The sequence below is a fragment of the Flavobacterium sp. ov086 genome, assembly GCF_900187965.1.
Lineage (GTDB): Bacteria > Bacteroidota > Bacteroidia > Flavobacteriales > Flavobacteriaceae > Flavobacterium.
Map to the genome: position 1 here is coordinate 1 of NZ_FZNL01000024.1, position 107,975 is coordinate 107,975.

82 protein-coding genes and 1 other RNA gene are annotated in these 107,975 nt (G+C 33.1%); 34 read left to right on the plus strand and 49 right to left on the minus strand.

All coding sequences use genetic code 11. The features are described from left to right. From CHB81_RS21495 to CHB81_RS21505, 3 genes are all read left to right on the plus strand, one after another. Positions 1-3,084 (plus strand): gliding motility-associated C-terminal domain-containing protein (locus CHB81_RS21495; RefSeq protein ID WP_141130439.1); only part of this gene is annotated, 3,084 nt, incomplete at its 5' end. Between the two features lie 163 nt (positions 3,085-3,247). After that, a complete protein-coding gene (locus tag CHB81_RS21500; protein ID WP_089353897.1) occupies positions 3,248-4,159 on the plus strand; it encodes a type IX secretion system membrane protein PorP/SprF in 912 nt (303 codons plus the stop codon). A gap of 11 nt (positions 4,160-4,170) precedes the next feature. Then, positions 4,171-6,117 carry an OmpA family protein gene (locus tag CHB81_RS21505; protein WP_089353967.1) on the plus strand — a complete coding sequence of 649 codons (1,947 nt, stop codon included), beginning with the start codon at positions 4,171-4,173 and terminating at the stop codon, positions 6,115-6,117. A 395-nt stretch (positions 6,118-6,512) separates the two neighbouring features. On the opposite strand, the gene CHB81_RS21510 is transcribed toward CHB81_RS21505, so the two are convergent. The 7 genes from CHB81_RS21510 to pyrR all read right to left on the minus strand — a co-directional run bounded on the left by CHB81_RS21510 (position 6,513) and on the right by pyrR (position 11,635). Continuing rightward, the gene (locus tag CHB81_RS21510) at positions 6,513-7,016 is read right to left on the minus strand and encodes a CAP domain-containing protein (RefSeq protein ID WP_165902303.1); all 504 of its coding nucleotides are present in this window, start codon (positions 7,014-7,016) and stop codon (positions 6,513-6,515) included. Positions 7,017-7,188: 172 nt separating this feature from the next. Further along, complete coding sequence (pdxH, locus tag CHB81_RS21515; RefSeq protein ID WP_089353898.1) at positions 7,189-7,833, minus strand: pyridoxamine 5'-phosphate oxidase; 645 nt, start codon at positions 7,831-7,833, stop codon at positions 7,189-7,191. Between the two features lie 72 nt (positions 7,834-7,905). Continuing rightward, positions 7,906-8,814, minus strand: a complete 909-nt coding sequence (locus CHB81_RS21520) for a ribonuclease Z (protein WP_089353899.1) — start codon at positions 8,812-8,814, stop codon at positions 7,906-7,908. Between the two features lie 106 nt (positions 8,815-8,920). Further along, on the minus strand, positions 8,921-9,253 hold the full coding sequence (locus tag CHB81_RS21525) for a ribonuclease Z (RefSeq protein WP_089353900.1): 333 nt from the start codon (positions 9,251-9,253) through the stop codon (positions 8,921-8,923). A 137-nt stretch (positions 9,254-9,390) separates the two neighbouring features. Further along, a complete protein-coding gene (locus tag CHB81_RS21530) occupies positions 9,391-10,317 on the minus strand; it encodes an aspartate carbamoyltransferase catalytic subunit (protein ID WP_007805228.1) in 927 nt (308 codons plus the stop codon). Between the two features lie 51 nt (positions 10,318-10,368). After that, entirely contained in the window at positions 10,369-11,010 is a 642-nt protein-coding gene (locus tag CHB81_RS21535; protein ID WP_089353901.1) for a hypothetical protein, read from the minus strand. Positions 11,011-11,095: 85 nt separating this feature from the next. Further along, positions 11,096-11,635 carry a bifunctional pyr operon transcriptional regulator/uracil phosphoribosyltransferase PyrR gene (gene pyrR / locus CHB81_RS21540; RefSeq protein ID WP_089353902.1) on the minus strand — a complete coding sequence of 180 codons (540 nt, stop codon included), beginning with the start codon at positions 11,633-11,635 and terminating at the stop codon, positions 11,096-11,098. A gap of 276 nt (positions 11,636-11,911) precedes the next feature. Between pyrR and CHB81_RS21545 the strand changes: the two genes are divergently transcribed. The 4 genes from CHB81_RS21545 (at position 11,912) to CHB81_RS21560 (ending at position 13,755) form a co-directional block, all read left to right on the plus strand. After that, positions 11,912-12,382 (plus strand): hypothetical protein, encoded by a 471-nt coding sequence (locus CHB81_RS21545; RefSeq protein WP_089353903.1) that lies wholly within the window; start codon positions 11,912-11,914, stop codon positions 12,380-12,382. Positions 12,383-12,386: 4 nt separating this feature from the next. Next, positions 12,387-12,704 carry a TIR domain-containing protein gene (locus tag CHB81_RS21550; protein ID WP_089353904.1) on the plus strand — a complete coding sequence of 106 codons (318 nt, stop codon included), beginning with the start codon at positions 12,387-12,389 and terminating at the stop codon, positions 12,702-12,704. Between the two features lie 219 nt (positions 12,705-12,923). After that, positions 12,924-13,340, plus strand: a complete 417-nt coding sequence (locus CHB81_RS21555) for a hypothetical protein (protein ID WP_089353905.1) — start codon at positions 12,924-12,926, stop codon at positions 13,338-13,340. A 19-nt stretch (positions 13,341-13,359) separates the two neighbouring features. After that, positions 13,360-13,755, plus strand: coding sequence for a VOC family protein (locus CHB81_RS21560; protein ID WP_089353906.1), 396 nt, complete (start codon positions 13,360-13,362; stop codon positions 13,753-13,755). A gap of 115 nt (positions 13,756-13,870) precedes the next feature. Here the strand turns inward: CHB81_RS21560 and CHB81_RS21565 are convergent, their stop codons facing one another. Next, entirely contained in the window at positions 13,871-14,458 is a 588-nt protein-coding gene (locus tag CHB81_RS21565) for a hypothetical protein (RefSeq protein ID WP_089353907.1), read from the minus strand. Between the two features lie 161 nt (positions 14,459-14,619). Here CHB81_RS21565 and CHB81_RS26960 point away from each other — a divergent pair, with 161 nt between their 5' ends. Further along, positions 14,620-14,793 carry a hypothetical protein gene (locus CHB81_RS26960; protein WP_165902304.1) on the plus strand — a complete coding sequence of 58 codons (174 nt, stop codon included), beginning with the start codon at positions 14,620-14,622 and terminating at the stop codon, positions 14,791-14,793. A 58-nt stretch (positions 14,794-14,851) separates the two neighbouring features. Here CHB81_RS26960 and CHB81_RS21570 read toward each other — a convergent pair whose 3' ends face one another. Beyond that, entirely contained in the window at positions 14,852-16,471 is a 1,620-nt protein-coding gene (locus tag CHB81_RS21570) for an ABC-F family ATP-binding cassette domain-containing protein (protein ID WP_089353908.1), read from the minus strand. 267 nt (positions 16,472-16,738) lie between these two features. Between CHB81_RS21570 and CHB81_RS21575 the strand changes: the two genes are divergently transcribed. Next, positions 16,739-17,731 carry a virulence RhuM family protein gene (locus tag CHB81_RS21575; protein ID WP_089353909.1) on the plus strand — a complete coding sequence of 331 codons (993 nt, stop codon included), beginning with the start codon at positions 16,739-16,741 and terminating at the stop codon, positions 17,729-17,731. Between the two features lie 94 nt (positions 17,732-17,825). Here the strand turns inward: CHB81_RS21575 and CHB81_RS21580 are convergent, their stop codons facing one another. Beyond that, positions 17,826-18,599 (minus strand): TlpA disulfide reductase family protein, encoded by a 774-nt coding sequence (locus CHB81_RS21580; RefSeq protein ID WP_089353910.1) that lies wholly within the window; start codon positions 18,597-18,599, stop codon positions 17,826-17,828. Positions 18,600-18,697: 98 nt separating this feature from the next. Between CHB81_RS21580 and CHB81_RS21585 the strand changes: the two genes are divergently transcribed. The 3 genes from CHB81_RS21585 (at position 18,698) to CHB81_RS21600 (ending at position 21,264) form a co-directional block, all read left to right on the plus strand. Continuing rightward, positions 18,698-19,459, plus strand: a complete 762-nt coding sequence (locus tag CHB81_RS21585) for a prolipoprotein diacylglyceryl transferase (RefSeq protein ID WP_089353911.1) — start codon at positions 18,698-18,700, stop codon at positions 19,457-19,459. Between the two features lie 10 nt (positions 19,460-19,469). Then, a complete protein-coding gene (locus CHB81_RS21590) occupies positions 19,470-20,858 on the plus strand; it encodes a radical SAM protein (protein WP_089353912.1) in 1,389 nt (462 codons plus the stop codon). 208 nt (positions 20,859-21,066) lie between these two features. Continuing rightward, on the plus strand, positions 21,067-21,264 hold the full coding sequence (locus CHB81_RS21600; RefSeq protein ID WP_089353914.1) for a hypothetical protein: 198 nt from the start codon (positions 21,067-21,069) through the stop codon (positions 21,262-21,264). Between the two features lie 185 nt (positions 21,265-21,449). Here CHB81_RS21600 and chiA read toward each other — a convergent pair whose 3' ends face one another. The 5 genes from chiA to CHB81_RS21625 form a co-directional block, all read right to left on the minus strand. Then, positions 21,450-26,189 carry a T9SS-translocated chitinase ChiA gene (chiA, locus tag CHB81_RS21605; protein ID WP_089353915.1) on the minus strand — a complete coding sequence of 1,580 codons (4,740 nt, stop codon included), beginning with the start codon at positions 26,187-26,189 and terminating at the stop codon, positions 21,450-21,452. Between the two features lie 508 nt (positions 26,190-26,697). Further along, positions 26,698-28,764, minus strand: coding sequence for a beta-N-acetylhexosaminidase (locus CHB81_RS21610; RefSeq protein WP_089353969.1), 2,067 nt, complete (start codon positions 28,762-28,764; stop codon positions 26,698-26,700). Positions 28,765-28,923: 159 nt separating this feature from the next. Beyond that, positions 28,924-30,861 carry a glucosamine-6-phosphate deaminase gene (gene nagB / locus CHB81_RS21615; protein ID WP_089353916.1) on the minus strand — a complete coding sequence of 646 codons (1,938 nt, stop codon included), beginning with the start codon at positions 30,859-30,861 and terminating at the stop codon, positions 28,924-28,926. A 110-nt stretch (positions 30,862-30,971) separates the two neighbouring features. Then, a complete protein-coding gene (locus tag CHB81_RS21620) occupies positions 30,972-32,552 on the minus strand; it encodes a RagB/SusD family nutrient uptake outer membrane protein (RefSeq protein ID WP_089353917.1) in 1,581 nt (526 codons plus the stop codon). A 10-nt stretch (positions 32,553-32,562) separates the two neighbouring features. Further along, entirely contained in the window at positions 32,563-35,598 is a 3,036-nt protein-coding gene (locus tag CHB81_RS21625; protein WP_089353918.1) for a SusC/RagA family TonB-linked outer membrane protein, read from the minus strand. A 643-nt stretch (positions 35,599-36,241) separates the two neighbouring features. Here CHB81_RS21625 and CHB81_RS21630 point away from each other — a divergent pair. From CHB81_RS21630 to CHB81_RS21640, 3 genes are all read left to right on the plus strand, one after another. Continuing rightward, positions 36,242-37,294, plus strand: coding sequence for a sensor histidine kinase (locus CHB81_RS21630; protein ID WP_089353919.1), 1,053 nt, complete (start codon positions 36,242-36,244; stop codon positions 37,292-37,294). Beyond that, on the plus strand, positions 37,284-37,985 hold the full coding sequence (locus CHB81_RS21635; RefSeq protein ID WP_089353920.1) for a LytTR family DNA-binding domain-containing protein: 702 nt from the start codon (positions 37,284-37,286) through the stop codon (positions 37,983-37,985). Before CHB81_RS21630 ends, CHB81_RS21635 begins: the two co-directional genes overlap by 11 nt. Positions 37,986-38,160: 175 nt before the next feature. Beyond that, positions 38,161-39,633: an MFS transporter gene (locus tag CHB81_RS21640; protein WP_089353921.1), complete on the plus strand. Its 1,473-nt coding sequence runs from the start codon at positions 38,161-38,163 to the stop codon at positions 39,631-39,633. An 86-nt stretch (positions 39,634-39,719) separates the two neighbouring features. Here the strand turns inward: CHB81_RS21640 and CHB81_RS21645 are convergent, their stop codons facing one another. The 5 genes from CHB81_RS21645 to ffs all read right to left on the minus strand — a co-directional run bounded on the left by CHB81_RS21645 (position 39,720) and on the right by ffs (position 42,646). After that, on the minus strand, positions 39,720-40,214 hold the full coding sequence (locus tag CHB81_RS21645) for a hypothetical protein (protein ID WP_089353970.1): 495 nt from the start codon (positions 40,212-40,214) through the stop codon (positions 39,720-39,722). 89 nt (positions 40,215-40,303) lie between these two features. Beyond that, a complete protein-coding gene (gene fsa, locus CHB81_RS21650) occupies positions 40,304-40,960 on the minus strand; it encodes a fructose-6-phosphate aldolase (protein WP_089353922.1) in 657 nt (218 codons plus the stop codon). Positions 40,961-41,112: 152 nt separating this feature from the next. Further along, on the minus strand, positions 41,113-41,313 hold the full coding sequence (locus CHB81_RS21655) for a hypothetical protein (protein WP_089353923.1): 201 nt from the start codon (positions 41,311-41,313) through the stop codon (positions 41,113-41,115). A gap of 4 nt (positions 41,314-41,317) precedes the next feature. After that, positions 41,318-42,121, minus strand: a complete 804-nt coding sequence (locus CHB81_RS21660; RefSeq protein ID WP_089353924.1) for an SDR family oxidoreductase — start codon at positions 42,119-42,121, stop codon at positions 41,318-41,320. A gap of 427 nt (positions 42,122-42,548) precedes the next feature. After that, an RNA gene (gene ffs, locus CHB81_RS21665) (signal recognition particle sRNA small type) lies at positions 42,549-42,646 on the minus strand. Positions 42,647-42,734: 88 nt separating this feature from the next. Between ffs and CHB81_RS21670 the strand changes: the two genes are divergently transcribed. Further along, positions 42,735-43,787: a glutaminyl-peptide cyclotransferase gene (locus tag CHB81_RS21670; protein WP_089353925.1), complete on the plus strand. Its 1,053-nt coding sequence runs from the start codon at positions 42,735-42,737 to the stop codon at positions 43,785-43,787. 110 nt (positions 43,788-43,897) lie between these two features. Continuing rightward, complete coding sequence (hutI, locus tag CHB81_RS21675) at positions 43,898-45,133, plus strand: imidazolonepropionase (RefSeq protein WP_089353926.1); 1,236 nt, start codon at positions 43,898-43,900, stop codon at positions 45,131-45,133. 609 nt (positions 45,134-45,742) lie between these two features. Here the strand turns inward: hutI and CHB81_RS21680 are convergent. Beyond that, entirely contained in the window at positions 45,743-46,621 is an 879-nt protein-coding gene (locus CHB81_RS21680; protein WP_089353927.1) for a hypothetical protein, read from the minus strand. A gap of 98 nt (positions 46,622-46,719) precedes the next feature. On the opposite strand from CHB81_RS21680, the gene CHB81_RS21685 reads away from it, so the two are divergent. Further along, entirely contained in the window at positions 46,720-47,757 is a 1,038-nt protein-coding gene (locus CHB81_RS21685; RefSeq protein WP_089353928.1) for a formimidoylglutamase, read from the plus strand. Positions 47,758-47,890: 133 nt separating this feature from the next. Continuing rightward, on the plus strand, positions 47,891-49,141 hold the full coding sequence (locus tag CHB81_RS21690) for a DEAD/DEAH box helicase (protein ID WP_089353929.1): 1,251 nt from the start codon (positions 47,891-47,893) through the stop codon (positions 49,139-49,141). 163 nt (positions 49,142-49,304) lie between these two features. On the opposite strand, the gene CHB81_RS21695 is transcribed toward CHB81_RS21690, so the two are convergent. After that, positions 49,305-51,452, minus strand: coding sequence for a response regulator (locus CHB81_RS21695; RefSeq protein ID WP_254921227.1), 2,148 nt, complete (start codon positions 51,450-51,452; stop codon positions 49,305-49,307). 378 nt (positions 51,453-51,830) lie between these two features. On the opposite strand from CHB81_RS21695, the gene CHB81_RS27200 reads away from it, so the two are divergent. Next, positions 51,831-51,956, plus strand: a complete 126-nt coding sequence (locus tag CHB81_RS27200) for a hypothetical protein (RefSeq protein ID WP_254921228.1) — start codon at positions 51,831-51,833, stop codon at positions 51,954-51,956. A gap of 117 nt (positions 51,957-52,073) precedes the next feature. Here the strand turns inward: CHB81_RS27200 and CHB81_RS21700 are convergent, their stop codons facing one another. Both CHB81_RS21700 and aroC read right to left on the minus strand, forming a co-directional pair. After that, positions 52,074-53,360 (minus strand): dicarboxylate/amino acid:cation symporter, encoded by a 1,287-nt coding sequence (locus CHB81_RS21700; protein ID WP_089353931.1) that lies wholly within the window; start codon positions 53,358-53,360, stop codon positions 52,074-52,076. Positions 53,361-53,412: 52 nt separating this feature from the next. Next, positions 53,413-54,471 (minus strand): chorismate synthase, encoded by a 1,059-nt coding sequence (gene aroC / locus CHB81_RS21705; RefSeq protein WP_089353971.1) that lies wholly within the window; start codon positions 54,469-54,471, stop codon positions 53,413-53,415. Positions 54,472-54,658: 187 nt separating this feature from the next. On the opposite strand from aroC, the gene CHB81_RS21710 reads away from it, so the two are divergent. Continuing rightward, positions 54,659-55,483: a UDP-2,3-diacylglucosamine diphosphatase gene (locus CHB81_RS21710; RefSeq protein WP_089353972.1), complete on the plus strand. Its 825-nt coding sequence runs from the start codon at positions 54,659-54,661 to the stop codon at positions 55,481-55,483. A gap of 159 nt (positions 55,484-55,642) precedes the next feature. Beyond that, positions 55,643-56,140, plus strand: a complete 498-nt coding sequence (locus CHB81_RS21715) for a hypothetical protein (RefSeq protein WP_089353932.1) — start codon at positions 55,643-55,645, stop codon at positions 56,138-56,140. Positions 56,141-56,286: 146 nt separating this feature from the next. On the opposite strand, the gene CHB81_RS21720 is transcribed toward CHB81_RS21715, so the two are convergent. The 8 genes from CHB81_RS21720 to CHB81_RS21755 all read right to left on the minus strand — a co-directional run bounded on the left by CHB81_RS21720 (position 56,287) and on the right by CHB81_RS21755 (position 64,008). Next, a complete protein-coding gene (locus tag CHB81_RS21720) occupies positions 56,287-56,709 on the minus strand; it encodes a protease complex subunit PrcB family protein (protein ID WP_089353933.1) in 423 nt (140 codons plus the stop codon). 11 nt (positions 56,710-56,720) lie between these two features. Continuing rightward, on the minus strand, positions 56,721-57,872 hold the full coding sequence (gene bshA / locus CHB81_RS21725) for an N-acetyl-alpha-D-glucosaminyl L-malate synthase BshA (protein ID WP_089353934.1): 1,152 nt from the start codon (positions 57,870-57,872) through the stop codon (positions 56,721-56,723). Positions 57,873-58,427: 555 nt separating this feature from the next. After that, the gene (locus CHB81_RS21730; RefSeq protein ID WP_089353973.1) at positions 58,428-58,910 is read right to left on the minus strand and encodes an ABC transporter ATPase; all 483 of its coding nucleotides are present in this window, start codon (positions 58,908-58,910) and stop codon (positions 58,428-58,430) included. 86 nt (positions 58,911-58,996) lie between these two features. After that, positions 58,997-59,599 (minus strand): hypothetical protein, encoded by a 603-nt coding sequence (locus CHB81_RS21735; protein WP_089353935.1) that lies wholly within the window; start codon positions 59,597-59,599, stop codon positions 58,997-58,999. A 1-nt stretch (position 59,600) separates the two neighbouring features. Continuing rightward, complete coding sequence (locus CHB81_RS21740) at positions 59,601-60,392, minus strand: (Fe-S)-binding protein (RefSeq protein WP_089353936.1); 792 nt, start codon at positions 60,390-60,392, stop codon at positions 59,601-59,603. 141 nt (positions 60,393-60,533) lie between these two features. Then, a complete protein-coding gene (locus tag CHB81_RS21745; protein ID WP_089353937.1) occupies positions 60,534-61,865 on the minus strand; it encodes a (Fe-S)-binding protein in 1,332 nt (443 codons plus the stop codon). A 5-nt stretch (positions 61,866-61,870) separates the two neighbouring features. Then, positions 61,871-62,836 carry an MlaD family protein gene (locus CHB81_RS21750; RefSeq protein ID WP_089353938.1) on the minus strand — a complete coding sequence of 322 codons (966 nt, stop codon included), beginning with the start codon at positions 62,834-62,836 and terminating at the stop codon, positions 61,871-61,873. Between the two features lie 50 nt (positions 62,837-62,886). Beyond that, positions 62,887-64,008, minus strand: a complete 1,122-nt coding sequence (locus tag CHB81_RS21755) for an N-acetylmuramoyl-L-alanine amidase (protein ID WP_089353974.1) — start codon at positions 64,006-64,008, stop codon at positions 62,887-62,889. Positions 64,009-64,090: 82 nt separating this feature from the next. Here CHB81_RS21755 and CHB81_RS21760 point away from each other — a divergent pair, with 82 nt between their 5' ends. Then, positions 64,091-66,820, plus strand: coding sequence for a putative LPS assembly protein LptD (locus CHB81_RS21760; protein ID WP_176427568.1), 2,730 nt, complete (start codon positions 64,091-64,093; stop codon positions 66,818-66,820). A gap of 24 nt (positions 66,821-66,844) precedes the next feature. Beyond that, positions 66,845-67,225 (plus strand): RidA family protein, encoded by a 381-nt coding sequence (locus tag CHB81_RS21765; protein WP_089353940.1) that lies wholly within the window; start codon positions 66,845-66,847, stop codon positions 67,223-67,225. Here the strand turns inward: CHB81_RS21765 and CHB81_RS21770 are convergent. From CHB81_RS21770 to CHB81_RS21795, 6 genes are all read right to left on the minus strand, one after another. Continuing rightward, on the minus strand, positions 67,206-67,592 hold the full coding sequence (locus CHB81_RS21770) for a methylglyoxal synthase (RefSeq protein WP_089353941.1): 387 nt from the start codon (positions 67,590-67,592) through the stop codon (positions 67,206-67,208). The genes CHB81_RS21765 and CHB81_RS21770 overlap by 20 nt on opposite strands. Positions 67,593-67,789: 197 nt before the next feature. Next, positions 67,790-68,164: a methylglyoxal synthase gene (locus CHB81_RS21775; RefSeq protein WP_089353975.1), complete on the minus strand. Its 375-nt coding sequence runs from the start codon at positions 68,162-68,164 to the stop codon at positions 67,790-67,792. 13 nt (positions 68,165-68,177) lie between these two features. Beyond that, a complete protein-coding gene (locus CHB81_RS21780) occupies positions 68,178-69,029 on the minus strand; it encodes an N-acetylglucosamine kinase (RefSeq protein ID WP_089353942.1) in 852 nt (283 codons plus the stop codon). Positions 69,030-69,159: 130 nt separating this feature from the next. Next, complete coding sequence (gap, locus tag CHB81_RS21785) at positions 69,160-70,164, minus strand: type I glyceraldehyde-3-phosphate dehydrogenase (protein ID WP_089353943.1); 1,005 nt, start codon at positions 70,162-70,164, stop codon at positions 69,160-69,162. An 89-nt stretch (positions 70,165-70,253) separates the two neighbouring features. Beyond that, positions 70,254-71,240: a 6-phosphofructokinase gene (gene pfkA / locus CHB81_RS21790; RefSeq protein WP_089353944.1), complete on the minus strand. Its 987-nt coding sequence runs from the start codon at positions 71,238-71,240 to the stop codon at positions 70,254-70,256. Between the two features lie 311 nt (positions 71,241-71,551). After that, positions 71,552-76,039 (minus strand): translocation/assembly module TamB domain-containing protein, encoded by a 4,488-nt coding sequence (locus tag CHB81_RS21795; protein WP_254921231.1) that lies wholly within the window; start codon positions 76,037-76,039, stop codon positions 71,552-71,554. Positions 76,040-76,246: 207 nt separating this feature from the next. Here CHB81_RS21795 and tsaD point away from each other — a divergent pair, with 207 nt between their 5' ends. The 8 genes from tsaD (at position 76,247) to CHB81_RS21835 (ending at position 83,414) form a co-directional block, all read left to right on the plus strand. After that, entirely contained in the window at positions 76,247-77,269 is a 1,023-nt protein-coding gene (gene tsaD, locus CHB81_RS21800; RefSeq protein WP_089353946.1) for a tRNA (adenosine(37)-N6)-threonylcarbamoyltransferase complex transferase subunit TsaD, read from the plus strand. Positions 77,270-77,272: 3 nt separating this feature from the next. Next, positions 77,273-77,986, plus strand: coding sequence for a 16S rRNA (uracil(1498)-N(3))-methyltransferase (locus CHB81_RS21805; protein WP_089353947.1), 714 nt, complete (start codon positions 77,273-77,275; stop codon positions 77,984-77,986). 65 nt (positions 77,987-78,051) lie between these two features. Beyond that, entirely contained in the window at positions 78,052-78,690 is a 639-nt protein-coding gene (locus CHB81_RS21810) for a DUF4159 domain-containing protein (RefSeq protein WP_089353948.1), read from the plus strand. A gap of 10 nt (positions 78,691-78,700) precedes the next feature. After that, a complete protein-coding gene (locus tag CHB81_RS21815; protein WP_089353949.1) occupies positions 78,701-79,198 on the plus strand; it encodes a TrmH family RNA methyltransferase in 498 nt (165 codons plus the stop codon). 306 nt (positions 79,199-79,504) lie between these two features. After that, positions 79,505-80,455: a zinc metalloprotease gene (locus tag CHB81_RS21820; RefSeq protein WP_089353950.1), complete on the plus strand. Its 951-nt coding sequence runs from the start codon at positions 79,505-79,507 to the stop codon at positions 80,453-80,455. A gap of 112 nt (positions 80,456-80,567) precedes the next feature. Further along, entirely contained in the window at positions 80,568-81,659 is a 1,092-nt protein-coding gene (locus CHB81_RS21825) for an AI-2E family transporter (RefSeq protein ID WP_089353951.1), read from the plus strand. A 4-nt stretch (positions 81,660-81,663) separates the two neighbouring features. Beyond that, entirely contained in the window at positions 81,664-82,845 is a 1,182-nt protein-coding gene (locus CHB81_RS21830) for an SAM-dependent methyltransferase (protein ID WP_089353952.1), read from the plus strand. Between the two features lie 2 nt (positions 82,846-82,847). After that, positions 82,848-83,414 carry a hypothetical protein gene (locus CHB81_RS21835; protein ID WP_089353953.1) on the plus strand — a complete coding sequence of 189 codons (567 nt, stop codon included), beginning with the start codon at positions 82,848-82,850 and terminating at the stop codon, positions 83,412-83,414. Here the strand turns inward: CHB81_RS21835 and CHB81_RS21840 are convergent, their stop codons facing one another. The 11 genes from CHB81_RS21840 to CHB81_RS21910 form a co-directional block, all read right to left on the minus strand. Beyond that, the gene (locus tag CHB81_RS21840; RefSeq protein ID WP_254921235.1) at positions 83,415-84,020 is read right to left on the minus strand and encodes a M15 family metallopeptidase; all 606 of its coding nucleotides are present in this window, start codon (positions 84,018-84,020) and stop codon (positions 83,415-83,417) included. It lies immediately after the preceding gene. Positions 84,021-84,227: 207 nt separating this feature from the next. Then, positions 84,228-84,872 (minus strand): hypothetical protein, encoded by a 645-nt coding sequence (locus CHB81_RS21845; protein WP_089353955.1) that lies wholly within the window; start codon positions 84,870-84,872, stop codon positions 84,228-84,230. Between the two features lie 548 nt (positions 84,873-85,420). Continuing rightward, a complete protein-coding gene (locus CHB81_RS21855; protein ID WP_089353957.1) occupies positions 85,421-85,894 on the minus strand; it encodes a hypothetical protein in 474 nt (157 codons plus the stop codon). A 578-nt stretch (positions 85,895-86,472) separates the two neighbouring features. Further along, positions 86,473-87,321 carry an RHS repeat domain-containing protein gene (locus CHB81_RS21870; protein ID WP_176427569.1) on the minus strand — a complete coding sequence of 283 codons (849 nt, stop codon included), beginning with the start codon at positions 87,319-87,321 and terminating at the stop codon, positions 86,473-86,475. 186 nt (positions 87,322-87,507) lie between these two features. Further along, positions 87,508-88,341, minus strand: a complete 834-nt coding sequence (locus tag CHB81_RS21875; protein WP_141130440.1) for an ankyrin repeat domain-containing protein — start codon at positions 88,339-88,341, stop codon at positions 87,508-87,510. A 4-nt stretch (positions 88,342-88,345) separates the two neighbouring features. Continuing rightward, the gene (locus CHB81_RS21880) at positions 88,346-98,164 is read right to left on the minus strand and encodes a SpvB/TcaC N-terminal domain-containing protein (protein WP_089353962.1); all 9,819 of its coding nucleotides are present in this window, start codon (positions 98,162-98,164) and stop codon (positions 88,346-88,348) included. A 179-nt stretch (positions 98,165-98,343) separates the two neighbouring features. Continuing rightward, on the minus strand, positions 98,344-100,311 hold the full coding sequence (locus tag CHB81_RS21885) for a T9SS type A sorting domain-containing protein (protein ID WP_089353963.1): 1,968 nt from the start codon (positions 100,309-100,311) through the stop codon (positions 98,344-98,346). A gap of 31 nt (positions 100,312-100,342) precedes the next feature. Then, positions 100,343-101,074 (minus strand): outer membrane beta-barrel protein, encoded by a 732-nt coding sequence (locus tag CHB81_RS21890; protein ID WP_089353976.1) that lies wholly within the window; start codon positions 101,072-101,074, stop codon positions 100,343-100,345. Positions 101,075-101,088: 14 nt separating this feature from the next. Beyond that, a complete protein-coding gene (locus CHB81_RS21895; RefSeq protein ID WP_089353964.1) occupies positions 101,089-101,790 on the minus strand; it encodes an outer membrane beta-barrel protein in 702 nt (233 codons plus the stop codon). 277 nt (positions 101,791-102,067) lie between these two features. Continuing rightward, on the minus strand, positions 102,068-102,940 hold the full coding sequence (locus CHB81_RS21900) for a fatty acid desaturase (RefSeq protein ID WP_254921234.1): 873 nt from the start codon (positions 102,938-102,940) through the stop codon (positions 102,068-102,070). Positions 102,941-103,301: 361 nt separating this feature from the next. Further along, positions 103,302-106,106 (minus strand): T9SS sorting signal type C domain-containing protein, encoded by a 2,805-nt coding sequence (locus tag CHB81_RS21910; protein ID WP_089353966.1) that lies wholly within the window; start codon positions 106,104-106,106, stop codon positions 103,302-103,304. An 879-nt stretch (positions 106,107-106,985) separates the two neighbouring features. On the opposite strand from CHB81_RS21910, the gene CHB81_RS26965 reads away from it, so the two are divergent. Then, positions 106,986-107,360, plus strand: coding sequence for a glycoside hydrolase family 9 protein (locus tag CHB81_RS26965; protein WP_176427570.1), 375 nt, complete (start codon positions 106,986-106,988; stop codon positions 107,358-107,360). Positions 107,361-107,444: 84 nt separating this feature from the next. Beyond that, positions 107,445-107,837 (plus strand): hypothetical protein, encoded by a 393-nt coding sequence (locus tag CHB81_RS26970; protein WP_176427567.1) that lies wholly within the window; start codon positions 107,445-107,447, stop codon positions 107,835-107,837. Positions 107,838-107,975: the final 138 nt, after the last annotated feature.

Sequence of the window (107,975 nt, forward strand, 5' to 3'; positions counted from 1 at the left end):
CAAGTAATTACAATCGAAGATACTACAGCGCCAACCTGGTCTACTGAAGTTAATTCGCTTAACGCAAAAATAGAATGCAGCAATCTGGAAGCTTTGGCAGCAGCACAAGCCTTATTCCCTGTTGCAACCGATGCTTGTGATACTGATGTTTCGAATATCGTAAAAGCATCCGGTCAGTTTGTAGCGGTAGAAGGCTGCTCAAATGCAGGAACTTATACCAATACCTGGACTGTAAAAGACGATTGCGGAAATACTTCTGAAACTTTCACGCAAGTAATTACAATCGAAGATACTACAGCGCCAACCTTTGCAGGAGAACTTCCGGGTAATATTACAGTTTCTTGTGATGCAGTTCCTGCACCGGCAAATCTTGAAGCTTCTGATAATTGTAATGGAAATTTACCAATCGTTTTCACTGAAACAAAAAGTGATATTCAAAACGAATGTGCTACAAATTATACTTTAACCCGTAAATGGACTACTAGTGATTGTGGTGGAAATATTACTTCACACATTCAAATCATAACAGTAAGAGATACAACTCCTCCAACGGGAACTGCTCCTGCTGATGTAGCTAATTTGCAAAGCATTGCGGATATTCCAGCCGGAACTCCAGCTGACATCCCTGATGCTGCTGATAATTGCAGTAGTACTGTAAATATTACAGTTAGCGATTCTAATAATGGCGCAAGTGGTTGCGACGGAAATGTTTACATATTAACAAGAACCTATACTTTGACAGATTGTGCTGGTAATAAAACCGAATTGGTTCAAACGTTTACTGTTGACAATAAAGTTTCAATAAGTGCAATTGGCTCAAATGTTACTTGTCTTGGAGGTCATGACGGTTCGATTGCAGTTACCAATAGTCCTGGTTCAACCGTAATTATCAGAAATGAAAATAACGAGATTGTTGATAATACAAATTTACCGGCTGGAACTTATACGCTTACTGCAACATCTGTGGTAAACAATGAGAATCAAACTTGTACAGCTACAACTACAGTAGTGCTTACTCAGCCAAATTATACTATTAAAATCTCCGGACAAATTATAAATGTAGATACAAATACTCCTCTTCCAAATGTACCTGTTACATTGATTCCGCAAGGTACTACAACTGGTCCTATATTACTACGTATTACGGGAGCTGATGGTCGTTATACTTTTACAGGTATGGCTGCAGGAAGTTATTTAGTTCAGGTTCAGGATGCGAATTTAAATAGTGTTTATCAATTGTTTCCTGTAACTACAAGTTTGTTCTTTACAACTCTTGAAGATTGTAAATTTCAAGAACATAATTTTGAATACGGAAAATCAAATCTTCCAATTTTAGGAGATTTTGTTTGGTACGATACTAATAGTAACGGAATTCAGGACGAATGGTACGATGCTAACAATGACGGTGTTATAACTAAAAATGTTCCGGATAGCGAAGGATCAATTGATTTTAGTCTATGGGAATGGATTGATCTAAATGGTGATGGCAGTTATACAGGTTCACAAAATGTTGGTGAATTAAATGCCGGCGGTTTTGGAAATGCAGCAAGTGCAAATGTTATCGTCGATGGTCCTAGCGGATATCATGCCGAAGTAATTGTAGGCATAATGGGATTCTGGAGAAGCAGACCTGAGTTTGAAAATCCTTATGGAGATTATACTATAAAATTGGTTAGAGATGCAAATTTTGACACTGCCGCAACAACTTTAGGGTTTAGTGGTTTAGTAAAAGTTATTCCGTCTTCTGGAGCAGATAAAAGAAAAACCGCTAAACCAGCCAAACCTGCAATGCATACTGTTTGTCAAACAACCAGCGCATCCTCATATGTGGTAACGGTAACTCCGGAAGATTTAATTCACTTAGATGCTGACTTTGGTGTAAACTGTAAAGAATACAAAGATATTGTTGCCAATGATGATAGTGCCGGTCCGTTTCCTGGTTTTAATACTACTACACCAAATGTTTTGAATGTTTTACCAAATGATACCATTGAAGGTGTGGTTGTAACGGCGTCTGATGTTATAATAACTACGATAACACCAAATGAATTTTTACAATTAAATGCTGATGGTTCTGTAGACATTTTACCAAATGCACCTGCGGGAACTCTAACAATGGTATATCAAATTTGTGAAGCCGATCAAACTTCAAACTGTGATACTGCTACCGTAACCGTTACAGTTATATCTCCGGTTGATGCTGTAAATGATATCTATACTATTGGCTGTAATACTTTTGGATTAGCAGGAAACGTTTTAGCCAATGACTTTATAGGTGCAACGAGAGCTTCATTAGAACTGATAAACTTTACGTTATTGAGCCAAACCGATAATGAACCAAAAACAGATCCAAACATTACTATTGATGCTTCCGGAAATGTAATGGTATCAAGTTTAACTCCGTCCGGAACTTATAATTATGCTTATCAAATTTGTGATAAACTAAATACTGACAATTGTGATACTGCTACTATCACTATCACAGTAGCTCCGGCTGGCGTAACGAACCTCGCAAACGAAGCTTGTACTGATGACAGATCTCCTGTTGATTTACTTGCCTTATTGCCAGAAAACACACCACGAACAGGAACTTGGACAGATATAGATGGCAGCAATGCATTGCAAGGAAATGTACTTAATGCATTTGGACTAGCGCTTGGCAATTATAAATTTGAATATAAAATAGTCGACGACAATTGTCCAAGAAGTATATTTCTTACTATGGAAATAAATGATGATTGCAGAGTATTAGCCTGTGAAAACATTGTAATACATAATGCCTTCTCTCCTAATGGAGACGGTAAAAATGACTTTTTCGTAATTGATAATATCGATCAGACGGAATGCTATCCTGAAAACACTGTAGAAATATATAATCGTTGGGGAATATTGGTTTTTGAAACTTCAAATTACAATAATACAACCAACGCATTTGACGGAACCTCAAGAGGAAGAACAACTGTAAAACAATCAGATGGATTACCAACAGGAACCTATTTTTATATTCTTAACTACAAATCTTTAGACGGAAATAATGCAATTCAAAATAATAAACTAGACGGATATTTATATCTGTCAAGATAGATTACAGTAGGATAAATGCGCTATAACTAATATTTTTTATAGCGCATTAAGTAATAATCAATAAAAAAAATCCTTATTTTTTGAATAAGCGAGTGCATTGACTTTTTTGATTTACCGTATTACAAAAAATCAATAGCAATAATTAAAATAATAAATATCTACTATGAGAACAAAATTATTTTTCTTCGTCATTATGTTTGTTACAATTGCGGGATATGCTCAACAAGATGCACAATTTACGCAGTATATGTACAACACAATAAATATAAATCCCGCTTATGCTGGTTCTCGTGGCGCTCTAAGTATTTTTGCTTTGCACCGCGATCAATGGGTAGGACTTGATGGAGCTCCGAAAACCAATACTGTTTCGGTTAATACTCCAATCAATAATAGCAATATAGGGATAGGACTTTCGTTAGTGAATGACAAAATTGGTCCCACAAACGAAAACCAAATTTCGGCAGATGTATCTTATACCATACCAACTTCTGAGACCTGGAAACTCTCTTTTGGTATTAAAGCCACTGCAGATATTTTTAATCTTGATGTGACTAAGCTAAACCCCGAAACCGCCGGAGATCCCCAGTTTCAAGACTTTAATAGTGATTTTTCACCTAATATTGGAGCTGGAGTTTATTGGCGTTCAGATAAAGCATACATAGGATTATCGGTTCCTAATTTTATAGAAACCAATCGCTATGATGATAATGATGTAGCAATCTATAAAGATAAAATGAACTATTATTTAATGGTAGGATATGTTTTTGATCTCTCTTATGATTTAAAATTTAAACCCGCATTACTAACAAAAATGGTTGAAGGCGCTCCTCTTCAAGTAGATGTTTCTGCAAACTTCATGTTTTTTGAAAAATTTACTGTTGGAGTGGCCTATAGATGGAGTGCTGCCATAAGTGCTATGGTAGGATTTCAAATCACAGATGGGTTATATGTTGGATATGGATATGACAACGAAACGACCAATTTAAAGAACTACAATTCAGGTTCGCATGAAATTTTCCTGCGCTATGAAATCTTCAAAAACAATGGTAAAATCACAACTCCTCGTTTCTTTTAAAAATGATTATTATGAAAAATTATATATTCCTTTGTCTAACAATCATAAGTGTCTTTTCATTTAAAAGTTATTCTCAGCAAACAAAAGTAAACTCTGGTGATAAAAAATATGATAACTATGCTTATGTTGACGCGATAAAAACCTACGAGAAAGTAGCCCAAAAGGGATACAAATCTGAGGACATGTTTAAAAAGCTTGGTAACTCTTATTATTTCAACTCTCAGTTTGACGGAGCTGCAAAATGGTACGGAGAACTATTTGCAATGAACACAAATCTTGAACCTGAATATTATTACAGATATGCTCAGTCTTTAAAATCTATAGGACAAATTGACCAAGCAAACAAAATTCTGAATGAGTTTAATACCAAATACAAAGACGATATTAGAGGTAAACTTTATAAAGAAGATGTAAACTATCTCGACAAGATTAAAGCAAATTCAGGCCGTTATAAAATTGAAGATGCAGGTGTAAACAGTAAATATTCAGACTATGGTTCATTTGTATACAACAACAAACTATACTTTACCTCTGCCAGAGACACCGGAAATTTTTCGCAACGCAAACACAAATGGACAGGAGAATACTTTACAAATCTTTATGATGCCGATATTGATACCACAAACAACAGTGCTTCTAAAGTGCATAAATTTAAAAGTGCTTTAAACACTAAATTCCACGAAGCTACACCAGTTTTTACAAAAGATGGTAAAACGGTTTACTTTACAAGAAACAACTATGTAAATGGTAAAAAAGGAAAAAATGAAAATAAAATTACTTTAGTAAAAATATATAAAGCAACACTCAATAATGATGGCAAATGGGGAAATATTACGGAACTTCCGTTTGACAGTGATAATTACACTACCGCACATCCAGCACTAAGCCCCGACGAAAAAACACTTTATTTTGCCTCTGATATGCCTGGAACGTTAGGACAATCCGACATCTATAAAGTTAGCATAAATGGCAACGGAGAATATGGTACGCCCGAAAGTTTAGGAAAGCCCGTTAATACTGAAGGAAAAGAAACTTTTCCGTTTATCACTAACGAGAAGGAAATCTATTTTGCCTCAGACGGACATCCCGGATTAGGTGGTTTGGATGTATTTGTGGGACAAATAGAAGATAACGGAACTATAACCGGAATTGAGAATCTTGGTGCCGATATTAACTCTCCAAAAGACGATTTTGCTTACATCATTGATCCTGTCTCCCGACTAGGTTATTTTAGCTCCAATAAAGAAGGCGGGTTAGGCTCTGATGATATCTATAAATTTTTAGAAACAAAAAGACTAAGATGTATCCAGGAACTAAACGGTATTATCACAAATTCTGAGACCGGAGCAATTTTACCGGGATCAAAAGTTACCTTATACGATATGGGATCTAATGACCCAAAAAGCTCTGTCATTGCAGATGAAGCGGGATATTACAGCTTCTCTGTTGAATGCGGCAAAAGTTATAATGTCCGAGCGGAGAAAGTAGATTTTTCTACTAAAGAAGTTAGCATAACAATTGGAAAAATAACCGGTAAAACCAGCCTTCCAATTGCATTAGATCCGTCAACTTGTAAAGTAACCGTTGGGGATGATTTAGGAAAATGCTTCAAAATAAAAATGATCTATTTTGACTTAGACAAATCAAATATCAGAACGGAAGCTGCTTTAGACTTAGAAAAAATATTAGTTGTATTGAATGACAATCCTACCATGAAACTGGATATTCGCTCACATACAGACAGTCGTGCCTCATTTAAATACAATGACGCCTTATCTGACCGAAGAGCCAAATCTACCATACAATGGCTCGTTAAAAACGGCATTGCACCAAACAGATTATCAGGTAAAGGTTATGGAGAAACCCAACTTGTAAATAGATGCGCCGACGATGTGCCTTGTACAGAAGCCGAGCATCAGGAAAATAGACGCAGCGAATTTATTATTACTGCATTATAAAAAATTTAAACTCCAATATTTTAAAATTCCAGATTCCAATGATATTCATTCTATTATTGGAATTTGGATTTTTTTTTAGGATCAACGCTAAATATTGTGGGAAAAATAAATATACTCACTAATTATTTTTTACCGCAAACAGCGCAAAGATTTTTATCTAAGAATATGCCTTAGAAAGCACAGAGTTCACAAAGCTAAATCAATACAAAGCTTTGCTCCCGATAGCTATCTGGATTGCCTTTTATAAAAACTAAGATTAAAAAAACTTAGCTCCCGATAACTATAAGGACTGTATAATTTTTTCTATTTGGAATTTATAAATTTTGCAAAAAAAAAAGTCGTTGCAATTCTTTGAATTACAACGACCAATAAAAACCAACCAGTCCAAAATTTTCCTATATTCTTGCAAATATATTTGTATAGTATTTTTTTCCCGTTCTTGGATCGGTTGTTATCGATATTCCAAAATGAGTATAATTTCCTTCAATATTTTCTTTATGTTCCGGGCTGTCTAACCAGGCTTTAAAAGCAGCATCAGAAGTTTTGTAGTTATAAGCTACATTCTCTCCAACGTTTTTAGCACCAAGCAATTTCATAATATTCTCTGAACGTAAAACAAAATCATTGTGATTAACAACATTGTTCTCGATCATGTATTTATTATGCTCTTCGCACTTATAAGAAATGTGATTGATTTTTTCTAATGCGTTTAAACCGATACTTACACGGTAATCGTTTATTAATTGCATCGTTTCAAGTTCAGAATCGTTGTATGTATAACTTGTTACAACTTGCTCTGTTGAAGTACTATCTTCAGTTCCCTCAGCAGTGTCAGCAGTGCATGAGTTCATTGTAATAAACATTACAATGAACAACATGTTGCAGATAATCTTCTTCATAATCAATAGCATTTAAAACTTTAAAGTAAATGTTGGGGCAAATTCTTTAAATTTATTTTTAGATAAATCTTTTCGTATTTCTTAAGCCAAACGTATTTAATTTATCGGTAAACTACAAAATTAATCGATGAACTACATCATTATTTTATTATACAAAGTAAAATTCCTACAACTAAGAAGATAACCTCTCGATCTTCCAAGAAAAATCAGATTGGCTCGTATAACGAATTCTGTCGTGCAATCTGTTTGGTCTTCCCTGCCAAAATTCTACCTCTAAAGGAGTTACCAAAAATCCACCCCAGTTTTCAGGTCTTGGAATTGGTTTTCCTTCAAATTCGGCTTCCAGTTTCTTTAAATTTTCTTCTAAAAATGCTCTTGACGGAATCACTTCGCTTTGATGAGAAACTATCGCACCAAGTTTACTTCCGTCAGGACGAGAATCAAAATAACCGTCCGAAATGTTTTCAGAAGTTCTCTCAGCAGTTCCTTTAATAATTACCTGACGCTCCATTTCCTGCCAAAAAAAAGACAAACAAACATGTGGATTTGCGGCAATTGCTTTTCCTTTTTCGGAATCGTAATTGGTATAAAAAATAAAACCTTCCTCAGAAAATTTCTTTAATAAAACAACTCTCGATTTCGGGAAACCGTCCAATCCAATTGTCGAAACCGTCATAGCGTTTACTTCTCCGCTTGCGCCAAAATCTTCGACCTCATGAAACCATCGGTTAAAAAGGTTAATTGGATCCTCAGGAATATTAGTTTCTAATAATTCACTTTTCTCGTAAGACTTTCTATAATTGCTTAAATCGTTCATTTTTTAGATCTTTAGATTGTTGGACTTCTTAGATTTTTAGATGTGATCAAATTTTGATTTTTAAACCTGGTATTATTCAAAATCAAAAGAAACGCCATCATTTCCTAATAAGACATTTGGGAAAATGGTTTCTGCTTCTTCTTTAAAACGCTCAATTCCGTCATATCTTGTAGAATAATGTCCTAAAACCAAATGTTTGGCATTTGCTTTTAAAGCTATTTTTGCAGCTTCTATTGCAGTAGAATGTAATGTTTTTAAAGCCAAAGCAGCTTCCGATTCCAGAAAAGTAGATTCGTGGTACAAAACATCAACATCTTTTATAATTGGGATAATATTCTCATGATAAACCGTATCTGAGCAAAAAGCATAACTCAATGCAGGAATTGGGTCAAAAGACAATTTCTCGTTCTCGATTACAGTTCCGTCGTCAAGCGTAACATTTCCTCCGCCTTTTATTTTTTGATAATATGCCGTATGAATTTCGTATTGCCTTACGGCGTCTACATTTAGTTTTCTGTCTCCGGGTTTTTCCTGAAACAAAAATCCATTCGTGTAAACGCGATGTTTCAGCGGAATCGTTTTTACGATAACCTTACTATCTTCAAAAATGACTTCGCTTTCTTTAGATTCCAATTCATGATAAAACAACTCATAAGTTGTCCAGGAACTCGATAATCTCAATTGTAACGTAATGATTTCCTTGATTCCTTTTGGACCATAAATATGCAGATCAGTAGTACGTCCCAGAAGCGCAAAAGTCGAAATAGTCCCAATCAGACCAAAAAAGTGATCTCCGTGTAAATGCGAAATAAAAATGTGATTAATTTTTGAGAATTTAATCTTGTTTTTACGCAATTGTACTTGAGTTCCTTCTCCGCAATCAATCAAAAACATTCTGTTTTTAATCTCTAAAACCTGCGCTGTTGGGTTAGTAATCGTTCTGGGAGTTGCGGCATAACAGCCAAGTATAGTTAATTTCAATTTTATGTTTATTCGTTTATTTGGTGAATCGTTTAATCGCCAAAGATTAAAAATCAGATAAAAATATCGATTAAACAGTTAAACAAATAAACAATTAACCAATTTCTTAAAATCCGAGATCTCTTTCGATTTCTTCCATTTCGATAATATCATGTGCTTCTAAAAGGGAAGGAACAACGATTAATTTATCAGAAATAGCATTAAAGTCAAGATCAGAAACTACAATTATAAATGATTTTTTAGCTTTTTTTTGTTGTTTGGAAAGCGGTAAAAAAAGTTTCAAATCACCTTCTGCCAATTGAGCATTTGATGTTAAATCGATTATAATATTTTGTTTTTCAAAGGTTTTAAACTGCTGCGTCACTTTCTCCAAAAAAGAATTAAAATCTCCCTGGGTATCTTTAATCGTAACGGTATGTCCTTTTTGATCTACTTTCATTTTATAATATATAGGCTCTATTTTCGAGAGCTAAGGTACGAAGTTTTTTGTTTTTAATTTTAGTTTCAAAGTTTCAGGTTTCAAGTTTGTCAAGCTGAACGTCCCACAACGTGAAACTTGAAACAAAAAAACTAAACTTACTGTATTTTCGAAGCTAAAAGATAAATTACAGCCATTCTGATCGCTACACCATTTTCGACCTGATTCAAAATCACTGAATGATCTGAGTCTGCCACTTCAGAGGTTATCTCTACTCCTCTGTTGATTGGTCCCGGGTGCATGATTACGATTTCTTTTCCAAGTGAATCTAATAATGGTTTATCAACTCCATATTGTTGTGCGTATTCACGTGTTGATGGAAAGAAATTTACATCCATACGTTCGTTCTGAACGCGAAGCATGTTTGCAACGTCACACCATTCTAATGCTTTTCGTAAATTTGGTTCAACCGTAACTCCTAGAGATTCAATATATCTTGGAATCAATGTTTTTGGTCCGCAAACCTTAACTTCAGCGCCTTGCATTTTCAAAGCATATATATTTGATAAGGCTACTCTTGAATGCAGAATATCACCTACAATAACAACTTTTTTTCCGGCTACATCGCCCAATTTTTCTCTGATCGAATAACTGTCTAATAAAGCCTGAGTTGGATGTTCGTGTGCTCCGTCTCCGGCGTTTACTATACTGGCTTTGACATTTTTAGATAAAAAATAAGCCGCTCCGGGATTGGAGTGGCGCATTACTACCATATCTACTTTCATAGATAGAATATTGTTTACAGTATCAATTAAAGTTTCTCCTTTTTTAACAGATGATTGTGCTGCGGAAAAACTAATAACATCTGCAGATAATCGTTTTTGTGCTAACTCGAAAGAAAGTTTTGTTCTGGTACTGTTTTCGAAAAATATGTTAGCAATCGTAATATCTCGTAATGAAGGAACTTTTTTAATAGGTCGGTTAATGACTTCTTTAAAATGATCGGCAGTTTCAAAAATTAGGTTAATATCATTCTCGTTGATGTATTTAATTCCTAATAAGTGATTTACGCTTAATTCTTTCATTTTTGTTTCTTTAATATTTATTTGTCAATGCTTCTTTAACGAGAAGCTGCTTTATTGAATCATTCTATCTACAACTTCACTGTAATCTTGCAAATCCCTTGCATCTTCATCAAAAATCTTCTGCCATCTGAAACCGGTAATTTCAATTTTAGTTCGTGCAGAACCATCCCACTTTATTTTAAAATCGTTGTTTATTAAAACTTCGGCAACTCGTTTTCCAACTTCTATAGTAACTGCATCATCAGAATTATCTACTTTCTGAAAAGCGATATACAAGCTTGGATTTTCAATAGCGATTGCTCTTGCTAAGTCTTGTTCGTGATAAAAGCAATAACCATCAGACTCTATTTCATTTTCCTGCAATTCTCTTTCAACCTCAACTACTTCATATTCACCATCGGTTGTGGTGTAACCTGCTTTGTGAAGCGCAACGATATTATCATCACATAATTCATCAAACGCATTTATTAGTCTTTCAGTATCTGTTGGACTTTTCCATTGTTTACTTTCCGAAAGTAACTTTTGGTATTCCTCTCTTATGGTATCAAAAGCCCATTCTTCAGAGATTTCGTCTGCAAATTCGTTATCCTCAATTTCTTCTATAATGTTTTCCTGAATCTCATCAATAGAATGAAATCCCATTCTGATCTGATTAAAAATTGATTCATAAATAAACGTTTTATTCTCTGTCATGTTTATTGTTTAATTGTTGATTTGTTAAAATTGTTTAATCGTTTTGTTTATTGCGATTAAACAATTAACCGATTTACCGATTAAACTAATTCGTTACCAGATGAACAACGTCTTCACCTTCATTTTCTATCCAGCTCACTTTTACTTTTTCGCCATTAATAGCATCTACCTGACGACCGCGATAATCGGGCTGAATTGGTAAATTACGGCTAAAACGTCTGTCGATTAACACCAACAATTCGATTTCTGAAGGTCGCCCAAAAGATTGAATTGCAGTTAAAGCAGAACGAATGCTACGTCCGGTAAACAAAACGTCATCTATAAAAATGACTTTCTTGTCTTCGACTATAAAATTTATTTGTGTTTTATTGGCTTCCAGCGGTTTATCAGTACGACGGAAATCATCTCTAAAAAAAGTGATGTCCAGATATCCCAAAGAAATTTCAGGAACCTTGTATTCGTTTTCTAATATTTGTTTTAAACGTTCAGCTAAAAAAACGCCTCTTGGCTGAATCCCGACCAAAATAGTATCGGAGAAATCAAGATGTTTTTCGATTAACTGACAAGCCAAACGATGGAGTATGATAGTAACTTCTTTTGAATTAAGTAATACTTTTTGGCTCATAATTAAGTGTAATGTTTGGTTGGGCAAATATACGAAATCAGAATTTATTTGTTGGGGTGTTGGGAAGGGAAATATTTTTTTATTGAATTGATTCTTTAAGTTGCTAAACTTAATTTAATTTTCAAAAGTTTTTACATTTGTAGTTTTACAAAATAAAATCTTTTTTTTGCTGCTGTAGATTTAAAACATTTCATTTGCTGTTTTTTTGTTTTATTTATCAACATGACACCGAATGATTTTTTAAAATGAACTATCAAATATTAAATACCAAAAAACATGATATACGAAAAAAGCTTAGAAGACGAAATAGATTGGAAAGTAATTGATCAACTGCATACAGCCACAAATTTCTTTGCATCTACCAGTACAGAGTTGAAAAAATTATATTTTACATTAGTAGGAATCTCTATTCCTATATTAATCAAGTTATCTGATGATAAATTAGACAGATCCTTATTTATTAGCATTTTTACCCTAACATTGCTTTTTTGGATATTAGATAGTTATACATACTTCTATCAAGATAAATTACGTGAAAAGATGAATGTATTATTTAACAATATAAAGCATAGAAATATTATTAAGAAAACTATAAGTGAAGATAATGACGAAATTATTATTGAAATTGATAGGACTAGTAAAAATAGAATTTGGAGATCGTTATTCAATTATTCAATGCTTTTGTACTTAACAATGTTTATTATTACATTAATTGCTTCTCTTTTATTTTGGACTAATATAATCTAATCTTATGAAATATTTTGTCTGCTATACAATAAGAGATAAAGAAATTACATTTTCTTTATTACAACATTATGCTAACTTTTTAAAAATTAGCGGTGATGTTTATATAGATCTTATAAATAATAATTCTCTTGATAAACAAAAAAGAGTTTTTCAAGAATTAGATCAATGTGATGTATTAATTATTATAGAAACAAAAAACGTTTACAATTCTAAATGGGTTGAATTAGAAATTAATCGTGCTCTTGAATTAAAAAAAGAGATAGTTAAAATTTCAGTTAAAAGTATTTTAGAAAAAATAAGTAATTCTAATACATTTTGTTAATATTTTTCAATTCTGCTCTTGTAATTATAAACCATAAAATTATAATTTGTGTAATTAGAAAATGAACAATCTTATAGTAATTTTCAAAATATTTTGACAATTAAAACCCAATCTCGAAAGAATATAAGGCGATACTGCGGAAATTCTTTCCTCGTCCTTAAAGTATAAGTCAAAGATTTCAAATCTAGATTTAGCAATTTTATCCAGTCAATAAAAAAAATGATTTACATAGACAAAAGCACATTTCCTCATTGTTATATTGAAGAAAAGAAATTTGACTGGGGAGAACCATACGATGACATAACGCCAATTTTTAATTTATCGATTGATCCGGATTTATCTGATATTGAATTTACAATTGAGGTATTAGGCAAAAATAATTTTAAAATTAATTTAGGGAAGTTGTATAATATTCTACTTAACTATGAAGAAAATGATCGAATAGAAAACTTTAATACTCCAATTTTTAATCGCGAACTTTTATTAAGTAATATCCAAAAATATTTGAACTCTAATGAAGATCATATTTCTCCGTGGGAACAATCATATGATACATATCCTACTGAAAATGATTATTTGGAATCAATTGAAAAAGATCTAAATAGAATATTATTATTTGAACGAAAGCAATACTAATCAAAGCTAATTAAAAATCATGAAAGTAAAAATCATAGGAATTCCTGTCCAAGATCAGGAAAAGGCATTACAATTTTATACTACAAAATTAGGTTTTATTAAAAAACATGATGTGCCTTTAGGCGAAGGCAATAGATGGTTAACGGTAGTTTCTAAAGACGAACCAGACGGAGTTGAAGTTTTATTAGAACCATCACCAAATCATTTTGAACCTTCAAAAACGTATCAAAAAGCGTTGTTTGAAGCCGGAATTCCCTACACGCAATTTAATGTTGATAATCTTAAGGAAGAATATGAAAGATTGATTAGTCTTGGTGTAGAATTTAGTATGCAACCAACTGAAATGGGGAATGTAAAAATTGCTATTTTGGATGATACTTGTGGGAATAAGATTCAGCTTATTGAAATAATCTAACTATTTATCTCCATACGTAGACTGGATTAAAATCCAGCCCTACAATATTTGCCGAGCCGATGGCTCTCTACTTATATTGAAATATTTTACTAGTAGATTTTTTTTGCTATTTAATTTATTCCCGTACGGATTGATTATTAAAAAAGGCATTGAACATTTTAAATTCACCTAAGTAAGAATCCTGAAATGAAATATCTTCAAGAACAACATTCAATAATTCTTTTGGAAATTTCTGATATGATAATTTATTTTCTACAATTTTTTCAACTTCTAAAACCAACTCGTCAATTTTTCTGGTTTCGGAACTATTTTTTTCTAACTCATCAATTTTTGACTGCGGAATAACCATTTGGTTTTTATGAGTAATCGTTTGAATTACATAATAGGGAACTAAAAAACTTATATACAAATTGATTGATTTTAATTCGCCATTCTCAATCACATTAAGAAAAAATGTCAAACATCTGTCTTCCCAATGGTCAAGCTTGGAAAAGTCCTGGAACTCCTTTAATGTATAATCTTGTTCAAATTCATCGGTAAGTACTTTACGTTCTCTTATTGATTCTTCTGTATCAAAAGAATCAATAAGAGAACGTAATTTTTTATATTCATCAGATGCAATGAGTTTATCCCTTTCTGTCCATGCACATATATTTTTAGGATAATAGAGATAAGCTATATTTTCCAGAACTTTTTTAATCATAAGATTTACTTGTTTAAACTTTATCTAAGTTAATAGAAATCTCTAAATATTAGAACTTTTCAATCAAATTATATAAAGCATTTTTTTATTGTTTGAAGTAATTTTAATCTACGATAATTAGAATACTGGATTCTTATTACAAAACTTAAAACAGCAAAATCATGCAAAAGATAATTACACGTTTGTTAATGGTATTTGTAATACTATTTTCATTTACTAGTTGCGAAGTTATAGGAGATATTTTTAAAGCCGGAATGGGATTCGGAATCTTTATCGTCATCTTTATAGTTGCGATTATTATTTTCATCTTCGCCAAGATATTCGGCAATAAATAAGCATAAAAAAATCCCGTTCGGTTGCGAACGGGATTTCTTTTTTATCTAAAACTATGTTTTATTTAGCGTACATTTTTGTTCTTAATTCCTGAACTTTTTCATCATCCAGATATTCATCAAATGTCATATAACGGTCTATTGCTCCATTTGGCGTTAACTCCACTACTCTATTACCAACAGTTTGTGCAAACTCGTGGTCATGCGTTGTGAAAATTACTGAACCTTTGAAGTTTTTTAATGAGTTGTTGAAAGCCGTAATAGACTCCAAATCTAAGTGATTTGTTGGCTCGTCAAGCATCAGGATATTTGCACGCTCCATCATCATTCTTGATAACATACAACGTACTTTTTCTCCTCCTGATAAAACGCGGCTTGTTTTTAAAGCTTCTTCTCCAGAGAAAATCATTTTCCCTAAGAATCCTCTAATAAATACCTCATCGCGCTCTTCTTCTGTTTTTGCGTATTGACGTAACCAATCTACCAAAGTCAAATCGTTTTCAAAGAATGAATGATTTTCTGCCGGTAAATAAGCCTGATTTGTTGTAATTCCCCAATCAAAAGTTCCTGCATCAGCATTTTGCTGACCGTTTAAAATTTCGTAGAAAGCTGTTGTAGCACGTGAATCTTTAGAGAAAAGAACGATTTTATCGCCTTTTGCCATATTCAGGTTTACTCCTTTAAACAAAAGATCTCCTTCTACTGAAGCTTCTAAATTTTCTACATTCAAAATCTGATCTCCGGCTTCACGATCCTGATCAAAAATAATCGCAGGATAACGACGGCTTGAAGGTTTGATATCTGAAATATTCAATTTAGAAATCATCTTTTTACGAGAAGTTGCTTGTTTCGATTTTGCAACGTTCGCACTAAAACGACGAATAAACTCTTCTAATTCCTGTTTCTTTTCTTCGGCTTTTTTGTTTTGCTGAGCACGTTGTTTTGCTGCCAATTGGCTAGACTCGTACCAGAAAGTATAGTTTCCTGAGTAGTGATTTATTTTTCCAAAATCGATATCAGAAATATGTGTACAAACCGAATCTAAAAAGTGACGGTCGTGAGATACTACAATTACTGTATTTTCATAATTTGCCAAGAAGTTTTCTAACCAAGAGATGGTTTCAAAATCCAAATCGTTGGTAGGCTCATCCATAATAAGCAAATCCGGGTTTCCAAAAAGTGCCTGCGCCAAAAGCACACGTACTTTAATTTTTCCCTCTAGATCTCCCATTAAAGTATAATGGTGTTCTTCGTTGATTCCTAAGTTCGACAGCATCGATGCGGCATCAGAATCTGCATTCCATCCGTTCATTTCTTCAAACTGAACCTGAAGTTCTCCAATTCGGTCTGCGTTTTTATCGTTGTAGTCTAAATAAAGCTCATCCATTTCTTTTTTAACAGCATAAAGAACTTTATTTCCCATCAAAACGGTTTCCAAAACGGTATGCTCATCGAACATGTTGTGATTTTGGTTCAAAACCGACATACGTTTTCCCGGCTCTAAATGAATGTGTCCGGAAGTTGGGTCGATATCGCCCGAAATGATTTTTAGAAAAGTAGATTTTCCAGCACCATTGGCTCCAATAACTCCATAAATATTTCCGTGTGTGAATGTGGTATTTACTTCGTCAAACAAAATTCGTTTGCCAAATTGAACTGATAAATTATTGACTGTTAACATGAATGTCTTTTTAATTAATTTGGTGCAAAAGTAGTGAAAAAGGTTCTAAGTTGCAAAGGTGCTAAGGTTCTAAGTTTTTTTATTGTGGGCGTTTATTTTTTACCATATAAGTCATATAAGTTCATTTAAGCCAAACTTAATAACTTATATGGCTAAAAAATAAATCATGTAAGTTTTATAAATATTTAAACTAAGCTTATAATCTCTTATATCACTTATATGGTTTAAAATTACAATTTTGCTTACCTTCACTTTTTATTCAAAATTATGCAGGCTCCCATTTTATTATATCAAACTTCTCAATCTAAAATAGAAGTCGAAGTAACTTATCTTGACGAAAGCTTTTGGCTTTCGCAAAAAGCAATGGCACAGTTATTTGGAATTGAATCCCATACGATAACCTATCATTTAAAAGAAATTTATAAAAGTTTAGAATTAGATTCAATTTCAACTACTCGAAAAATTCGAGCAGTTCAAATCGAAGGAAAAAGAGAAGTTAGCAGAGAAATTGATTTTTACAATCTTGATGTAATTATTGCTGTTGGTTATAGAGTAAATTCTAGTCAGGCTACTCAATTTAGAATTTGGGCAACCAAAACGCTTAAAGAATTCATCATTAAAGGATTTGTTATGAATGATGAAATGCTTAAAAACGGAAAGGCTTTTGGCAAAGATTATTTTGAGGAGTTATTAGAACGCATTAGAGAAATTCGTTCTTCGGAAAGACGTTTTTATCAAAAAATAACGGATATCTATGCTCTTTCTGCAAATTATGAAAAAGATAGTATTGAGACTAAAGCTTTTTTTGCAACGGTACAAAATAAACTTCATTGGGCAATAACCGGAAAAACTGCTGCGGAAATAATTTATACAGAAGCTGATGCTGCCAAAATTTATATGGGATTGTCGACATGGAAAGATGCGCCTGACGGAAAAATTCTAAAAAGTGATGTTAGTGTTGCTAAAAACTATTTGAATGACGCACATATTCAAGAACTTAATCGAATTGTTTCTGCCTACTTAGATCTGGCCGAAAATTATACCAAAAGACAGATTATTATGCAAATGGAAGATTGGAGTGTTTTCCTTAATAATTTTCTGCAACTTTCAAGTTATCCAATTCTGAATGATAAAGGAAAAATCACTCACTTAGAAGCAAAAATCAAAGCTGAGATGGAGTTTGAAAAATTCCGAATTATTCAAGACAGAGAATATTTGTCTGATTTTGATAAGGAAATAATGAGATTAAACAAGAAATAGTTAAGCTTTAGTATATAAGTTCATTAAAATAAACTTTTTACATAAAAGGCAAAATACAATAACACCTAACTTCTTACTTTTAACATCTAACTTTTTACAATTTACTTTCTTTCTCTAAAGCAACTTCAAGACTTTTATAGTTATTTAAAACTTTAGCAATCGAACCTCCTTTATTAAGTATAAAATGTGTTGGAAAGGCATTTAAATTCAAGGTTTCGTTCATATACGTTTTCATGTTTGGAATAACGGAATATGAAAGTGGTTTTCTTGCCAAGAATACTTTTAGTTGTTCCGGTGTATCTTCGGCTAGGCTTATGAAAAGTATGTCTTTTCGGTCTTTGTATTTTTCAACTAATTGATTTACTTCGGGAAATTCTTTAATGCAGGCGGCACAATGAATATACCAGCATTTTATGACTATTATTTTTCCTTTCATAGTTTCGTTTGAAACCAGATTTCCGTTTAGGTCTTTAAACGAGAATTTAGGAAAAGGTTTTCCTTCCATTTCAAAATTCTTTAAGGCATCAAAAGCTTCCTGATTGATGGTGGCTTTTATACTTGTATCTGAATTTGGCTGAATTTTAAACAGCTTATAATAGTAAATTGAATCCTCGGACTTTAGTCGTATTGGAATGTAATTTCCGTTTGTTAATTCATTTAGAAAAGCTTCTTTTGAAATTTCTTTTGAATCTGTATCAAGTGCAACATAATCTCTGGAAAGCATTATATTTTTACTTTGATACGTCCACCAATCGCTGAATTTATTTTGAATTTGGCTTGGATCAACTTCCGGATTTCCGAATTTGGTTTGGCTGAAAATTGTAGTTGAAACTAGAAATGTTATTAGAAAAATGATTGACTTCTTCATGAATTTTTAATACCTGAATTTGGATTTCAAAAATACTTAAATTTATTTTAAAAACATTCACCTGGATTTACCTATATTAGCTAAAATTCTGATTAAAAATGATATTCCCTTTTCAATTTGAAATCTTTGAAAAAACCTTTTACTGGCATTTTATATTTGAAACTTTAGCTTTTTTTATTGGCATAAGAATCTATTATTTTCTGAAGAAAAGAACACAAGACCCTATATCAGACATTAATCGTTTAATTATAATGATTGGTGCTATGATTGGTGCTTTAATAGGATCAAGATTTATTGCTTTATTAGAAACTCCGTCATCAATTACCCATCAGACTTTTTTAACATTATATCAAAACAAAACAGTTGCAGGAGGATTTTTGGGAGGATTATTTGGCGTTGAAATAATAAAAAAAATAATTGGAGTAAAAATCGCTTCGGGAGATTTATATGTTATTCCAATTATTGTGGCATTATTTATTGGCAGAATTGGGTGTTTTTCCATGGGAATTGCAGAGCCAACTTATGGCAACGAAACTACCTTTTTTACAGGAATGAATTTAGGTGACGGCCTGCAAAGACATCCTGTTGCTTTGTATGAAATGTTATTTATGATTTTTCTTTTTGTTTTATTTCAAAGTATAAAAAATAAAAATTTGATTAATGGAGATCGATTTAAACTCTTTATGGTTTTATATTTTTTATTTCGATTTTTAGTAGAATTTTTAAAACCATACCAACCTTTATTTCTTAATTTAAGCAGCATACAATGGAGTTCGATTTTAATTTTTATTTATTATTGGAAGTTTCTCTGCCGAATATTTGCTTATCAATACAAAGAAAATCTTATTTCTTCACTTTAAATATAATAGAATGAAAACTCGTGATTACATATTTTACGATTACACTAAAAGCCTTTGTCCTCATTGTTTAGCCCTTGTAGACACTAAAATTGTTTTTCAGGATGATAAAGTCTGGATGTTAAAACATTGCAAAACACATGGCGAGTTAAAGTCGATGATTGCAGATGATGTTAACTATTATAAGCAACTTCGTAATTACAATAAACAATCTGAAATGCCTTTAAAATTCAATACAAAAGTGCATTATGGTTGTCCGTATGACTGCGGACTATGTACAGATCACGAACAGCATTCCTGTTTGACAATTATTGAAGTTACAGATCGTTGTAATTTAGCCTGCCCTACTTGTTACGCCAGCTCAGCTCCAAACTACGGCAGACATCGCACATTAGAAGAAATTGAAAAAATGTTTGATACTGTTGTAGCAAACGAAGGTGAACCGGATGTAGTCCAGATTTCAGGAGGAGAACCAACTGTGCATCCTGAGTTTTTTAAAATTTTAGATATTGCCAAAAGTAAACCTATCAAACATTTGATGGTAAATACAAACGGTATTAGAATTGCAAAAGACATCAAATTTGTGGAGACTCTTGCTACCTATATGCCCGATTTTGAAATTTATTTGCAATTTGACAGTTTTAAACCCGAAGTATTGGAAAAATTGCGTGGTGAAGATTTAACCGAAGTACGCAAAAAAGCCATCGAACATCTAAATCATTTTAATATTTCGACAACCTTGGTCATCACACTTCAAAAAGGAGAAAATGACGATGAAATTGGTAAAATAATAGAGTATGCTTTACAACAAAAATGTGTTCGTGGTGTTACTTTTCAGCCTACACAAGTTGCCGGCAGAAATGATAATTACGATGATATTTCAGGAAGAATAACCCTCACAGAAGTCCGCAGAAAAATTTACGAGCAAGCTCCTCTTTTTACTCCACAGGATTTAATTCCTGTTCCTTGCAATCCAGACGCTTTATGTATGGCTTATGCGCTAAAAATTGATGGAGAAGTTTTTCCTATGACCCATTTGATTAATCCGGAAGATCTGTTGAATAATTCGAAAAACACAATCGTTTTTGAGCATGACGAAAAACTAAAAACACATATGCTTAATTTATTCAGCACAGGTATTTCTGTAGATTGTGCTGAAGGTGAATTTAATGAATTAATGTGTTGTTTGCCAAGAGTTCAGTCAGACACCTTAAATTATAATAACTTATTTCGAATTTTGATTATGAATTTTATGGATGCTCATGATTTTGATGTTAGGGCGGTTAAAAAATCATGTGTTCATATTGTAAGTGATAAAATGAAAATTATTCCGTTTGAAACTATGAATTTATTCTACAGAGATAACAAAATTGAAAAAATAAGAGAAAAATTAAATGTTTAATAAAACTATTAAAATATGGATATGGAGAGTTTAGTGTTTTGGGGATTTATTCTGTTGGCGATGTTTTTAATTGGCCTTGTTGGTTTAATTTTTAGCAAAGAAAACAAAAAGTTTTTTTTAACACTTTTGTTGATTCCTATAATCATTGTTGTAATAGGATTTGGAACATGCGTAGTCATTATGAGTAATCTATAATTTTATATTTTATATGGGAGAGTTTTTAGTTTTAGTGGGAGGTTTCACTGCTTTTATAAGTGTGATTGCTTTTTTAATTGGAATAGGTCGTTTGATATTTATATCAGACGATAAAAAAGTTTCATTAAAAATTATTCTATACTCCGTTATAGCTTTTATAATTGGTTTTGGTACCTGTGCTGCCAATTTTTCGTTGGGCGGAATGCATTAATAAAAAAAACCTGGCAATAAAATTGCCAGGCTTAGAATGCTCTCCTTCAGGTGAAAACCAAATAACAAATCACCTGAGTTCGATGCATTTATTCGAAATAAAAATTAGATTAAAAAATAAATAACCAAACTCAATTTTAACCGTTCCAATGTTTTATTTCTATTTTTTTATTCATTGTAATAAACCTAGTTTAAGAAGTTCATTACTTTGAAAGATTTTGTTTTTCCTTCTTTGTTTGTTACAACAACTAAGAACAATTGTTTCGTTGAGAAACTTTGATCCTGTAGCAGAATTTCTTTATTATTCTGAATATTTTTATGACTTACTAAAGTTTGTCCAAGGATGTTAAATACATCAACCTGAGCGATCTCTTCGGTATCATTTGTAACTGATAATGCATTGTTTTTAAAGTATGCTATCGTTGCACTGCTTTTTGAAGGAACAGCATCAAGCGCTAATGTTTTTGCTGTTGACTGTGAAGCAAAATAAGCAGCATAGGCTTTAGATAATTCAGATGAATTACCACAAGAAGATGCATCCCAGTTTACAGACCAAGTCATTAAACCTCTTAAAGAAGGATATGGTCCGCCTGGCTGCATAGTGTATGTTCTTCCTGTAAAAGTGGTTCCGGTTCTTAAATAATGCATAGCATTAATTCCTTCTGTAGGCGTTAAATAACCGCTACCTGCAGCACTTGGACAAGCTGGTAATGCAATAAGAACTTTTGAAGGCGGTAAACCATCAAAATGCATTCCTGTTGTACCAATGTTATACCCTTTTATCACCATATCAGTTAGGGCTGTTACCATGTTTGCTTTCTTAGCAGAACCATAATATTGACCATCTAATCCGTTTTCTCCTCCTGTATTATACAATTGTACAGCTAACAAATCCAATTCATTACGTAAGTTTTGAATGATTGGCAAGAAAGAACCAAAAGTATCTGTATAGGTAGAATATCCTCCTTGTACGTATTGTGTTTCCGGAGCTGCAGTTAATAAAAATCCAGGACCATAGTAAGCTTTTAATTCTTTGAAAGCATCTACTACGTTTTTTAATCTTGGATAAGCAGAAATACCTGCATAAGAAATATCTCTTAAACCTCCTGCATTAAAATTCATTGATCCGCCTTCAAAATCAATATCAACTCCATCAAATTGATACTCATCAATAATTGCTTTCAGACCATTAACAAAAATATTTTTTTGAGTTACATTGTCCAAAACAACATGACCATTTTGACCTCCAATAGAGACAATAACAGGAACGCCGCTATCTCTTAAGGATTTTATATCATTTTTCAATAATTGCTTATTGAAAACACCATTGGTCAAATATCTAGTATCATTTGTAGTTAATACTGGTGTATAACCATCACGATTAACTGTTTCTACGAAAGAATAATCAACTACGTTAAACTTACTTCCCACCATTTGAGAAAAATATAAAAATGGAGCACCAGTATTTTCCCAAGAATGTGCATATCCTAAAAGAACTTTAGATGGTAGTGGAATGAATCTATTCGTGCTCACCGGAGCAATTTTAATTGTATTGTTTAATGTAGTTACACCAGATTGATTATCGGTTGCTTTGATTACAACTGGATAATCCTGATAAGCAGATGGTGTAAAATTATACGTATAAGTATTATTTGTACCTGCTGTCATGTTAAATGTACCTCCATTTATTGTAATAGTAACACCTGAAACCGATCCGTTACTATCAACAGCTGTAACCGAAATTGGCACAACCTGGAAAGAACTTTGGTTTACAGTAGTATTAGATGGTGAGTTCCAAGTAATTACCGGCAATGAATTAGGGCAGTTTGCACCTGAACAACTTAATGTAAAACTATATGTTTTTGCATCTGTTGTTCCGTTTGATGCAGTAGCCGTAACGGTTAACGTATGACTAAGCGAAAACTGATTTGCTACTGGTGTCCAAACCGATGTATAAGTTCCAGAAGAATTGGTAGCACTCAAGGTTTGTCCATCTAAACTAAATACAACTGATGAGATTGTAGTGGCATCAGCAGCACTTAATCCAACACTTGCAACAAAATTAATTGCTGATCCTAAATTTATAGCAATCGCAGAAGCTGTTGGCGCTGTAATGGTAACCACTGGCTTAGTCGTAACCACCGCTTGTCTATTAAAATTATAAACTGTTGAAGTTGTTGGAACTGCAAAGTTGGCTAAGTTATTTGGGTAGTAAGTTACATCACCATTTTCCCACGCATTTAATTTCAAACTTAAAATTTGTGTATAACCTGCTACAACTGCATTATCGAAAGTATAATTTCCTGATGCATCTGTTGTTGCCAAAACACTTTTCCAGTTGTGTGTACTATCTGTCCAAGGTAAAACGATTTCTACTTTTGCTCCAGCTACTGCAACTGTTCCGTTTTTAACTGTTCCGCTAATTAAGTTTGCCTGAACTTGTGCTGCTTTTGCAGTTGAGCTTGTATTAAAATTATAAACCGTTGGATTTGCAGGAACAGGGAAATTTGCCAAATTTGATGGTAAATAAACCACTTCTCCATTCTCCCAAGAATTTAATTTTAAACTTGTAACTGTTGTATATCCAGCTACAACTGAATTATCAAAGCTGTATTTTCCTTGTGCATCTGTTGTCGCAATAACGCTTTTCCAGTTGTGTGTGCTATCTGTCCAAGGTAAAACGATTTCTACTTTTGCACCAGCTACGAGAACTGTTCCATTTTTAACTGTTCCGCTGATTTTGCTTGTAGGAACTACAATAGCATCCTGTGAGAAGTTTAATGTTTTGTTCGCAATTAAATTGGTATAAACTGTTGAAGCCGGAGTGTAGGTTTGTCCTGCTAAAGCAGCAGTCACCGTATAAGTTCCGCCTGACGGTAAATTCGCAATTGTATAAACTCCGCTTGAATTTGTAGTTGCTGTAAAAGTTCCTCCTGTTGAAGTTGCTGTAACCGTAACTCCTGAAACTGGAGTTGTTCCGTTAAGAACTGTTCCGCTTACTGTATAATATACAATTGGCGCACCTTGAGCAAAATTCAATGTTTTGTTTGCATCAATTGCGTTATAAACTGTTGAAGTTGGCGTATAAGAGAATCCTGTTTTTGCAGCTGTAACCGTAAATTTAAGTCCTGCTGTTAAACCTGCAACACTGTAAACTCCGCTTGCATTTGAAGTCGCAGTTAAAACTGTTGCTCCTGAAGTTGCTGTAACTGTTACACCAGAAACTCCTGTTGCTCCATTAAGAACTGTTCCGCTTACTGTATATGTAGGCTGAGATCCGTTAATGATTACTCCAGTTTGATTAGTAGTAACGTTTGTCAAAGTTACAGGCGTAAAAGTATAAGTAGCTTTTAACGCTGTAAGGATATAATTTTGTCCCGTAGTAAGGTTGCTGAATGTGAAATTACCTCCTGTAGAAACCACAGTTTGCAATACTACATTACTTGCATTACGTAATTCAACAGTTACATCCGGAACTAAAGCTGTTCCGGTTTTTACCGAACCTGCAATACTTACTGTTCCAGGAACGATGCTTCCAAATGATGTATCAACCTGAGTTAATAATGAATTTGCAATAGAACCTCTTGTATCCTGAGATAATTCCCAAACCATACCTCCGGCAAGATTTCTTGATTTAATATATTGTACTTTTAAATCCATTGATTGTTTATCTTCATAGGAGATAAACTGTTTTAAAGTAGCATTGTACAAATAAGGAACTTTTGTTGTATTATCAAAGTATCTTACCCATCCTGCAGCTGCTGCAGCTGCTGTAACCTGCATTGTATTTGGATCTAAATAAGCGTGTGAATTGGTAACCGGATTTCCGACAAGATCACAAATTTCAATACTTCCTGATTTTTCGCACGCTGCCGGACCATCCCAAGTTCCTGTTGGATTTTGTGGATTTGTACATCCGCTAACTATATCTCTTGGTGCTGAAACGAATAATCCATTTGTTGAATTTGTCGCTACATGATCAAATTTCTTTCCGTAGAAAGGTAATCCCATGATTAATTTATTCGCAGGAAAACCAACAACGTTCAAATATTGATTTGTCAATTCGTCTAATGATTCTGATTGTGTGGCGCCATAAAGCGGATCATTTGTGTTTCCGCTGGCATATAATGGTGCGTTGTAGCATGTTTTATCATACCAGTTTCCACCAAAATCATATCCAAAATACGTGATATAATCACAATAAGTAGAAATATCTTCTGTCATTCCGTATTGTGCTCTGTTTGATGGTCCTAAATATTGTTTGGCAACATTTCGAACATTGTTTCCAGCAGCAATCGAGATTAATTTATTTGGCATTGCCTGACGCATTGCTTTCAATAAATACACTAAATTTTTGTTGTCGTCCGGGCTGTACTTTTGCGGAGGAATTGGTGCTCCGTTAATTACTTCGGTACCGTCTGTTCCTCCAGAAAGAGGATATTCCCAGTCAATATCGAATCCATCAATAAATGGATATTTGGTAATAAAGTTTGCCATATCTGTAGCTAAAGCAGCTCTTGCAACAGGACTTGCTGCAATTGGAGAAAGATCCTGACCTTTTGTCCATCCTCCAACAGAAATTAAAATTTTAAGATGTGGATACTTTTCCTTAAGTTTCATTAAGTCATAAAAGTTTCCTTTTACAGGAGCATCCCATGGAATTCCACCTTCCATATGCTCAAAATCAGCATACGAATCCAAACATAACAACTTTGTATTCTCCGGATGTGCAGGATCGAAAGTTGTTCCATAAAAAGAATAATTCAAATGCGTCAATTTACTTCCGTCTATCTTCGGAATATTAAAATCCCGGGCATAAATGGCCCATTGCGCATAGTACCCTACTACTTTTTTACCGTGAGCTGGTTGGGCTAACGCGAGTAAGGGAAACAGTAACAAAAAAAGCAATCTGTAATAATGTTTCATAATTAAATTAATATTGGTTAATAAAAAGAAATATTCCAATCACAATAAATTACATACCGCAACTCTGTATATAAAATGCAATAATTGGGATTCAATCAATTGCAAAAAAAAGATTGCAATCAACTGGAGATTAATTCATATTACTTTTAAAAATAAATATTACTATTACTGATTTTATCCATAATCATTAGTGAATAGTAGTGATTGATATTTATTAAATTTTAAAAATTAGTTTAAATACAAAAGATAAATTCGGGGTCTATCTAGTTTTATGCTCTATTTGGTTTTGTCATGTTTTTAATTCTATTCTTCTTTATTTGGTTTTAAGGGTTACTATTTGATTTCTATAATTCTTATATTTATATTCGTTTTAACAGGTTTTTATAGCGATTTTATTCAGTTTTACCATAATTATCTCTACTAGAAAATTCTAGTAGAGATAAAAAAATTACTAAATAATCATGGTAACTTAAACTTACTAAACACTAATTCAAACCAAACTTTCTCTTTATATCAATTTCTTAAGACTTGCATAAACTGATAACTCAACATCTGCATGATCTTTTGTATTACATTGTTCGATTAGATTTTTTAAATCATCTGCTTTTAAAGTTGATTTATTATCCAATACAAGTAATAATTCTTGTGATGCATCATTCAATTTCTTCGACAAAGGCAAAATTGGCTGTACTAAAGGTGCATTTGCACTTAACTCAATTAATCCTTTATTTACTGCGATCCATTTGTTAAAAAATGCTGCAACTTTTTCCTTATTTTCCGGCGTTTTACTAGCCAAATACTGATTTACGGCATCATCAAAAGCTAAAGACTCTTTAGCGTCTGGTCCACAGGCATCTGCAAAAAGTGTAAACGGTGAGTACATTTGGTATTCTGTTCCGCCTTTATTACGTGTGTATCCTTTTAATGGCTCACAAACATTTGCAAATTCATTAAGCGATTTTATGTTTTGATTGTTTGAGATATTTCTCAAGATCACCGCTTTGTTACGAATGTGTGTTAATCCTAGTTCTTCCAATCTAAATGATACTACATCAAGACGTTTGCGCATACTTGCTAAATCTGTAATATCCTCGGCTGACCAAAGTCTCTCTGCAATTGCTGCTGTTCTTGGCCACAATCTTGAATCTATTGTTGTTGAAGTTGCAAGCTCTGTCCACATTGTAGCTTCTCCACCTAAAATTCTTGCTTTTTCTTCGGCAGTTAAATTGGCTCCTTTTGGCATTGGGTCATTTAAATAATGACTTGCAACAGGGTACATTAAATCGATATAATATCCGTTTGACAAAACTGTTTTATATCCTTTTTTTACTGCATCTACTAAAGATTGTCCGGCAACCATTCCTTCATTTGGACCTCTCCAAGAATGAATAATAGCGTCTTTTGACATGTTCTTAGTCATAATTTCTTCCCAACCCATTAACTGTTTTCCATGTTTTTTAAGCATCGGAACTAATTGCATGGTAAAATAAGTCTGTAACTCATGATTGTTAGCTAACTTATTTTTCTTCATGAATTCTTGAATTTTCGGGTTTGAGTCCCAATCTTTTCCTTCATTTTCATCTCCTCCGATATGAAAATAAGCTCCTGGAAATAATGGACAAACCTCATCAAAAATTTCACTTAATAATTGATATGTTTTAGGATTTGAAGGATCTAATGTTGGCGAAAAAATACCAGCATTTCTTTCAATTCCATAGGTAGCAATTGCTGTACCTTGAATATTTTTTTCAGAAGTTCCTCCTGTCAATGTAATCACCTTACTTCCAATTTCCGGGTAAGCCGTTAAAATTGCAGATCCATGACCAGGAACATCTATTTCCGGAACTACCAAAATACCGCGCTCATCAGCATATTTTACGATATTTTTAATTTCCTCTTGTGTATAATACATCCCATCTGAAGCTACATCTATAAGCTTCTTATGTTTTTTCATTTCGATTCTCCAACCTTGATCATCAACCAAATGCCAGTGAAAAACATTCATTTTCATTGCTGCCAATCCGTCAATGTTTCTTTTGACAACATCAATTGGCTGAAAATGCCTTGCAACATCAATCATCAAACCTCTCCATGTAAATCTTGGAAAATCAGATATTTGTGAGATCGGGAAATAAAATGAAGTATTATTATTCTGCAACATTTGCAATAACGTTTCAAGACCATGTAAAGCTCCTAAATCGCTTGTTGCATTTATTGTAATTTGATTTTGTTTGATGTCTAAATGATAACTTTCATCTTCGTATAAACCAATTTTTCCGCTTTTAGTACAGTTAATCTGAAGCTCAGCTGTTGGCACTTCATTTAATTTTGTAATAAAACCTTGTTGAAAAAACATACCAGTTCTACCGTCTAAGCGACGCAAAAAGCGAGTTACTCCACTAAAAATACGTGGGTTAGGGTTTCCGGTAATGTTCACTTTAAAATTTTTGTTTAAAGCAAAATTCCCATCGTTTAAAACAACACTTTGAGGCCAAGGCATAAGATTTAGCTGCTCTTTTTGAATTTGAGCACTAGAGGTTACACCTGCTAATAGTAGAACTAATAAATATTTCATTTTTACTGTTTTTGAAAAGATGTTATCCTGAGACAACATTAATAATAGATAATAGAAACAAAACTCAGAATGATCTCTCTATTGAACCTCACTAATCGCTATGAAATCAATCTGAATTTTGAATTTGATTCGCTCCAATCCGAATCTTAAAAAACAACTCTAGTAATCAAAACGCTTAAATGCTTCAATTGCTTCGTATTCAGCCAATCCTAATTCATCATATAAAATAGCTGTATTTTTATTACGGTCTTCGGCTCTAACCCAGAATTCTCTTGAGTCATTTCCTTGAAACATTACTCGGTCTTTTTGAGATTGGTGATATAAAATTGCATGACGTTTCAACAATACTTCTGATGGAGAAAGGGGAACTGCCATATCAATTTCATGAATATCCCATTCGTGCCATGCGCCTCTGTACAACCATAACCAACAGTCGTCCATGTATTTTTCTGGTTTTAACTCTTTCATGGCGGCAAAGATCGCGTTTAGACAAACTTCGTGTGTTCCGTGTGGATCTGCCAAATCTCCTGCAGCAAATACCTGATGTGGTTTTATTTGTGCAATAATATCTTTTACGATGGCAATATCTTCAGGTCCTAACGGATTTTTCTTCACTTGTCCTGTTTCGTAAAACGGAAGATCTAAAAAGTGTGTGTTTTCATCTTTTAAACCAATATATCTTGTCGCTGCATAAGATTCTCTTCGACGGATAAGTCCTTTTAATTTTCGAACTTCCAATGAATCGATTTGATTTTCTGATTTGCTATTCAAAAACTCAATTACAGATTTGAAGTTGATTCCGCTTCCGGCTTCACCAATAAAATCTTTGGCAACCTCAGCAAATTTCAATGCCTCGTCGTCTGTAACAGCAATATTTCCGGAGGTTTGATATACAACATGTACATCGTGACCTTGTTTTATCAATTTTGAAAAAGTTCCTCCCATAGAAATCACATCGTCATCCGGATGTGGACTAAAAAGAATCACTCGTTTTTTTGCTGGATTGGCTCTTTCCGGACGGTGTGAATCGTCAGTATTTGGTTTTCCACCTGGCCATCCTGTGATGGTATGCTGTAATACGTTGAACATATTAATGTTCAAATCATAAGCAGAACCTTCTTGCGCCAAAAGATCAGACATTCCGTTATTGTTGTAATCACGGTCTGTTAATTTTAATATAGATTGTTTTGTTTTTTGGCACAACCAAACAATCGCTTTGCTTTTTAATTCCTGATTCCAAATGCATTCTCCAACTAACCAAGGCGTTTTGAAACGTGTTAACTCAGATGCTGCAGACTGGTCTAATACGAAAGTTGCATTAGGATGATTTTGTAAAAATGTCGCAGGAACTTCTGAACTGATATCTCCCTGAATAGTTCTCTTGATGATATCGGCTTTGTTTTGTCCCCAAGCCATTAATACGATTCTTTTAGATCTCATGATCGTAGAAACTCCCATGGTAATCGCTCTTTTAGGAACGTTATCTATACCATTAAAATCTGATGAAGCATCTACTCTTGTAATGTGATCCAGTGTAATAATTCTGGTTCCAGAGTTGATATGTGATCCCGGTTCATTGAAACCTACGTGACCAGTACGACCAATACCTAATAATTGAAAATCAAGTCCTCCTGCATTTTTAATATTCATTTCATAATCGATGCAATATTGATTTAATTCATCAATATGTACCGTTCCATCAGGAATATTAACATTATCTGGGTTGATATCAATATGATTAAAAAGATGCTGATGCATGAAATAGTGATAGCTCTGGTTGTTCTCTTTAGTCATTGGATAATATTCATCCAAATTGAAAGTAATTACATTGCTAAAACTTAATCCTTCTTCTCTGTGCATTCTCACTAATTCCTCATATACTTTTATAGGAGAAGAACCTGTTGCCAAACCTAATACGCAAGATTTACCTTTTTCTTGTTTAGATCTAATTAATTGCGCAATTTCCTGCGCTACAATTACTGAAGCTTCTACAGAACTTTTGAAGATTTCGTTATGGATTTTTTCAAATCGAGTTTCTTCAAATTTCCCCGCGCTTTTATAGCTGATATCAGGTTTTATTTCTAAAGCACTTTTCATTTCTTTTTCTTTTTTTGCTATTTACAATTTTGGTTTTTGAAATGGTACAAGCAATTTGCATTGCTTATACCATTTACTAACCAAACTTAAATTCTTTTAATCTCTATGTTTTAGAAGTTAGGAGCTGTAGTATCCCACCAAAGTCTGGTTCCACCATTGTCAGGTCCGCCTAACTTAGCAAGTCCTGTTTCGTAACCACCTTTGTTACCTGTTTTTTCAGCTTGAACAAAGTTGATTCTTCTAACACCTAAAGTAGATGAAATTGTACCTCCACTATAATTTTTGATTACCGGGAAAAGTTTAGGATATCCTGTTCTTCTGTATTCAGACCATGCTTCTTGTCCTTCCGGGAAACCTGCAATCCATTTTTGAGTAATGATTTTTTGCAATTTCACTTCATTAGTTGCAGCAGCATCCCAAGCAACAGTTACATTGTTTACAGCTGGTGAATTGTTTTCAGGGAAATTAGGATCTACATAATCAATTGCTTTTTTAACATTGTCAGCATAATATGCAGAGGCTCCTGAAACTCCTCTTTGATCAAATGAAGCCTGAATACCTAATTTATATAGTGCTTCAGCGTCACCGCCCATGTTCCATCCTCTTAATGCACCTTCAGCTCTTAAGAAATAAGCTTCGGCAGTAGTCATTAAAACAACTTCTTTTGATCTGATTACTGAACCAACTCCAGAAAAATCCTGGTGATCTGCTTTTGCAGCAATAGCGATACCTGTACGGATACCTTTATATTGTCCAGGAAATTGAGTTGATGTATCAAAGTAAACTGGCATTCTAGGATCATCATATCCTTTTAAGATTGATTCCATATCTGCAGACATACGGATGTCTAACCATCCACCACTAATAGTTGCGATAGGGTTTGTGTAAACAGCAGATACAACTTTGAACAAATCAGCATTTGTAGTGAAAACTCCAAATTTATGAGCTACAGCTTTTTCAGCTTGTAATTTAGCAACAGCAGGGCTAATTTTTACCACACGCATTGCTAATCTTAAACGTAATGTGTTAGCAAATTTTACCCAAGCTTTATAATCTCCTTTATAACCTGATTCATCTGTTGAAGCAAAAACACTTACATCTCCTGCGTCAACTCTTTTTGTTAATTCAGTAACAGCAATATCAAGTTCATTGAACATTTGAGTATAAACTTCTTCTTGTGAATCGTAAGCAATTGTAGTATCTAATGTACCAAATTTAGAATAAATGATTGGTCCAAAGATATCCGTAAGTCTATGCATTCCTTCTACTTTCAGAATCAATGATAAAGCATAAAACTGATCGTATTTACCTTTACTTTTGTTTGCAATATCATTAGCATTATACATGATAGTTTTGTAGGCAGTTTCCCAACAAACACCATTCCAGTTGTCAACTAATGAATAAGTTGTATTATTAATTCCTCCGGCAAACGGAGTTGGACTTGCCATATAACCTGACCAGACATCACCATTTAATCCTTGTTGCAATTGATACAAATCTGGTGGATTTAGGATTTGGATATTATTAAACATCGGAGAAAACCCTCCTTTAATATGATTAAAATCCTGTTCAAAATCTACTGGAGTAATACCATTTTTATTGGTATTTATGTCATCAAAATTATCTGTACAACCAACTACTGTCAGCAAAGAAACACAGATAGCTGTTTTTATTATTTTATTTAGTTCCATTTTTTTAATTTTAGAAAGTTACATTTAAATTAAGACCGATACTTCTAGTAGAAGGCAAACCATAAATATCAACACCTTGTAAACCTTGACCTGTACTTAAAGCAACGTTTGGATCAAAAGGAGCATCTTTGTAAATAAAGAATAAGTTTCTGGCAATTAGTGAAATACTTGCAGTTTGAATGAATGGTAGAGTTTTTGCATTGAAAGTATATCCAACTGAAACCTCTCTAACACTTACATTTGTTGCATTGTAAATATATTCTCCACTAATACCTGCTCTACCTCCAACTTGTTTATAGTAAGATTCTGCATCCATTTTAGTAACAGCAACACCATCGCTTGCTCTTACAGCGTTGATAGTAACACCACCAGCATTTCTAGCATCACCTGATGCTTTTGAAACTCCAAAACTATCATTTTGTGCTTCTGTTAAACTCATTACATCACCTCCAAAACGACCATCAACTAATATAGTTGCAAAGAATGATCCGAATTTGAATGAGTTAGAAAGGCTTAACATAAAGTCAGGATTAGAATTACCAACTTCTTGGAAATCTGTTTTTTGGAATGTTCCGTCATCATTTAATAAAGATCTTCCTTGTGCATCTTTTTTAATGTTGATACCTTCAATAACTCCAAATGGTCTTCCTTCAATCAATGAGTACCTGTAACTGTTTACTCCAGGATTTGTTAAGTTAATTCTACCTCCTAATTCTTCAGGAATTTCTTTTACTTTGTTTTTGTTTTGAGAATAGTTTACCATTGCATCCCAAGAGAATTTATCTCCTTTGATGATTGATGCATTTACCATAAGCTCAATACCTTTATTTTCTATACTACCTGCATTAATTCCGTAGAAATCAACACCTTGAACATTTCCAACTGGAGCAACAACTTGCAAATATTGGTTTTTAGTTTCTGAATGATAGTAAGAAAAATCAAATCCTAATCTACTGTTAAAGAATCTCCACTCTGTTCCAATCTCATATTCAGATTTTAATTCAGGCTTCAAACTTGTACCTGTTTTTGGAGCAACTAATGGATTGTATTTTGTTCCGCTTCCTTGTGGGTAATAGTTTGTAGGAGTTGTAATAAAAGGAGCAACGTCATTACCTGCCTGAGCATAAGCTACACGAACTTTACCATAGTTAATAAATTCCGGTAACGTAGTCATTTCGCTGATCAAACCAGTCAAACCAACAGATGGGTAAAAATATCCACCTTCTTCAGTGTTTACTAATGTAGATGACCAGTCTTTTCTTCCTGTAAGATCTAAGAACAACATGTCTTTATAACCAAAAGTAGTTGCAGCAAAGATTGATTGAATTTCTTTGTTAGAATCAATTGTTTGGTAGTTTTCTGCATTGTTATTGAAGTTATGCAATGTAAACCAGTTTGCATATTTCAATCCCCCACCAACACCTGAATCTAAAATTGTTTTTTGATTAATCATTGTGTTTCTAACACTTGTACCTACGTTAGCATTGAAAGAAAAATCAGATCCAATTTTTGTATTAATTGTAGCGATTAAATCTGCGTAACGTTGTGTGCTTAAAGCATCTTCATGATAGTATCTACCATTTATGTGAGATAAAGCTCCTTGAGTTGTTGCGTAGATATATTTGTCATATCCACTTGAGATTCTATTATAGTTATATCTCGCAGCAATACTTAACCAACCAGTTGCTTTATAGTTTAAAGATAAAGCTCCGTTGAAAAAGTCATTTGTATCTTCAGATTTATTTCTGTTAATTCCCCAGTATGGGTTTTGCATAATATCTCTGTTTGTCATCCAGTTTTGAGCCATTAAGTTTCTTGTTGGATCAAATAATTCATAATTATCTTTGTAATAATTAAAGTCATTTCCACGTGGCATTAAATAAACTCCTGTAAGTGGGTTGAAATAAAGACCGTTAACTGGTTTGTTATCTACTGACTGAGAAGTATAGTTTGCATTAGCTGCAAAAGTCAATTTATCTTCAAAGAATTTAGCTGTCTGACGAATTCCAAAGTTATTTTTCTTTAAAGTGTTTCCTGGAATAATTCCTGAAGCAGAAGTATTAGCGTAAGAAAAAGTTGTAGAAGAATAATCATTAGCTGTAGAATATCCTAAAGAAGTAATTTGAGTAACCCCTGTTTCAAAGAAATCCTTAACATAGTCATTTGTTTTTTGTTTTGCTCCCCAAGTTTCATCAGCACCTTTTACAGCAACGTAATCTGATTGAAATTTAGGCATGTAAGCAGCACTTTCGAAAGTAGTTACAGAAGAAGCAGTAATGTTAGCTTTTCCGTTTTTAGCTTTTTTAGAAGAAAGTAAAATTACTCCATTTGCTCCCTGGCTACCGTATAATACAGAAGCAGCCGCACCTTTTAATACTGTCATTCCTTCGTAATCATCAGGATTAATCAAAGACACAACGTCTCCACCATCACGGTTACCCCCAGATAAACTACCAAATGTATCATTTGGCTGACCTGAACCAGCATTCAATATAGGAATACCATCGATAACATATAAAGGTTGGCTATTAACAACTGAAGAGTTTCCACGGATAACTACTTTAGTAGATCCACCAGTACCTCCTGAGCTTTTTGTTACAGCAACACCGGCAACTTTACCAGCGATTGTATTGATAAGGTTGGCATCTTTTACACGAGTCAACTCTTCTCCTTTAAGTTCCTGAGCTGCATAAGTCAAAGATTTTCTTGTTTTCTTAATACCTAATGACGTTACAACAACTTCACTTAAAGCATTTGATGACGCTTGTAGCATTTTAACATTAATTGTAGAAGCATCACCTACAATTATTGATTGTGTTTCAAGACCAACATAGCTAAAAACTAATGTTTGTCCTTTTTGTACTTCAATTGCGTACAAACCATCAAAATCGGTCGTAGAACCTTTTTGACCTCCTTGTACAGCAACAGATGCCCCTGGCAATGGCATCCCGTCAGAATCCGTAATCACACCCTTGACATTTTTTACTTGTGCAAGCGAAACTTGCGCCGTAAAAACAATCATAAAGATTAAGAAAATTTTTTTCATGTTTATTTATTTTGTTAGTTATGAGGTAAAATTATTCTTAAGGTATTGTTAAAAAAAATAAATTATACAAACAGCAATAAATTTTAAACAAACGACATAAAACAATCAATAATCCGTTTTCCGAAAACGTTTTCATGATGACATATTCTAACGTTTTTTACTTATATGTGCTTTTTAATTAAAAAAATAAGAGATTTAGTTAACAAATGTTTAATCTATAATAAAGAGGTAATTATCTGATTTTTAGATTTAAAATCATTTAATTTTAAATAACAAACATTTAATTTTAACAAAACATTACAAACTAGATCTTAAAACAATAAAAGCTTATTAGGCATGACTTTATATTTGAGATTTAGTTTTTAGTTTACATCCAACCAAACTTTACTGATCCAATCGTCCTTTCCTCCCATTCTTGCAACAGCTTCTAAATGATTTTTCTCGTTTTTCTGCATCTCATCATTAGGACAAACAAAACAATCAACAATATGTTTTACGAAAACGTTATACCATAGAAATAACTTATTAATTGCCTTTTAGTACAAAATAATATTCAAAAGAATTGTGTTTTACCAACTAATTGTTTAAAGTTGCACATTATTTACAATGAGAAACCAACCAAAGCAATAATTACTACTATAAATTGGGCGAAATTCAAAAATTGAAATTTGACATTAAACTTCAAAATCATATTTGGTTCTGGGGTACTTACTTCACTCTTAACTTCTTAAGATGGGGAGCTTATTTTAATGATTACCCCTATTCCTTCAAATCAAACTTAATTGAGTTCTCGCTACATATTCCTTTAGTTTATTTCAATCTTTTTGTGTTAGTACCCAGATATGTATTAAAACAGAAATATATTACATATACTTTTTCATTGCTGGCAAGTCTATTTGGGGTTTATTTATTAAAAACAGCACTTACCTATTATATAATATCAGAGAATATCTGGCCGGAAGCTAATCGTGAGTATCATCCTTTTGAGATCAATCATATTGTAGCAGTATGCATTGGCGAATTGTATGTTCTTGCAATGGCATCTTCTGTTTATCTTACTTTGACCTGGTTACGAGAGCGAGAAAGAAACAGATCATTAAGAGAAAATCAGTTTAAAATCAAGTTAAAGTATCTTGAAAACCAGATTCAGCCACATTTTTTCTTCAATACCTTAAATAACCTTTATGCATTATCACTAGAATCTTCAAATAAGGTTCCTGATGTAATTATAAAACTATCAAATTTGATGGAATATGTGTTATATGATGTAAAAGGGACAAAATTTGTTCCTTTAATTAAAGAAATTGATTATATTCAAAATTACATCGAAATAGAGAAGTTACGTTTTGAAAATGTAGAAGTTACGATAAACCTGGAATCTAATATTGATGATATTGTTGTTCCTCCACTAATTTTCATTTCTTTGGTCGAAAATGCCTTTAAACATGGGAGTTTAAACAATCATAACTTAAAAATAAAGATAAACTGTAAAATTATTGACAATAAAATCTTAGATTTTGAAATCTTAAATAATTTTGTAATTTCACAAAATCTTAATCAAAAAGGAGGAATTGGATTAGTCAATACCAAAAAACGATTAAAATTAATTTATAAGAATAATTTCAGTCTTAAACACGACACTAAATTCAATTACTATATAATCCGTTTGCAAATACCTATTAATGATGAAGATTAAATGCGTGTTGATCGATGATGAGCCATTAGCTATCAAAGTCCTGCAGAATTACTTTACCAATTTTACAGATTTTGAGGTAATTGGTACATTTAATAATTCTCTGGAAGCGCTCGATTTTATAAACAGCACTTCTGTAGATGCTGTTTTTCTGGACATTAATATGCCAATGATGACTGGATTTGAATTGATTAGCTTAATCGAAAACAAAACTAAAGTCATTATCACAACTGCGTTTAGAGAATTTGCTGCTGAAAGTTATGATCTTGATGTTTTGGATTATTTAGTAAAACCTATTCCGCTGCCAAGATTTATAAAATGCATTAATAAAATCACCACCGAATACAATTTAAAAAACAATATTAAAGTAGAAACCACCAAAGGAGATTCTCATATTTTTATCAAAGTCGATAAAAAAATGATGAAAATTAATATTGAAGAAATTTTATTTGTCGAAGGAATGAAGGAATACATAAAAGTTGTAACTCCTGATAAAACCTATATTACACACAAATCTTTAACTTCATTATCTGAAGAATTGCCCGCAGACCGCTTCTTACGAATCCATAAATCGTATGTAATTGCCTTAAATAAAGTAAAATCTATAGAGGGAAACCGCATCCAGATTCAATCTTACACCATCCCTATTGGTAGAAATTATAGTAAAGAAGTAAAAAACAAAATTCTGGAATAACTTCCTCTGATAAATTCATTTTCTAAGTTGGTAAAAACTAACACTTTGTTGAAAAAATGACGTCGTTCGTTTAAATTTAACATTATTTGTGTCATTTTATTTTTTTTTGATATACTTAACAAATATATTTACGGTCTTCAAAAAACAATATAATAAAAAATTAACCTCTTAAATTATGAGTTCAGAAAATGTTCAAACCAAATGGGGACAGTTTATCTCTTTGATAATTGTTTTCTTCTTTTGGGGTTTTGTTGGTTCAGCCAATGATATCCTTATTCCAGTATTCAAAAAAGTATTTACCTTATCTCAAGTACAATCACAATTAGTAGCTTGGGCGTTTTATGTTTCTTATTTTGTAGGTTCTATAATTTTCTTTATAATATCTTTAAAAGTAGACATTTTACAAAGATTCGGATATAAGAAAACACTTTCTGCCGGATTACTTTTATCCGCTTTTGGATCATTTTTATTCATTCCAGCAGCAACAATGGAAAGTTTTCCATTCTTCTTAACCGCTTTATTTACAATAGCTTTAGGTTTTTCAATTCAACAAATCGTAGCAAATCCTTTAGCTATTAAAATGGGAAGCCCACAAACCGGAGCTCACCGTTTAACACTTGCAGGAGGAATAAACTCTTTTGGAACAACAATTGGAGCTATTCTTTTAGGAATCGCTTTGTTTGGAATGGGAGACGATAAAAAAACATCTCTTTCATTAGAAGATATCAAACTACCTTTTATAATTTTAGGTCTTGCATTTATTGCTGTAGCAGTTTTTATGTACTTTTCTAAAATCGAAGATCCTGCAAAAGAAGAGGAAGAAGTAGTTAAAGTTGCACACGAAAAATTCAATATTCTTGATTACCCACAATTGTATTTAGGAATGTTAGGAATCTTTATTTATGTTGGAACTGAGGTAACTATCATCAGTAATCTACCAGCTTTATTACACACTTCTGAATTCGGAAATGTACTGGAAGATGCAATTGCGCCTTTTATCGCCCTTTACTGGGGAAGCTTAATGATTGGTCGCTGGAATGGTGGAGTTAACGTTTTCAACACTTCAAACTTAGTAAATACAGCACTTAAATTTATTGTTCCTGCAGTTGCATTTGGAGTAATTATTGGCGCTAATATATTTGCTAAACACGATGTTTCTTCTTTCTACATTTACCCAATCTGGATTTTATTGTTTATCGCAATAAGTTTTGTTGGTGGTAAAAATGCCGGAAAAACTTTAATGCTTTTCGGAATCTCAGGTTTAGTAATGATGTTTGCAGGATTAGTTTATCCAGATCCGTCTATTGCTAAATTCTTCTTTATCTCTGGAGGTTTATTCTTGTCTATTATGTGGCCGTCAATCTTCGATTTAGCGATTGCTGGTTTAGGAAAAAATACCGGAAAAGCATCTTCATTCCTGATTATGATGATTCTTGGAGGAGGAGTTATTCCTTTAGTTCAGGGAAGTATCTGTGATATCGACCTTACTAGCCCAGAAGGAATCTTTGGTATTACATGGACACATTTCTCTTATATCGTACCACTTCTTGGTTTTGCATATTTAGGATTCTATGGCTTTTATTGCCCTAAAATCTTAAAAAGACAAGGAATCGATCATAACATTCAAAGCGAAGGCGGAGGTCACTAAGCCATTATAAAAAATTCCAAATTTTAAAATCCAAATTCCAATTATCTATAATTGGAATTTGGATTTTTTTTATTGCTTTTAAAAATCTATTTTGCCGTTATAATAGCATTCAAATTCTTCTTGAAAGCAGCCTTATTTTGCGCTGATAATATATAAACAACATCTTTATCAGCATGAATAATAACTTTATCAATATTAGCTTCTAAAAGCGCTTTTGGATCTTTAATTTTCAAGGTACAAGCGCCATCAAAAAAGCCATCATCTTCTATTATTTTTTTAGCTTCCAGAATTGTTCCATCACTTAAAACTGCCGAAATTGTCATCGAATTATTCAAAGTTTTTGAATAAAATCCATCCATTACCAATAGCAAACGATATGAATTTTTCATTTCTGGCCCTTTAAATTCATGGCGTGTAATATTGTACCGCAAACCTTTGGCAAGAGTCTGAAATTGAACCGAACAATCCAACTCAAATGTTGCTACATCGCCAGCTTCATTTATTGATGTTAGTACTTTGGCTTGCGCATTTACCGAAATATTAATTAGCAAAAATGCCAAAATCAGGATAACTTTTTTCATATGTACTTCTTTTTTAGACATATAAAAGTAAAAAAAATCGCCATGTTTCTGACGAAAATGGCGATTTAAATTATATTTAAAAGGTAGAATTATTTATTTCCTTTTTCAAAATCAGCTACAAACTGAGCAAGTCCAATATCTGTTAATGGGTGTTTTAACAATCCGTAAATTGCAGAAAGAGGTCCCGTCATGACATCAGCACCAATTTTAGCACAGTTTACAATATGCATTGTGTGACGCACAGAAGCAGCTAAAATTTGAGTTTCGTAACCGTAGTTATCAAAAATCAATCTAATCTCTTCAATCAATGCTAAACCATCAGTTGAAACATCATCTAAACGACCAATAAAAGGCGAAACATAAGTAGCTCCAGCTTTTGCAGCCAATAAAGCCTGACCAGCAGAAAACACAAGGGTTACATTCGTTTTAATTCCTTTATCCGAAAAATATTTTGCAGCCATAACACCTTCCTTAGTCATTGGCAATTTCACCACGATTTGGTCATGTAATTCAGCCAACTCCTCACCTTCTTTAATCATTCCATCATAATCAAGCGCATTTACTTCAGCACTTACATCACCTTCAACAAGATTACAGATGTCAACATAATGCTTCAAAATATTGTTTTTCCCGGTAATACCTTCTTTCGCCATTAATGACGGATTAGTTGTTACACCATCCAAAACACCTAAAGCCTGCGCTTCTTTAATTTGAGCTAAATTAGCTGTATCAATAAAAAATTTCATAATCTATTTATATTTAATTGTGTTGATTTATTTTGGGCGTGTTCGCTGCGGCGAATCAGGCTTTCGGCTATATCTTTTGTTCCGCTTCTCTTCACAAAAGGATACCACCTCTATCCCTCACGCAAACTCAGCTGCAAAATTACAACTTATAATTATTTTGAAGTATCCTTTTTATTTAATTGTTTTAATTCATCTCTAATTTCTTCCAAAACTCTTAAAGTATCTTCTTTATAAACTTCTGAATTATTGATTTTATCACTTAGTGAACTTACTATTCTGCGAATTATAAACCAAATAACAATAAAAACTAAAAGGGCAAAAATAGTAGGTAGAAAATCTGTAATCTTATCCATAATATTATAATTTATAATGATTCATTAGCATTTTCTCATACATCTTATCTGGAAGAGCACGTTTTAGAACAATTGAGAATTTCTGCATAAAAGCCCCCACTTTATAATGAACATTAGGCTTTTTTTCCTGCATTATTTTATAAACAAACTCGGCCATTTCATTTGGATTACTTCCCGCATCAACATGATCATTCATCGTTGCAAGTGTATCTCCATAAACTTTTTCATAAGCAGAACCTTTTATGACAGGCGCATGGTAACGACCAGAAGCAATATTTGTTGCAAAATCGCCCGGTGCTACATTTGTGATTTCAATTCCAAAAGATTTGACCTCCATACGCAAAGCCTCCGTAATTAACTCCAAAGCTCCTTTTGATGCCGAATAAACACTGCGATAAGGCAAACCCATATAACCTGCAATCGAAGTAATATTAATAATTAAACCTGAATTTTGTTCTCGCATTTGTGGCAAAGCAGCTTTCATAACTTCAATTGGACCAAAAAAATTAGTCTCAAAATTATTCTTGATTTCCTCCATCGGAATTTCTTCTAATGGACCAGTAATACCAACACCGGCATTATTAATTACAACATCTAATCTTCCTGAAGTTGCAATAATCTTAGCTACAGCAGACTTTATAGATTCGACATTTCTAACATCTAAAGCTACAAGTGGAAAAATAGAATTCAGTACTTTTTCAGGATTTCTACTCGTTCCATAAACAACGAAACCTTTTTTATGTAAAAATTCTCCAATTGATTTTCCAATCCCTGAGGATCCTCCGGTAATTAAAACGACTTTGCTCATTATTAAGTTAGATGTTAAATGTTATAAGTTATGAGTTGATGTGCAGGATAAAACTAGATCAACACTAAATGTTGTGGAAAAATATTAAAAATATACTCACCAATTATTTTTTTACCGCAAAATTCGCAAAGTTTTTTTGCATTGTATTACGGTAAGTAAAAGGCAAAGTTCACAAAGCTGGTTCAACACAAAGCTTTGCGAACTTTGTACTTTATATTAAGCTTGCATATAAAAAAACTTTGCGAACTTTGCGGTAAATTTTTTTTCTCTTTCCACGGTTTTTTTGTATTGATCCATAAAACTTCTAACCTCTTACAATTAACTTCTAACTCACGAAAGGTCCAAAAATAAAAAAATCCTCCATAAGGAAGACTACTTTTGTATTAATTCTAAAAAAAATCCCGACAGTTCGGGACAATAAAATAAAAAATGGCAAGCGACCTACATCGCACCGCTCAACCACGTACCCTTGCTATGTTCCCATCCTGGGGGAGTCTGCAGGAGCTGGTCGTGTAGGACTTGCCGGTGCAAATATACAATCTTTTTATATTTTTGCAAGACCTTTGTTGCTATAAAAATATCGTCGTATATTGGCTTATTCAAATTTTAAACTATGAAAAAATATAACTTCCTAACTGTCATTTTATTAGGAATCACATTAATTGGATGTGGAGATACAAAAAAAGGTGAAAATTCTTTATTTAACATTGATGATTCTGCTTTTCCGGCTCATTTTTTACCTCAAGAATCAATTTCTATCGGAATTTTGAACCCAAATTCGAAAGAAATTGACAGTGTAACTTACTTTATAAACGACAAAAAAGTGGGTAGCACAAAAGGTTCTGAAAAATTCAAATTTGACTTAAAAGATCAACGATTAGGATATCAATACTTAAAAGCAACCGTATATTTTGGCTCAGATTCTTCTGATGCTACTAAACGTGTTGAACTAGTTTCGAACATTGAACCAAAATTATTAAAATATAAAGTTATCAATACATATCCTCACGATAAAAAATCTTTTACTGAAGGATTAGAATTCCATAATGATACCCTTTACGAAAGTACCGGACAAGAGGGCGCCTCGTACTTGAGAAAATATGATTATAAAACAGGGAAGATTTTCAAACAAATTGATCTTGATAAAAAATACTTTGGAGAAGGAATCACTTTCATCAATGGAAAATTATTTCAATTGACCTGGCAAAACAAAACCGGTTTTATCTATGACGCAAAAACCTTGAAACTTGAAAAGACGTTTGCTTATGACAAAGAGATTGAAGGTTGGGGAATGACAAATGATGGGAAATATATTTATCAAACGGATAAAACAGAAAAAATCTGGAAAATGGATCCGGCAACTCAAAAAATGATAGATTATATCAACGTTTACTCAGGAAGTTCAAAAATTAAAGCAATTAATGAGTTAGAATGGATTAACGGAAAAATCTACACTAATGTTTGGTTTAAAGATGCAATTGCAGTTGTAAACCCAACGTCGGGAGCTGTTGAAGGAATCTTGAATATGTCTGATTTACGTAAGTCCATGCCTGATGTTACTACGGAAGATGTTTTAAATGGAATTGCTTACAATCCTAAAACTAAAACTATTTTTGTAACTGGTAAAAATTGGAGCAAAATGTTCGAAATTACTGTTTCGGAATAAAAGAATACATTCCAATTTAGAAACACGAATTTCACAAATTTCACGAATTATTCCGTGATAATTTGTGAAATTTGTCTTTTAAAATACCTTTATACAATAAAACCAAAACAATGACAACTCTTATAACAAATATAAAAGAACTACTTCAGATTCGTGAAACTTCAATTTCTAAAGTTTCGGGAACTGAAATGGCGGAACTTCCAACCATCAAAAATGCTTTTTTGGTTCTAAAAGATGATCTTATTGCAGATTTCGGTTCCATGGATAATCTTCCTGAAATTAAAGCTGACAAAATTATCGATGCAACGGGGCAAATTATATTACCATCGTGGTGCGACAGTCACACGCATATTGTTTATGCCGGTAATCGCGAGCAGGAATTTGTGGATCGAATCAATGGTTTTTCATATGAAGAAATTGCCAATCGCGGTGGCGGAATCTTAAATTCGGCTAAAAAACTCAACGAAACTTCAGAAGAAGAAATCTATGAGCAGTCAAAACTTCGTTTAGAAGAGGTCATGCATTTAGGAACCGGAGCTGTTGAAATAAAATCAGGTTACGGATTAACAATCGAAGGCGAGATAAAAATGCTTCGCGTGATTAAAAAACTGGCAGAAAATTATCCAATTACTATAAAGTCAACTTTTTTGGGCGCACACGCTTTTCCTGTGCATTACAAAGAAAACAAAGCCGGTTATATTGATGAAATCATAACCAAAATGCTCCCCGAAATTGCTCAAAACAAACTAGCTGATTTCGTTGATGTATTTTGCGAAAAAGGCTATTTTTCTGTTGAAGAAACCGAAAAAATAATGGAAGCGGGAATACAACTCGGCTTAAAGCCAAAAATTCACGTAAATCAGTTTAATTCTATAGGAGGAATACAAGCCGGAATTAAATTTAACGCCCTTTCTGTCGATCATCTTGAAATTATGAACCCGGAAGATATCGAAGCATTAAAAGATACCGAAACAATGCCTGTTGCACTCCCTTCATGTTCTTATTTTTTAAGTATCCCATACGCACCTGCGCGAGATATGATAAAAGCAGGATTACCATTAGCTTTAGCTACTGATTTTAACCCTGGTTCTACTCCATCCGGAAATATGAATTTTGTTGTATCAACAGCTTGTATCAAAATGAAAATGACACCGGAAGAAGCTATAAATGCAGCGACTATTAATGGCGCTTATGCAATGGGAATCTCAGAAACTCACGGAAGTATTACAAAAGGAAAGAAAGCCAATCTGATCCTTACAAAACCAATTTCATCTTATTATCAAATTCCTTATGCATTTGGGAGTAATTTAATTGAAAGTGTTTTTGTAAATGGCAAAATCATCTAATAGTTAGAATCCTATTCGCTAATTCATTCAATAGTTAAAACAAACATAAAAATCTTACAATAAATAGTTATCTCTAAAAAAGATCCTATATTTACAATTCAGATTTTTAGATATGGAAATTTTAGTCCTAATAAGTATAAGTAAATTTGGTACGAAGCAAAATGTTTCATGTACCAACAGAAGCTTGTATACTAACGAGAACATTTCAAAATTGTCTTCTTTGTTAAAATTAAAAATCTTCCCGAATTATTAAGCATCGCGAGTGTGCTTACTAAAATCCTATAAAACTTTTCTGCACGATACCTTTCAATCCATATTGAATATTGTGACTCGCCATAAAGTTTTTATTTATTACAAAATAAATTACAGGATCTGGATTATAAAATATTTTAATAATTAAAACAAAAAAGAAATCATGGCTAAGAAAGCTTCAACAACAGATTTAAAAGCGAAAAAGCAGGAGAAAATTCAAAAAAAGCTAGAAGAACAACAAACTAGAAAAAGAAAATAGATACTAAATTAATGTGATTTTTAATTTAATGAAAAAAGGTCTGTGAAAAACTTCACAGACCTTTAATATTTTAGTGGTATTGCAATCTAAGCGACGTATTATCTTAAGTTGAAACTAGTTTTAGAAACTAATTCATCATTATCAAAAACATTGATAAAATAAGTCCCTTTAGCAAAATCTTTACCTGGTAAATCTTCACTCACATTAACTGTTTTATTTTCGTACTTAACAGTAGTTTTAAAACTATATGTCAATGAATTATCACCAAAACTCTCTGTTTTCTTTTCGCCTAAAACATTGTTTTTAGCATCGATAACTTGTACATAATACGTTTTATCTCCAGATTTAGCAATTTGATTTTCAGCAATTGTAAAACTAATTTTCAAAACATCAGCACGGCTTGCTTTATCCGTTTCGATTTGTTTCCCTGAGCTTCTCAATTTGTAAGCAGCAGTTTTTGTATTTAAAACTGATAATTTAGCTCCTTTTTCAACTGTTTTAGCCAATTCTTCGTTTTGCCCAACTAATACTTCATTGTATTTTTTAGATTCTCCTAAAACTGTAATTGTACTATCTCTTTGAACTGTTAAAACACCATTTTGTTTTTTCAATTCGTCGTTTTCAGCTACAAGAGTTTTCATTTTACCTTGCATAGCCTGAACTTGTGATCTGAATTTAGACACATCACCTTTTGATTTATTCAAATCATCCATCAAAGCTACTACTTTATCTCTTTCCTGAATTAACTCGTCAGACATAGAAGTGTTTTCGGCAATTGCAGCATCATAAGTTGCTTTCAATTCTTGCAAATCTTTCATAACAGATTGTTTTTCTGTCATAGTTGTTGTAAGTTCAGTTTTAACTACCTCTGTATCAGAAGATAATTTAAAAATATACACTAAGCTACCAATTAGTAGGACTGCTAAAACCGCGATTATCGCCTTTAGACTTGAGTTGTTGTTCTTTGGGTTTTCCATATTTAAATAATTTTCTTTAAAACAAATTTAAGAATTAATATAAAGGTAATAACGTAAGTTGTTACAATTATATTATTTTTGGAAAATATTTTTTTTTCATGGAGAAAGTAATTCCTTTTACTGTAAATGATTTAGCAAAAATCACAAATCACCGAAGCGGTGAAATAAAATTTGGAGAAAAAATGATTGTTATTCCCAAGGGAGTAGACAAACTCAATTTCTTAAAAGAAAGTGAAGCTAAATATGTGCTTTTGGGAATACCCGAAGACATTGGCGTTCGCGCAAACTTTGGCAGACCCGGAGCGGCTTCTGCATGGGAAAGTGCCATTAAAAGCATTGCAAACATTCAGCACAATCGTTTTTCAAAAGGCAGCCAGATTATTGTTTTAGGGCAAATTAATGTCACCGAAGAAATGCGTGATGTCGAAAATCTTGATTTCAACGATATTGACGACCGATCGAAACTAAGCCAGTTAGTAGAAAAAATTGACAAAGAAGTTTCACATATTATTTTTACTATCGTAAAAGCAGGAAAAACCCCCATCATTATCGGTGGAGGTCATAATAATGCTTACGGAAATATAAAGGGCTCGGCTTTAGCCAAAGGAAAACCAATAAACGCAATTAATTTTGATGCTCATTCTGATTTTAGAATTCTGGAAGGACGTCACAGCGGAAACGGTTTCTCATATGCCTACGAAGAAGGTTTCTTAAAGAAATACTTCATCTTTGGTTTACATGAAAATTACACTTCAAAAAGCGTTCTGGATATCATTAAAAAACTAGAAGATCGTGTTCGCTACAATACTTACGACAGTGTCAATATTCGCAAGGAGAAAGATTTTAGCAGAGAAATGGCTTTAGCTTTAGAATTTATCCGAACAGATTCTTTTGGAATTGAAATTGATCTGGATGCAATTCCTAACATCGCCAGCAGCGCCATGACAATCAGTGGGTTTTCTGTAGAAGAATTAAGGCAGTTTATATCCTTTTTTGGACAACATAAAAATGCTACTTATTTACATATTTGCGAAGGCGCACCAGATTTAGACAATTCTCCAAACAATAATTTAATTGGTAAATTAATTGGGTATTTAATAACTGATTTTATTAAAGCTAACAACGAAAAAGAGTAATCCCTTAGAATGTTAACTCCTAAAAATCAAGCCATTTACCAAATAAAACAAGTTTCAAATAAAGGATTGACTGAATAAACCTATCTTTGCACAGAATTTTAGTAATTAAAACTAAATTCTTAATACCTAAGATATGTTATTCGAAGATTTATCACTTTCAAAAAGTATACAAAAAGCCGTATTTGAAGAAGGCTACTTAAATCCTACTCCTATTCAGGAACAATCTATTCCGATTGTTCTCGCAGGAAGAGATTTAATTGGTTGTGCACAAACAGGTACGGGAAAAACGGCTGCTTTTGCCATTCCAATCATACATCAATTACACCGAATTGTTGGCTCATCAAAAAAAGCTAAAGTAATTCGTGCTCTTATAGTAACTCCAACACGTGAATTAGCGGTACAAATTGGTCAAAGTTTTGACACTTATGCAAAATACACCAACTTAACTCAGCTGACTATTTTTGGAGGAGTTTCACAAAATCCGCAAGTAGATACACTAAAAAAAGGTGTTGATATTCTGGTAGCAACTCCCGGAAGATTACTAGATTTACAAAAACAAGGTTTTCTGGACTTAGATCATTTACATACTTTGGTTTTGGATGAAGCTGATCAAATGCTTGATATGGGTTTTATAAACGATGTAAAAAAGATCGTAAAACTAACTCCTAAAAACCGTCAAACATTATTGTTTTCTGCAACTATGCCAATCGCAATTCGCGAACTGGCTGAAATGTTCCTTCAAGATCCTGCTAAAGTAGAAGTTTCTCCAGTTTCATCAACTGCTGAAAATGTAGAACAACGCGTTTATTTTGTTGAAAAAACAGAAAAAAGAAACTTATTATATCATTTAATAAAGAACGAAGATCTATCAAATGTTTTAGTTTTCTCAAGAACTAAACATGGGGCAGATAATGTTGTTAAAGCACTTCGCAAAAAAGATATTCCGGCAGAAGCGATTCACGGGGACAAATCTCAAAATGCGAGACAACGTGTTTTAGATGCTTTCAAAAACAAAGAAGTTGGTGTTCTTGTAGCGACTGATATCGCAGCAAGAGGTATTGATATTGACCAGCTGCCATTTGTAATTAATTTTGACCTACCTAATATTCCTGAAACTTATGTCCATAGAATTGGACGTACAGGTCGCGCTGGAAATGGTGGTGTTGCAATTTCTTTTTGCAGTAAAGATGAACAGCCTTATTGGAAAGACATTCAAAAGTTAATAAAAGTTGATGTAAAAGTTATCACAGATCATCCGTATCAGTGGCATTCAGGAAGTCCGGAAGCAACGGCCGAAAAGCCTAAAAATTCCAACCGAAGCGGTGGTGCTCACAAATCGAGAAAATCAAATGCTTCTAAACAGAATAAAAAACGCTGGTATTAATCTTACTCCCGCGAGATAAGCATTATAAAAACAGTTCTAAACACGAATTTCATCAATTTACACAAATTCTAACAGGTTAATTAACCTTGTTTGAGGAATTACTTTCACAAACGAATTAGTGACAATTGATGAAATTCGTGTTTTTTTTTATACTTGTATTGTACTAATCAATACTTTTTGCTTCATTTATTAAGTAATTTATAATCTTAAATAACTTAACCGGTTCAAATGGTTTTATTATAATATCATTTATTCCGGACGAAATTGCCTCTTCTGCTATTTCATCTTTATCAAAAGCTGTAAGCGCTACAATTGGTGTTTTTATGTCTTGCAGACGAATCCTTTTGGTTGTTTCAAATCCATTCATTAACGGCATATTTATATCCATTAGAATAAGATCAAACTTTTCATTTTCTAAGATTTTAAGGGCTCCAAAACCATCGTCTACAACTTTACAGATATAATTATTTTTTTCAATAATTTTCTTTGTTACCAACTGGTTAATCAAGTTATCTTCAACAACTAGTATTTTATAAACTTCGTTTGAAGTCAAATCAACCTCAATTTCCTCAATAATATTTTTTGTTTTCTGAGGATCATATTCAAACGGAATCATAAACGAAAAGGAAGTTCCTTCTCCTATATTACTTTCTAAACTTATTGTACTTCCAAAAAGGCCCAATAATCGTTTTACAATACTTAATCCCAGTCCGGTTCCCTGATAATCTTCATCTTTCCTTCCTACCTGAACAAATTTTTCGAAAATTTTCCCCTGATCAACAGCTGCGATTCCAACACCATTATCTTTAATAAGAAAATCCAGAAAATATAATTTTTCTTCTATTCTATCGAGATTTACAATAATTTCTACTTCTCCGTCTTTTGTAAATTTCAAAGCATTACTAACCAGGTTCATTACAATCTGAGCTAGTCTTAACTTGTCTCCAATTAAATATTCCGGAATATCCGGATCAATCGATACATTTATTTTATTATTGTTTTTCTGGGATAAAAAGGAAAGTGAGTTTTTTATCATTGTAATTTCATCCGAAATATTAAATGTCAAACTCTCCAGAACAACTTTGTTCTCTTCAATTTTATTGATTTGAAGAATATCATTTACTAAAGACAATAAATATCTGGCTGAAAATTTCAAAGCACTTAAATGCTGACTTTGCGACAACTCTTTATGTTCTTCAAGAAGCATATTAGTTATCCCCACAACTCCATAAAGCGGTGTGCGCAATTCATGGCTTATTGTAGAGATAAACTGGGTTTTAAGCATTGAAGCTTCTTCTGCAATTTCTTTTGCCTTTAAAAGCTCCAAATTATGCCTTTTCTTAAATCTTATATTTTTTACCAGAGTGACAATTAATAAAAGAAGAATTAAGGAAATAACAATGAACAGAATAACAATAATTCTTGATTTCTTTAGACTTTGATACTGCGTTATTTTTTCGTTTTCAATTTTATCAATTTGCCTTTTATATTCGTCCAATTCGAGATTAAAACCTGCAATAGATGCTTTTTTAAGCTTGTCTTCATTATAGATTTGTTCTGTTATTTTATTATAAGCAGATAAATTAGTGTAAGCATCTTTATATTTCCCACTCTTATTCAAAAATTTTGAATACTCCAGATGTGCATAGGAGAGATCGATTTTTTCTATATTTGTTTTACCTAACTGTATTGCTTTTTCAAAATAATCAAGAGCTTTCAGATTGTCGTCTTTGTAACTGCAATACATACCATTTAACATATTAACAATTATGACGGTATCATCATCTCCAATTTTCTTTTGGTTATTATTTACAAAGTTCAAATAAGGATATCCCTTTTCAAAATTACCAATATCAAAATAGGACCACGCGAGATTGACATTTGTAAAATATATCTGGCTCAGATCCTTGCTTTTAGTGCTTAATTCGATGGATTTTTTATAAAAATAGATTCCTCGTTTATACTGTTTCTTTTCAAAGCAATATATATTCCCAAGATTGTTATACAGCATATTCTTAAAGCCATCATTTTTTGCTTTATCGGCATAAAAAAGACTTCTTTTATAAAAAAAAATTGCTTTGTCATATTCTCCCAAATCGTTATAATTAGCTCCGATTATATTATACGAACGGGCAATAAAATAATCATTTTTGGCAATTGTTGAGTGATTGAGCGCAACTCTGGAAATAATTAAAGATTTTTCGAAATTTGACTCTCTATAATTGGAAAGTGCCTCTAATATAAGTTTATCGATCTTTTCTGTTGGTAAATTACTCTGTGCCCATAAATTAAAGGAAAGAAAATTTAACAATATTAAACAGTAGAAAAAGATTCGAAATCGAAACATAATTTGGAAATATTTATTCAAATATACATTATTACGACAAAAAATAACAGCTTGATTTTTACAAAGTTATTTTTTGTTTCATCATTTAATAATAACGTTTAACAAAAAAGATAAACTTGCGTTTGAATCTTAAAATTTAAACAATCTCAAGAGCACATGCATAGAGAATATATCAAGATTTTGCAAAAAAAAACCAACAATCTAAATTTAGCTAAAAACCAAAAAATACTCAAAATCCAATAACATTTTAACACTATAAATGAAATAAAATTTTATCTTTAACAAAATTTACAAACACAAGCCCCAAGTGTTTTAGAAGATTGGTGCATTAAAACAAAAATTATGTTAGAAAACTTTTTAAAATTTACAGAAGTAGAAAAATTGACTAAAGCACAACAAAAAACTATCCAAGGCGGAGATGTTCCACCAGATGATGAAGAAGGAAGAAAAGGAAAAGTAGCAGCATAATTGCTAAATAAGTTTGTAGTTTGAAATATTTCCTCAACTACAAACTATTACTAAAAGTAAAACCGTAATAAGTATAAACTCATTACGGTTTTTTTTATGAAGTAAATTAAGCAATACTTAACTTTCGATTTCTAAATTTGAATTCTCCTCTTTATCATCTTCCCATTGCCCAACAACAGATGTTGCCAAAGCATTTCCTAATACATTTGTTGCGCTTCTGAACATATCACAAAAGTGATCAATTGGCAAGATCAAAGCAATTCCCTCTACAGGAATTTTAAACATTCCGCAAGTAGCCGCAACAATAACCAAACTAGCCCTTGGTACTCCCGCAATCCCTTTACTGGTTAACATTAAAACCAAAAGCATCGCCATTTGCGTCCCTAAGTCCAGATGTACACCGTAAAACTGAGCGATAAAAATACTGGCAAAAGTCATGTACATCATACTTCCGTCAAGGTTAAACGAATATCCAAGCGGCAGCATGAATGCTACAATTTTATCTTTAACTCCAAAATCTTCTAATTCTTCTGTTAATTTAGGAAAAACGGCCTCACTACTTGTTGTTCCAAACGCAATTGCCAATGGTCCAATAATACGTTTTAATAATTCAGTCATTCTTCCTTTTAAGAAAATATAACCTACAGCGATCAAAACCACCCATAATGTACTGATTCCTATCAGAAATGATCCAAAGAATTTAAAATAAGTAATGATCAATTCTTCTGCATCTCTAATAGCAAATACTCCTGCAATGGCACCAAAAACTCCAATTGGAGCAAAGTTCATTACATAGTTTACCATTTTTAAAACAATATGCGAAGCTTTATCAAAAGCATTTATAATTGGCTTTACAGTACTTCCTAATGAAGCTGCTGCTAATCCAAAAAAGATAGAAAATATTACAATCTGCAAAATTTCATTGGTTGCCATTGCTTCAAAAATACTTTTAGGAACAATATGTTCCACAAAATTCTCAACAGACAAGATTTTTGTTTTAGCGGTAACCTCACTAGCTGCAGACATATCAACATGATCCAGCTTCAAACCTACTCCCGGTTCTAAGATATTTACATAAAACAATCCAATCAATAAGGATATAAAAGAAGCAGTAAAAAACCATCCAAGTGCTTTTCCTCCAACTCTTCCCACCGTTTTTATATCTCCTAACTTTGCAATTCCCACTACTAACGTGGTAAAAACTAAAGGAGCAATAATCATTTGCACTAATCTGATAAAGATCGTTGCAAGCATTTTTATTTTATTACTAAACGAAAGTGCTGTTTCCGGCGAAATCGAATTGTGAATAATAATTCCCAGAGTCGCTCCAAGAACCATTGCAATTATAATTTGCCCTGTTAAGCCTTTAATAAATGATTTTTTTTTAGTTTCTGTAACTTGCATTAATTTACTTTTTTAGATTAAAATATCAAGACCCTCACTGTCTTAACTTTTATTAATATGTTTTGTTGATTAAATAAAAATCAGCCAAAACAATTGCCGCCATTGCTTCAACAATTGGCACTGCACGAGGCACTACACACGGATCATGACGGCCTTTACCCGTCATTGGTGTAATATTTCCTTTATTATCTAATGAATCCTGAGTTTGCATGATAGTCGCAACCGGTTTGAAAGCTACTCTAAAATAGATATCCATTCCGTTGCTGATTCCTCCCTGAATTCCTCCTGAAAGATTTGTTTTTGTAGTTCCGTCCGGATTGTATAAATCGTTGTGTTCGCTACCCTTCATTTCAGAACCGGAAAATCCGCTTCCGTATTCAAAACCTTTTACTGCATTTATAGAAAGCATTGCCTTTCCTAGTTCAGCGTGCAATTTATCAAAAACCGGTTCGCCTAAACCAACAGGAACGTTTTTAATTACACAGGAAACAACTCCACCAACAGTATCTCCCTGTTTGCGGATATCACGAATATATTCTTCCATAATTGCTGCCGATTTTTCATCCGGACAACGAACAGGATTGCTTTCTATTTTAGAAAAATCTAAATCCTGGTATGGCGTATTCAAATGAATTGGACCAACTGAAGAAACGTATGCATTAATTTTAATTTCCGGCAACATTTGTTTTGCAATTGCACCAGCTACTACTCTACTTGCAGTTTCTCTTGCAGAACTTCTTCCGCCACCGCGATAATCACGAAAACCGTATTTTTGGTCATAAACATAATCAGCATGACTTGGTCTGTAATTATCTTTTATGTGAGAATAATCATCTGATTTTTGATTGGTGTTCGGAATAATAAAACCAATTGGAGTTCCTGTAGTTTTACCTTCAAAAATACCGGATAAAAACTGAACTGCATCCGGTTCTTTTCTTTGTGTTACGATTGCTGATTGTCCCGGTTTTCTACGAGACATTTCAACCTCGATTGCTTCCAGATCAAGTTCTATTCCAGATGGACATCCATCAATAATTCCGCCTAAAGCTTCACCATGAGATTCTCCAAATGTAGTAACTTTATATAGGGTGCCGTAGCTATTTCCTGCCATTGTATTTAGTTTTGAGCAAATGTAAGTTTTATGAATTAAATTAAAAAATTTAAAATTAGTATTATTAAGAAAGGGTTGCGGCCAATAAAAATCACAATTTATTAAAATTGTCGCCAAATTGGTAACCTTTTGATAAAACAAATCTGACTAGAGTTTCTTTTATTTGCTAAACTTCAAAAACGAAAAATTGAAAAAACGAAATGTTGAATTGGTCATCCTTTCAGATGTCCATTTGGGAACTTACGGAAGTCACGCTAAAGAATTAAACAACTATCTATCAAGCATTAAACCAAAAACATTAGTCTTAAATGGTGATATTATTGATGCTTGGCAATTTAGAAAATCCTATTTCCCAAAAGCGCACTTAAGAGTCATTCAACGCATTATAGGGATGGCTTCGAAAGGTACAAAGGTGTATTATATTACTGGAAACCATGATGAAATCCTTCGAAAATTCAGTGATATGAATATGGGAAATTTTGCTTTAGTCGATAAATTAGTTTTAGAATTAGACGACAAAAAAGCATGGATTTTTCACGGAGACGTTTTTGACGCTTCTGTTCAGCACTCCAAATGGATTGCTAAACTTGGAGGTTTAGGTTACGATTATCTAATTCTTACCAATCGTTTTGCAAATTGGTGTCTGGCAAAACTAGGAAGAGAACCTTATTCATTCTCTAAAAAAATTAAAGCGAGCGTAAAAAAGGCTGTAAAATTCATTTCAGATTTCGAAACTACTGCAACAGATTTAGCGATCGAAAAAAAATATGATTATGTAATTTGCGGACACATTCACGAACCAAAAATCATTACCAAAGAGAATAAACACGGATCTACTTTATATCTAAATTCGGGAGATTGGGTCGAAAACCTGACCGCTTTAGAGTACCACAAAAAGCGTTGGAAATTATATTCATACGCTGAAAGTAATTTTACTGAAGAAGAAAATCTTTTTGAAATGGAAGACATTTTAAGTTCACAATTAATTTCTTCAATTATCCTGAACAAATAACACTATAATTCTTAAAACACTCTGATTATAACAGATAACACTATTTTCATGAAATTTCATTGGTTTCAAAAATGTGAATTATATAACAATTTCAAATAATTTTATACGTTTGAGAATGGTATCCCACATTACATTTGAAGAAAATTAATAACCAATTTTATGAAAAAAATAATTTTATCAGCCATTATGCTATTAGGATTAGCGTTTACGGCTCAATCACAAGAAATTTCGAAAAACGCTTTAGGAATCCGTTTAGGAGACAATAACGGTTTTGGCGGGGAAGTATCCTATCAATTGGGTTTAAACCAAAAAAATAGACTTGAATTTGATTTAGGATGGAGAAACAGTAGTGATGTAGATGCAATTAAAGGTGTTGCCCTTTATCAATGGGTTTGGAATATTGATGGTGGTTTTAACTGGTATGCTGGTGTTGGTGGAGGATTAGCAGCTTGGGATCACGATTATTACAACAACAACTACAAATATAATGATAGTGGAACTTATGTATTTGCTGCAGGAGATATTGGTATTGAATATAGATTTAGTGAAGCACCAATTACACTTTCATTAGATGCAAGACCAGAAATTGGTTCCGGATATTATGACGATGACAACTTTGGATTTGACGTTGGATTAGGCGTTAAGTTTAGATTCTAAATAAAAAATAATTACATAAAAAAACCTGTCGCATTAACGACAGGTTTTTTTTATGTATTATCAATCTGAGCGAAGTCGAAGCCCTCGCAAGCTTTCAAGTCTTCGACTTCGCTCACGGTATTATTTCGAGCCTGACATAAAATTTATTACTTGATAATAATATCCTTTTTAGAATGTATTTTCACAACCGTATAAGGATATGTAATCACCTGCATTACCATTGCATCCGGAGCAGGATTATTTTCTTTCACAGTAATGATAATATTTTTATCCGTTTCCTCTACTTTCTCAACACCAATAGAATATCCGCCAGTGTTTTTCTCCCCCATATTCAGGATAACATAATTTGAATTACCAATATCTGTCTGTTTCATTTTACTTGTCAAAAGCGGATCATTTTCCAACATTTTGATTTCATTAGGTTCAGTCAGAATCTCAAAAAACTTGATGTTTCCTCCCCCATCAGATTGCTCTGTCAAAACTTCGTATAAAACCTTTGAATCTGATGTCTTTTTTACTCCACAAGAAACGAGTAGCAAAACTACTAAGGCCGAAATTATTTTTTTCATTTATCTTTATTTTAAGATTGCTGTTTCTCTGCCTTATAATCATCAATTGCTCTTTGATACAAAGCCTCATATTTAGGTAGAATATTTTTGATATCAAACTTCTTCGCTACTTCAAGCGCATTTGCCTTAAACTTATTCAGAGTTTCATCATCTTTTAGGATTTTAATTGCATTTGCAGCCATTTCCTCCACATTTCCAACATTGCTCAAATATCCTGAATAACCATCAAAATTAACTTCAGGCAAACCACCGGAATTACTCGAAATCACAGGAACTCCGCAAGCCATCGCTTCCAGTGCTGCCAAACCAAAACTTTCTGTTTCTGACGGAAGTAAAAATAAATCTGTCAGACATAAGATTTTATCAATTTCATTACTATTTCCAAAGAAAATCACCTTGTCGTAAATTCCTAATTCCATACATAAAATCTCCGCTTTTTCTTTTTCCGGTCCATCACCAACCATCATTAATTTAGCAGGCATTACTTTCTGAATATTATAGAAAATCTTAATAATATCCGGAATACGTTTTACCTTTCTAAAATTACTGATATGAGTAATGATACGCTCATTTTCCTTCGCCATTACATAACGATGACAAGGCTCTTGCGGGTCTTTTCTGACTTTATCCAATTCAATAAAATTTGGAATTACCCTAATCTTATTTTTGATTTTAAACAACTTCAAAGTATCATCTTTCAGACTCTGAGAAACTGAAGTCACATAATCCGATTTATTGATACTAAAAGTTACTGCAGGTTTATAAAACGGGTGATTTCCAACCAGCGTAATATCCGTTCCGTGAAGTGTTGTAATCATCGGAAGATTAATTCCTTCATTTTTCAGCATTTGCTTTGCCATATACCCCGCATATGCGTGAGGAATAGCATAATGCACATGAAGCACTTCGATTTTATACAATTTCACCATATCAACCAATTTACTTGACAAAGCCAACTCATAAGGCTGATAATGAAAAAGTGGATATTCCGGAACGTTTACTTCGTGATAATGAACATTAGGATTCAAAAGTGCCAACCTAACCGGCTGACTATAAGTAATAAAATGTATTTCGTGTCCGCGTCTGGCTAATTCAAGGCCTAATTCTGTAGCAACTACACCACTACCGCCAAATGTCGGATAACAAACTATAGCTATTTTCATGTATTAAATTTAGTTCTACGAAAGTACTCAAAAATCACGTTTAATTGAAGTTTTAGATTGTTAGATTTTTGTGAATATTAGTCCGCAGATTATTAGATTGTTAGACTAACTTAGAATTTTAGACTAGCTTAGAATTCAAGATTACTGAATTTTAGAATCATGATAAATCCAGTAGAAATCTCAAGATCTTCAACCAAACTCATAATTCATAACTTGTAATTCCTCATTATTTTCAGGAGCAGAAAAATTAATTTTCAAAAAAAGCTTTTGTCCCGCTGTCCACTATATCTTTTATGGTGAACCCCACCATAAAAGGATACCACTCCCATCGGGGCTAGATTAGAAGCTTTTGGTTTTATAAGATCTTTTCTTCCCGAAACCTCGGGATAAAAACCTGTCCCTTTTGTCGCAATTCCTCTTTGTCAAAGTTTTGAACTTTGACAAAGATTTTCACAATATGTCGTAAAACTAAACGCAACTTTTACTACCATCTAAAAAACAAAAAAAGGCACAAAAACTAAATTTTGCACCTTTCAAATATTATATAAATTTCTTTTAGAAAAATCTGCTATGCCAGCTATCAGCAGCAGGAACTTCCCAAGATTCATTGTATTCTTCAATATTGTTTACAAGATTATTGAAAACAATTGTATTCTCAGAAACCGATTTATCTTTAACCATTTTCTTGAAATCAATCAATGGTTTGTGTGCGATATGCTCACCAAGTTTAAAAGTAACGTTCATTTTATCTAACAGATCAACGTTGTACTTTTTCTCTAAACTCTGAATAAACTCTACCGAACTATCGATAGAACATCCTGTAGCTGCTTGTACATCTTGATTTACAGCCAAAATAATGAATCGGTTGTATTTCAATTGATACGAAGCTTCTAAACTCGTTCCGTGTGCTGCCCAGCCTTCAACGAAAGCTTTCAGGTCAGTTTCTATTTCAGAAAATTCTTCCTCAGAAAACTTTCTGTTTGATTGATAAATCCAAATTCTGGATTCACCAGGTAAATCTTCAAAAGGTATATACATTTTAATCTTTCTTTTAGTTTTTTTTGTTTCAAGTTTCAAGTTTCAGGTTAAAACCTTTGAACCTTTGCAACTTTGAACCTCAAATTTTACTGTTTCTCTATTTTGGTAAGAATTTTAAAATACCTGAATTCTTTGGCTTTTGAATCAAACAACTCAATCTCAGTGTAACTTACCTTAAGCTTATCTTTTTTCTTAATTTCATTATTAGTCAGCAATGGAGCCGTATCAAAAGAATCTAATAAAAGAAAACTATAATTTCTACCAGTTTGATCTTTTAATTGCAAAGTCACAAACTGCTCCCATTTAATATCAATTACTTCACCAGAAACAAAAGAATCCTCTTTCTCAACTTCTTTCTCTTCTTTTATAGCACTTCTTCCTAATTCTATAATTACATTAGGACATACTTGCATCATTTTTATAGCTACATTTTCTCCTAACTTAGTCATACCTTCTACATCCGAAAAATCAACTTTCTCTGAAGGCTTAAACTCCGACATATGATCTGTATAACTTTTAATCATACATACTCCTACTTCAGTTTTAAAATCTGCAGCAGATAAATTCGGGTCTTTGGCTTTTTTAGTTTCTAAACATTGACAAGTTTCTTTTGCAATAACTTCCAGAACATCTTGAGAATAAGATGCCACACTACAAAGCAAAACAACTAATAAAAATATTTTCTTCATATTACAAATCCTGCGCATTAGCAATTAGCTCCGCAATATCCATTACTTTTACCTGCCCTTCTTTTTCCTGATGTTTAATTCCATCTGTCAACATTGTATTACAAAATGGGCAACCTGCTGCAATAATATCCGGTTTTACTTCTAATGCATCTTCGGTACGCAACACATTTACTTCTTTGTTTCCTGGTTCAGCATCTTTAAACATTTGTGCTCCACCTGCTCCACAACACAAGCCATTTGCTTTTGAACGCTTCATTTCGACTAATTCAACATCAAGTTTCTGAATCAAATCTCTTGGAGCTTCATAAACTTTATTTGCTCTTCCTAAATAACAAGGATCGTGAAAAGTAATTTTCTTTCCTTTAAATTGCCCGCCTTCAACTGTCAATCTTCCATCATCTATTAATGACTTTAAAAACTCAGTATGATGAATTACTTCATATTGACCTCCTAATTCAGGATACTCATTTTTTAAAGTATTAAAACAATGCGGACAAGCCGTTACGATTTTTTTAGCTTCATATGCATTCAAAACCTCGATATTCATCATGGCTTGCATTTGAAACAAAAATTCATTTCCGGCACGTTTTGCAGGATCTCCGGTACAACTCTCTTCAGTACCTAATACTGCAAATGAAACATTGGTACGATTTAAGATTCGCACAAATGCTTTTGTAATTTTTTTTGCTCTATCATCAAAACTCCCTGCGCAACCAACCCAAAATAAAACTTCCGGTTGTGTTCCCTGGGCTAGCATTTCAGCCATTGTTGGCACTACTAAACTTTCTGACATCTTCTTTTGTTGTTAAATCGGTTAATTGTTAATTTGGTTAATCGCTCTCTTGCAATAACCCTTTCGCTAACATTAACACAGAAATTTATTTTATTAATCCATTCAACGGTTAAACAAATAACCAATTAAACGGTTTTCGTTTTAGTTTTCGTTTTTCCAGTTCAATCTGTCTTGCTGGCTATATTGCCAAGGCGCTCCATTATTTTCAATGTTTGTCATCATGGCATTCAATGACATTGGAGCAGCACTTTGTTCCATAACCAAGTAACGACGCATATCCATAATAATAGACAACGGGCTAATGTTTACAGGACATTCCTCAACACAAGCATTACATGAAGTACATGCCCATAATTCTTCAGGCGTGATATAATCGTTCAATAATGTTTTATTATCCGGAACAAAAACACCTTTATTGGCATCAATATTTTTTCCAACTTCTTGCAAACGATCTCTTGTATCCATCATAATTTTACGAGGAGACAACTTTTTACCCGTTTGGTTTGCTGGACAAGACGATGTACAACGTCCACATTCTGTACAAGTATAAGCGTTTAGTAATTGTACCCAGTTTAAATCCTGAACATCACTAGCTCCAAATTTACTTGGAACAGCATTTTCATCCACAGGAGCGGCTGCAAACGGATCTGCATTTGGATCCATCATTAATTTAACCTCTTTAGTTACTGATTCTAAATTATCAAACTGTCCTTCCGGATTTAAGTTTGCAAAATAAGTATTTGGGAAAGCTAAAAGTATGTGTAAATGTTTTGAGAAGTATAAATAGTTCATAAAAACTAAAATACCGGCGATATGCAACCACCAGAATACTTCAAACAACAAAACAACCAATTCGTTTGACATTCCATTAAAAATTGGCGCTATAAACTGACTCACCGGAAAACTTCCTGCTTTATGAAAAACTCCACCAGGAACATTTTGCAAATGAAGATCAGAAGCATTCATTAACAGAAACAAAATCATCAAAACTGTTTCAAAATACAAGATATAATTGGCATCACTTCTAGGAAAACCATTTAAATCAGGATTAATGAAACGTTTTAATTTAATGACATTTCTTCTAATCCAGAAAACGGTAACAGCAAAAATCACAAGTAGTGCTAATATCTCAAAAGAAGCAATCAAAATATCATAAACAACACCTAAATAAGGCGCAAAAACTCTATGCGTCCCTATTAAACCGTCGATTATGATTTCGAGTAATTCGATATTAATAATTATAAATCCAACATATACGAAAATATGAAGTATTCCAGCTACAGGGCGTCTCACCATTTTTGATTGCCCAAGAGCAATCAATGCCATGTTTTTCCATCGTGCTTTAGAATTATCTTTTCGATTTACATCTACTCCTAAATTAATATTTCGGATGATTTTTTTTACGCTCGATGCAAAAAAACCGAAACCAACAATTAGAAGTATAGCGAACAAAATATTATCTAAATAACTCATTCTAATTAATTTTTAGTTGTTGTGTTAGCTTCTTCAGTTGGTGCTACATATGGTTTGTTTTTCTTTCCAAAAAGAGAAACATTTACATAACGTGTTGGGTAAAGACGAACGTCCTGTAATAACAACTCTAACTCTTTTGAAGTTTTAGACAAGTTATTATACAAAGCGTCATCACTTAATAATTTACCGGCAGTACCTTTTCCTGAGTTTAAGTTACTCATGAGATTATCAACTTTAGCCAAAGTCTGATTTAAGTTTCGAACTGTTTTTCCTAAATCGGCTTTATTTAAAGAATCTGATATCTTATTAAAGTTACTTGACATTTTATTAAAGTTTGTTACAACTCCATTAATTTGTCCTTTATTAGTATCTAAAATAGTATTAAGACTTCCTGAAGCTTTATGAAACTGCTCCATTGTCTGACTCAATTCTGCTAATGATTTTTTTAAATTTTCCTGTCCTTGTTTATCTAAAACATTGTTCAGTCCTGAAACCAACGTATTAATATTAGCAAGCATTACGTCTAATTTTTGCTGAATTGGCTCTATTTTACCTCCTAAAGATTCTGTTAATCCCAATTCAACTTTAGATCCTAAAGTTTGTCCGTCTTCTGCTGGTTCTTTATCCGCCAGATTAGGAATAATCTTGATCTGTTTTCCCCCTATTAAACTTGGAGAATACAAAGATGCCTGGCTTGATTTTGAGATTGGAAAATCTGTTTTTAACTGAAGTTCAACTAATAATTTACCTGTTACTTCACTAATTGTGATTTTATTTACCTTACCAATAACAAGTCCGTTTATGGTAACTGGTGCTGATGCTGACAAATCCTCAACATTATCATACTCTGCATATAATGTTTTGTAATTTGTAAAAAGGTCTCTGCCTTTTAAAAAACTATAGCCCCAAATAAATAATAAAATTGACGCGATGACTAAAATAGCCGTTTTAATTTCTCTTGTTAGTTTCAAAATTCTAAGTGTTTCTACAAAATTAATATAAATATTCGAACAAAAGACTATTATTTAATAGCGTCTTGAATACTGATTTTTTCTCCATCTTTATTTGCAATTAAATAAGCTGCGCCATATCCTTTGTCTTTAGCTTCTTGCAAATATTTTTTGGCAGCTTCGTAATCTGCCGTTTCCTGATAGAAATATTTGTAAATATTATTTTCGTACAACATCGTTACATTTTTTAGTCCTTTAAAATTTTTAGGTTCCAAAGACGTTTTTTTGATACTGGCTATAAGTTGCACTTTAAAGAACGTTCCTTTTGGAGCTTTTTTTACAGCAACCGATTCGACCGCTTTAGGTTTTGCAGGAGTGGTATCTCTCGCCGGTCTTGCTTCTACAATTTCCGGAGCGCCAGAACCAAAATATTCTCTCTTATAACTTAAAATAGCTTCAGCAATAGCTCTTGCAATTTCATCCTGACCTTCTTCTGAATTTAAAACATTTCCTTCCGTAGGATTCGAAACAAAACCTGTTTCTACTAATACTCTAGGCATATATGCTTTATGAAGTACCATAAATGGGGCTTGTTTAACTCCGCCTTGTCTTATTTTTTTACCAAGTTTTTCAAAATTATCTTCAATTTTACTTGCTAATGAAATACTGTTCTCCAAATACTCTTCCTGCATTAAGGTCATACTAATCATAGATTCTGGCGAATTTGGGTCAAAACCTTCGTATTTACGTTTATAATCTTTTTCTAAAGTAATTACCGAGTTCTCTTTTTTCGCTGCTTCAAGATTTGAAGCTGTTTTACTCAAACCCATTACATAAGTTTCGGTTCCGTCTGCTGCAGTATTTTTGTTTGCATTACAATGTATAGAAACAAAAATATTTGAATTTGCACGGTTTGCGATGTTGGCTCTTTCTACCAAATCAATAAAAACATCCGTTTTACGAGTATAAATAACATCAACGTTTGGATTAAGTTCTAATATCTTTCCAACTTTTAGAACAATAGCCAAAGCAATATTTTTTTCAATTCGTCCGCTATAAACTGCTCCAAAATCGTGATCACCATGTCCAGCATCAAGAGTTACCTTAAAAACATTTGCCTGACTGTAAGCACAAAATGACATTATCGTTAGAAAAAAAGTAAATATTACCTTAATTTTGTTAAATCTATTCATAAATCTAAAAGTTAATTTTAATAAAACGCAACTGCTATAATTTTTACAATTGATTATTTTTGACAAAAAATTATATGTAAGTTTGACATGTCAAAAAACAAGCCATAATTTTACAAAAATAGCATTTAAACCTTTGCATACAAACTTATTTAATATCGTTTTATTATCAATTTTCCTAACATTAGGAAGTGGTAAATTATATTCGCAAGAGATAAAAAACAAAAAAAAGCCGTTATCAACTGTAAAACAAACAGATAAATCGAAAACTGATGTTACTACTGATAAACCTGTAACTTCTGTTACTGATACCATAAAACTTGACACGGTTAGGCCTAAAAAGACTTTTCTTGACGGAAAAGTAAAATATAGAGCCAAAGATTACGCAAAAATCGATCAGAAGAGAAAACTGATTACATTATACAACGAAGCTGAATTATACTATAAAGATGTCGAATTAAAATCAGGTATAATTGTCTTAAACTACGAAAAAGACGAAGTTTATGCCGGGAGAATAAAAGATTCTGCCGGGGTTTTGTCACAATATCCAAATTTTAAACAAGGCGCAAGCGAGGTTCAGCCTGACTCTATCCGTTTTAATTTTAAAACAAAAAAAGCTTTAATTTTTAATTCAAGAACTGAACAGGGTGAATTTAAAATAAAAGCTGCTGTTACTAAAAAGGAAAATGATTCTGTTTACTTTTTAAAAGGTGCCCGATTTACAACGGCAACAGATATCGACAACCCTGAATACTATTTTCAGACCAATAAAGTAAAATTTATACCCGGCAAAAAAGTAATTACCGGCTTAACCAATATGGTTATTGCTGATGTACCTACTCCGCTTGCATTACCTTTTGCTTATTTCCCAATGAGCCAGGAGAAGAGTGTTTCCGGTATCATTATTCCTAGTTATAACGATTCAAATACAAGAGGATTTTCGCTTCAGAATATGGGATATTATTTTGCTTTAAGCGAGAATTATGATTTGACCGTTTTAGGAGATTATTATACTAATGGTAGTTACGCCATGCGATTTGAGTCGGCTTATGCCAAAAGATACAGATATCGAGGAAATGTTAATATACGTTTTGAAAATCTGATTAACAGTGAGCGCGGTTATCCGGATTATAGCAGACAGAATATTTACAACATTCAGTGGTCACATTCAAGAGATACTAAATCAAGCCCTAATTCAACTTTCTCTGCGTCGGTGAATATGGGTAGTAGTAAGTACTTTAAGCAATCTATCAATCAGGCCAATATTGGTTCAAATTTGAACAATACTTTAAGTTCTTCTATATCTTACAGCAAGACTTTTAATACGATTCCGCAAGCACGTTTTTCATTATCGGCAACACATCAGCAAAACACACAAACAGAAGTTATTACAATGACTTTACCAACTTTGCAAGCCAGTGTTGATCGTGTCTATCCTTTTGTTGGAAAAGACGGTGTCAAAAAAGGTTTTATAAAAAACATTAACTTACAATATAACTTAAGCGGGAAAAACAATATCACCACAACTGATTCTTTGTTTTTTAAACCTCAAATGTTCAGAGATGCACAAATAGGAATGCAGCATACTATTCCGTTAAGTACAAACTTTAAAATTTTCAAATATTTTAGTGCGCAGGCAGCTACTAATTATCAGGAAACATGGGTTACTAAAACCATTAATAAAAACTACGATACAGATCAGGGAAAAGTTGTTGATAAAGTTGTAAATGGTTTTGACTCGTTTAGAACTTACAATTTCACCTCAAGTTTAGGTACCACTATATATGGTACATTTAATTTTGGAAGTGATAAAAGAATTCAATCGATTCGTCACGTAATGCGTCCTACAATTAGTTACTCTTATACACCAAGTTTCGAGAAATATTACGACACTTATGCTGTAGATGCTTCAGGAAGAATGACAGATGAATACACAAGATTTGCAGGAGGTGTTTATGGTGCTCCAGGAAAAGACAACTCAAACATTGTTGCCTTTGCTTTGAGCAACACTTTTGAAGCCAAAGTAAGAGATCGTGACAGTACAAAAACGGAGCCTAAAAAAGTAATGTTATTAAACAACTTAAACTTTAGTACCAATTATAATTTTAATGCTAACGGTAAAGATGTTTTAGCCTGGCAGCCAATACTTATTAGCGGTGGAACTCAGCTTTTCCAAAATAAGATGAATGTCAATTTTGGAACTACATTAGATCCATATGCTCTAAACAATAACAACGACAGAATTGATACTTATAACATCAACAACGGAGGAAGTTTATTTAGAATGACAAATGCCAATCTAACTTTAAACTATTCGTTTTCTAACAAAGGCACAACTAAAGATGATAAAAACGACCAAAGTCAGCGGAATGGAGGTCGAAAAGATGATTTGTTTGGTACCAATACAGACTTAACTGATCCAAGAAATAGTCAGTTTGCAAATGAAAAAGATGATGACAAAGATGTAATCAGTGAATTCTTTAAGTCAAAAATTCCGTGGGACATGACGCTTGCTTATTCATTAACGTACACAAATATCAGAAGAGAAAATAAAATCTCAGGAAACTCTATTATGATGTCTGTAAATATGGATATTACTCCAAAATGGAAAGGTGGAGTTTCTACAGGTTACGACTTTGTACAAAAGGGAGTTACTTTTACTCAATTGCGTTTTGAAAGAGATTTATTGAGCTGGAGAATGGCTTTTAACTGGTCACCATTGGGAACTAATTCAAACTGGAACTTCTTTATTGGAATCAAGTCTGGAATGCTTAGTGATATCAAATGGAATAAACGAAGTACATTAAATCGATAATTGATCGAATAAAAATAATTTGTTATGAAAAAAATCATCTTTACTGAAAAAGCTCCGGCTCCAATCGGACCTTATAACCAAGCTGTATTATCCGGAAACACACTTTATGCTTCTGGCCAAATTGCTATAAATCCAGCCTCTGGAGAACTTATTACTGATAACATCAATGATGAAACTAAACAGGTAATGGAAAATATTGCAGCAATTTTGGAAGCCGCAAATATGACTTTTGAAAACGTGGTAAAAGCAACTATATTCATTATGGATATGAATAATTTTGCTGCTATAAATACCGTTTACGGATCTTATTTTAACGAAAAAACGGCTCCTGCACGTGAAACTGTTCAGGTAGCATGTTTACCAAAAAATGTCAATGTAGAAATATCTATAATCGCTGTACAATAGCGTTTAAAAATAATTGTGCCGTTGCTTCGTTTGTTGCCAGCGGCACATTATGTACATCACATATCCTGACAAGCATCTTAATATCGACTTCATGAGCATTGGTCACTAAAGGATCTGTAAACATAAAGACGACATTAATTTTACCCTCTGCCACTTTAGAAGCAATTTGAGCATCCCCACCCATTGAACACGGAAGCATCTTTTTTATTTTAAACCCCGATTTCTCAGCATTTCTTCCTAATATTCCTGTTGCAATAAGTTTTACTTTATCATGTCGCAGCGTAATTCCATTTTTAATTAAAAACTGAATCATATCTGCTTTTTTATTATCATGAGCAATTATTGCAATTAAAGTTTGTTTTTTCATGATTTAACAATAATTATACTAATCAAATTTACTTTAAAAAAGCAAAACAGATTAAATATAAGATAATGAATATCAAACATTTAGCACAACAGCAAAAAAAGACTACAAATAAGTCATTATTACTATTTTATAGGCAATAAAAAAACCGTTTCGGTAATAGGAAACGGTTTCTTATATAATAGAAATGAATTAAAACTCTAAAGCTCTAATACAACAGCATTTAATAATAATTGAGCAGAAGCTTCATTTGTTGCTAAAGGCACATTATGTACATCACACACACGAATAAGCATATTAATGTCGACTTCATGAGCGTGGCTTGCCAACGGATCTTTGAAAAAGAAAACCATTTGTGTTTTACCTTCGGCTACACGCGCAGCAATTTGCGCATCACCTCCCATTGGTCCTGAAAGCATTCTTTTTACCTTAAAACCGGCATTTACAGCTTTGCTTCCTGTAGTTCCTGTAGCTATCAACTTAATATTTTCTTTAAGGAGAAGTGTCTTGTTTTTATTCAAAAACTGAACCATATCTGCCTTCTTACCGTCGTGAGCTATAATAGCAATTTCAATCATTTACTTTTATTTATTGATTAGCAACATGATAAGCAATTAATCCATCAATAGGTCTTCTTAAAACATTCCCTAATTGAAGTTCATATTTATTAAATGTTTCCTGTAATTCGTCTTTTAAATAAAAAGCAATTGAACCCACAAAATGAACTGGAACTTCTTTACAATTATCAAATTGTTTGATGTAATTCTTAACGAAAGATTTCATCCCTTTAAAGATGATTTTTCTGCAAAATTCAGTGTCTTTATGCTTGATTAAGAACTTTGCAAAAGTCGCCAAATAAGCATTTGGATTTGGTTCTTTGTATAATTTATTTTTAATAAAATCAGGATCTAAGTTGTATTCTTTTTCAAATTCAACTGCTAATTCCTTAGGCATTTTATTGAAATAATATTTTCTGATTAATTCTTTTCCAAAAACATTTCCACTACAATCATCCATGGCAATATACCCTAAAGACTGTACTTTTTGATGCAAAACTTTTCCATCAAAATAACTGCAGTTAGATCCCGTTCCTAATATACTTACGATTGCTTCTTCTCCTTTTGGAGTAGTTGCATAAACAGCAGCATATGTATCTTCATGAACTTCTACAATTGCATTAGAAAAATATTCCTGAAAGATTTGTGACAAAGATTGTTTCATTCTGTCTGTTCCACAACCGGCTCCGTAAAAGAACAAATGTGAAGCATTTTTTTTGTTTTGTAAAATATCAAAACGATCATTTAATCTTTCTATAATTTCAGGACCATCAAGAATTTCAGGATTTAATCCCAGAGTTTGCGTGGTAAATAATACTTTTCCATTATCATCAATTGCAATCCAATCGGCTTTAGTAGATCCACTATCAACTATTAATTTCATTTTATTCAGTTTTTGGATTAGTTTCTCTTTGATTAATTTAAAAGTGTGTTTTTTACATTAATTAAAGAAGGAACAAAATAAGAAAATCCCGTTACTATAAAATAACGGGATTTTGCAAAATTATATATTATTATTTTAAACCTGCGATATGCACAGATAAATCGATTAATTTACTAGAGTAACCGTACTCATTATCATACCAAGATACTAATTTGAAGAAAGTAGAATTTAATCCAATTCCTGCGCCAGCATCAATGATTGAAGTTCTTTTGTCTGAGATAAAATCTTGAGAAACAACTGCATCTTCAGTATATCCTAAGATACCTTTCATTGTAGTTTCAGAAGCATTTTTCAAAACAGCCATAATTTCTTCATAAGAAGTTTCTTTAGCTACTTTTACAGTTAAATCTACTACAGAAACGTCAGCCGTAGGAACACGGAAAGACATTCCAGTTAATTTTCCATTCAAAGCAGGAATTACTTTTCCAACCGCTTTAGCAGCTCCAGTTGAAGATGGGATGATGTTGATGCTAGCAGCACGTCCACCTCTCCAGTCTTTTCTAGAAGGACCATCAGCAGTCATTTGAGTTGAAGTTGTTGCGTGAACAGTTGTCATTAAACCTTCAACGATTTCGAAATTATCATGAATAACTTTAGCTAAAGGAGCTAAACAGTTTGTTGTACAAGAAGCGTTAGAAACTACTAAATCAGTAGCTTTTGCTGTTTCATGGTTTACTCCCATTACAAACATTGGAGCATCTGCAGACGGAGCTGAAATGATTACTTTTTTAGCACCACCTTTAATGTGCTCATTTGCAGTTTCGATAGTTGTAAAAATACCAGTACATTCAGCAACTACATCAACATCAACTTCATTCCATTTTAAGTCAGCAGGATTTCTTTCTGCAGTGATACGGATATTTCTTCCGTTTACATAAAGTTTTCCTTCTTTTACTTCTACAGTTCCATTAAAACGACCGTGAACTGAATCATATTTTAATAAATAAGCTAAGTGATCAACATCTAATAAATCGTTGATCGCTACAACTTCTACATTATCTCTATTGAAAGTTTCTCTAAAAACGATTCTTCCGATACGTCCAAATCCGTTTATTCCTAATTTTACTTTTGACATTTTACTTAATTTTTGTTTTTATTACACTAATTTAAAGTCTAATTTCCTCACAATAAACTTCATTCCTTTTTTAAACTTTTATATGTATGTTATGTCGACATAATGTCTGACACTCTCAACAATTCTCTATCAATTTCAGATTTACCTTTAATTGCTTGCTCTAATGGAGTCAGTGCTACTTTATCTTCGCGCAAACCAACCATATAATTTGATTTACCTTCGATCAAAGATTCTACTGCTTTTACACCTAAACGGCTTGCAAGAACACGATCAAAACAAGATGGAGATCCACCACGCTGCATGTGTCCTAAAACAGAAACTCTCACGTCATATTCAGGCAAGTTAGCTTCAACGTAATCTTTTAATTCGAATACGTTTTTACCAATTTTATCACCTTCAGCGATAACTACTATACTTGATGATTTTCCTGAAGCTTTACTTTTTTGAAGAGAGTCCAGCAATCTGTCTAAACCTAAATCTTCTTCAGGGATAAGAATTTCTTCGGCACCAGCACCAATTCCGGCATTTAAAGCAATATGACCGGCATCTCTACCCATAACCTCTACAAAAAACAGACGGTTATGAGAACTCGCAGTGTCTCTAATTTTATCGATACAATCTACAACAGTATTTAAGGCAGTATCATAACCTAATGTATGAGTTGTACCAAAAATATCGTTATCAATTGTACCCGGGATTCCCATTATCGGGAAATCATATTCTGAATTAAAAATCAAACCTCCGGTAAAACTTCCGTCTCCTCCAATGACAACAAGAGCATCAATTCCTGCTTTCAAAAGATTCTCGTGAGCCTTTTTTCTACCTTCCGGGGTTCTAAACTCAACAGAACGAGCCGATTTTAAGATCGTTCCACCTTTGTTTACTATATTATTTACGCTTCGAGGTCCCATTTCTTTGAAATCACCTTCGATCATTCCTTGATACCCTCTATAAATTCCTATGCATTCTATATTATGATAAGCGCATGTTCGAACAACTGATCGTATTGCGGCATTCATTCCTGGCGAGTCTCCTCCTGAGGTTAGAACACCTACTTTTTTTATTGTTTTTGGCATTATTTAAGTATTAAAGTGTAAAATTAGCAAACATTCACCACTTTTCGGGTTATGTTTATAATAAATTAATAAAATATGTTAAATTCAAACGTTTTCGTTAATAAGTTTTTCGATAGTAAAAAATTCATTTAAAATAATAAAAGGCTCTTATTTTAATTAAATGTTTAAAATTAACAATACATTAATGAAGTGTTACAAAAATCAGAGCTTTTGCAAATTCTAAATTTTATTTTTGGACCTTTAAATTTAGTATAAAAAAACCATTCGCAATAACGAATGGTTTTTTATAAACATATATTTAACAAAATGATTTAAAAATCATTATCAGGAATTAGACCTTCATTATTATTTTGTGGAGGTGGTTTCTTCTCTTCTTCTTTTTTCTCCGTTTTCTTTTTGTTTTTCTCAGCATCCTTTTTATTAGAGAAATTTACAAAATCAGGATTTAAATTAGAATCCTGCAAATCATTGTTAGAGCTTTTTATAGCACGTTCAAGTTTATGATCTTTGAATATTTTATTTACCAACTCGCTAAAGGTATCAAAATCCACCTCATACGAAATACCAACACCTTGTGTATATCCAATTCCCTGCCCTACATAATTGATATCATTCTCTTTATTAAACAAACGGAGATTCATAGATCCATCCTCGTTTACTCTATATAGTATCTCGATATCACCCACAATTGCAGATTCATTTACACCTCCTACCGGAACTCCAAGTTTACCATTGATTGTTATTCTTTCGTTTACCTGAGATGATATATTAGCCACAAACTGACCATCAGCTTCCTGCCCCAATCTTTTATCTGCAGAAATATAATTCAAGTCAATATTTACTTTATCATTATCTGATTTTATAATGCCGCCTAATAAACTAGACGCCGTTTCTGTCAATGTTCCTGATAAATCACCCTGACTAAATCCGTCTGTACTCATGAACGATCCTGTAGACAATAAATAAAGTGCTTGTGTCTGACGAATATCTTTATCGTCTAATTTATATTGTATCTCAGATTTAAGGACATTACTAACGGATGGAAACTGAATATCAAAATTAGGCTCAGGACTTGTTAAATCTCCTCTTAAACCAATAACAACTTCTACAGGTACTTTTTTATTGAATGAAGAAGTATTGTCTAATAATACTGCCGGATTTGCCGATGTTTTATAAACGGCTTCTAAATTCAATTGTGCTTTCATCGGGTTTCCTTCCCAAATGATTGATCCACCTTTTTTAACAGAGAATTTTTTATCGATCAAACCTCCATATTTAAAGTTGTAGGTTCCTTCGTATGCCTGGAAATCTCCCCACATATTAAACTTACCCAGTGTATTAATCTTAAATAATAACGATCCGTACCCTTTTCCTTTCATACCGTGTCCGGAATTTCTATCCAGGATTACTTCAACCTCTGCATCTGGCGTAATATCAAAATCAAACTCCAATTCAAGTCCGTTATAATTTCTGGTTTTCTCGACAATACCATTTGCCAGATTGTATTTTTCTTTTGGTGTAACAAAATGAATCCAGCTGCTTTCTCCAACGCTTTGTGCATTATTAATAGGTATCTTTACTTCGGTACCTTTCTCAGATTTTGCAGCTACTTTAATAAACAAACCATCTGTTGGTCCTTTTATACTTGCTGTACCATTTATAAATGCCGTTCCAAAATAAGCTGCATCTTCGCTATCTTTTGTGTCCAGTGCCACCAATCGTTTAGAAGTTATGGTAAGATCCAGTTTCCAGTCTCCAAAATTATGATGTTCAATACTTCCGTTAAGCAAACCTTTAGTTCCGTATTTAGTATCCGTTAATTGATTGTTTCTAAACAGGAATTTTTCATCCGTTAAGTCAATTACGGTTCGATCGCTTAATTCATAATCTGTATTCAGATATGGAATTGTCATTCCGGCCTTTTCTACATATAAACGACCATTGATTTCCGGTTTTTTAAGATTACCTACAACAGCAGCATTTCCGGAAACGCTTCCTCTTACATTTGATAAAACGTCGCCGCCCACAGCTCCTAAAGTTGCCAGGTTAAATCCTTCGAGTTTTAAACTCAGATCCAGAAGAGTCTCTTTATTTTCGATTGCAAAAGTTCCGTTAGCTTTAAATGATTCTGTAAAACCATTTTGAATCGAAGAATTTACCGTAAACTTTCTAAAGCTTTCATCACCGGCAATATCGAAGTTGAGCGTTCCTAAGTCAATTTTATTCAAATTGAGATGATCGATAACAATAGATGCTGTTGGCTGATAAACACTCTTATTCTGCTTATAATTTACCTGGCCATTTAGGTTACCATTAAATACAAACTTAGAATTAAATGGTGTAATCTTATTAATATCAACATCTTCAAAATTAAGAACGACATCTTTATAATCTGTTCCTTTTATAATACCATTCAAATCAATCTTTTGATTCTCATGAGAAAGCACAATATTATCTATCGTGAAATTCTTAAAAAACTGATCAAAAACAATCTGATTATCTTTTTCTTCGTCTTCATTCAAATACCATAAATAGTCCTTAAACTTCATCTCAGATTTCTTAATACCAACGATATTGTTTTTATTTTTATCTATGGTATGAAATAAATTCAGATTATAATAATCCTCGCCTTTATCTCCTCCTTTAAATTCTGAACGAACAAACAGTGTATCTTTTGCAGTAACATTGATTAAACTAAAATCCCGAACTTTATAATAAGGGGTTTTGATACTATCCAGCTCGATATAAGCATTATAAAGCACATTTTTATTATCGATATTAATTCGGATATTGTCAAAGGTGCTTTTTGCAGCGGTAATTTTTTGAGATTTAAATTTAAACTTGAACTCCTCAAGGTCTGAATCGATCTTGCCACGCATTACTGTCGAAGAATCAATATTTACTTCCGGATACAACATTTCGACAACCTTGTCGTAAACATGAAAATTGAAATTTAAAAACTGTCCTTTTTTAACTTTGTAGGGTTTATAATTAGTGTACAAACTTCCTACCGAATTCATAACCAGTTTATCTAATTGCGCAAATTGAAATTTACCTACAATTTTTCCGTTTACAACATCTGTAGAATTAACAGTAATGGTTCTTAATCGATCTGCATCAAAATTAGAACTGATCGTTACATCATCAAAAGCATAAGTCGATTTTGGATTTTGATAAACAGCATCCTTAATATATACACTCCCCTGAAGATTCTCAATCGAGTTTCCTGTTAGTTCCACAACTGCATCACCCGTAAAAGTAGAAATCGAATCGCTAACAAATTTCAATTTTCGTAAATCGGCATTTTCAACATTTATATGAAAATCATATTTACTTTCTCTTTTACTCAAATCAACCAAACCATCGAAAGTCAAACTCAAATTTGGATCATTTATCGCAACTTGTCCTTTATAATAAGGCAATTTAAAATTACCGTTTACAACAATATTATTATAGGTATACTTATTATAATCTAATTTTGTTATATCACCTTTTACAATTGTGTTCAGGTATTTCTCTGTAAAACCAACTCCGTCAACATCCAGATCTAAAGTTGTTCTCCCAATATCTTTTCGATCTAATAAAGCTCCAATATTAAAATTGTCCAAAATAACATTTCCAGAATACGACGCTTTATCAATAAAGTCCATATTGTTCATATGTATATTGGCCTGACCATTTCCTAAATCAGTTATCATTTTAAACTCTGTCTCTAAATCTGTTGTGGAGACTTTTGCTTTTCCAACAATATTAAATTTCCCAATTCGCTGCAGTTCCTTTGGAAGTTTTTTTCCTAAGACATTTGGCAATAAAACTACCAGATTATCATAAGAGGAAATTAATTTATCAAACTTCCCTTCCATAGAAAACTTCTGAGTTTTACTTCCTAAAAGGTTTCTGAAATTAATAGTTCCGGCAATCCTCGAGCCATTAGTATCACTAAGTTTAAGATGCCTTAAGTTAAGATTATTCAGTGTTCCTCTTATCTTAGATCTTATTCTAAAATGCTGATTTTTACCTAATCCGTCATAAAAATTGCGAATATCGTTTGAAGCAATCGAAGCCGAATCAAGTGCCACATTAAACTTTACTTTGTCTGTAAAATCTAAGAAGTCCTCAATTTTATAATTCAAAATAGCTTTACCATAAATCCACGATCTTTTGGTTTTTATAGCCAGATTTTCAACTTTTATTTGTTTTTTGGTATAACTAAATTTCCCCGCAAAATTAGAAACATACAAACCACGATGGTCTAAAAATGAGAATCTATGAATTGTTGTATTAACATCCGGTCCGTATAATTTAAAATCGCTGATATAAGCGTTTAGCTTTTTAAAATCAAGGAATTTGGGGGTCGTTTTATTTTCATCCACTACAGAAAAAGCACCTTTGTCGATATAAGCATTCTTGGCAGTTAATAAAAAATGCTTGCTTGATGGAGATTTTGGACCTTTTTCGAATGCTTTAATAAAAACGTTAAGATTGTTTTCATTCTCTTTTTTATAGGTTTTTAAATTAAAAATCAAACCTGTCAGACGGATATCTCCAAAAATCAAATCTCCATCCAGCAATCTTTTTAAACCCAAAATATCAGTTGCAACAATGTCTGAATAAATCATTGTTTTTTTGTGATGGTCTAAAATCAAGACTTTTTTTAACTTAACACCACCAAAAATATTAATTGCTGTTCTTTCGACACTGATAGTAACATTAAAATCTTTGTTGAGAGAGTCTGTAATATAATTGGCGATTTTTGTCTGAACCACAGGCAAAGACAAGATGATAGCGAGTGCTAACAAAAGTAAGATTAACCCAATTAGGGTTCTGGATACTATTTTCTTTACTTTTCTGATAGCTGCTTTTATTTTTGTTTTCTTTTAAATTTACTTTGAACAGACAAAGAACGACTGTTTTTGATAAAAATTCTTTAATTTTGGCCTCTCCTTACAGTCAAATAAAATTAAAAATTTGATTTGTCAAATATAATTCAAAATTCGTGCCTTTATATGCAAAATTCAGAGGTTTTTATTCTTGCCATCGAAAGTTCATGCGATGATACTGCCGCAGCGGTTTTACATAACGACAAAGTACTCTCAAATGTTGTAGCCAATCAGCTAATTCACAATCAATATGGTGGTGTCGTTCCTGAATTAGCTTCAAGAGCACATCAGCAAAATATTGTTCCTGTAATTGATGCGGCGCTTCGTAAAGCAAATGTACAAAAAGAACAGTTAACTGCCATTGCATTTACACAGGGTCCGGGTTTAATGGGATCTTTGTTAGTGGGAAGTTCTTTTAGCAAATCGTTGTCATTAGCCCTAAAAATTCCGCTAATTGCGGTCAATCATATGCATGCCCATATTTTGGCTCATTTTATAGACGAAGAAGGTTTTGACAAACCCGAATTTCCGTTTTTAGCCTTAACTATTAGTGGTGGTCATACTCAAATCGTAAAAGTAAATGGTTTTTTTGAAATGGAAATTATCGGAGAAACCACTGATGACGCCGTTGGGGAAGCTTTTGACAAAAGTGCCAAAATCCTTGGACTTCCTTATCCCGGAGGGCCATTAATTGATAAATATGCGAAATTAGGAAATCCAAAAGCCTTTGCTTTTACAAAACCTAAAGTTCCAGGATTAGATTTTAGTTTCTCCGGATTAAAAACCGCAATTTTATATTTTATTCAGAAGGAAAAATTAAAAAATCCAAACTTCATTGACGAAAATCTCAATGATATTTGCGCTTCTATTCAATATACGATTATAGAAATTTTGATGGATAAACTGAAATTAGCCGTAAAAGAAACCGGAATCACACAAATTGCGATTGGTGGCGGAGTCTCGGCAAATTCAGGAATCAGAACCCGATTGAAAGAAAGTGAAGCTAAGTATGGCTGGAAAACTTTTGTTCCAAAATTCGAATACACAACAGATAATGCCGCAATGATTGGAATTGTAGGGTATCAAAAATATTTATCAAGTCGTTTCGAAACTTCATCTGTGGTTTCAAAAGCGCGAATTCAATTTTAAATTATGCAATTATTCTACAATCCTGATATTGACGAAACGACTGAAACTTTCTTTTTTGATAAAGAAGAAAGCCGTCATATTATAAAGGTTTTACGAAAGAAAGATTCAGATATTCTACACGTTACAAATGGTCAGGGATTAATATTTGAAACTGAAATCACATTGGCTTCAGACAACAAATGTATAGTTGAAGTACTTTCGATAAAAAAATCTCCTGAACCTAAATTTCGTCTGCATCTGGCAGTTGCTCCAACCAAAATGAATGATCGTTTTGAGTGGTTTTTAGAAAAAGCTACCGAAATTGGAATTCAGGAAATTACGCCCATAATTTGTGATCGCTCTGAGCGAAAAGTGATTAACTTAGAGCGTTTTGAAAAGATTATTCTTTCAGCAATGAAACAATCGAATGAAACTTATTTGCCAAAATTGAATGAGGCGATTTCGTTTAAAGAGTTCATCAAACAAAAAAATGAAGGTTTACAATTAATTGCACATTGCGAGGAAACCGACAAAAAATCTTTGAAAGACATTTTAAAACCAAATGAAAACGTAACGCTTTTAATTGGTCCGGAAGGAGATTTCTCTGAAAAAGAAATTGCATTGGCTATAGAAAATAATTTTCAACCTGTTACGTTAGGAAATACTCGTTTACGAACTGAAACTGCTGCAGTTGTAGCATGTCATAGTGTAGTGTTTTTTAATGAGATTTCGAGTTAAAATATTATTTCCCGATTAGCTTTGTGATTTCTCCTTCGTCGAAATGACAAAAAAAATAAAATTATATGAAAAAAATATTTCTTTTGTTTTTATTGGTTTCCGTATCTGCATTTTCGCAGGAAATTGCTTTGTTAAAATACAGTGGCGGTGGCGATTGGTATGCAAATCCAACATCTTTACCTAATTTGATTAAGTTTTGTAATGCCAATATTAATACCCGCATAAAACCAAAACCATCTACAGTGGAGCCCAGTAATCCGGATTTACTTTCGTATCCTTTTGTGCATATGACGGGACACGGAAATGTAGTTTTTAGCGATTCTGATGTAAGCAATCTTAGAAATTACTTATATGGTGGTGGATTTCTTCATATTGATGACAATTATGGTATGGATCAATATATCCGAAAAGAAATCAAAAAGATATTCCCAAATAATAATCTGGTAGAACTTCCGGCAAATCACCCAATTTTTCAAAAACCGTTTCCTTTTCCAAACGGATTACCAAAAATTCATGAGCATGACGGAACCCGAGCGCAGGCTTTTGGGATATTTGTAGACAATAAACTTGTTTTATTATATACTTATGAATGCGATTTAGGTGACGGATGGGAAGATGCCGAAGTGCATAATGATCCGCTGGCAGTTAGAGAAAAAGCCTTAAAAATGGGCGCCAATATTATCAATTATATTTTTACCAATTAAACTTTAGAAAGTGCAGCTTACTCACGAAGAAAATCAATTTGAACGAAAAACATTTCCGATAACATTAGTTTGTGATCACATTTATTTTCAACAAAATATTGGTTCTCTTTTTAGAATTGCTGAAGCTTTTGGGGTTGAAAATATCATCTTTCTAGGAAAAGATATTCCACTCACGCCCCGTAAAATAAACAAAACTTCAAGAAGCACACATCTTCACGTGCCTCATATAGTAATCGAAGAAACGAGCGAGCTTGTTGATTACTTACTTCAAAACAACTTTGAAATTATTGCTTTGGAAATTGCAAGTAATAGTAAACCACTAAAAGAAGTTGTTATTCCTGATAACCAAAAAATTGCACTTTTAATAGGAAGTGAAATTGATGGAATTTCTGATGAACTTCTAAAAATTTCGAACCAAATTGTACACATAAATATGTTCGGAAAAAACTCAAGTATGAATGTTGTACAAGCTGCAAGTATAGCATTGTACGAGATTACTGCTTTCTGAGTTTTTGTTAAAATATTACAAAACAATTAACTAAAATCTAAACCGATTCTGGATAGTATTTAACAGAAATATTCAAAACTCTCGATTAAAGACAAATAACATCGTTAAAGTGCGCTCAAAAACAATAAGTAAGAAAAAACATCTTAAAAAAAACTTTAACTTTTTTGTAGGAACTAGATTATACAAGGGTTTGTAAAATTTCCTAAAAATAATTTAGTAAAAAAATTTTGGTACAATATCTTTTTGTTATAAAATTGTCACATAATTAACCAAATTTAATTTTTTATAACAAAAATCCAAATTATTATGAAAAAAGTTCTTATTACCGCATTCACAGCATTAGTGCTGTTTTCTTGCCAAAATGACCAATCTGAAGCAGCTGGCTCAGAAGCAAGCGCTACAGCTCGTCGTGGATGCGCCACACAAGAAGTATTAGAGGCACAATTAAAAGCTGATCCAATGTTAGCGATCAGAATGAATGAAATTGAAGCATTTACAGAAAAAAAGATGTTAACTGGTAGACTTGTAAATGGCAAAGTCGAAATTCCGGTTGTAGTAAATGTATTGTACAGAACTGCTACTGAAAACATTTCTGATGCTCAAATTCAATCTCAAATTGATGTCCTTAATAAAGATTTTAATGCATTAAATTCAGATTTTAACAGCGTACCTGCTCTTTTTTCTGGCGTTAAAGCGAATGTTGGAATTACATTTGTTTTAGACCAAATCATCAGAAAATCGACTACAAAAACTTCATGGGGAACAGCTGATGCCATGAAAAAAACATCAAAAGGTGGTTTGGCTCCAACTTCGCCAACTACAAAACTAAACCTATGGGCTTGTACTATTGGTGGTGGAATTTTAGGATATGCACAATTTCCTGGAGGTGCTTCTGCAACTGACGGTGTTGTAATTGATTCTAAATATTTTGGTTTATCTGGTGCTGGTGCTGCTCCTTACAATTTAGGAAGAACTGCTACTCACGAAGTAGGTCACTGGATGAATTTACGTCACATCTGGGGAGATGCAACTTGCGGAAGCGATTTAGTATCTGATACTCCAACTCACAATGAGGAAAACTATGGTGTACCTGCTTACCCTCATTACAGTACTTGTGCAGGAACTCCTGTAGAAATGACAATGAATTACATGGATTATGTTGACGATAACGCAATGTACATGTTCTCAAATGGTCAAAAAAGCAGAATGGCTGCAATTTTCCTTTCAGGAGGACCAAGAGCTGCTTTTGGAATCTAAAAAAGAAACTCAAAATAGCAAACTTAAAAGCGAGATGTATACATCTCGCTTTTTTTTGTTTCAATGAAAATTTTAAAAGCTTTTCCCTATATTTATAATCTAAAATCGAAACATGATAACATCAAAAATTATTTCTAACGGAATCTTAAGAGCTTTGGCAACAATCTTAGTTATTGCTCTGGCCCTATACTTTTTATACGAAATACAAACCGTAATTGTCTATCTCTGTATCTCTCTTATATTATGTTTAATTGCCAATCCGTTAGTTCAGTTTTTGAAAAATAAATTAAAATTCGGCAATTCTCTCGCCGCAACAACTACTTTGATTATTTTTATTCTGGCAATCACCGGTTTTATTCTATTATTTGTTCCGCTAATTATTTCGCAAGCCAATAATTTGTCATTATTAGATACAAATCATTTACAGCAGGAATTTATTCAAAGTGAAAAAAGTATAGAGACTTATTTTAATATTCAGCACATCGATTTTGATAAAGTTTTAAAGAATCCAAAAGTAACTTCTTTACTCGATTTTAGTTATTTTACAGCTTTTCTAAATTCTATTTTAGGCTTTATGGCCGATATGGGAATGGGATTGGTTTCTGTCTTTTTTATTACTTTTTTCTTTATTAAGGATCAGGATGCTTTTAAAATAAGTGCCAGAAAAATTCTTCCGGATACCAATGAGGATAAAATTTTGAACTCAATTACTAAAATAAACCATTTTTTAACGCGCTATTTCATTGGGTTATTGCTTCAATTAACCGTCGTATTTATTCTCTATTTTATTGTTTTGATAATTTTTGGAAATAAAAACGCCTTTGTAATTGCTTTTCTTTGTGCGATTCTAAACATTATACCTTATATAGGTCCAATTATCGGAACGATATTAGCTGGAATTTTAACCATGATTAGTTTAATAGGCAGTGATTTCAGAACCGAAATTCTTCCAACAACAATATATGTAATTATTGGCTTTTTACTGGTTCAGGCTATTGATAATAATATTAGTCAGCCAATAATTTCATCAAAAAGTGTAAATTCGCACCCGCTGGAAATATTCCTGATTACTTTAATCAGCGGAATTACTTTTGGAATCGTCGGAATGATTATTGCAATTCCTGTATTTACAATGCTGAAAGTAATCCTGAAAGAGTTTTTCCCTGAAAACAAAATTGTCTCCGTATTAACCGAAAGAATTTAAAACATTGAACACTTCTATTTTAAGCCAAAATATTCAGGATTTTATAACTCAAAATAGCGGTGCCCCGATTGCAAAATTAGCCCTTCAGAAGAATCCGTTTCCTGAGGTTGAATGGATTTTGATTTTAAATCAAATTGAAGCAAAATCAAAAGCAAAAGACAAATTGCCAACTTGGTTTGCTACCGATAATATTATTTATCCAAGTAAAATATCGGTTGAACAAACCTCATCTGAAAAAACAGCTGCTTATAAAGCCTCTTTAATTTCAGGAGAAACTTTAATTGATCTTACGGGAGGTTTTGGTGTTGATGATTATTACTTTTCTAAAAAGTTTAAAAGCATTGCACATTGCGAAATAAACGAAGATTTATCTGCAATTGTAAAACATAATTTTAAACAGCTTAAAGTCAAGAATTGTGTTTGTTATGCCAATGACTCAGCAAATGTTCTAAAAGAGTCAAACCAAAAATGGGATTGGATTTACATTGATCCTTCCCGCAGAAATGATGCCAAAGGCAAAGTTTTTATGCTGAAAGACTGTTTACCGAATGTACCGGAATCTTTAGATTTTTATTTCGAAAAAACAGATTCCTTTTTAATAAAAACGGCTCCTTTGCTGGATATTTCTGCTGGTTTATCTGAACTTAAATTCGTTAAAAACATACATATTATTGCTCTTGAAAATGAAGTAAAGGAATTGCTTTTTGAAATTCACAATCATTACCAAGGCGAAATCACGATTAAAACTGCCAATATATTAAAAGATAAAACAGAAGCTTTCGGATTTATCTTAGGTTCTGATTCTCATTTTGCTTCTTACCATTTACCACAAAAGTATGTTTACGAACCTAACTCAGCTATTATGAAATCTGGCGGTTTTGATGAAGTGAGCGCTATTTTTGACATTAATAAATTGCACAAACATTCTCATTTATACACTTCGGATGAATTAATTGATTTTCCGGGAAGAACTTTTGAAATTCAAAAAGTCATTCCGTACAGCAAAAATGAGATGAAAACAGAACTCGCAAATCAGCAGGCAAACCTTACTACACGAAACTTTCCGGACACGGTAGAAAACATCAGGAAAAAATGGAAAATAAAAAATGGTGGAAATCTTTATTGTTTTTTTACAACAGATAAAAATGATAACAAAATAGTTTTAATTTGCAGAAAAATAATTTAACAATGAAACAACTAATTACACTAACTTTTTTTCTATTAACCTTTACTGCATTTGCCCAAAAACCATGTGAATACAGTGCTAACGTTACCGATTCTATTGGTACTTATAAAATAACTAACGAATACCTAATCAGTGAAAAAAACTTTGGAGGAACATTCAGTTATGTTTTCTTTTCATTGGCTCAAACTGATGGCTTACCAACCCTAAACCTGCAATTAATTCAAAAAAGCAAAGACTTTATAAAAGCGAACTGCTTTGACAAAAACTCAAAAGTATTTTTACAATTAGAAAACGGTAAAATTGTCACTTTACTTCACGTTAATCAGGAGAATTGCGGAACTCTTATTCATGATGACAAAGGTTATGATAACCGCGTAAACACAGGATACTTTATGTTCATGAAAGATAATTATGAGGAATTAAAGAAATCTCCGGTTTCTATTATGAGAATAAAATACCTGACAGATGTTGAAGATTATATCGTAAAAGCTGATTTAACATCTGAATTAACTGGTAAAGTATATCATCCGAATACCTATTTTATAGACAACATCAGATGTGTTGAATAATTAATTACAATCCCATTTTTGATTCGAAACATTATCCTTCAATCCTGTTTTTAAATTATAATGCCACCATTCAGAGTCAAATGAGTTAAAACCACTTTGTATCATTACGCTTTTAAGATACTTTCTGTTTGCACGCACCGATACCGGAAATTTTTTATAATTATGACTCGCCTGAATACCAAAAAAATCAAAAGGAGTTCCCATTTCAAGTTCCTCTCCTTTAGCATTTACTAAAGTAATATCTACGGCTCCTCCTCTATTGTGGATGGAGCCTTTTTTTGGATCCGCAACATACTCCGGATTCGAAACAATCTCCCACATTTTTTTCTGAATAGACAAAGGTCGGTAACAATCAAATAGTTTTATTTTACAGCCATGCTTCATAAATTCTTTATTGGCCGCAATTAGGGCTTGTACCGTCTTATAACGCAACATACATTCGGCACAATCATAAACCTTAGCTTTCAGAAAATTATCTTCGGTTGCATACTTCATATCATAAACAAAATCCTGACTGTAATCTTTTAAATTTACAAAAGTAGTATCGGCAATTTCTTGCTTTACCTCAGCCGTGTGAACTTCGTTTTGCGCGTTAGAGAAAGTCATCCAAAAAAGAAATCCTGCACAAAAAATAGTTTTGATTATTTGATTCATGGGTCATATAATTTGAGAAATGAAATTACATAAAAAAAATCAATCTCTTATTTAATATTTTAATAACAAATTGGTCTTGCCAATTACCAAATTTACCAGTATTCAAAAACAAAACCCATTCAAATTGAATGGGTTTTGTTTTATCTGTTTTTAAGATATTTATTTACATTTATATTTTTCGAAAAGTGTTTTCAATTGATTCAAAACATCTCCGTTTTTGAAATTTTCTTTTGCAATTGCATCAATCAATTTAGGACAATCTGCAAAAGCTTCTTTGGACATTTTTCTAATTAACGAATCTGTTCCTATAGCGAAACCCATTGATGCTGTCGTTGCATTACCAAAAACCAGTGCGTCACTATTTTTTTTACCAAAATAATAGGCTGTATTGGCAAAAGTAACTACAGTACTTGTTCCGCCAGCATTTGGTCTTCTGCTGCCTTCGGCACTGATACCGCCAATTTTTACATCTTTGTCATAAATAATATAAAACCACAGCTTTTTTTTAGATTTCGAAAATTTACCGGTCAAAAGATTGGCTGTTGTTGCATACAATCTTTCAGCTATATACTTAGTATTCTCAGATGATAGATACTCGATTTTTTTGATATCTGTACTTGCAATTTTTTCTTTTTTAGCTTCTTCATCTGTTTTGAAATGCACTTTAGAATCATCACTTTCTACCATCTCAGCAAGACCTTTTTTGATTGATCCGTCTTCCATATACAAAACTGCTTTATTGTATTTGGCATGTCCAACAGTTGCAAATAAAAAAGCTATTACAACTAAAATTATTTTCTTCATTGTTTAAATATATTAACAGTAAATGTAGTATAAATAAATCTTGCAAAACAAACAATAACACTTCAAGTTTTATATTTATTCTATTTTTTTTTGATGTGCTTTTCGAAGCGTATTTTATAGTATGAACACTTTACTATACAGCTATTGCCACAAGAAAAGATTCGTGTTGGAGCAGCAGGGTTGCAGCTGGCTATCATTTAAAAAATTTAATAAGTAAATAGATTCCAATTAATAGAATTTGTATTACAGTAATAACTTCCAAATAAAAAAACCATAGTAAAGCTGAGCCTTCATTACTTTGACACAAAAGTTTATAATATAGAAAGCTACTATATAAAACGAATATTCCAATATTTATTAAAAAAAAATATTTATTGGGTTTACTTAAAAAAAGTATTAATATAAAACACAAAATAGAACTGAAATATAATAATTGATTATCACTCATGTTTTTTTTATTTTGAAACTTCTGTAAATATTCTGGAACCGACATTAGTTCTATATAATATCATAATTATTAATTTGCAGATATATTTTAAACAAAAGACCTACTTCGGTACATTTACATATCCATCTTCTTCTAAACTTTTTAAACCACATGTAGGATGAGTGGTCTTATATACTTTTCCCACAGAATCAGTCCAAATTCTTATTTTAAAAGAAGGATTTCCTCCTCCAGAGTTCTCGATCGTATATTTACAATTTGACTTAAATTTAAAATCTCTTGCTGACTTACCCTCAAAATAATGAAAATCTTTATTAACATTAATAAATGAGAATTCATCCGGAGCCAAACCTGGATCACCTTTCCATACTAAAAACTTTCCATCTTCATACAAAAAACCACCTAGCTTAATAGAATCATTCTTAATCATTAATTTCAATATTCCTACATTATCACAACTTTTTATTGCCTGTTGTTTAATATCAAAATAAAATTCATGATCCGTTATTTTACAAGAAGAAAGTAAAACTGCTAATATTAATAAAAATCCATATTTCTTTATTTTTTTATTTCTCATGGAGGTTTTCATGTTTTTAGCTTTTCAAATTTATATTATAACACAAATTAAAAGAGTATTTTAACACTTTGTTTGTATCAAAAGAAGACAATCTTAAACAGATAAATAACCTCACATTTCTACGAGGTTGTCTATTAGTATTACTTTAATTTATCTTATTTATTTCAAAAACATATATAATCTGACTCCTAATAGTAGAACACCACCTATTATTAAAAGTAACCAATACTTATTATACTTTAAAATTAAACCAAACTGTTTTTCATTATTTGAAAATTTCATTATCAAACCAATAAAAATAAATACTGCAGGTGCTAAAATCCACCTAAATTTTTCATACATCATCATAATTTTTTTTAAAATTATCCTATCGCTTTAAAAAAATATATTATAGATGCTATTGCAAAACCAATTATGATTAACCAACTTTTAAAAACATCTAATTTGATACTTGGCTTATAATAAGTATCAGGATTGTTATTTTTTATACCATTAAGCCACCATCTTTGATATTTATAAATAGCAAATGCAATTACAGCTAGTAAAATACTATACAATAAAAATTTATAGTTCATAATTTATTTCCTTTCTTCTTTAATTATTTCTTTTGTTTTATTATTTGTTTCATTTTTTATAATCTCTCTTCCTGCTTTTACTGCCTCTTTTATTTCTTGTTTTACTTCACCTTTTGTTCCAGGTAAAACTTTATTTATAGCAAAACCAGCCAATTCACCAGCAACAAAAGCTCCGGCATCTCCTACAGCTTCCTCATCCTCAGTAATAAATTTTACTCCTATTTCTAAAACTGAACCAGCAGTACTAACGTATCCACCTACGGTTGCCACAGCTAATCCTGGCGCAGCACCAACCCCAGCAAAAGGAGCACCAGCGGCAGCACCTACCAGCCCTGTTGTTGTGGTAGCATCACCCGTTTTTTGCAGTACTTTAGCAATATCTAATAGACCTTTTTTATTATCTTTTGTCCACTTTTGAATATTACTTCCTATTTTTTTAACATCTTTTACCGTATCATCCCATCCTTTACCATTATAAAGTTCTCGCTTTATATTTTTTAAATCTCCTTTAATTTTTTCTCTTTGAAATGAGATATAATTTGAAGTAGATCTTTTAGCTTCATTATAAGACTTTTTAACATCCTTCCAACTTGGTAAATCAGGCCAATTTCCATCAGGATCAACAAATCGTATTGGGTTGTTAAACGAATACACATAACTACCAATACTTAGGTCATTTTCGCTGTATTTATCCCCACTTAACCAAAGCGAAGTCTTCATATCTAAATACCTAGCCCCATAATAACTCAAATTCGTCTCTCTATCCAATTCTTTGCCATTAAACAAATAAGGCGAACTAAACGATGAACTATGCTCCTCAAACAAAACCTCTCCAAAAGCAATATACTCCACGTGTTGCGATATAGAACCATTTTTGTTCGTTATATACGAAGTACTTCCTAAATTATTCGGACAATCTTAGAGGCATAAAAAAACCTCGCTTCTCAGTGAGGCTTTTACTTTTTTTTATTCTTTTTCGATTAACTGCGTTCAAGAGCAAGATGCTCGCACCAACTAGATTACATATCAAAGAATTATTTACATTTTATATTCATAATTATTAAAATTCACTCCTTTATTCTTAAGCTTTTCAATAAGTTTTTGAGTCTTTTGATATCCCTCAGTTCCTTTTTCATAAGAAAAAAATTTATTTATATAATCTTGTATATAAAACTCGACCAATTCATTAGAAGGTTGTCTATTAACAATTCCTAATGGCTCTTTTAAATCAACATTTAAACTATCAATATAGTAATTTGTTATCTCGAATTTATTTTTAAATCCTTTTAAAGCACTTGAAAAAGGAGTACTTTGATTTTGTTCCAGTTTTTTATAAGGATTCGCTCCAGCCTTTATTAAGATTTTAACCATTCCTAAGTCTAATGCACTAGCTTCATGAAGTGCAGAAGTTGCCATGTGATAGTTCCCTTCTTTATCTGTAAAATCATTTTCTAAAATATAATTTGGATTAGCTCCTTTCTCTAATAATAATCTAATATATCTTAAATCAATAGTGTAAGGTTCCGGTTTATTATAAAAAGTACAAGCATCTATTAGAATACTTCGCTTAGTAAGAGGATTGATGAAATTTGGATTAGCTTTTAATTCCAATAATTTCTTAAAGGATTCAAAATTTTCAAGTGTCAATGCTAAACTTAAAACATTAGAACCTGAAACAGGATCGATTACTTCCAATAATTTTTTATCGTTTTGAACTATGCTTTCTATTTTATCTAAATCTTCTTTTTCAACAGCTTTAGCCAAATCATAAGCTTTTGTATCTTTAAAAAATGTAACATTTCTATTTTCTTGTTTACAACCTACTACTAACATACTAATTGCAAAAATGACAAGCTTAAAATAACTTTTCATAGTTTTATCTTTTTAATTCTTTAAATTTTTCCATTACAGGTCCCATCAAGTGATTACTAATACGCTGGGTTGTTCTTATTTGATCATCAGTTTTGAGATATGGTATTTGCATTATATATGAGGCTGGTAATGTGGTAATTCTACCTTCTGCCCTTAATCCAATTTTCCCTTGTAAATGACTCACTATTTCCCCCTGAACCACGTATGCTGATATATTTGCTTTTTTTCCATCTAATCCTAAATTTGTTTTTGTTTTTTTCGAAAGCCCCGCAGCATTAAATGTTACAGCTTTACCATTAGTTGCCAATGCGTTTGCACTTGCTAATCCTCCTCCTAAAGAATGTCCTGTAAAAGAAATACCTTCATAATTAGATGCCAATTCTTTTGCAATTTCTACTGATTGCTTATACTGTGGTGAATTACCCATTACTGCTTGCTGAATATTATTTTTCCAATCATCTCCAGATCCAGGATTAGTTCCTTGGGTAGCATAAATGTATTGTTTTTCATTTGTTTCATTAAACCCCTGGTAAAGCACACCTTTATAGCCAGTTTTTTTATTTTCATCAACACGAATTGCCTGCCATCCGTTTGGAGAAATATCACCTCTCTTTGCTTCATAGGCATGATTTGCTAATTCTAAATAAATTTCATCTTCACATTTAGGACATTTACCATCTGGATCAGTATATGTAATTGGATTACCCCAAAATGCACTATATGCAGATTTATCTATCTGATTAGGATGATCTGCCATCGGGTCAACGTTCAGCCAAACACTTGTCTTAGCGTCATAATATCTTGCCCCAAAATAAGACAAATTCGTCTCCCTATCCAATTCCTTCCCATTAAACAAATATGGGCTAGAAAAAGAAGAACTATGCTCTTCAAACAAAACTTCTCCATATGCGATGTATTCAACATGCTGGCTTATACTTCCATTTCGACTGGTAATATACGAAGTACTTCCTAAATGATCGGGATGAAAATAAAAAATATCATTTTCCGGCATGCCAATTCCTGTAAAACCTTCTCCTGCTTTTACCGTTGTAGGTTCTATTGGAGGTCCAAATTGTACTGGTGGTCCCGGAACATCTCCCGGAGCATTAAAAATTGGGTTACGTGGCCATCCTTCCGGTGGTTCCTGATTTTCCTCAACCGGTTTTAGAACTCCGCTTGGGTAAGGATCACCTGTAAACTCAGGCGTACCATAAATCCCTTGCTGTGTTGGCGGACCCGGAGGCAAACCTAAACTTTTTACGTAAGCATCTAAAGCCTTTTGTTGCTCGGCAGTAAGTTTGGTGTAATTTACTCCTCCGGCTGTGATGCCTAATGGCTGAGCAAAAGTTCCGTTACCTAATTTGCTTACTAAACGTCCCGCGCCTTCAAAATAATGTTTGGTGAATTTACCTTTGCTTATTACAAAATACGGAGAAACATAACCTGTATAATCATCTGTATGAACTATAGTCGCCGCAGTTTCGCCATTAATAGCTACGTTTTGAGAATCTCCGGAACTTTTAATCACTCTTTCGCCACTTGCATCATAAGTATATTGGTGAATTCTGCCGTTGTCATTGATTCCCATTAAACGGTTTTCTTCGTCCCAAGTCATTTTCCTGAAACTCTTTTCTTCAGTATAACTAGTTGGGTTTCCGTTACCATCGTATGCATATTGTCTCGGTTCCTGTTTTCCCGTTTCGGTAATTTTGTTGGGTGCGTTAGGATGCAATTCGTTATCATAATTATAATCCAAAACATATCCTTTCTGCACATTATTTACCGTATGTACCAAATTTTTATTGGTAATATTATGCATTTTATTATAGCTCATATTCAGCTCATAACTTGCCTTGGTAAACTCTCCCTGATAAGTCGCTTTTGCCGATTTTAATCGGTAAAAATCATCGTATTGGTATTCATGATTGGAGGTTCCGCCCAAAGTATTGTTTACGACTGGAGCGGTGTTTTTAATTCCTAAAACATTTCCAACCAAATCATAACTATAACTGTTATTCATGACTTGTCTTGCACCGCTTTTTACCTGCAATTGCTGCAATCTGCGCAACACATCATCATAAGTATAATTGGTTTCGGTTCCGTTACCATACTTTAAATACTTGCGCTGTTCGAATTCGTCATAACTCAATTGTTTGATATAATCATAAGTATGGCTTTCTTTCTTGCCTTGCATACTTTGCAGATTTCCTGCTCGGTTATAGGTATAATCTACCACTTCTCCATCAGGATAAGTCATTTTCTGTATTCTGTTCCAGGTATCGTATTCGAATTGCGAAATGTAAGTCTGTACATCTGTTGGCGTAATACGAAGCGTACGAATCTCTTTTTCGACTTCGCCTAGTTTTCCGTAGAAAAATTCCTGTCCACCGCTCGCATCCTGCACAAACCAAAGTCTTCCTCTTCGTGCTGCAGTTCCATCGGCTTTGCCATAATTGTATTGTACATTATTTTGCGGGTTTTTAGGGTATTTTATAGACTCTAGTCTATTAAAATTATACTCGTATTGTATTGCTCCGTCATTTGGTACTGTATTTTTAATATCCTGTGTAATGCGTGACGTCAAATTACCTGCCAAATCATATTGTAAGGTTGTGGTTCCTGCATCAGGATGTGTAAACTCTATGCGTCGACCCAACCAGTCATAACTGCTTTTGGTAATATGATCCATCGCATCAGTCACTTTTATGGTTTCGCCTAATGCATTGGTTTCAAACTTTGTAAGCAAATCATTTTGTTTACTTGCCATATTCTGACCTGTTGCATCTGTGTAAGTTTCACTCGTTTTATTTAAAGCATCTGTCTGTGTAGTATGCAATGCCAGAACTCCATCATAATCTTCTAATGCGAAAGCGGTTGTATTACTGCTTCCGTCTGGCAAAGTTACTTTTACAGCACGTCCAACTTCATCATACTCGGTTTTGGTAGGTGTTACTGTTGATAATGCAGTACTAAAATCATTATCTACAGTTGTTGTCGTAGTTGGATAATAACTGGTTGTTTGTCGTCCTAAACCATCATAAATAACTTTCCCTGAAACAATTTGAGCTTCCTGATCCGGACTTCCGGCTAGTATAAATAAACTTGCCGTTTTTTTAACCTGCAAAGCCCTTCCTAAACCATCTGTGTAGGTAAAAGTCTCAATGTCTTTGTCTAATTCCGGATCGTAATTTTTGGTTTTTGCATACGGAACTTTGGCTTCCGGAAAATATTCATACGCAATCGTATACGGTTTTCCTGAAGCAATTTCATAAGGTCCTGTTATAGTTGCCGGACGTCCTTTTGCATCCAATGTAATGATATTACTCTGATCATTTCGATCCGTAGTTTTCAATACAACGCCAAAACGATAATCGTATTCCATTTTATTCTGATACCCAAATGCATCTTTTATTGCCGTCATATACTGATGATTGTCTGTGTCATACGTATATTCTAATGTCATTCGCTGCGCTTTGTAATTGTCAGGTCCCGTTATTTTTTGCAGGTTTCCGTAAGTATCATATTCAATATCCGTAAGTGCAATTTTATCAGCCGCGCTATAATTCTTTATTTGGGTAACTTCGGCTGTTGTTGCATCTATAGAAGTGGCTCTTTTACGTCGTAAACCATTCGTTGTGTAAACTTCCAATTGTTTCGGAATTCCTCCATAATAGGGCGTTGTACTTTCGTAATAACTAATTTTAGCCGTTACTTTATCATCGGCGGTTCCGTTTCCTAAATCTTCATATTGCGTAATGTTTCCATTAGCATCATAGGTATTAAAAGTATTGGTTTCCAGATAATCGCTTCCGCCTTCGTATACTTTTTGATTGGCATGAATTAATCCCACAAAAATACGTTTGGCATCACATATCGGTAAATTCAAGTCAGATACAGGAACGCTTGACTGCGTATCAACATCAATAAAACTATATTCGTTTTCTGATTCCTGACGCATTTTGTCGTTTTTATCTTTTGTATAACTGTGTTTCAAAAGATTTTTACGGAAATAATCCTGATTGTAAAACTCCTGAACGGTTGTCGAAAAAACCGAATTATCTGCCGCGTCAATTTGTTCCTGAATTACTTTTCCAAAACCATAAAATTCTCTTTCACGACGGTCGTGAAATCCATCTTCATATCTGAATTTTGCAATCGAATGATCAATTCCGTCACCCACATGTCCGTCAAAAATATCTACAGATTGCAGCACCCATTTTGCAGAAGGATTTTCGTAGCTTGGTTTTAATAATTCATAATCTACCGTATAACTATTTCCTGCGGCATTGGTAACGCTTTTTAATTTATTGGTTCTTCTAATATTTGAAAGCTGTGCTGTAAGATGTCCGTCATCTTTAGAAATAATATAATCCAGGTTTCCGTCTCCGTCAATATCGGTAAAAGTCCCTTCAGAACGGTTGGTACTCCATCCTTTACTTCCTCCAATAGTTGGTGTAATACGCAACAACCAAATACTAATATCTATCGAGACATTGGCATTAAAGCCATAACTTACGCCTTTGTTTTGGTTCATTTCTGCGAATCTCGGATATTCAATTGCGTCATCAAAAGAACCTCCTAGATTTAGGGAAACCAACATCTTATCGCCAACATACTTTATTTTATCAGCTAATCCGTCGCCATTAATATCCATAAAAGATTCGTCACTATCAGACTGAGATCTTGCATAATTGGCACCTCCGGAAATTGATCCTTGTTTAATGCTATATCCCAAACCAGCACTCCAATCTGTAGAAGTACCACTGTTTAAACTATCAAAATTCCATTTTTCGGCTGGTAAAAAACCATATCCTGTGTTCAGAAATACCTCTCCTGATTCTGATATTTTATCTGGCAATCCGTCACCATTAATATCACTGTGCAACATTGTCGAGCGGTCTTCGCCTTTTCCCTGAGAAGCACTTACAGAGATACTGTTTCCTCCTTTTTCGGCTTCGTCTGAGGCGGTAACTTTTGCAGAATCTTTTTTGACACTCGCTTTTCCAATCGTAACACTAAGCGAATTTGATGGCGCTCCATGGCTGTAACTTCCTCCAAAATTAGGTCCTTCAGAGCTTGTTTTAGAATGACTGAAATTATCGCCAATATTGATAACCTCGTCTGAAACAGATCCAACAGGAGCTGTTAACTGTACGTTTCCTCCACGAATATAATCCGGAAATCTATCGCCATTAAAATCACTCATGGTTTGGGTTACGTACGAATCTCCGTCAATCGATTTACTGTAACCTATGTTTGCCTGCCCCCCTGCAGAAACTCCGGCAGAAATACTTTTACTCTTGCTTTCGTTAATCATATCAAGCGCCGAAGTGCTTCCTCCTGTTAAGGTTGGCAAAGAAAAATCAGTATAATCGGCAATATCATCTTCTCCTAATCGCGAAGTTCCTATTGTTTGCCCTTTTATATAAATTCCTTCTTCCAGACCTTCCCATTTTGCTCTTGCATAAGATGGATTTAGCGAAACAAAATAACTATTGGCAACCTCATATCCTTTTCCGTTATAATTTTCGGGATCTGTATTATTCAAATCAGGTTCTGTGTTGTAAGCATCTGATTGTTTTAGCAATGTTTGATCTATAGTATCTGAAGCCAGATTTCCGTTAATAACAAATCCGCCCCAATTGTGCTGATACAATCCTAACGTTCTTTCGTCAGGATTTAAAAGGCTGTAAATAGCAAAATCATTGGTCGTGTTATTTGATACAACATCATCTGTAAGATCTGCAATATCTTTTAAATCGGTTACCTGAACCTGAATATTCAAAGCATTTACCTTTGGATAATTTCTAAGAATATTTATAGATAACGGATTAGAAACTGTTACCTCCAACTGAATTGGAATCCCAGCAACTGCCAATGGATAATCAACGGCATTATCAAAAGCATTGATAACTTCTGTCAATGTTCCGGTTGTCAATTTATATCGTTTACGTGCTAACAAAACATTATTTTGCTTCGCCGATAAAATAACATCACCGTTATATGTATTTACAGTTCCCGCCGGGAAAGGCGGAGCCAGAACTAAATCCAGAGGCAATATATTTAATTTTACTTTTCCGTTTACTGTCGTAGTTACTCCCGGAATAGCATAATTCCCCTCTCTTTTATTGTATAATAAATGAGAAACTTCCATAGGAACTTCTTCCAGAGTTCCTCCTGAAATTACCGGTACAGTAACTGTTGGTGCAAAAGAAATGGTTTGCCAGTTGATATTCGTTTCCGTTTCTAATGCTAAAGTTATTTGTGTTTCGGCTTCGAATGCCGGTAAACTTACAGTTGACAAATCGAAAGTTGCAACATCATTTGCCAGAAAAGTTTTCTCGAATAAAACTACAGGAGCATTCGTACCATCCAGATAATATTTGGTAATCATCAATTTGATATGATCTGAAGTAACGGGTTTATTTAAAATTCCTTTCAATAAAACATTTCCGGCAACAGGAACTACTTTTCCGGCAGGAGAACTGCTAAAGAAATCTGTACTTGCCTGATATTTAGACAATGAATATGTATTTACGTCTTTTAAAGTAGAAGCAATCATAAAATCACTATTAACCAAATTTCCGTTAATATCTCTGTCATATTGTTTTACCTGCGAATATGTAATAACCGGATCCCAATTTACGGTATCAAAATTTCCATCTTTTAATGAACTGACCCTGAAATACAATCGTTCTCCTTTTTCGACAGAAACTGTATTATTTTGTTTGGTTTTCACCGAATAATCAGTTGCTCCAATGGTTTCATCCCAAATCAACTGGTTTCCTTTTTGAAAATACAAACGAACACCATCTGCTTTATCAGTACCGGCATTATTTACATATTCGGCACGAGCTTTTATTCTTTCTGGCGTAGTTTCTTCTAAAAGTTGATATTCATGCGAAACAGAAACAATTCCTTTTGCCGGAGCTTCCCACATACGAACCACATCATGCAGCGGATTTTGTTTTTCTATTTCGGCTGCCGAAATAGTTGTAAATCCCGGAATCGTTACATTTCCTCCTCCAAAAACAGGAGACGGAGTTCCCGTACTGCTGTTTCTAAAAGTTGGAATTCCGCCTTCCAATCGGTTATAATATACTTGTCCGTTACGCACAAAATCAGTTAAACCATCACCATTAAAGTCCATAAAATAGACTTTTGTTTTATTGGTCGAACGCTGTTCTTCGTAACCTATGTTTCCGTATTTTAAATTCAAATCGACTCCCCAATTAAACGAAGTTGATTTCGAATATCCAACATCGCTAATATTAAGGGCTTGCAAATCTCCAAAGGAATTTTGACCTGTTGCCGATAAATTTTTTCTATAATAAACACCGTCTTTGGTTTTAAACACCTTATCCGGCAATCCGTCTCCGTCAAGATCTTCTAAGATCACGGCAACATCAGAGGATCCCCAATTATTTCCTCCGTGACCACCAACTGTAAATCCTTTCAAACTTCCGCTATTAAGCGCCAATCCAACGCCTATACGATAACTTACTCCTGCGGTAGCCCCCTCAGAACTGCTGACTAAAGAGTGCTTTCCTGAAAATAAAACATCACTGAAAGATGGAATCGAACTGTTTTTAAGATTATCATTTGGAACACTCCAGGTTTGTTCGGGTCCAAAAGGATTATATTTTCCCGAAGAATCACGAATATCATCGAAATAATCTAAGGTATTCGTATAAAACAATTTTGACTCAGAATCATATTCAGAAACTGATTTAAGCAACGTTTTCTTAAACGCTCCCAAAGTATAATTCAGCTCATAACTACGAATCATGTCATCTTTGTAACGTACTTCTATTTTTCGCAACAATTGATCGTTCAATTGTCTGAAACCTAATCTTGCCGAAATTTGTACGTCTGGTCGGGTTGCTTCTCCTAAATCTCCACTTTTTACGAAAGTGACACTATAATTTCCTTTTTCAGATCCAAAACCGGTATAATAGACTTTTTTAAGATAGAGTTCTCCGTCTTTTTTATCGTACTCATAAGTAACTGAATTTCCTTTTAAATCGACTTGTAAACAAAGTCCCCAATGTCCGATATTTCCGTTGGCATCCTGCAAAACTCCATCTGACGAAAGTCCGGAATCTGTTCCTCCGTAATAACTTGTGATTCCGCTTTTATCTTTTACAACCCAGTAATAATCTTTGGGAGAAGATCCTTTACGGATAATTTGCTGAAAAGCACCTTCGCGTCTCGGATAAAATTGTTTGTCCGTAGTTCGTCCAATCCAGTCAACTCTATGCGAATTTGGAATTAATTGTTCTCCTGCAATCGAATACGTTTCGGTTTCTTTTGATGCATCATATCGTGGCGCTCCCCAACGGGTTTCGATACTTACTGTTGGTGCCGAAATATCCCAACCCATTCCTGCCCAACTATGACCGCCATCACTGTCATATTGCAAATTAAGCGACGGCTGCATTCCTCCTCTTCCGCTTGGTATCGCTATAGAAAATCCTGTACTTGCGGTTCCTCTTCCATTTGCCGAAGGCGGAGCAATGGACTGAATCCCAACTAACGGACTTGCCGCTTTTAGATCTTTAATACTCGTTGGCGTATAACCGGAAGTTTCCGGAGATTCCGGCATTTTGATAATTCCGGCAATAAAATCCGTGAAATGAGTTGTTTTTGCCTTAATAATTCCTTGTTTAATGTCTAAGGAATCTTTGGTTACTTCTTGCCACAATCTCTTATTTTCATCAAAATAAAATACATTAATATCTTTTTCGGTATAACCTTCAGGAATTGCTTTTTTATCAAATGGAATTGCTAATGTTACGGCTTTTTCAAAAATGGTTCCGTGTGGTAATAATCTAAAACCGGCATTTGTTCCCGTAACGTTTACCATTGCAGAATTTAATGGCGCAACATCAATTTTTCGTAATCCGCTTACGGAAACTAATACGTTATTTTTTAAAGCTCCAACCGGAAAAACAGCCAGAAAGTCTTTGTATACTAATTTATTTTCGATCTGAAAATCGACAATTTTTGAAATACGTTCTTTGGCATTTTCAATTGCTCTGAAACGCTCTACTTTCAAAAATTGGTTGGTTTCTAATCTTTCATTTACAATAATACCCGTTGAAGTTTCTTTGGTAACTAAAATAGATTTCCCCATAGTTTGAGCATCTAATACCAATTCAAATTCAGGTTGATTGACATCAATAGCAATTCCGCCAATACTCATTTTTCTAATTTCAGAAGGGAAATTGGCTCCTTTGATATACAGTTTATTTTCTGTTTTTAATAATGTATAATGAAATGATGGTTTTGCCGATTTATAAACAATTCGAACATTTTTAATTTTATATCCATTCAAAATTCCTTCAGGAGCGGTAAACAATAAGACGTTATCGCCTTCTCGCAATGACTTTTCAGAAAGCAACTCAGATTGTTTGGTCCAGTTTTTATTTTGGGATAAAAATTGCCCTCCAATACTCGGCTGATTGTTTAAACTTCTCGAAATCGAAGCTGCCTGATCGTAACCGTACAATTCATATTCCAGATAAGCATGTTCTTCATTTGAAGGTAAAACATCAACTTTAAGATGAAAAACATTATCATAAGCATCATCAATATCAAATTCGTCTTTTGTACCAATAATTCCTTCGGCAATATCTGCGCTGAATGATTTTGTATTTTTATTTTCGCTGTTATAAATTCCAATTGAATCTGTCTTTGAAATAACTGTTTCCTTTTCTGAAGTAGTTTGAGTAAATAAAGAAGCTATTTTGTACGGTCCAAAATTGGCCGCAAACAAAAAAGAACCTATTAAAAATACCAGTATTATTATTTTATTTTTCATAAAGTATGATAATCGATTATAACGCAATCGATTTATTTTTAATTATTTCAAATGTTCTATATTACTATCTGCTAAATATTTTTTCACGCAGATTTTTGTTGCGCTAAATGTTTCTCTCGCAGATCAAATAGATTTTTTAATCTGAAATCTAAAATCGTTAATCTTCATTCTTAAATCTTTTAGTCTTTCACAATAACTTTAAAAGTTTTAGTTCCAAAATCAGAATTCACCGTTACCAAATACATTCCTGCAGCACTTTGAATAACCTCCTCATGCAAATAAGTTTCTACTTGCGTGAGTTGTTTTTGTTTTATTAGCGAACCGGTTGGAGTATAGATAGAAATCGTAGCATTTGTCTTTTTAGGAAACTGCATTGCGATAGAAAAACGACCTTCTATTGTTGGATTTGGATATAAAATCAACACGCTCGAATCTGTAATTTCTTTTCCATCAGTTGCAACTGCAATCTTGGTTGACGTTTTACATTCCTGACCGTTCAGTAATCTTAATTCATAATTACCTGCCTGATCTATTAGTATTTTGGGATTGTTATCGATAAAATCGCCTTCATAAAACCATTGATATTCATAGTTTCCATTTGGTAAACCTGCACTTGCATCCAGAGTCAAAGCATTTCCTTCTGTCAACAAATAGTTCGGTTTAAGATTAGGAAATGTTCCTTGCTTATCTGCTACAAAAACAGTTTCTGAATATAAATTCCCTTTTCCATCCCTCACAATATAATCATACGTTCCTGATGAAAGCTGCAATCCAGAAGTACTTTTTGCTGCTTGGTTCCATTGTTTTACTACGGTTTCACTTCCTTCTTTTTTAACCGTAACCGTAAATGGCGCCTGACCTCCTTCTATAGTATAATTTAATTCTCCGGATCCAGTTACTCCGCAAGTTGCTTCAGTAATCCAGACTCTGCTGAACATTTCCGGTGCTACTTTTAGTGTAAATTTTGTTTTGCCCGTTTTTTGTTTGTCCCAATTAAAATCTGTCAATACCAGTTTTTCTTTGCTTGAAGTACTTGCTAAACGAACATATTCAGAATCTTTTTCGTCATACGTTCCTTTACCGGAATAATCAACCAATAACCAGTAATACGTATCTTTTGGTAATGTTCCTTTTATAAAATTTGGATTAAAATTCCAATCCAGACTTAAATCAGCAGGGTTTGTAAAATCTAATTGCCATTCTCTTGCAATCCCAATTGGTTCTCCTTGTTCTTGTTTTTTAACCAAAAGATTTTTCCCGTTATCACTCCAAAAAGCAAAATAATTATCCGGAATTTTATCTGAATTACTTTTAAGTTCAATCGTCAAAAGTCCTTCTTCGGCCATATTACTGCTTTTGGGCTGCAATAATCCGCTGGAATCATCACGACCAATTCCTGTAATAGAAGATTCAAAACCTTTATGGTGTTCGATATCCCAAATGGTTTCACCTTTACTATTGAGGTAATTTTTAATATCAAATTGTGAAAGCGAAATACCGTATTTAATAGCTAAATAACTGGCAACTTTTTGGGTTTCAAATCCTGTTAAAACTCTGTTGTAAACCAAAATTTCACTTATATTTCCTTTAAATTCTTCTGGCGGAAGCTTATCAAATTTCGACTTCTGTCCGATAGTCAAAGACGATAACTTCGCAACACTATCTGTTACGTTTTGCTGAAAAAAATGAATGTTGGCTTTGTGCGGTTTGATTTTTTCCTGATACGTTTGATAAGAATATTTCTTTAAATCGACTAATCGTTTATTGGTTGCCACCGAAAGTGTTTTTTTAGGATCGTTTATGGTCCATAAAAATTGTTCTTTCAAACTATCTTTTACTTTGTAAACCATAAACAAAGTCTGTTTTCTTTTACTTTCTGTTCCTAATGGCAAAATCAAAGAATCTTGTGTCGTATCAAAAACAATACTTGGATTGAAATTAAAAACAGCCCCATTTTGTTTTTTACCTGATATTTTGGCTTCTTTTTTTGTCAGGCTTTCCCAATAATAAGCTTCACCACTATTTCTGGATTTTATCCAAAATTGTGGTTCTTCTACTAGTCCGGGTAAAACTTTCTTTTGAGAAAAAACGGAATTACCTGCTAACAAAATTCCCAAAAAAGCTATTATAAAAATCTTTTTACACATATTTTCTATGTTTTTAAAGGATGGGCAACGATTAGAAATTGGCTAAATCATCAAAGTCAAAAGAGTAGCCTATAATCAATGAAATGCTATTGATTTTGTTATTGTTTTCGATATACTTATGTCCATTTTCTTCGGTTGCTAAAGCATCTGTAAGTCCTAAAGTATAACGGGCTCCAATAGAAAGATTGGAACTAAATTCATATCCGGCAGATAACATTCCGTAGAAATAATTTTTCCCCGTCAAAGACTCTTTTAGTACTTTTTGAACATTGGCGTCCGGCTCAAAATAAGCGCCTGAACCACCAAATACTTCCTGAGCATTTGAGGTATATTTTATATTATCACTCGCAATATTGAATCCCACATAAGGACCTGCGCCAATATAAAATCCTTCGACAGGATAATATTTAAATTGTGCCCCAAGATTGATATAACTGTAACCAAAAGTCATTTTATACTTCAATCCTTTTATATCTTCATAATTCAAATCTGTACTTTGTCCGGAATACGAAAGTTCGGTTTGAATACTAACTTTTGCGTAAGGATATTTCCAATTGATCATCAAACCTGCTGTACCGCCAAATTTTCCTTTTTCGTCTAAAGTATAACCTTCATAAATAGGCTGCGAAATTATAACATTTGGCAAATTAGACATTGACGAGTAAATTCCGCCTGCAAAAAGTCCGTAAGTAATCTCTCTGTCACCTTGTGCAAATAGCGATTTTGTACTTACTAATAGTAGAAGTATAATAATTTTTTTCATGTTTTTTATTGAAATTACCATTGATGAAAACTGTAGCCTAACGAGAAACAAATAACACTGCTTTTGTTTTGATTTTCGATAAACTGAAAGGAAGAAGAATTACTTTTGACTACATCTTTTACACCAAGATAATAGCGTAAATCAAAATGAATACTTTGATGTAGTTCATATCCTAATGCAAAACACAAAGAGAAATCATCTGTTCCGTCCAAACCGTCTTTATAGAATTGTCTGGTTGCAACATCATACATTCCGTTGGCTTCATTGGATTTATAAGTAACGTTATTTGCCGATAAACTGATGCCGTAGAATGCGCCAAATCCTAAATTCAAACCTTCATATGGATATACTTTATACAAGGCTCCAATTTGCAAATACGAGTAATGTAAGCCTAACTCAAATTCTTTGCCTGTAGCATCATGATAGTTAACTGTTTCTCCTGATTGTCTGAATAAAATCTCAGGCTGAATAGCAACGCGGGTATCGTGAAGTTTGCAATTCAAAAAAAATCCGCCTTCTAATCCGTAGGCACCTTTACTTTCCATTACACTATTATCAAAAGTATTATCGCGTCCTTTAATACTTTCAGGCAAATTACTGATCTTAGAAAACAGTCCGCCAAGCTTTAAACCATAGGTAATATTAGTCTCATTTTGCCCGTAAAGAGCACTACTAAAAAAGCAACCAAATATTAATAAGTGTAATATTACTTTCATTCACAAAAATTTTTGCGAATATATGTATTAATATTCAATTAACATTGCTTTAAAAATCGACAAAAAGCAAAATAAGCCGACTAATTACATATAATTCAAAAGAAAAAAAGAAAAACAACAGAATTAACAAAATAGTGATTGAGATATCGTCAAGCTGATTTATTTTTTAGAATTGTTTAATGTTTTTCATAGCTTATAAAAAATAGAATATGAGATAACTGCATAAAAAAAACCGTACAGGAGCGAACATATTTAATTTAAATTTTAACAGCCTTTTTTATATCTCCCCTGTCATCATAATATTTCCCTGGACTCCTTTATTCTTTAATATTCTAAAATGAGAGCGAACTGCGTGATAAAATCGATAAGAGGTATACGGAAGGTCGTATTCCTGAGCATAACTTCGTATTATTAGCGTGATATAAGGATAATAAGTATGACCTACTCCCGGAAAAAGATGATCTGCAATATGATGTGTAAAACATCTGTATAAAAAATTGGCCAGTTTACTGTCTATACTAAAATCTTTGGTAACAATCATTTGGTGCATTACCCATGTTGCTGAGAGATTTCCGTCTTCGTCCGTTCCCGGAAAATGAGCATCTTCATCAACGTAAGTCGACACAAGCGCTACAACTCCAAGCATGCTTTCGCATAAATGCATGGCAAACCAACCTCCTAAAATTATATACCAAGGCTGATGAAGCAACATCATTGGTATAAAAAGCAAATAAAAAAGATTAGTCACTTTTAAGGCAAACATTTTATATGTTTGATCTGTTGGAATCTTATCTACTACTTTCTTTATATAGTTGTCTTTCTTCCCAAAAAAATCTTTAAAATCTCTGATATAAATCCAATTTAAACTATAAAACGGATAAATCATCCACATGTAAATATGCAGATATTTATGATAATCAAACAACGGATTATTTGGAAAAATTCTGATAATATCACTCTGTTTTATGTCTATATCCCAGTCGGGAACGTTGGTATAAGCATGATGAAGGTTAATATGTCTGCGCATACAAAGCCAATGATTACCGCCAAAAAACTCGAATATATACATAAACCATTCGTTATGTTTTGATTTTTTGAAAAGTGCGCCATGGGTGGCATCATGAAAAGCATTTATAAAAAGTACGATCATAGTTATGCCGCACAAAATATAAAAGAAAAATAGTAAAGAAGTATTATTTCCAAACAGCAGAATACAGGAATAAAATAAAAAGAAGAGAATTACCAGTCCCAGAGACTTAATAATACTGAATTGGTACAAGGATGAGTTTTGTAAAATAGTTTCGTTTACTTCTGTGCGCATCTTTTAAAAAAATCATCAGTACCGGCTTTGCTATAAACCGGACGTTTTAATTTTTCCATAACAGGTATTGCTAGAAATTCCTACAACAAATTCAATAAAAAAAGTTAAACAACACCAAAACAAAGCATTACCAAATAAAAAACCATTTATCTTTCGACAAATGGTTTTGAATTTTAATTCTGATTTTAATTTAATGAATGACTTTTTTTGTTTTGATACTATTATCATCTAAAATCACCTTAACTATTAAAATCTGATTACTTGCTCCTAAATTATCTATAACTAATTTAGAATCTCCAACTGTATTCTTTTTATAGATTAAATTTCCTGATGTGTCATATACAAACACCTTATTGATATTTTGATCAGAAGAACTTACATTAATCACTTTGTTTAAAGTTGTAACCAAAATTGCGTTTTTTGCAGAATTTTCTATCTCTGGTGTTGCTGCTATACTTTTAGAAAATGCTGATGCTGCCAAAACATTTAACCCGATTTCATTAGATACAACACAAATACCATCGGTAACGTATAGGGTACCACTATAAACTCCAGGCGAAAGATTAGCCGGAACATAAATTGTGTTTATTTCCGGAAGTGCTGCGTTAGGATCAAAAAAGAAAGAAGTATCGGGCTGATCAGCCAATAGAGCCTGATTTGCTGTTGGATTCCAATCAATATAATAACTCGTAGGACTAAGAGTACCTGGTTCTAAATAATAAGATATTCTTGTATTCTGATCGTTAGTACTTTGGAAAACCTGAGAAGCATATTCTTCTGTTGTAATATCAAAACTTTCATTTACAACTACTCTAAAAGTGTACGACGCACTAACATCACCATTTGCATTTTTGACCTTTAATTTTCCAATATAAGTATCCGCCGGAATTCCTGCCGGGATATTAATTGTAATAGGACTTGATGGTAAAACTGCATCTGTAACATCTTCCAGATAACCTGTTTCTGTATAAATATTCCAAGCTATGCTGTATGTAACCGGATCTCCTGTTGTTCCCTGGTAAGATAATGATGTCGTTGTTGCACTGCCATTATAACAAACATTTTCTGCATAATCAGCCAGCTCTATCGTTGGAGGTTCGGGTTCGTTTATTAATATTAATACTGATTGACTTGAAGTGCATGTACCCGTAAGATTAGAAAGGTACAGAGTGCCATTATAAATTCCTGCTGGAACATTTGCAGGTATTACAATTGTATCTAATGAGCCTCCTTCTGTTTGAAAATAAGATGCAGATTCAACCTGATCTGTCAATAAAGCCGCATTTGCCGCTGAATCCCAATCAATACTATAAAGAAAAAGACTACCTGAAGTGCCGGAATAAAATAATGAAGCAAACTGTGAATTGGTATTTGCAGTAATAGGAGTAATTGTTCCCGTTGTACTAATGTAAGGAGTTTTACGTACAGTAACTTCAAAAGTTTTTCCTATACTATTACCCCCCGCATTTTTTACAGTCAATGTTCCTGTATAAGTTCCCTCTGCAGTTTCTTCAGGAACATTAATAGTGATCGGACTAGCCGGCAATGCAGCATCAGTAACAGCTGCAAAGCTATTTACTGGAGAGGAATTCCAGACAATACTGTATGAAAACGGATTTCCAGTTGTTCCTTTGTACGATAATGATGTAGTTGTTGCACTACCATCCGAACAAACATCACTAGCAAATTCTGCAAGCTGTATTGATGGTATTGTTGTTACTATTACTGTTGTTGGCTCAGAATTTACACCCATACAGGTACCACTCTTTACAACGGCTCTAAATTGCGTAGTTTCATTTAATACTCCAGAAGTATAGGTTGCATTAGTATTGACTATATCAACCCAAGTCGTAAAAGGGCTAACAGATGACTGCCATTTAACAACTGATCCTGTATGTCCGGATAAAGTCAATAAGCCACTTGTGTTTCCTGCATTAATAGTCGTTCCGCCACTTACAACTCCACCAACCGTTGCCGGAGAAATAATTACTGTAGCTGTATTATTAGAAGTAATATTAGATGAACAGGACTGAGAAGTAATATTAGTAATTTGTATAATACTATTACCTACAGCAGTAAATCCTGTTGCTGTAAATGTACCGGTTCCTGTTGTAGTAACATTCATATTTGCTGTTAGTCCTGTAGCATTAGGATTACTTCTGTTATAAGTAACCGTATAACCACCTGCCGGTAATGCTGCAGCACTTGACGCTACTGTCACAAAAGACTCATTAGAACCACCTGATATACAAACATTTGACGCTGTTGCACCAGTAATATTATAAGTAGGACAAGTATACGAAATAATGACCCGTCCTGCTCCACCTGCTCCACCAACCTGAGCAGTACCCAGCGCCGAATTTATGGCACCACTACCACCTCCGCCAGGTGCTGATCCGGCATTTCCAGGTGCATTACCCAAAATAAGACTTCCAACAGCTGCACCACCTGCACCACCTAAATTTGCACCGGCACCACCAGCACCTGAAGTAAGCAACAACGATAAAAGTGACCACGTATTACCCTGAACACCATTAAAGCCAGCTAACTTAACTGTTCCGGCAGAGCTGGAAACTGAACCTCCATTACCACCAAGTGGGGTACCTCCATCATTATTTGCTCCTCCGCCAGAACCTCCGGCAGCTAAAAATGAAGATTCAAATCCTGTAATAGTCGAAAAACCTCCATGAGTTCCATTGCTTCCTGAAGTTCCGGGTGTTTGACCTGCAACTTCGACATTTATAACCTGCCCTGAAGCAACGGACAATGTCGCACTAACATAAGCACCTCCACCTCCACCAGCAGCACCTCTTCCTAAAAGAATTCCTGAGCCACTGGCTCCTCCGCCAGATCCACCACCACCCCAAGCCTGGGCATTAATACTAGCTACACCAGCGGGAATAGCAAGTATTCCATTCGTGGTAAATGTTTTCGTGGTCTGTGACCATGAAAACGTAATAATAAAAACGAGTAATAAAGATAATTTTAGTCTCATAATAATAACTTTTAATGATTAAATAATTAATTAATTCTTAGTAGTAATTATAAGGCGTGTAGTAAAAAAAAGTAATCCTTAATTAAGGGCAATCAACAAGATTTTTTTTCAAAGCAGAAATAATAACAAATAAAAAAAACATAAAATACTGAAAAACAATAAATTACATTTATGCGTTTATGAAATTAACAAAAAAAATCTGAAAAATAACAAACCGATTCCGCATATTATCACGCACTTAATCTGAAAAAAGATAATTCTTCTCAAACATTTAACAAACTAAATACCAATAACTTACAATTAACAATTACCTCTTGACTAATATCAGTTTTATCTTATAGTATTTATTTTTAAGAAAGAAAAAAGTACATTTATTTTTACTTTACCTAAAAAACTCCCTTACAAAAGTTACAAATCGTGTTTCGTTCCAAAGAAACTTCTTATTATCTATAAATAAACATGTTGAAAATCATTCTACTACATTCTAATTAGTTCTTAAAAGAAGCTATTTTGTAAAATAAAGATGCTTTTTCTTTATTTTAGTAACAAACACAAACAAGCTGGCCTTCTGGCAAAAATTGAAGTTTTTGAGCAAATAATACTCTGATCCCAGAAAACATTGACACCTTATGGGGTAAACTTAAATTACAAATACTCTAAAAAAAGCTTATCAAATACACATCAACTTGATTTCTCAAGAAAGTCAAAAAAGCTAATTTTCTCTGATAATAATTGAGATCATGTTCGTAAAAAACTCAACCTATTCTATTTACAAAAAGAAAGAGAAAAAAAATAAAAGAAACGTAAAGTTTTACTTTTTTGTAATTTGCCTTTTGTAAAAAACTAAAAACTAAGTCATCCTATCCAAAAAACCAAACCATGCTAAAGCTCTCTAGACAATCAGTATATCTGGCACTACTGCTTTTTTCTTTTATTGCTTATAGCAAGCCTATTATTTATGTAAATCAGATTGGTTTTGATACCAAGGGTTCAAAAATTTCATCAATTGTCCATTACTATAACAAGCAAAGAGCTAATACTCCCGAAGAACTTAATACCGATAAAAATATGCTGCTGTATGGCAGTACAAAAAAAGTAGATGTTCATGGCGGATGGTGCGATGCTTTTGGCGACGTAAGTAAATATTTTTCGCATTTGGCTTATGCCAATTTTGTATCGCCTCAGCAAATACCTTTGGTTACATGGTCACTTGTTAATACATCAGAGACAATTTCGAAAGAATTAAAAGAATGAAAAATAAAAGATTCTCTAAACAATGAGGCGCTCTGGGGAGCTGATTACTTAATGCGATGTCTCTCTGGCGAAGATTATTTTTATATGATTGTTTTTAGCTATTTTGGTAAAGATCCATCTGCCAGAAGAATTGTTGGTCTTAAAGCAAATAGCGTAACTACAAACGAATACCAAAGTGCTTTTAGAGAAGGTGGCGGAATGGCAATTGCTGCTCTTGCCCGAATTTCGCAATGGGATAAGAATGGAGAATTTACATCCAAACAATATCTAGATGGTGCAAAAAGAGCCTACATGCATCTCCTTCAAAATAATATGGACGGTTACCCGATGTGGCAATGGTTTTCTGACTTTATGGGAGGAATACGGTTTGTAGATTATATTCCAACATTTGGGATCAAGACATATTGTTGTGGGGAAATATTAAAACCTAGATATTTGTATTTTAAAATTCCCCCTAATGCAAGATTCTTTTATTGACCTTCTTAAGTTATTATTGCCTGAGATAATAGTAGATTACTTTGAACTTACTTCTTATAAAAAGGAAGACGAAACTCTGCATCTGTATTTAAAAGAAATTAATTCTATACCTAAAGAGCATAGAGAATCAAAATTAAG

Coding starts and splice junctions, on each gene's coding strand:
- CHB81_RS21500 (WP_089353897.1), top strand. CDS start 3,248: ATGAGAACAAAATTATTTTTCTTCGTCATTATGTTTGTTACAATTGCG.
- CHB81_RS21505 (WP_089353967.1), top strand. CDS start 4,171: ATGAAAAATTATATATTCCTTTGTCTAACAATCATAAGTGTCTTTTCA.
- CHB81_RS21510 (WP_165902303.1), bottom strand. CDS start 7,016: ATGAAGAAGATTATCTGCAACATGTTGTTCATTGTAATGTTTATTACA.
- pdxH (WP_089353898.1), bottom strand. CDS start 7,833: ATGAACGATTTAAGCAATTATAGAAAGTCTTACGAGAAAAGTGAATTA.
- CHB81_RS21525 (WP_089353900.1), bottom strand. CDS start 9,253: ATGAAAGTAGATCAAAAAGGACATACCGTTACGATTAAAGATACCCAG.
- CHB81_RS21530 (WP_007805228.1), bottom strand. CDS start 10,317: ATGAAAGAATTAAGCGTAAATCACTTATTAGGAATTAAATACATCAAC.
- CHB81_RS21535 (WP_089353901.1), bottom strand. CDS start 11,010: ATGACAGAGAATAAAACGTTTATTTATGAATCAATTTTTAATCAGATC.
- pyrR (WP_089353902.1), bottom strand. CDS start 11,635: ATGAGCCAAAAAGTATTACTTAATTCAAAAGAAGTTACTATCATACTC.
- CHB81_RS21545 (WP_089353903.1), top strand. CDS start 11,912: ATGATATACGAAAAAAGCTTAGAAGACGAAATAGATTGGAAAGTAATT.
- CHB81_RS21550 (WP_089353904.1), top strand. CDS start 12,387: ATGAAATATTTTGTCTGCTATACAATAAGAGATAAAGAAATTACATTT.
- CHB81_RS21555 (WP_089353905.1), top strand. CDS start 12,924: ATGATTTACATAGACAAAAGCACATTTCCTCATTGTTATATTGAAGAA.
- CHB81_RS21560 (WP_089353906.1), top strand. CDS start 13,360: ATGAAAGTAAAAATCATAGGAATTCCTGTCCAAGATCAGGAAAAGGCA.
- CHB81_RS21565 (WP_089353907.1), bottom strand. CDS start 14,458: ATGATTAAAAAAGTTCTGGAAAATATAGCTTATCTCTATTATCCTAAA.
- CHB81_RS26960 (WP_165902304.1), top strand. CDS start 14,620: ATGCAAAAGATAATTACACGTTTGTTAATGGTATTTGTAATACTATTT.
- CHB81_RS21570 (WP_089353908.1), bottom strand. CDS start 16,471: ATGTTAACAGTCAATAATTTATCAGTTCAATTTGGCAAACGAATTTTG.
- CHB81_RS21575 (WP_089353909.1), top strand. CDS start 16,739: ATGCAGGCTCCCATTTTATTATATCAAACTTCTCAATCTAAAATAGAA.
- CHB81_RS21580 (WP_089353910.1), bottom strand. CDS start 18,599: ATGAAGAAGTCAATCATTTTTCTAATAACATTTCTAGTTTCAACTACA.
- CHB81_RS21585 (WP_089353911.1), top strand. CDS start 18,698: ATGATATTCCCTTTTCAATTTGAAATCTTTGAAAAAACCTTTTACTGG.
- CHB81_RS21590 (WP_089353912.1), top strand. CDS start 19,470: ATGAAAACTCGTGATTACATATTTTACGATTACACTAAAAGCCTTTGT.
- CHB81_RS21600 (WP_089353914.1), top strand. CDS start 21,067: ATGGGAGAGTTTTTAGTTTTAGTGGGAGGTTTCACTGCTTTTATAAGT.
- chiA (WP_089353915.1), bottom strand. CDS start 26,189: ATGAAACATTATTACAGATTGCTTTTTTTGTTACTGTTTCCCTTACTC.
- CHB81_RS21610 (WP_089353969.1), bottom strand. CDS start 28,764: ATGAAATATTTATTAGTTCTACTATTAGCAGGTGTAACCTCTAGTGCT.
- nagB (WP_089353916.1), bottom strand. CDS start 30,861: ATGAAAAGTGCTTTAGAAATAAAACCTGATATCAGCTATAAAAGCGCG.
- CHB81_RS21620 (WP_089353917.1), bottom strand. CDS start 32,552: ATGGAACTAAATAAAATAATAAAAACAGCTATCTGTGTTTCTTTGCTG.
- CHB81_RS21625 (WP_089353918.1), bottom strand. CDS start 35,598: ATGAAAAAAATTTTCTTAATCTTTATGATTGTTTTTACGGCGCAAGTT.
- CHB81_RS21635 (WP_089353920.1), top strand. CDS start 37,284: ATGAAGATTAAATGCGTGTTGATCGATGATGAGCCATTAGCTATCAAA.
- CHB81_RS21640 (WP_089353921.1), top strand. CDS start 38,161: ATGAGTTCAGAAAATGTTCAAACCAAATGGGGACAGTTTATCTCTTTG.
- CHB81_RS21645 (WP_089353970.1), bottom strand. CDS start 40,214: ATGAAAAAAGTTATCCTGATTTTGGCATTTTTGCTAATTAATATTTCG.
- fsa (WP_089353922.1), bottom strand. CDS start 40,960: ATGAAATTTTTTATTGATACAGCTAATTTAGCTCAAATTAAAGAAGCG.
- CHB81_RS21655 (WP_089353923.1), bottom strand. CDS start 41,313: ATGGATAAGATTACAGATTTTCTACCTACTATTTTTGCCCTTTTAGTT.
- CHB81_RS21660 (WP_089353924.1), bottom strand. CDS start 42,121: ATGAGCAAAGTCGTTTTAATTACCGGAGGATCCTCAGGGATTGGAAAA.
- CHB81_RS21670 (WP_089353925.1), top strand. CDS start 42,735: ATGAAAAAATATAACTTCCTAACTGTCATTTTATTAGGAATCACATTA.
- hutI (WP_089353926.1), top strand. CDS start 43,898: ATGACAACTCTTATAACAAATATAAAAGAACTACTTCAGATTCGTGAA.
- CHB81_RS21680 (WP_089353927.1), bottom strand. CDS start 46,621: ATGGAAAACCCAAAGAACAACAACTCAAGTCTAAAGGCGATAATCGCG.
- CHB81_RS21685 (WP_089353928.1), top strand. CDS start 46,720: ATGGAGAAAGTAATTCCTTTTACTGTAAATGATTTAGCAAAAATCACA.
- CHB81_RS21690 (WP_089353929.1), top strand. CDS start 47,891: ATGTTATTCGAAGATTTATCACTTTCAAAAAGTATACAAAAAGCCGTA.
- CHB81_RS27200 (WP_254921228.1), top strand. CDS start 51,831: ATGTTAGAAAACTTTTTAAAATTTACAGAAGTAGAAAAATTGACTAAA.
- CHB81_RS21700 (WP_089353931.1), bottom strand. CDS start 53,360: ATGCAAGTTACAGAAACTAAAAAAAAATCATTTATTAAAGGCTTAACA.
- aroC (WP_089353971.1), bottom strand. CDS start 54,471: ATGGCAGGAAATAGCTACGGCACCCTATATAAAGTTACTACATTTGGA.
- CHB81_RS21715 (WP_089353932.1), top strand. CDS start 55,643: ATGAAAAAAATAATTTTATCAGCCATTATGCTATTAGGATTAGCGTTT.
- CHB81_RS21720 (WP_089353933.1), bottom strand. CDS start 56,709: ATGAAAAAAATAATTTCGGCCTTAGTAGTTTTGCTACTCGTTTCTTGT.
- bshA (WP_089353934.1), bottom strand. CDS start 57,872: ATGAAAATAGCTATAGTTTGTTATCCGACATTTGGCGGTAGTGGTGTA.
- CHB81_RS21730 (WP_089353973.1), bottom strand. CDS start 58,910: ATGTATATACCTTTTGAAGATTTACCTGGTGAATCCAGAATTTGGATT.
- CHB81_RS21735 (WP_089353935.1), bottom strand. CDS start 59,599: ATGAAGAAAATATTTTTATTAGTTGTTTTGCTTTGTAGTGTGGCATCT.
- CHB81_RS21740 (WP_089353936.1), bottom strand. CDS start 60,392: ATGTCAGAAAGTTTAGTAGTGCCAACAATGGCTGAAATGCTAGCCCAG.
- CHB81_RS21745 (WP_089353937.1), bottom strand. CDS start 61,865: ATGAGTTATTTAGATAATATTTTGTTCGCTATACTTCTAATTGTTGGT.
- CHB81_RS21755 (WP_089353974.1), bottom strand. CDS start 64,008: ATGAATAGATTTAACAAAATTAAGGTAATATTTACTTTTTTTCTAACG.
- CHB81_RS21765 (WP_089353940.1), top strand. CDS start 66,845: ATGAAAAAAATCATCTTTACTGAAAAAGCTCCGGCTCCAATCGGACCT.
- CHB81_RS21770 (WP_089353941.1), bottom strand. CDS start 67,592: ATGAAAAAACAAACTTTAATTGCAATAATTGCTCATGATAATAAAAAA.
- CHB81_RS21780 (WP_089353942.1), bottom strand. CDS start 69,029: ATGAAATTAATAGTTGATAGTGGATCTACTAAAGCCGATTGGATTGCA.
- gap (WP_089353943.1), bottom strand. CDS start 70,164: ATGTCAAAAGTAAAATTAGGAATAAACGGATTTGGACGTATCGGAAGA.
- pfkA (WP_089353944.1), bottom strand. CDS start 71,240: ATGCCAAAAACAATAAAAAAAGTAGGTGTTCTAACCTCAGGAGGAGAC.
- tsaD (WP_089353946.1), top strand. CDS start 76,247: ATGCAAAATTCAGAGGTTTTTATTCTTGCCATCGAAAGTTCATGCGAT.
- CHB81_RS21805 (WP_089353947.1), top strand. CDS start 77,273: ATGCAATTATTCTACAATCCTGATATTGACGAAACGACTGAAACTTTC.
- CHB81_RS21810 (WP_089353948.1), top strand. CDS start 78,052: ATGAAAAAAATATTTCTTTTGTTTTTATTGGTTTCCGTATCTGCATTT.
- CHB81_RS21820 (WP_089353950.1), top strand. CDS start 79,505: ATGAAAAAAGTTCTTATTACCGCATTCACAGCATTAGTGCTGTTTTCT.
- CHB81_RS21825 (WP_089353951.1), top strand. CDS start 80,568: ATGATAACATCAAAAATTATTTCTAACGGAATCTTAAGAGCTTTGGCA.
- CHB81_RS21835 (WP_089353953.1), top strand. CDS start 82,848: ATGAAACAACTAATTACACTAACTTTTTTTCTATTAACCTTTACTGCA.
- CHB81_RS21840 (WP_254921235.1), bottom strand. CDS start 84,020: ATGACTTTCTCTAACGCGCAAAACGAAGTTCACACGGCTGAGGTAAAG.
- CHB81_RS21845 (WP_089353955.1), bottom strand. CDS start 84,872: ATGAAGAAAATAATTTTAGTTGTAATAGCTTTTTTATTTGCAACTGTT.
- CHB81_RS21855 (WP_089353957.1), bottom strand. CDS start 85,894: ATGAGAAATAAAAAAATAAAGAAATATGGATTTTTATTAATATTAGCA.
- CHB81_RS21875 (WP_141130440.1), bottom strand. CDS start 88,341: ATGAAAAGTTATTTTAAGCTTGTCATTTTTGCAATTAGTATGTTAGTA.
- CHB81_RS21880 (WP_089353962.1), bottom strand. CDS start 98,164: ATGAAAAATAAAATAATAATACTGGTATTTTTAATAGGTTCTTTTTTG.
- CHB81_RS21885 (WP_089353963.1), bottom strand. CDS start 100,311: ATGTGTAAAAAGATTTTTATAATAGCTTTTTTGGGAATTTTGTTAGCA.
- CHB81_RS21890 (WP_089353976.1), bottom strand. CDS start 101,074: ATGAAAAAAATTATTATACTTCTACTATTAGTAAGTACAAAATCGCTA.
- CHB81_RS21895 (WP_089353964.1), bottom strand. CDS start 101,790: ATGAAAGTAATATTACACTTATTAATATTTGGTTGCTTTTTTAGTAGT.
- CHB81_RS21900 (WP_254921234.1), bottom strand. CDS start 102,940: ATGATCGTACTTTTTATAAATGCTTTTCATGATGCCACCCATGGCGCA.
- CHB81_RS21910 (WP_089353966.1), bottom strand. CDS start 106,106: ATGAGACTAAAATTATCTTTATTACTCGTTTTTATTATTACGTTTTCA.
- CHB81_RS26965 (WP_176427570.1), top strand. CDS start 106,986: ATGCTAAAGCTCTCTAGACAATCAGTATATCTGGCACTACTGCTTTTT.
- CHB81_RS26970 (WP_176427567.1), top strand. CDS start 107,445: ATGATTGTTTTTAGCTATTTTGGTAAAGATCCATCTGCCAGAAGAATT.